This window comes from Litoreibacter arenae DSM 19593 (assembly GCF_000442275.2).
GTDB lineage: Bacteria > Pseudomonadota > Alphaproteobacteria > Rhodobacterales > Rhodobacteraceae > Litoreibacter > Litoreibacter arenae.
The window spans coordinates 1-115343 of record NZ_KE557312.1 but is presented as its reverse complement, the minus strand read 5'-3'; the positions used below and the strand labels follow the sequence as shown (position 1 = coordinate 115343).

Annotated in this window: 109 protein-coding genes and 1 tRNA gene (1 of these 110 running past the window's edge); 39 read left to right on the top strand and 71 right to left on the bottom strand. The window is 60.7% G+C overall.

The genetic code is table 11. The features are described 5' to 3' along the window. From upp to THALAR_RS10670, 8 genes are all read right to left on the bottom strand, one after another. Positions 1-552: the 5' portion of a uracil phosphoribosyltransferase gene (gene upp / locus THALAR_RS10705; protein WP_021101572.1), read on the bottom strand. Its footprint begins 87 nt before the window's first position; only the first 552 of its 639 coding nucleotides appear in the window; its start codon is at positions 550-552; its stop codon lies off the left edge, out of view. Then, positions 549-1517 carry an adenosine deaminase gene (locus THALAR_RS10700; RefSeq protein WP_021101571.1) on the bottom strand — a complete coding sequence of 323 codons (969 nt, stop codon included), beginning with the start codon at positions 1515-1517 and terminating at the stop codon, positions 549-551. Before THALAR_RS10700 ends, upp begins: the two co-directional genes overlap by 4 nt. Then, positions 1514-2653: a phosphopentomutase gene (locus THALAR_RS10695; protein WP_021101570.1), complete on the bottom strand. Its 1140-nt coding sequence runs from the start codon at positions 2651-2653 to the stop codon at positions 1514-1516. Before THALAR_RS10695 ends, THALAR_RS10700 begins: the two co-directional genes overlap by 4 nt. Continuing rightward, on the bottom strand, positions 2650-3963 hold the full coding sequence (locus THALAR_RS10690; protein ID WP_021101569.1) for a thymidine phosphorylase: 1314 nt from the start codon (positions 3961-3963) through the stop codon (positions 2650-2652). The genes THALAR_RS10695 and THALAR_RS10690 overlap by 4 nt, the downstream gene beginning before the upstream one ends. Positions 3964-3965: 2 nt before the next feature. Next, entirely contained in the window at positions 3966-4355 is a 390-nt protein-coding gene (locus THALAR_RS10685) for a cytidine deaminase (RefSeq protein WP_021101568.1), read from the bottom strand. A gap of 123 nt (positions 4356-4478) precedes the next feature. Further along, entirely contained in the window at positions 4479-6371 is a 1893-nt protein-coding gene (gene prpE / locus THALAR_RS10680; RefSeq protein ID WP_021101567.1) for a propionate-CoA ligase PrpE, read from the bottom strand. A gap of 82 nt (positions 6372-6453) precedes the next feature. After that, positions 6454-7152 carry a DUF533 domain-containing protein gene (locus THALAR_RS10675; protein ID WP_021101566.1) on the bottom strand — a complete coding sequence of 233 codons (699 nt, stop codon included), beginning with the start codon at positions 7150-7152 and terminating at the stop codon, positions 6454-6456. A 94-nt stretch (positions 7153-7246) separates the two neighbouring features. Continuing rightward, entirely contained in the window at positions 7247-8509 is a 1263-nt protein-coding gene (locus THALAR_RS10670) for a cation:proton antiporter (protein WP_021101565.1), read from the bottom strand. Between the two features lie 148 nt (positions 8510-8657). Here THALAR_RS10670 and THALAR_RS10665 point away from each other — a divergent pair, with 148 nt between their 5' ends. Continuing rightward, on the top strand, positions 8658-9563 hold the full coding sequence (locus tag THALAR_RS10665; protein ID WP_021101564.1) for a DMT family transporter: 906 nt from the start codon (positions 8658-8660) through the stop codon (positions 9561-9563). Here THALAR_RS10665 and THALAR_RS10660 read toward each other — a convergent pair. The 6 genes from THALAR_RS10660 to THALAR_RS18955 form a co-directional block, all read right to left on the bottom strand. Next, positions 9542-10972: a protein adenylyltransferase SelO gene (locus THALAR_RS10660; RefSeq protein ID WP_021101563.1), complete on the bottom strand. Its 1431-nt coding sequence runs from the start codon at positions 10970-10972 to the stop codon at positions 9542-9544. The two genes, THALAR_RS10665 and THALAR_RS10660, sit on opposite strands and share 22 nt — an antisense overlap. A 76-nt stretch (positions 10973-11048) precedes the next feature. Beyond that, entirely contained in the window at positions 11049-11990 is a 942-nt protein-coding gene (locus THALAR_RS10655) for a nucleoside hydrolase (protein WP_021101562.1), read from the bottom strand. After that, on the bottom strand, positions 11987-13294 hold the full coding sequence (locus THALAR_RS10650) for an HlyC/CorC family transporter (protein ID WP_021101561.1): 1308 nt from the start codon (positions 13292-13294) through the stop codon (positions 11987-11989). The genes THALAR_RS10655 and THALAR_RS10650 overlap by 4 nt, the downstream gene beginning before the upstream one ends. A 124-nt stretch (positions 13295-13418) precedes the next feature. Then, positions 13419-14339, bottom strand: coding sequence for a site-specific tyrosine recombinase XerD (locus THALAR_RS10645; protein WP_051153738.1), 921 nt, complete (start codon positions 14337-14339; stop codon positions 13419-13421). A gap of 14 nt (positions 14340-14353) precedes the next feature. After that, positions 14354-15874: a hypothetical protein gene (locus THALAR_RS10640; protein WP_021101559.1), complete on the bottom strand. Its 1521-nt coding sequence runs from the start codon at positions 15872-15874 to the stop codon at positions 14354-14356. 40 nt (positions 15875-15914) lie between these two features. Continuing rightward, on the bottom strand, positions 15915-16049 hold the full coding sequence (locus THALAR_RS18955; RefSeq protein ID WP_021101558.1) for a hypothetical protein: 135 nt from the start codon (positions 16047-16049) through the stop codon (positions 15915-15917). A 125-nt stretch (positions 16050-16174) separates the two neighbouring features. Here THALAR_RS18955 and THALAR_RS10635 point away from each other — a divergent pair, with 125 nt between their 5' ends. Both THALAR_RS10635 and aroB read left to right on the top strand, forming a co-directional pair. Beyond that, entirely contained in the window at positions 16175-16732 is a 558-nt protein-coding gene (locus THALAR_RS10635; protein ID WP_040818387.1) for a shikimate kinase, read from the top strand. Then, on the top strand, positions 16729-17844 hold the full coding sequence (gene aroB / locus THALAR_RS10630) for a 3-dehydroquinate synthase (RefSeq protein ID WP_021101556.1): 1116 nt from the start codon (positions 16729-16731) through the stop codon (positions 17842-17844). Before THALAR_RS10635 ends, aroB begins: the two co-directional genes overlap by 4 nt. Positions 17845-17850: 6 nt before the next feature. On the opposite strand, the gene THALAR_RS10625 is transcribed toward aroB, so the two are convergent. Further along, positions 17851-18462 (bottom strand): lytic transglycosylase domain-containing protein, encoded by a 612-nt coding sequence (locus tag THALAR_RS10625; protein ID WP_040818504.1) that lies wholly within the window; start codon positions 18460-18462, stop codon positions 17851-17853. Between the two features lie 169 nt (positions 18463-18631). Between THALAR_RS10625 and ssb the strand changes: the two genes are divergently transcribed. After that, positions 18632-19135, top strand: coding sequence for a single-stranded DNA-binding protein (gene ssb / locus THALAR_RS10620; protein ID WP_021101554.1), 504 nt, complete (start codon positions 18632-18634; stop codon positions 19133-19135). A gap of 49 nt (positions 19136-19184) precedes the next feature. On the opposite strand, the gene THALAR_RS10615 is transcribed toward ssb, so the two are convergent. Then, a complete protein-coding gene (locus THALAR_RS10615; RefSeq protein ID WP_021101553.1) occupies positions 19185-20507 on the bottom strand; it encodes a DEAD/DEAH box helicase in 1323 nt (440 codons plus the stop codon). A 297-nt stretch (positions 20508-20804) separates the two neighbouring features. Here THALAR_RS10615 and THALAR_RS10610 point away from each other — a divergent pair, with 297 nt between their 5' ends. From THALAR_RS10610 to THALAR_RS10600, 3 genes are all read left to right on the top strand, one after another. Beyond that, entirely contained in the window at positions 20805-21212 is a 408-nt protein-coding gene (locus THALAR_RS10610) for a Fur family transcriptional regulator (protein ID WP_040818502.1), read from the top strand. 162 nt (positions 21213-21374) lie between these two features. Further along, the gene (gene eno / locus THALAR_RS10605; protein ID WP_021101551.1) at positions 21375-22652 is read left to right on the top strand and encodes a phosphopyruvate hydratase; all 1278 of its coding nucleotides are present in this window, start codon (positions 21375-21377) and stop codon (positions 22650-22652) included. A 52-nt stretch (positions 22653-22704) separates the two neighbouring features. After that, the gene (locus THALAR_RS10600) at positions 22705-23712 is read left to right on the top strand and encodes a hypothetical protein (RefSeq protein WP_021101550.1); all 1008 of its coding nucleotides are present in this window, start codon (positions 22705-22707) and stop codon (positions 23710-23712) included. Here THALAR_RS10600 and THALAR_RS10595 read toward each other — a convergent pair. Both THALAR_RS10595 and THALAR_RS10590 read right to left on the bottom strand, forming a co-directional pair. Then, positions 23701-24657 carry a DNA topoisomerase IB gene (locus THALAR_RS10595; RefSeq protein WP_021101549.1) on the bottom strand — a complete coding sequence of 319 codons (957 nt, stop codon included), beginning with the start codon at positions 24655-24657 and terminating at the stop codon, positions 23701-23703. The two genes, THALAR_RS10600 and THALAR_RS10595, sit on opposite strands and share 12 nt — an antisense overlap. A 5-nt stretch (positions 24658-24662) precedes the next feature. Then, a complete protein-coding gene (locus THALAR_RS10590) occupies positions 24663-24878 on the bottom strand; it encodes a hypervirulence associated TUDOR domain-containing protein (protein WP_021101548.1) in 216 nt (71 codons plus the stop codon). Between the two features lie 81 nt (positions 24879-24959). Here THALAR_RS10590 and THALAR_RS10585 point away from each other — a divergent pair, with 81 nt between their 5' ends. Continuing rightward, entirely contained in the window at positions 24960-25385 is a 426-nt protein-coding gene (locus THALAR_RS10585) for a cupin domain-containing protein (RefSeq protein WP_021101547.1), read from the top strand. Here the strand turns inward: THALAR_RS10585 and THALAR_RS10580 are convergent. Next, a complete protein-coding gene (locus tag THALAR_RS10580; RefSeq protein ID WP_051153727.1) occupies positions 25372-26448 on the bottom strand; it encodes an anhydro-N-acetylmuramic acid kinase in 1077 nt (358 codons plus the stop codon). The two genes, THALAR_RS10585 and THALAR_RS10580, sit on opposite strands and share 14 nt — an antisense overlap. 103 nt (positions 26449-26551) lie before the next feature. Here THALAR_RS10580 and tyrS point away from each other — a divergent pair, with 103 nt between their 5' ends. Continuing rightward, entirely contained in the window at positions 26552-27802 is a 1251-nt protein-coding gene (gene tyrS / locus THALAR_RS10575) for a tyrosine--tRNA ligase (RefSeq protein WP_021101545.1), read from the top strand. Positions 27803-27889: 87 nt separating this feature from the next. Here tyrS and THALAR_RS10570 read toward each other — a convergent pair whose 3' ends face one another. The 3 genes from THALAR_RS10570 to THALAR_RS10560 all read right to left on the bottom strand — a co-directional run bounded on the left by THALAR_RS10570 (position 27890) and on the right by THALAR_RS10560 (position 31354). Next, complete coding sequence (locus THALAR_RS10570) at positions 27890-30184, bottom strand: NADP-dependent malic enzyme (RefSeq protein ID WP_021101544.1); 2295 nt, start codon at positions 30182-30184, stop codon at positions 27890-27892. A gap of 144 nt (positions 30185-30328) precedes the next feature. Further along, positions 30329-30520, bottom strand: a complete 192-nt coding sequence (locus THALAR_RS10565) for a hypothetical protein (protein WP_021101543.1) — start codon at positions 30518-30520, stop codon at positions 30329-30331. A 66-nt stretch (positions 30521-30586) separates the two neighbouring features. Next, positions 30587-31354, bottom strand: coding sequence for an NAD kinase (locus tag THALAR_RS10560; protein WP_021101542.1), 768 nt, complete (start codon positions 31352-31354; stop codon positions 30587-30589). Positions 31355-31537: 183 nt separating this feature from the next. Here THALAR_RS10560 and glyA point away from each other — a divergent pair, with 183 nt between their 5' ends. After that, complete coding sequence (gene glyA, locus THALAR_RS10555; protein ID WP_021101540.1) at positions 31538-32833, top strand: serine hydroxymethyltransferase; 1296 nt, start codon at positions 31538-31540, stop codon at positions 32831-32833. Between the two features lie 79 nt (positions 32834-32912). On the opposite strand, the gene THALAR_RS10550 is transcribed toward glyA, so the two are convergent. Both THALAR_RS10550 and THALAR_RS10545 read right to left on the bottom strand, forming a co-directional pair. Further along, positions 32913-33347 carry a universal stress protein gene (locus THALAR_RS10550; RefSeq protein WP_021101539.1) on the bottom strand — a complete coding sequence of 145 codons (435 nt, stop codon included), beginning with the start codon at positions 33345-33347 and terminating at the stop codon, positions 32913-32915. Positions 33348-33471: 124 nt separating this feature from the next. Next, entirely contained in the window at positions 33472-33933 is a 462-nt protein-coding gene (locus THALAR_RS10545) for a hypothetical protein (protein WP_021101538.1), read from the bottom strand. A gap of 79 nt (positions 33934-34012) precedes the next feature. Here THALAR_RS10545 and THALAR_RS10540 point away from each other — a divergent pair, with 79 nt between their 5' ends. Further along, positions 34013-34474, top strand: a complete 462-nt coding sequence (locus THALAR_RS10540; RefSeq protein ID WP_040818384.1) for a MarR family winged helix-turn-helix transcriptional regulator — start codon at positions 34013-34015, stop codon at positions 34472-34474. Between the two features lie 3 nt (positions 34475-34477). On the opposite strand, the gene THALAR_RS10535 is transcribed toward THALAR_RS10540, so the two are convergent. Continuing rightward, positions 34478-35116, bottom strand: coding sequence for a TetR/AcrR family transcriptional regulator (locus THALAR_RS10535; RefSeq protein ID WP_021101536.1), 639 nt, complete (start codon positions 35114-35116; stop codon positions 34478-34480). Positions 35117-35226: 110 nt separating this feature from the next. Here THALAR_RS10535 and THALAR_RS10530 point away from each other — a divergent pair, with 110 nt between their 5' ends. The 5 genes from THALAR_RS10530 to THALAR_RS10510 all read left to right on the top strand — a co-directional run bounded on the left by THALAR_RS10530 (position 35227) and on the right by THALAR_RS10510 (position 39861). Then, complete coding sequence (locus tag THALAR_RS10530; RefSeq protein WP_021101535.1) at positions 35227-35526, top strand: hypothetical protein; 300 nt, start codon at positions 35227-35229, stop codon at positions 35524-35526. A gap of 74 nt (positions 35527-35600) precedes the next feature. Then, entirely contained in the window at positions 35601-36884 is a 1284-nt protein-coding gene (locus THALAR_RS10525) for a homoserine dehydrogenase (protein ID WP_021101534.1), read from the top strand. A 75-nt stretch (positions 36885-36959) separates the two neighbouring features. Beyond that, positions 36960-37928 carry a class II fructose-bisphosphatase gene (gene glpX / locus THALAR_RS10520; RefSeq protein ID WP_021101533.1) on the top strand — a complete coding sequence of 323 codons (969 nt, stop codon included), beginning with the start codon at positions 36960-36962 and terminating at the stop codon, positions 37926-37928. Next, entirely contained in the window at positions 37928-39670 is a 1743-nt protein-coding gene (recJ, locus tag THALAR_RS10515; RefSeq protein WP_021101532.1) for a single-stranded-DNA-specific exonuclease RecJ, read from the top strand. The genes glpX and recJ overlap by 1 nt, the downstream gene beginning before the upstream one ends. A 116-nt stretch (positions 39671-39786) precedes the next feature. Then, positions 39787-39861: transfer RNA gene (locus THALAR_RS10510), tRNA-Glu, on the top strand. 59 nt (positions 39862-39920) lie between these two features. On the opposite strand, the gene THALAR_RS10505 is transcribed toward THALAR_RS10510, so the two are convergent. The 8 genes from THALAR_RS10505 to THALAR_RS10480 all read right to left on the bottom strand — a co-directional run bounded on the left by THALAR_RS10505 (position 39921) and on the right by THALAR_RS10480 (position 47010). Continuing rightward, a complete protein-coding gene (locus tag THALAR_RS10505; protein ID WP_021101531.1) occupies positions 39921-41033 on the bottom strand; it encodes a GGDEF domain-containing protein in 1113 nt (370 codons plus the stop codon). Then, entirely contained in the window at positions 41030-41632 is a 603-nt protein-coding gene (locus tag THALAR_RS10500) for a heme NO-binding domain-containing protein (RefSeq protein ID WP_021101530.1), read from the bottom strand. The genes THALAR_RS10505 and THALAR_RS10500 overlap by 4 nt, the downstream gene beginning before the upstream one ends. A 163-nt stretch (positions 41633-41795) precedes the next feature. Further along, positions 41796-43082 carry an MFS transporter gene (locus THALAR_RS10495; protein ID WP_021101529.1) on the bottom strand — a complete coding sequence of 429 codons (1287 nt, stop codon included), beginning with the start codon at positions 43080-43082 and terminating at the stop codon, positions 41796-41798. 138 nt (positions 43083-43220) lie between these two features. Further along, positions 43221-43439 (bottom strand): hypothetical protein, encoded by a 219-nt coding sequence (locus tag THALAR_RS10490; protein WP_021101528.1) that lies wholly within the window; start codon positions 43437-43439, stop codon positions 43221-43223. Continuing rightward, positions 43436-43585, bottom strand: a complete 150-nt coding sequence (locus THALAR_RS18580; protein WP_021101527.1) for a hypothetical protein — start codon at positions 43583-43585, stop codon at positions 43436-43438. The genes THALAR_RS10490 and THALAR_RS18580 overlap by 4 nt, the downstream gene beginning before the upstream one ends. A 184-nt stretch (positions 43586-43769) precedes the next feature. Beyond that, positions 43770-45326: a trimethylamine methyltransferase family protein gene (locus tag THALAR_RS10485; protein ID WP_021101526.1), complete on the bottom strand. Its 1557-nt coding sequence runs from the start codon at positions 45324-45326 to the stop codon at positions 43770-43772. Between the two features lie 167 nt (positions 45327-45493). Further along, the gene (locus THALAR_RS18435) at positions 45494-46171 is read right to left on the bottom strand and encodes a hypothetical protein (RefSeq protein ID WP_154666795.1); all 678 of its coding nucleotides are present in this window, start codon (positions 46169-46171) and stop codon (positions 45494-45496) included. A 137-nt stretch (positions 46172-46308) separates the two neighbouring features. Continuing rightward, positions 46309-47010: an HAD family hydrolase gene (locus tag THALAR_RS10480; protein WP_083483455.1), complete on the bottom strand. Its 702-nt coding sequence runs from the start codon at positions 47008-47010 to the stop codon at positions 46309-46311. Positions 47011-47113: 103 nt separating this feature from the next. Between THALAR_RS10480 and THALAR_RS10475 the strand changes: the two genes are divergently transcribed. Next, positions 47114-50296, top strand: a complete 3183-nt coding sequence (locus tag THALAR_RS10475; protein WP_021101523.1) for a 2Fe-2S iron-sulfur cluster-binding protein — start codon at positions 47114-47116, stop codon at positions 50294-50296. After that, entirely contained in the window at positions 50293-50838 is a 546-nt protein-coding gene (locus THALAR_RS10470; protein WP_021101522.1) for an SRPBCC family protein, read from the top strand. The genes THALAR_RS10475 and THALAR_RS10470 overlap by 4 nt, the downstream gene beginning before the upstream one ends. Here THALAR_RS10470 and THALAR_RS10465 read toward each other — a convergent pair. Genes THALAR_RS10465 through THALAR_RS10455 form a run of 3 tightly spaced genes read right to left on the bottom strand, consistent with a single transcriptional unit; the run spans position 50819 to position 52835 of the window. After that, positions 50819-51607 (bottom strand): metal ABC transporter permease, encoded by a 789-nt coding sequence (locus tag THALAR_RS10465; RefSeq protein WP_021101521.1) that lies wholly within the window; start codon positions 51605-51607, stop codon positions 50819-50821. The genes THALAR_RS10470 and THALAR_RS10465 overlap by 20 nt on opposite strands. Beyond that, complete coding sequence (locus tag THALAR_RS10460) at positions 51607-52359, bottom strand: ATP-binding cassette domain-containing protein (RefSeq protein ID WP_021101520.1); 753 nt, start codon at positions 52357-52359, stop codon at positions 51607-51609. The genes THALAR_RS10465 and THALAR_RS10460 overlap by 1 nt, the downstream gene beginning before the upstream one ends. Further along, positions 52356-52835, bottom strand: coding sequence for a Fur family transcriptional regulator (locus THALAR_RS10455; protein ID WP_021101519.1), 480 nt, complete (start codon positions 52833-52835; stop codon positions 52356-52358). The genes THALAR_RS10460 and THALAR_RS10455 overlap by 4 nt, the downstream gene beginning before the upstream one ends. An 86-nt stretch (positions 52836-52921) precedes the next feature. Between THALAR_RS10455 and THALAR_RS10450 the strand changes: the two genes are divergently transcribed. The 3 genes from THALAR_RS10450 (at position 52922) to THALAR_RS10440 (ending at position 57721) form a co-directional block, all read left to right on the top strand. After that, complete coding sequence (locus tag THALAR_RS10450) at positions 52922-53824, top strand: zinc ABC transporter substrate-binding protein (RefSeq protein WP_021101518.1); 903 nt, start codon at positions 52922-52924, stop codon at positions 53822-53824. Positions 53825-53921: 97 nt separating this feature from the next. Continuing rightward, positions 53922-56006 (top strand): hydantoinase/oxoprolinase family protein, encoded by a 2085-nt coding sequence (locus THALAR_RS10445; protein WP_021101517.1) that lies wholly within the window; start codon positions 53922-53924, stop codon positions 56004-56006. Between the two features lie 5 nt (positions 56007-56011). Next, positions 56012-57721, top strand: coding sequence for a hydantoinase B/oxoprolinase family protein (locus THALAR_RS10440; RefSeq protein ID WP_021101516.1), 1710 nt, complete (start codon positions 56012-56014; stop codon positions 57719-57721). Positions 57722-57728: 7 nt separating this feature from the next. On the opposite strand, the gene THALAR_RS10435 is transcribed toward THALAR_RS10440, so the two are convergent. The 5 genes from THALAR_RS10435 to THALAR_RS10415 form a co-directional block, all read right to left on the bottom strand. Next, entirely contained in the window at positions 57729-58319 is a 591-nt protein-coding gene (locus THALAR_RS10435) for a YeeE/YedE thiosulfate transporter family protein (RefSeq protein WP_021101515.1), read from the bottom strand. Between the two features lie 3 nt (positions 58320-58322). Beyond that, on the bottom strand, positions 58323-58871 hold the full coding sequence (locus THALAR_RS10430) for a YeeE/YedE thiosulfate transporter family protein (RefSeq protein ID WP_021101514.1): 549 nt from the start codon (positions 58869-58871) through the stop codon (positions 58323-58325). 100 nt (positions 58872-58971) lie between these two features. Next, positions 58972-59739 carry an SDR family NAD(P)-dependent oxidoreductase gene (locus THALAR_RS10425; protein WP_021101513.1) on the bottom strand — a complete coding sequence of 256 codons (768 nt, stop codon included), beginning with the start codon at positions 59737-59739 and terminating at the stop codon, positions 58972-58974. An 87-nt stretch (positions 59740-59826) separates the two neighbouring features. Then, complete coding sequence (locus THALAR_RS10420) at positions 59827-60885, bottom strand: ABC transporter ATP-binding protein (RefSeq protein ID WP_021101512.1); 1059 nt, start codon at positions 60883-60885, stop codon at positions 59827-59829. Between the two features lie 4 nt (positions 60886-60889). Further along, entirely contained in the window at positions 60890-61699 is an 810-nt protein-coding gene (locus THALAR_RS10415) for an IclR family transcriptional regulator (protein ID WP_021101511.1), read from the bottom strand. Between the two features lie 153 nt (positions 61700-61852). Here THALAR_RS10415 and THALAR_RS10410 point away from each other — a divergent pair, with 153 nt between their 5' ends. The 9 genes from THALAR_RS10410 to THALAR_RS10370 all read left to right on the top strand — a co-directional run bounded on the left by THALAR_RS10410 (position 61853) and on the right by THALAR_RS10370 (position 72110). Continuing rightward, a complete protein-coding gene (locus tag THALAR_RS10410) occupies positions 61853-63088 on the top strand; it encodes an ABC transporter substrate-binding protein (protein WP_051153736.1) in 1236 nt (411 codons plus the stop codon). A 105-nt stretch (positions 63089-63193) separates the two neighbouring features. Beyond that, the gene (locus tag THALAR_RS10405) at positions 63194-64123 is read left to right on the top strand and encodes a carbohydrate ABC transporter permease (protein ID WP_021101509.1); all 930 of its coding nucleotides are present in this window, start codon (positions 63194-63196) and stop codon (positions 64121-64123) included. 1 nt (position 64124) lies between these two features. Next, positions 64125-64973 carry a carbohydrate ABC transporter permease gene (locus THALAR_RS10400; RefSeq protein ID WP_021101508.1) on the top strand — a complete coding sequence of 283 codons (849 nt, stop codon included), beginning with the start codon at positions 64125-64127 and terminating at the stop codon, positions 64971-64973. After that, positions 64970-67054 carry an alpha-galactosidase gene (locus THALAR_RS10395; protein WP_021101507.1) on the top strand — a complete coding sequence of 695 codons (2085 nt, stop codon included), beginning with the start codon at positions 64970-64972 and terminating at the stop codon, positions 67052-67054. Before THALAR_RS10400 ends, THALAR_RS10395 begins: the two co-directional genes overlap by 4 nt. Further along, positions 67051-67821 (top strand): SDR family NAD(P)-dependent oxidoreductase, encoded by a 771-nt coding sequence (locus tag THALAR_RS10390; protein ID WP_021101506.1) that lies wholly within the window; start codon positions 67051-67053, stop codon positions 67819-67821. Before THALAR_RS10395 ends, THALAR_RS10390 begins: the two co-directional genes overlap by 4 nt. Beyond that, a complete protein-coding gene (locus tag THALAR_RS10385; RefSeq protein WP_021101505.1) occupies positions 67821-68732 on the top strand; it encodes a 2-dehydro-3-deoxygalactonokinase in 912 nt (303 codons plus the stop codon). The genes THALAR_RS10390 and THALAR_RS10385 overlap by 1 nt, the downstream gene beginning before the upstream one ends. Next, positions 68729-69334, top strand: a complete 606-nt coding sequence (locus tag THALAR_RS10380; protein ID WP_021101504.1) for a 2-dehydro-3-deoxy-6-phosphogalactonate aldolase — start codon at positions 68729-68731, stop codon at positions 69332-69334. The genes THALAR_RS10385 and THALAR_RS10380 overlap by 4 nt, the downstream gene beginning before the upstream one ends. Continuing rightward, a complete protein-coding gene (locus THALAR_RS10375) occupies positions 69331-70176 on the top strand; it encodes an SMP-30/gluconolactonase/LRE family protein (protein ID WP_021101503.1) in 846 nt (281 codons plus the stop codon). Before THALAR_RS10380 ends, THALAR_RS10375 begins: the two co-directional genes overlap by 4 nt. Further along, on the top strand, positions 70173-72110 hold the full coding sequence (locus tag THALAR_RS10370; RefSeq protein ID WP_021101502.1) for a beta-galactosidase: 1938 nt from the start codon (positions 70173-70175) through the stop codon (positions 72108-72110). The genes THALAR_RS10375 and THALAR_RS10370 overlap by 4 nt, the downstream gene beginning before the upstream one ends. On the opposite strand, the gene THALAR_RS10365 is transcribed toward THALAR_RS10370, so the two are convergent. The 16 genes from THALAR_RS10365 to THALAR_RS10290 all read right to left on the bottom strand — a co-directional run bounded on the left by THALAR_RS10365 (position 72111) and on the right by THALAR_RS10290 (position 90086). Beyond that, a complete protein-coding gene (locus THALAR_RS10365; RefSeq protein WP_021101501.1) occupies positions 72111-75224 on the bottom strand; it encodes an efflux RND transporter permease subunit in 3114 nt (1037 codons plus the stop codon). It abuts the gene before it with no gap. Beyond that, positions 75224-76357, bottom strand: coding sequence for an efflux RND transporter periplasmic adaptor subunit (locus THALAR_RS10360; RefSeq protein WP_021101500.1), 1134 nt, complete (start codon positions 76355-76357; stop codon positions 75224-75226). Before THALAR_RS10360 ends, THALAR_RS10365 begins: the two co-directional genes overlap by 1 nt. 161 nt (positions 76358-76518) lie before the next feature. Continuing rightward, complete coding sequence (locus THALAR_RS10355; protein ID WP_021101499.1) at positions 76519-77211, bottom strand: RraA family protein; 693 nt, start codon at positions 77209-77211, stop codon at positions 76519-76521. Continuing rightward, positions 77208-77903 carry an alpha/beta fold hydrolase gene (locus THALAR_RS10350; RefSeq protein WP_021101498.1) on the bottom strand — a complete coding sequence of 232 codons (696 nt, stop codon included), beginning with the start codon at positions 77901-77903 and terminating at the stop codon, positions 77208-77210. The genes THALAR_RS10355 and THALAR_RS10350 overlap by 4 nt, the downstream gene beginning before the upstream one ends. Next, positions 77900-79024: a cobalamin-independent methionine synthase II family protein gene (locus THALAR_RS10345; RefSeq protein WP_021101497.1), complete on the bottom strand. Its 1125-nt coding sequence runs from the start codon at positions 79022-79024 to the stop codon at positions 77900-77902. The genes THALAR_RS10350 and THALAR_RS10345 overlap by 4 nt, the downstream gene beginning before the upstream one ends. A gap of 63 nt (positions 79025-79087) precedes the next feature. Beyond that, positions 79088-80056: a cupin domain-containing protein gene (locus THALAR_RS10340; RefSeq protein ID WP_021101496.1), complete on the bottom strand. Its 969-nt coding sequence runs from the start codon at positions 80054-80056 to the stop codon at positions 79088-79090. A 138-nt stretch (positions 80057-80194) separates the two neighbouring features. After that, a complete protein-coding gene (locus tag THALAR_RS10335) occupies positions 80195-81166 on the bottom strand; it encodes a nuclear transport factor 2 family protein (protein ID WP_021101495.1) in 972 nt (323 codons plus the stop codon). Further along, entirely contained in the window at positions 81163-82173 is a 1011-nt protein-coding gene (locus THALAR_RS10330; protein WP_021101494.1) for an ester cyclase, read from the bottom strand. The genes THALAR_RS10335 and THALAR_RS10330 overlap by 4 nt, the downstream gene beginning before the upstream one ends. 3 nt (positions 82174-82176) lie before the next feature. Beyond that, on the bottom strand, positions 82177-83190 hold the full coding sequence (locus THALAR_RS10325) for a LacI family DNA-binding transcriptional regulator (RefSeq protein ID WP_040818380.1): 1014 nt from the start codon (positions 83188-83190) through the stop codon (positions 82177-82179). Beyond that, the gene (locus tag THALAR_RS10320; RefSeq protein ID WP_021101492.1) at positions 83190-83954 is read right to left on the bottom strand and encodes an SDR family NAD(P)-dependent oxidoreductase; all 765 of its coding nucleotides are present in this window, start codon (positions 83952-83954) and stop codon (positions 83190-83192) included. The genes THALAR_RS10325 and THALAR_RS10320 overlap by 1 nt, the downstream gene beginning before the upstream one ends. Continuing rightward, the gene (gene hisD / locus THALAR_RS10315; RefSeq protein ID WP_021101491.1) at positions 83951-85282 is read right to left on the bottom strand and encodes a histidinol dehydrogenase; all 1332 of its coding nucleotides are present in this window, start codon (positions 85280-85282) and stop codon (positions 83951-83953) included. Before hisD ends, THALAR_RS10320 begins: the two co-directional genes overlap by 4 nt. A gap of 12 nt (positions 85283-85294) precedes the next feature. Then, entirely contained in the window at positions 85295-85780 is a 486-nt protein-coding gene (locus THALAR_RS10310; RefSeq protein WP_021101490.1) for an ester cyclase, read from the bottom strand. Next, the gene (locus tag THALAR_RS10305) at positions 85777-86832 is read right to left on the bottom strand and encodes an ABC transporter ATP-binding protein (protein ID WP_021101489.1); all 1056 of its coding nucleotides are present in this window, start codon (positions 86830-86832) and stop codon (positions 85777-85779) included. Before THALAR_RS10305 ends, THALAR_RS10310 begins: the two co-directional genes overlap by 4 nt. Before the next feature lie 12 nt (positions 86833-86844). Next, a complete protein-coding gene (locus tag THALAR_RS10300) occupies positions 86845-87684 on the bottom strand; it encodes a carbohydrate ABC transporter permease (RefSeq protein ID WP_407638168.1) in 840 nt (279 codons plus the stop codon). 53 nt (positions 87685-87737) lie between these two features. Further along, positions 87738-88760 carry a carbohydrate ABC transporter permease gene (locus THALAR_RS10295; protein WP_021101487.1) on the bottom strand — a complete coding sequence of 341 codons (1023 nt, stop codon included), beginning with the start codon at positions 88758-88760 and terminating at the stop codon, positions 87738-87740. Between the two features lie 90 nt (positions 88761-88850). Continuing rightward, complete coding sequence (locus tag THALAR_RS10290; protein WP_021101486.1) at positions 88851-90086, bottom strand: ABC transporter substrate-binding protein; 1236 nt, start codon at positions 90084-90086, stop codon at positions 88851-88853. Between the two features lie 198 nt (positions 90087-90284). On the opposite strand from THALAR_RS10290, the gene THALAR_RS10285 reads away from it, so the two are divergent. Beyond that, entirely contained in the window at positions 90285-91337 is a 1053-nt protein-coding gene (locus THALAR_RS10285; RefSeq protein ID WP_245622420.1) for a nuclear transport factor 2 family protein, read from the top strand. Between the two features lie 125 nt (positions 91338-91462). Here THALAR_RS10285 and THALAR_RS10280 read toward each other — a convergent pair whose 3' ends face one another. From THALAR_RS10280 to THALAR_RS10270, 3 genes are all read right to left on the bottom strand, one after another. Further along, complete coding sequence (locus THALAR_RS10280) at positions 91463-92284, bottom strand: ATP-binding cassette domain-containing protein (protein ID WP_021101484.1); 822 nt, start codon at positions 92282-92284, stop codon at positions 91463-91465. A gap of 1 nt (position 92285) precedes the next feature. Then, a complete protein-coding gene (locus THALAR_RS10275) occupies positions 92286-93410 on the bottom strand; it encodes an ABC transporter permease (RefSeq protein ID WP_021101483.1) in 1125 nt (374 codons plus the stop codon). 87 nt (positions 93411-93497) lie between these two features. Then, a complete protein-coding gene (locus tag THALAR_RS10270; RefSeq protein WP_021101482.1) occupies positions 93498-94448 on the bottom strand; it encodes a sugar ABC transporter substrate-binding protein in 951 nt (316 codons plus the stop codon). Between the two features lie 177 nt (positions 94449-94625). Between THALAR_RS10270 and THALAR_RS10265 the strand changes: the two genes are divergently transcribed. Next, complete coding sequence (locus THALAR_RS10265) at positions 94626-95630, top strand: LacI family DNA-binding transcriptional regulator (protein ID WP_040818379.1); 1005 nt, start codon at positions 94626-94628, stop codon at positions 95628-95630. Here the strand turns inward: THALAR_RS10265 and THALAR_RS10260 are convergent. Genes THALAR_RS10260 through THALAR_RS10250 form a run of 3 tightly spaced genes read right to left on the bottom strand, consistent with a single transcriptional unit; the run spans position 95627 to position 98788 of the window. Further along, positions 95627-96760, bottom strand: a complete 1134-nt coding sequence (locus tag THALAR_RS10260) for a Gfo/Idh/MocA family protein (RefSeq protein ID WP_021101480.1) — start codon at positions 96758-96760, stop codon at positions 95627-95629. The genes THALAR_RS10265 and THALAR_RS10260 overlap by 4 nt on opposite strands. A gap of 11 nt (positions 96761-96771) precedes the next feature. Continuing rightward, positions 96772-97665, bottom strand: a complete 894-nt coding sequence (locus THALAR_RS10255; protein ID WP_021101479.1) for a TIM barrel protein — start codon at positions 97663-97665, stop codon at positions 96772-96774. A 19-nt stretch (positions 97666-97684) separates the two neighbouring features. Next, entirely contained in the window at positions 97685-98788 is a 1104-nt protein-coding gene (locus tag THALAR_RS10250; RefSeq protein WP_021101478.1) for a Gfo/Idh/MocA family protein, read from the bottom strand. A 119-nt stretch (positions 98789-98907) separates the two neighbouring features. Here THALAR_RS10250 and iolD point away from each other — a divergent pair, with 119 nt between their 5' ends. From iolD to iolG, 5 genes are read left to right on the top strand one after another with little or no spacing between them, the layout of a single operon-like run. Next, the gene (iolD, locus tag THALAR_RS10245) at positions 98908-100776 is read left to right on the top strand and encodes a 3D-(3,5/4)-trihydroxycyclohexane-1,2-dione acylhydrolase (decyclizing) (RefSeq protein ID WP_021101477.1); all 1869 of its coding nucleotides are present in this window, start codon (positions 98908-98910) and stop codon (positions 100774-100776) included. Then, the gene (iolC, locus tag THALAR_RS10240) at positions 100776-101756 is read left to right on the top strand and encodes a 5-dehydro-2-deoxygluconokinase (RefSeq protein WP_021101476.1); all 981 of its coding nucleotides are present in this window, start codon (positions 100776-100778) and stop codon (positions 101754-101756) included. Before iolD ends, iolC begins: the two co-directional genes overlap by 1 nt. Positions 101757-101768: 12 nt before the next feature. Beyond that, positions 101769-102623 (top strand): 5-deoxy-glucuronate isomerase, encoded by an 855-nt coding sequence (locus THALAR_RS10235; protein WP_021101475.1) that lies wholly within the window; start codon positions 101769-101771, stop codon positions 102621-102623. After that, positions 102620-103450 carry a class II fructose-bisphosphate aldolase gene (locus THALAR_RS10230; RefSeq protein WP_021101474.1) on the top strand — a complete coding sequence of 277 codons (831 nt, stop codon included), beginning with the start codon at positions 102620-102622 and terminating at the stop codon, positions 103448-103450. Before THALAR_RS10235 ends, THALAR_RS10230 begins: the two co-directional genes overlap by 4 nt. Position 103451: 1 nt before the next feature. Continuing rightward, the gene (gene iolG, locus THALAR_RS10225) at positions 103452-104441 is read left to right on the top strand and encodes an inositol 2-dehydrogenase (RefSeq protein ID WP_021101473.1); all 990 of its coding nucleotides are present in this window, start codon (positions 103452-103454) and stop codon (positions 104439-104441) included. A gap of 17 nt (positions 104442-104458) precedes the next feature. Here iolG and THALAR_RS10220 read toward each other — a convergent pair whose 3' ends face one another. The 8 genes from THALAR_RS10220 to THALAR_RS10185 all read right to left on the bottom strand — a co-directional run bounded on the left by THALAR_RS10220 (position 104459) and on the right by THALAR_RS10185 (position 114284). Continuing rightward, on the bottom strand, positions 104459-106546 hold the full coding sequence (locus tag THALAR_RS10220) for a sialate O-acetylesterase (RefSeq protein WP_021101472.1): 2088 nt from the start codon (positions 106544-106546) through the stop codon (positions 104459-104461). 441 nt (positions 106547-106987) lie between these two features. Continuing rightward, the gene (locus tag THALAR_RS10215) at positions 106988-108826 is read right to left on the bottom strand and encodes a TniQ family protein (protein ID WP_021101471.1); all 1839 of its coding nucleotides are present in this window, start codon (positions 108824-108826) and stop codon (positions 106988-106990) included. A 26-nt stretch (positions 108827-108852) separates the two neighbouring features. Further along, positions 108853-109806 (bottom strand): TniB family NTP-binding protein, encoded by a 954-nt coding sequence (locus THALAR_RS10210; RefSeq protein WP_021101470.1) that lies wholly within the window; start codon positions 109804-109806, stop codon positions 108853-108855. A 1-nt stretch (position 109807) separates the two neighbouring features. Beyond that, positions 109808-112033, bottom strand: a complete 2226-nt coding sequence (locus THALAR_RS10205) for a DDE-type integrase/transposase/recombinase (protein WP_021101469.1) — start codon at positions 112031-112033, stop codon at positions 109808-109810. After that, positions 112033-112830, bottom strand: coding sequence for a hypothetical protein (locus tag THALAR_RS10200; RefSeq protein ID WP_040818376.1), 798 nt, complete (start codon positions 112828-112830; stop codon positions 112033-112035). Before THALAR_RS10200 ends, THALAR_RS10205 begins: the two co-directional genes overlap by 1 nt. Before the next feature lie 107 nt (positions 112831-112937). Further along, entirely contained in the window at positions 112938-113246 is a 309-nt protein-coding gene (locus tag THALAR_RS10195) for a hypothetical protein (RefSeq protein WP_021101467.1), read from the bottom strand. Between the two features lie 79 nt (positions 113247-113325). Continuing rightward, positions 113326-113637, bottom strand: coding sequence for a hypothetical protein (locus tag THALAR_RS10190; protein ID WP_169788536.1), 312 nt, complete (start codon positions 113635-113637; stop codon positions 113326-113328). A gap of 314 nt (positions 113638-113951) precedes the next feature. After that, positions 113952-114284 (bottom strand): helix-turn-helix domain-containing protein, encoded by a 333-nt coding sequence (locus THALAR_RS10185; protein WP_083483452.1) that lies wholly within the window; start codon positions 114282-114284, stop codon positions 113952-113954. A gap of 209 nt (positions 114285-114493) precedes the next feature. Here THALAR_RS10185 and THALAR_RS10180 point away from each other — a divergent pair, with 209 nt between their 5' ends. Further along, positions 114494-114868 carry a hypothetical protein gene (locus THALAR_RS10180; RefSeq protein ID WP_021101463.1) on the top strand — a complete coding sequence of 125 codons (375 nt, stop codon included), beginning with the start codon at positions 114494-114496 and terminating at the stop codon, positions 114866-114868. A 64-nt stretch (positions 114869-114932) separates the two neighbouring features. Beyond that, positions 114933-115343 carry a type I restriction-modification system subunit M N-terminal domain-containing protein gene (locus THALAR_RS10175; protein WP_021101462.1) on the top strand — a complete coding sequence of 137 codons (411 nt, stop codon included), beginning with the start codon at positions 114933-114935 and terminating at the stop codon, positions 115341-115343.

Genomic DNA, 115343 nt, shown 5'->3' with positions numbered 1-115343 from the left:
TGTCACGATCGGTACATCAGGGTGGGCTTCTTTCATCCGCGCGATCCCCTCTGGGGATGCCAAAAGACACAAGAATCGGATGTTTGTGGCCCCGGCTTTCTTCAACAAATCAATTGCCGCGACAGACGAATTCCCCGTTGCCAGCATCGGGTCCACGGCGATCACCATCCGCTCATCCATGAACTCTGGTACCTTGAAGTAGTATTGCACGGGTTGCAGGGTTTTCTCGTCGCGATAGAGCCCGACAAAACCCACCCGGGCGCTCGGGATCAGTTCCAGCATTCCGTCCAGCAGCCCGTTGCCCGCCCGCAGGATCGAGATCAGCGCCAGCTTGCGCCCGGCCAACGTCGGCGCATCCATCGCTTCCATCGGGGTCTCGATGCGCTTGGTTTCCAACTCCAGATCGCGGGTGACCTCATAGGCCAGAAACTGGCTGATCTCGCGCAGAAGCTGCCGGAACACCGCTGTGGGCGTCTCCTTCTCGCGCATCAACGTTAGCTTGTGCTGCACCAAAGGGTGGTCCACGATGGTCAGGTGGGGGATATCGCTCATGAGGCAGGCTCCAGTTTCTTCAGTAAGGTTTCACGCGTGGCGTCGTCGCAGAACGCGGCGTTCGCGGCGGTGATATTCACCTCGCGGATGATCTCGTCTTCCCAGCCGAAATGATGCCCCAACAGGTCATATTCCGCGCCAAGAGTGGTGTGAAAGAACGGTGGGTCGTCGGTGGACACAGTGACTTTCACCCCCCGCTCCCGCAGTTTTTCAATCGGGTGCGAGCGCCAGTCGGGATACACCCCGAGCGCCACGTTGGAGCCGGGGCAGACCTCCAGCACGATCCCGCGCTCCGCCAGATGATCGACCAGCGCGGGGTCGTCGATTGCTTGCACGCCATGTCCCACGCGCTCCACGCCCAGGTCGCGCACGGCCTGCCAGACGCTTTCGGCGCCGCCCCATTCGCCCGCATGAGTGGTCAGCCGCAGCCCCGCCTCGCGGGCCATGTCAAAGCTGTAGGCGAAGTCGCCTTGCGTGCCTTGCGTCTCGTCGCCTCCCATCCCGAAACCGGTGATGAAATCGCCGGCCGTTTCGGCCGCGCAAAGCGCAGCGGTCTTTGCCTGTTCCGGCCCGAAATGGCGGATGCAGGTGACGATGCCCCGCATCTCGATATCAGGCTGTCGCGACGCAGCCTCCCGCATGGCGTGCATGTATTCGCGCCACGCGCCCACGTCGCCGCCGCCGCAAAAGTCGGGTGACAGGAAGGCTTCGGTGTAGATGACGCCCTGCTCCATCGACCGTTCCAGCACTGCTGTCGTCAGGCGGGCGAACTCTTCGGGGCCGGTCAGAACCGTGCAAGCGGCTTCGTAGACGCGCAGGAACTGGGTGAACCCCTCGAAACGGTAAGAGCCGTCTTCGCTGAACACGCCGTCCAGATTGACGCCTTTCTCCTGCGCCAGACCGCGAATGAAGGCGGGCGGCGCCGCGCCTTCGATGTGCAGATGCAATTCAACCTTGGGGATCATAGAAAGCTCCGTCCCGGGCCGCGCTCGCTCAGCCCCAAATGATCCGCGACCGAGGCCGCGACGTCCACAAACATGACCTGCCCGATGTCCTTGCGACCCACGCCAGCGGCCACGACAGGCACCTGCTCGCGGGTGTGTTCGGTGCCGTGCCATGTGGGGTCGTTGCCATGGTCGGCGGTGAACAGCATCAGGTCACCTTTGCGCAGCTTCTCCAGCACAGGGCCGATGGCTTCGTCGAACCATTCCAGATGTGTCGCATATCCTTCCGGTTCGCGGCGGTGGCCATAAAGGCTGTCGAATTCGACGAAATTGGCGAAGACCAGAGCGCCGTCCGGTGCCTCGTCCACCAGATCCGACAGATGCCCCATCAACGCGTCGTCAAAGCCCTTGCGGTTTTCATCGACGCCGCGCCCCGAGAATATATCGCCGATCTTGCCGACCCCGTAAGTCGCCCGCCCGTCCGCCTTCGCCCAGTCCAGCAATGTGGGCGAGGGTATCTCCATCGCGTAGTCATGCCGGTTGCTGGTGCGTTTGAAATCCGCTGCGTTTTGCCCCAGGAAAGGCCGCGAAATCACGCGGCCCACTTTCATCGCGTGCAGCATCGGGGCCATATGGCGGCAGATATCTTGCAGCCGCTCAAGCCCGAAGCTTTCCTCATGCGCGGCGATCTGGAACACGCTATCGGCGGAGGTGTAGCAGATCGGCTTGCCGGTCCGCATATGCTCCTCGCCTAACCGCTCGATGATCTGCGTGCCGGATGCGTGGCAGTCCCCCAGGACGCCATCTGTGCCGCAGAACTTTGCCACCTCTGCTGTGATCTCCGGCGGGAACGCGGGATGCGTGTCGGGGAAATAATGCCAGTCCCAAGGGACCGGCACGCCTGCCAGTTCCCAATGACCCGAAGGCGTGTCCTTGCCCATCGACACTTCCCGCGCGACGCCGAACAGGCCCTCGCCCGCGATGTCCGACAGTCCAGCCGCTTGTGCCAGCCCCAGCCGCATCAGATTGGGCATACGAAGACCGACAGTCTGGTGGATATGGCCCAGCGTGTTGGCCCCGTCATCGCCAAACCGCGCGGCATCGGGCGCACCGCCGCAGCCTACTGAGTCGAGCACTACCAGAAACGCGCGGCTCATACTGCCACCCGATCGACGAACAGCTCCGGCGCGTTGACCTTGGCCGAGCCGATCTGGAACGCCTTGCGCACGGCGCGTTCCGCCTTGGCCGCGGCCTCTTCCGTCGCCGCGTGAACCATCGCCAGTGGGGTAGTTTTGTCGACCTTCTCACCGATGCGCTTGAAGCCGGACAAACCCACTGACGGGTCTATCTTGTCCGTCTCCCGCCTGCGTCCGCCGCCAAGCTCGACTACCGCCAGCCCCAAGGCCCGCGTGTCGATGGCCCGCACATAGCCCGTCGCCAGCGGCAACACCTCGCGCACGATGTTGGCCTCGGGGAGGCAGAACCGCCAAGTTTCGTCAAAGTCGGTCGGCCCGCCCAGATAGGCCACCATGCGGCAGAACCGCTCCATCGCCGCACCAGAGGTGATCGCGTCGTTGAGTGCGCCCCACGCGGCTTCCGTATCGAGGTTCATCTGCTTGTTGTTCCCCAGCAACTCCGCCCCAAGAGCCAGCGCGACCTCACGCAACCGCTTCTGGCCGCTGCCGCTCAGCGCCTCCATCACCGCGCGGATTTCCACAGCGTTGCCTGCCGCCGTGGCAAGTGGCTGCGACATATCGGTTATCAGCGCGGTTGTGGGGCAGCCCGCGCCTTTCGCGACCTCGACGAGGGAATAAGCCAGGCGTTTGGCTTGTGCTGCGTCCCGCAAAATCGCGCCGTTGCCGGTTTTCACGTCCAACACCAAGCCTTCCAGCCCCGCCGCCAGCTTCTTGGCAAGGATTGACGCGGTAATCAGGTCGATGCTGTCCACCGTCGCCGTCACATCGCGGATCGCATAGAGGCGCTTGTCCGCCGGGGCTACCTCGCCAGACGCGCCGACAATGGCGCATCCCGCTTCGCGCACGACATGTTGCAGCTTCGAGGTCGTCACGTTGCACACATAGCCCGGAATGGCCTCCAGCTTGTCGAGCGTGCCGCCGGTGTGTCCCAACCCGCGCCCGGAGACCATCGGCACATACGCCCCGCACACAGCCAAAGCGGGGGCCAGCACCAGCGACACCGGATCGCCCACCCCGCCGGTCGAGTGCTTGTCCAGCACCGGCCCCGGCAGTTTCCAACGCAGCACATCGCCGCTGTCGCGCATGCCTTCGGTGAGCCCCACGCGCCCGTCTGCGCCCAAGCCTTCTATGGCAACCGCCATGGCGAACGCGCCCGCTTGCGCGTCGCTTATTCCGTGTTCTTCGGCCAAGGCCTTTCCGAACCAGCGGCATTCAGCGGCGGTGACGGTTTCGCGGGTACGGATTTTCCCTATGATCTGCGCGGCGTCCATGCCTAAGCCATATGCCCCGCGTCGAAAGCACCGGGCAATAAAGCGGCGACGGTGGTGCGTTCCAAGGTTCCCTCGACCGTCGCCAGCGTCACCGGCACGTCACCCGCCGCGAATTCCGCCAGTTTCTGGCGGCACCCGCCACAGGGCGGCACGGGAGTCGGTGATCCGGCCACGACGCAGACTTCCGCAATCTCGCGCTCGCCCGCCGCGACCATGGCGGCAATGGCCCCCGCCTCCGCGCAGGTGCCTTCGGGATAGGCCACGTTCTCGACGTTACAGCCGACAAAGACCGAGCCCGACTTGGTCCGAACGGCGGCCCCCACCTGAAACTTGGAATACGGCGCGTGAGCGTTCTCGCGAACGGACAGCGCATGTGGCAGCAGATCAGACATCAATGTCCCCCAAGACGTTTGCCGCGATAGTGAAGCGCACGGCGCGGAGTTTCAATGCCAAGCTTCGGCGAAACATGCCAAGCTGATCAAACTTTCGCAGATAGGTATCGACGTGGGAAAATCTCAGCCCTGAGGGTAGCCCAACCCCGCCACAGCCTCCTTGATTTCATCAAGGATCGCAGGATCGTCAATCGTTGCGGGCATTTTGAAGTCCTTGCCATCCGCAATCGACACCATCGTGGCGCGCAAAATCTTGCCGGACCGCGTTTTCGGCAACCGGTCCACCACACAGGCCAGCTTGAACGCGGCAACCGGGCCGATCTGGTCGCGCACCTTCTGGACGACTTCTTTGACGATCTCGTCATGGGGACGGGTCACGCCGTTGCTCAGGCACAGAAAGCCCATCGGCAGCTGACCTTTCAACTCGTCGCTGACCCCGATGACAGCACACTCGGCCACGTCGGGGTGGCTCGCCAGCACCTCTTCCATGCCGCCCGTGGACAACCGGTGGCCTGCCACGTTGATTACATCGTCGGTGCGGGCCATGACGTAGAGGTATCCGTCCTCGTCGATCATGCCCGCATCGCCGGTCTCATAGTAGCCGGGGAAGTGGGTGAGGTAGCTCTTGATGAAACGCTCCTCAGCGTTCCACAGGTTTGGCAATGTGCCAGGCGGTAGGGGCAGTTTGATCGCGATGGCGCCCAGCTCGCCCGCTTTCACGGGATGCCCGCCCTCGTCGAGGATCTGCACGTCATAGCCGGGCATCGCCACGGTGGGGGAGCCGATCTTGACCCGCATAGGCTCGATCCCCATCGGGTTCCCCGCGATGGTGTAGCCGGTCTCGGTCTGCCACCAGTGGTCGATGATCGGCTTTTGCAGATGCTCCTGCATCCATTCGATCGTGTCGGGGTCTGCGCGCTCGCCCGCCAGATAAACTGTTTTTAAGCAGGACAGGTCGTATTTCTTGATGAATTCGCCATCCGGGTCCACGCGCTTCACCGCTCGGAAGGCCGTGGGGGCGGTGAAGAAGCTCTTGACCTTGTGCTCGGAAATCACCCGCCAGAAGGTGCCTGCGTCGGGCGTGCCGACCGGCTTGCCTTCGAATACCACGGTGGTATTGCCGTGGATCAGCGGCGCGTAGCAAATGTAGCTGTGGCCCACCACCCAGCCAACGTCAGAGGCCGCCCAGAACACGTCGCCCGGCTCCACGTCGTAGATGTTCTTCATCGTCCAGTTCAACGCCACCAGATGCCCGCCCGTCGCGCGGATCACGCCCTTGGGCTGGCCCGTGGTGCCCGAGGTGTAGAGGATATAGGCCGGATGGTCGCCCGATACCGGCACACATTCGGCTGGCTCGACGCCGTACTGAAACGCGTGCCAGTCGTAGTCGCGCCCTTCGATCAGCTTGGCGACTTCCTGCTCGCGCTGGAAGATCACGCAGAAGTCAGGCTTGTGCTTAGCTAATTCGATGGCACCGTCCAGCAGCGGCTTGTAGTGGACCACCCGCCCCGGCTCTATCCCGCAGGAGCCCGCAATGATCGCCTTGGGCGTCGCGTCGTCGATGCGCACGGCAAGCTCGTTGGCAGCAAATCCGCCGAAAACGACCGAATGAATGGCTCCGATGCGGGCGCAGGCCAGCATCGCCTCCAAAGCTTCCGGCACCATCGGCATGTAGATAATCACGCGGTCGCCCGCTTCGATACCCTTGGCACGCAACGCACCCGCAAGCGAGGCTACGCGGGTCTGCAACTCGGCATAGGTGATCTCGTGCTTGGTGTGGGTGACGGGGCTGTCATAGATGATCGCCACGCGGTCGCCATTGCCAGCCTCGACGTGACGGTCCACGGCGTTGTAGCAGGTGTTGACTAGGCCGTCCTTGAACCACTCGTAAAGCGGCGCCCTGTCGGAGAACAGCGCCTTGGAGGGCTTGCGGTCCCAGTCTATCGCCTCCGCCTGCTCCATCCAGAAACCTTCGGGGTCGTCCAGCGAGCGTTTGTAGATATCGGCGTATGTCATATGGGTCCCTCCTCGTCCTTGGCGCGACTTAAACCGCCAGATCAAGGAGGACGCAAGACACACTATGCCACAGTTTGCGCTATCAGCTGTAAAGTCGCTGCACGCCGAAGCTGTCGTGGATCTCGTTGGCAGTGGCCTGACCGATGCCCAGCGCGGTGGCCAATTCGTGCAGGTATTTTGCTTCGGCAGGGTGGTCCGGCTCGATTGCCATCACGGACATCGAGTAAACTTGCGTTTCCATTCCATCCGGAGTGTCACGGGCCAAAGCGGCGGCATCCACCGGTTCCTGCATGGCTTCGCGCACGAAAGCCATGTCGGCCTCGGTCGCATCCTCGCCGATAGTGGCCATCAGGGCCTCTTTCTCCGTAGGGTCAATCTGGCCATCGCAACGCGCGGCCATGATCATCGCACGGATCATCAAACCGGCGCTGTCCTCGGTCGCGGGTGGCTCTGCGGGACTATCCTGGCTCAACAGCTCTTCGAGCGATTGACCAGAGCCGCCGCGCGCACCAGCCAGCCCGCCGAGCAATCCGCCGATGCCACCATCGCGCGCGGCAGAGCGCCCATGGGGCAGCCCGTCAATTCCGCCGCCCTGCCCGCCGGAACCACCGGCACCACCAGCCATTCCGCTCAGCATATCGCCCAAGCCGCCGGAACTGCCTGCCTTGCTTTTCAGACCGTCCATGACCTTACCGATCCCGCCCGCCTGCTGGACCTTCTGAAACCCTTTGGCCACGGCAAAACCGACGGCAACCTTCGTGAGCATGTTCATCAGCGACATATGTGTATTCTCCCTGTCAGACAGCAGACCACCGCGACGGGGGCCTTTCCCTATAGAGAATGGGGACGCCGACCCGATACGTCTAGGGGGAAAGTCAGACCAGTTCCGGCTCGCGCCCCAGACGGGTCGCCAGTGGCGCCACAGTCAGGCCCTGAACAATGATCGAAAAAATCACTACCATATAGGTCGCGGACAGGATCACCGGCTTCCATTCGCCTTCGGGCAAGGACAGTGCCAAAGCGACCGAGATGCCGCCTTTCAATCCACCCCAGGTCATGATCGGAATGACCCCTTTCTCGAAGCCGCGAAACGGGCGCAGCAACAAGACGGGGATGGAGACGGCGATCAGCCGCGCGAACAACGACAGCACGATAGCACACAGACCGACGATCAACCCGTCCATCGAGAAGGCTACTGCAAAAACCTCGACCCCGATCAGCAGGAACAGCACGGCATTCAGGATCTCGTCGATCAGTTTCCAGAACCCGTCTACATAGCGGCGGGTTGTCTCCGACATGCCGTATTTCGCGCCCACATCGCCAATAAGCAGGCCTGCACAAACCGCCATCACCGGGCCGGACAGATGCAAATGCACCGCCAGCGCATAGCCACCGACAGCGAGCGCAAGGGTGATAAGCACCTCTAGCGAATAGTCGTCGATCAAACGCATGACGCGAAACGTCAGCCAGCCAAGAACGACCCCAAGCACCGCGCCACCCAACGCTTCCTGCAAGAACAGCTGTGCAGCGGCGGCCAGACCTCCGCCACCATGCGCCTCGCCATGGGCGTCAAGCGCCGGAAACGCCAACCCCGCCAGAACCAGAAACACCACATAGCCCACGCCATCGTTGAAAAGGCTTTCACCGGCAATCTGCGTCTCCATGCTTTTCTTCAGATTCGCCTCGCGCAGCACGCCCAGAACGGCCACAGGATCAGTGGGCGAAATCAAGGCGCCGAATACCAGCGCAATCATGATCGGCATCCCCGTCAACCACGAGAAGCCGAACCCCGCAATCACCGTGGACAGCCCGACGCCCAGCGTCGCCATCAACGCCACCACGCGCCATTCGCCGCGCAGGTCGGCAATCTTCACATGCAGCGCACCGGCGAACAGAAGCAGGCCCAGCATACCCTCCAGCAGCGTCTCGGAGAAATCTATGGATTGCACCGTGGAGCGCACCTGATCGGCCATCCCCAGCTGCGGAACCAACAGGTCCAACCCCATAACGCCGAGCGACGCGAACAAGGCCACAATAAGAATACCAATTGCGGAGGGCAGCTTGAGCACCAGATAATTCACGGTCCCGAACACCGCCGCCAGCACCAGCAAAAGCGACGCGATTTGCAATAGGTCCATGGGAGGCTCCGTCACTGTCCGGTCTCGCACCCTCTAGGCGGAGCACGTTTGCGGCAACCTATCCTATTCCAACGCTCAGGCCAGCGGCAATTGACATGGGCGAAGCAACAGGCCAAGCCCAAACGACCGCAGCAAACCCGAGGCCACTATGCCGACCAAGGATCACATCGACGCGTTCGGAGCGGTATCGCTCGTAGGACTGGCCCTGCTGTTGGCATTCAATCAAGTGGTCATCAAGGTCACCAACGAGGCGTTCCAGCCGGTGTTCTTCGCAGGCGCACGGTCCGCCGGTGCGGTGGTGTGCATCTTGCTGTGGATGAAGTGGCGCCGCTTGCGGCTAATCTTGCCGCGCAACGTCATCCCCTCGGCGTTGATCATCGGTCTGGTCTTCTCAGCCGAGTTTATCATGCTGTTCATCGCGCTCGACCTGACCACGGTGTCGCGCGCATCCGTGATCTTCTATTCCATGCCACTGTGGATGGCGCTTGGCGCACATATTTTTATTCCCGGAGACCGACTAACGCCGCGCAAATCGCTCGGTCTCTCGCTCGCCTTCATTGGCGTGGCATGGGCCATCATCGACCGCGGCGACGGCGGCGAGGCCTCGCTGCTGGGTGATCTTTGCGCTCTGGGTGCCGCAATAGGATGGGCGGCCACAGGGCTGCTGGTCAAGGCGACTCCGCTCAAGACGGTGCGTCCCGAGGTGCAACTGTTCTATCAGGTGCTGATCTCCGGTGTCGTTCTACTTGCAGTAGCGCCGCTGTTTGGCCCGCTGATCCGCGATCCGCAGCCCATTCACTACGTGGGACTTGCGTTCCAGATCGTCGTGGTGGTGACTTTCGGTTTCATCTTCTGGCTGTGGCTGATGTCGCTTTACCCCGCCTCGGGCGTGGCCAGCTTCTCGTTCCTCTCGCCGGTATTGTCCGTGCTGCTGGGGTGGCTCTTGCTCGATGAGCATGTCGGCGCCTCGATCCTCGGTGCGCTGACGCTGGTGGCCGTCGGTATCGTTTTGATCAACCGGTCTCCGCGGGCTCAGGTGCCGCAAAACGTCTGACGCACCAATTGCTGCTCGGTCGGCGCGGCTTCGAGGTCTGCAAACTCCTCGCGGTCATCATAGGGCCGCACCAAAGCCTCATTCAGCCGGTGAAACGGCGCGTAGTCGCCCTGCATTCCGGCTTGAATGGCCTCCTCCACGCGGTGGTTGCGGGGGATCACCGCAGGGTTCGCCGCCCGCATGATGCTCTCGTCCCCGCCGCCCCATTCGGCCTCCCAAGCGTCAAAACTTGTCGGATCGACAAACTCGTCCCGCGCACCTTCACCACGCGCCATCGCGCGGAAGGTGCGGGTGAAATCAGCCTGATTATCCGCCATCCGCGTCAGCAAATCCTGCACCAGGACCACCTGATCGTCGCCACCCATGGCACGACCGATCTTGGCAAAGAACACCCGTTTCCAGGATTTCGTGTAGTGATCCCCGAACGCTCCCAAGGCCTCCCGCGCCGCCGTCACGGCCTTGTCGTGATCCGCGTCGATGAATGGCAACAAACATGAGGCCAGTTGCGCCAGGTTCCACACCAGCACCTCAGGCTGGCCCTGATAGACATAGCGCCCGCCTTGGTCGATGGAGGAAAACACCGTCGCCGGATGATACGCGTCCATGAACGCGCAAGGGCCGTAGTCAATCGTCAACCCGCCCACATGGGTGTTGTCGGTGTTCATCACGCCGTGGATGAAACCAAGCCCCATCCACTCCGCCACCAAGCTGGCTTGCGCCCCGGTCACGGCTTGCAAGAAACCCAACCCGTCGCCCTGCTCCAAATGCGGGTAGTGCCGCCCTATCGCGTGATCCAGCAGCAACGCCAGCGCCTCGCGGTCCTGTCGCGCTGCAAAGTACTGAAACGTGCCGACCCTGATATGCGACCCCGCCACCCGCGTCAGGATCGCCCCGGGCTGCATTACCTCCCGCGCGACTTTCTCGCCGGTCAATACCGCCGCGAGCGCCCGCGTCGTCGGGACACTGAGCGCATGCATCGCCTCGCTAAAAATGTATTCGCGCATCACCGGCCCCAAGCCCGCGCGCCCATCGCCCATCCGCGAATACGGCGTCGGGCCGGAGCCTTTCAACTGGATGTCCCACCGCGCTCCGTCCGGTCCCACGACCTCGCCCAGCACATTGGCCCGCCCGTCACCAAGCTGAGGCGACCAGCCGCCGAACTGATGGCCCGCATAGGCCTGCGCCAACGGCTCGGCCCCGTCTGGCATCCTGTTGCCCGCCAGCATCGCCAGCCCGTCTGAGCTACGCAGCCACGCGGCATCCAAGCCCATGTCCCCCGCCAATGCGTCGTTCAATGCGATCAACGCGGGCGCCGCCACCGGAGTGGGGTTCATCTTCGTATAAAACCGCTCCGGCAGCCGCGCATAGGAGTTGTCGAACTCTGGCGATCCCATCTCTTTACCTTCCATTAAGGTTAACCCGCCGCGCCACTCTCAAACGCCCCGACTTCTTTTTTCCGAAAATACCTCCCCCGGAGGGTCGGGTTCAAAGCCGTCCAATCCTCTGGGTCAGCAGCGCAAAGAACCCGTCCGCATCCACATCATCCATAAACGTCGCGTTGGGCGCACGGTCCGTCACGCCCCACCAGTCCGCGACAGTCATACCAAGGGTCAGCTCCGAGCCGGTCTCGACCTCGACATTCACATGTCGCCCCGAAAACAACTCCGGCTTCAGAAGGTAGGCAATCACGCAAGGGTCATGCAAAGGTGCCCCTTCGGAGCCGTATTTTTCCTTGTCGAACCGCTCGAAAAAGTCGGTCCACTCCGCCACCATGCGCCCGGCCTCGCTGCCAAGATCGCGAAACGCTTCGACCCGCACGCGATTGGTCAGCGCCTTGTGCGTCACATCCAGCGGCATAACCACAATCGGCACGCCGGAGGCAAAGACGATCTTCGCCGCTTCGGGGTCCACGTAGATGTTGAACTCCGCCGCGGGGGTGATATTGCCGACCTCGAAATAGGCCCCGCCCATCAGCACGATTTCCTGCACCCGCTCGACGATATCGGGTGCGCGCTCGAACGCGGTCGCGATGTTGGTCAGCGGCCCCAGCGGGCAGAGCGTCACCGTCCCCGCAGGCTCTGCCCGCAGGGTTTCGATAATGAAATCGACCGCGTGGCCCTGTTGCAAGGGCATCGTCGGCTCCGGCATCACCGGCCCGTCTAGGCCGGTCTTGCCATGCACATGCTCTGCCGTCACCAGCTTGCGGTTCATAGGCGCATCGCAGCCTGCAAAGACCTTCACATCTGGCCGCCCGGCCAATTCGCACACGATCCGCGCGTTTTTTTCCGTCAGCGCCAGCGGCACGTTGCCTGCTACCGCCGTCACGCCCAACACCTCCAGTTCCTCCGGCGAGGCCAGCGCCAGCAGGATCGCCACCGCGTCGTCCTGCCCCGGATCGGTGTCGATGATGATATTACGCGGGCTCATAGCGGTCTCACTTTCAGTTTGGTCAGGCGGTTCTGATGGCGCTCCACCACCTCGAAACGGAAACCATGGAACGAGAACACCTGCCCCACGGTCGGAATAGACTGGGCCTCATGGATCACCAGACCGGCGACAGTGTTGGCCTCATCATCAGGCAGCGACCAGTCGGCCATGCGATTAAGGTCCCGGATGGTCATCGCCCCGTCCACGGCGTAGCTGCCGTCGCTTTCGGGCTTCAACGCGTGGATTTCGGCGACGTCAAACTCGTCGGTGATCTCACCCACGATCTCTTCCAGAATGTCTTCCAGCGTGATCAACCCCTGCAACGCGCCGTATTCATCCACCACCAAGGCGAAGTGGGTATGCAGCCGCAAGAACTGCCGCATCTGGTCATCGAGCGCCGTGGTTTCCGGCACGAAATAGGGGCGACGCACCACATCCATGATGTCAAAGCCACTCAAGTCGCGCGACGCACGGTCCTTGCCACGCAGGGTCTTGTCAACGGCCCGCAGCAGGTCCTTGGCGTGCATTACGCCTACGATATTTTCCGGTTCGTCGCGATACACGGGCAAGCGGGTATGCGGGCTACGCAGGCACTGGCTGATGATGGCCTCCGGTGCGTCGTCGGCGTTGATCATCTCGATCTCCGAGCGGTGGAGCATGATCTCCTCCACGTCCCGCTCGCTCAGATCCAGCGCGCCCAGCAGGCGGTCACGCTGCTCTTTGTGCACGACCCCTTCCTCATGCCCCAGAGCCAAGGCTCCGGCGATTTCCTCGTTGACCGACAGGATGTGACTGTCAGGATCGGTCTCCACGCCGAACAGCTTCAGCATACCCCGCACCAGCGCGCGCACGGCGGTGACCACCGGCGCAAAGACCAGCACCACGATGGCAATCGGCCCGGACACCATCGCCGCCGCGGTTTCTGAGTTGGTGATGGCGTAGGTTTTCGGCAGAACCTCAGCGAAAATAAGCACCAGCAGCGTCATGACCAAAGTGGCCCACGCCACACCGCTTTCGCCGAAAATCTTGGTGAATAGAGCGGTGGCCAGCGATGCGGCCAAGATGTTCACAAGGTTATTTCCCAGCAGAACAGAGCCGATGAGCCGCTCGTTATCCTCGGTGATTTTCAGCGCCCGCACCGCGCCGGGGGAGCCTTTGTCGGCCTGACTGCGCAGCTTGCCGCGCGAGGCGGCGGTCAGCGCGGTCTCGGAGCCGGAGAAGAACGCTGACAGCAACAGCAGCACCACAATGCCGCCTGACGTCATCCAGAAAGCAGTGTCAAAAATCGTTGATGCGTCGTCCATTCGGGGGGTTGGTCCTGTCAAATAAAACTGAGTGAGAGTTATGGGGCCACGCGCACGTACCTTCAAGGGAAACCGCTATGTGACCGATCGCTGCAACCTGTCCATGGCCCCGCGAGGTAACATCTCAGCCCTTCGTCAGCGGATGATGCTCCAGCACCAGTTCCTTCAAGCGTTCGTCAAGAACGTGGGTGTAAATTTCGGTGGTCGAAATGTCGGCATGGCCCAGCAACGTCTGGATCGCCCGCAAGTCAGCGCCGTTGGCCAGAAGATGCGTCGCAAAGGCATGGCGAAGCGTGTGGGGCGTCACTTTGGACGGGTCCACGCCGCCTGCAACCGCAAGCTCCTTGATCAACACGTAGAATCGGTGCCGCGTCAGATGCCCGGTTCTGCCATGCGACGGGAACAGGTATTTCGACGCGGGCTTGCCCTTGGCCTGAGCCTTCGCGTCCATCTCGTCGCGGGTCTCGATCCAAACCGCAACCGCATCCCGCGCCGACGCCGCCAGCGGCACCATGCGTTCCTTCCCCCCCTTGCCGCGCACCAGCAGCATGCGCGGATCACCTCGCGCGGCGGCAACCGGCAGGGTCACCAGTTCGGTGACACGCATGCCGGTGGCGTAGAGCAGTTCCATCAGGCAGGTGTTGCGCAGGCGATCTTCCTGACTGCGGGCCGATGTCTGCGCAGCTCCCAGCAGGCGGTCGACTTCCTCGACGCTTAGGGTTTGCGGCAGCGACTTCTTGCGCCCCGGCCCCTTGATCTGGATGGCCGGGTTATCCTCGCGCCATCCTTCCTCATAGGCGAACCGATACAGTTGCTTGATGGCCGACAAACGGCGCGCGCGGGTCGATGCCGCCAGCCCCTGCTCGTCGCAATGGATCAGATAGTCCTCCACATCAGACCGCGCAGCGGAGTCAAAGCTGCGCCCGCGATCAGTCAGCCAGCCAGCGAAGTCGATCAGATCGCGCCCATAAGCCAGCAACGTGTTTTCCGAGGCGTCGAGTTCAGCAGCCTGCGCGTCCAGAAACGTCTCGACCCAGCGGGCCATATCGGCGGGCAGGCTCAACTCCGGGGCCGCGTGATCAGCGTGTATAACGCCATGCGCCGCGCAATGTCCGCAAAACCGAGGTAGCGCAAGCTGCGCAGGCCGTTCTCCAGTGCCAAGGGGTCGGCGCCCGCGCCGTCCTCCATCAGCTTCACTGCTTTGAGCGTTGCCAGGCCCAGACTGCCGCTTTCGATCAGCGGGGCAAGGTCTTCTGCCGGGCCGGGCGTCGTGAAGGCAGCGGCAACAGCGCTTTCCAGCGCATCAAGGTTGCCCGTCGCCGCCACCTCCGAAATCGCCGCCACGTCCCCCCGCGCCACCGAGCGCCACAGCACGGGTGTATCCGCGGCGATCACATCGGAATTTGCGGCGGCCTCGTAGGCGGGCGACAAAAGCGCCAGCCGCGAGGCGTCTTCACGCACGGACTCCGGCAGTGCCAAATCCAACAACGCCTCGCCAAACATATTGGCAAGCGCCGGCTCCAGCCCTGCGCGGCGCATCGCGCGGACGGCCTCGGGTAAAGTAGACGACACCTTGTCAATGTTGCCTGCTTTCAGAGCCGTCTCGAAGTCCTGAACGGCGCGGGCGCGGTCCCAGACACCGCCGGACGCGGCGGGCTGACGCTCGGTATAGATCGCCAGCAACCGCGACGATGCGATGGCACCTGTGCGGGCCAAACGCTCCGCAGCGGTGATGCGCGGCTTCCAGCCGCCGTTCTCGGACAGGGCCGCGAAGGCAAACGCATTGGGCAGGGTGGAGATCGACAGCGGCTCGCCAATCGCCTCGTGCATACGGAAGCCCAGCGGCGTGACACGGGTGGGCACCGGCAACGGAGCCTCCCCCTCGAACAATTCGGGATCGAGGAAGCGCGCCATCAAGGCGTCCTCGGCAGGCGTCATGACGTTCAGTGCCTCGGCGCTGTTCAGCGTCAAAGCCGCGCCATCCCAGTCCCCGGCCCTTGCCATGCAAAAGATACGCGCGGGATAAGTCGGCGACAGGTCGGGCTGGCGGAGCATACGCGCGCAGGCCAAGTCTTCTTCACCGGTCAAAAGGCTGACGTCGAACCAGCGCTGAAACAAAGGGGCGGTGCCCGGGTCGGCACGATCGAGCAAGGCTTTGGCCTGCTCCAGCGCCCCCAAAGCCAACAACTCGTCCACCCGCGCGCGGAACAAAACGTCTTCCTCGTTGCTGTCGATAGGCGGGGCCAGTTCGGCCAGCAGCAAACGCCGCATCAACTCCGCGAGTGGCGGCGGCAGGTCGGGGCGCAAATCGCCCATCGCCGAAGCGAGTGTCAGCGAACTCGTCGTTCCCCAGAACTGCGCCGGAATACCATTTACCGAACTGGGAACCAGTCCCACAGCGTCGCGGCTCGGCGAACCTAACGTGCTGGTGACCACGGATGCCGGGGTGGCGGACCGCGCGACGTCATCCACCGACTTCGCCTGTGGCAAAGTCGGGGGTGCTACAATTTTCGGGGTTTCCACGACATCCGAAAGCCAGCCGATGGCGGAAAGCGGCTCGTCCGCGTAGGCCGGAGACAACGCAACAGAACTCAGGATGGCAATGGTTAAGGCTAAGTCTCTAGTTCGCATCCAAAGTAACCGGTTGATTCACCTCGACCCGGTTTGGTGTCAGGTCGCCAAGATAGGCATAGCCGATGATGGCCACGATTCCCACAACGATGAGGAAAACCAAAGCTTTTAAAAGCCGTATCACTCTGCATCTGCCTTTATGTCCGGAGCGATCATGATGTCGCCCTTTGCGCCTGTAGGTGATTCATATATGGCTTTCCCGGCAAGTTCACGCCATTCAAGCGAGAAATTAGTAAATTGAGCGAGAGAATGCCACCCAAAGCAATGACCCTGACCCGCCCCTTGGTCCTTGTCGGCATGATGGGGGCCGGAAAAACCGCGATTGGCGGGGCGGTGGCGCGCAAACTTGGGGTGGGGTTTCTCGACAGCGACGAAGAGCTGGTGCGAGCGGCCGATCGCTCCATCGCCGAAATTTTCGAACGCGACGGAGAGGAATTTTTTCGCGCTCGAGAAACTGAAGTGATCGCCCGTTTGCTGGACGGAGAACCCGCCGTCCTGTCGACCGGCGGCGGCGCGTTCCTGAGTGAGACCAACCGCGCGATGATCCATGACAAGGCGGTATCGCTTTTGCTGAAAGCCGACCTGCCGCTGCTGTGGTCGCGAGTGCGCCACAAGACCACGCGTCCCCTTTTGCGTACTGACAACCCCCGTGCAACCCTGACCGAAATTTATAACGCCCGAACCCCGATCTACGCCAAAGCGCAACTCAGCGTCGAGGCGCGACCGGAGTATTCCATCGACGATATGGCCGATAAGGTCATCGCCACCCTGCACGACGCCCAGCTACTTAAAGAGAAGACACCATGACCTACCCGCATGAAACCGTCCAAGTTGCCTTGGGCGACCGCAGCTACGATATCGAAATCGGGCACGGGCTTCTTGGCGCGGCAGGCGCACGCATCTCCCCGCTGCTCAGCCGACCGCGCGTGGCCGTCGTGACCGACGAAACCGTTGCCGAACTCCACCTCGACACCTTGCGTGACGGCTTGGCGGCTGCGGGAGTAGAAATGGACCACCTGACCCTGCCCGCAGGCGAGGCCACAAAATGCTGGCGTTACCTCAGCGAAACGGTCGAATGGCTGCTGGCCAAGAAGATCGAGCGAGGCGATATCGTCGTGGCTTTCGGAGGTGGCGTAATTGGAGATTTGGTGGGCTTTGCCGCCGCGATCCTGCGGCGCGGTGTTCGATTTGTGCAAATCCCGACCTCGCTTCTGGCGCAGGTTGACAGCTCTGTCGGCGGCAAGACGGCGATTAATTCGCCCCATGGCAAGAACTTGATCGGCGCGTTCCATCAACCCTCGCTGGTGCTGGCGGATGTGGCCGTGCTGGGCACCCTGACCAAGCGCGACTTCCTTGCCGGCTACGGCGAGGTCGTCAAATACGGCCTGCTGGGCGACGCCTCCTTCTTCGACTGGCTGGAGGTCAACGCCCCTGATCTGGACGAAGGCGACGTCGCCAAACGGATCGAGGCTGTGCGCTGGTCTTGCCAGATGAAGGCCGACATCGTCGCCCGCGACGAGACCGAGCAAGGCGACCGTGCGTTGCTCAACCTCGGACATACTTTCGGTCATGCTTTGGAGGCAGCGACGGGATATTCCGACCGGCTTCTCCACGGTGAAGGCGTCGCTATCGGCTGCGCACTGGCGTTCGAAGTGTCGTCCCGCCTCGGGCTGTGCTCGCAAGAGGACCCCAGCCGCGTTCGTGCGCACCTGAAAGCCATGGGCATGAAAACCGACCTGCGCGACATCGACGGCGATCTGCCCGATGCGGACGGCCTCATGGCGTTGATGGGGCAGGACAAGAAGGTCCAGCAAGGGACATTGAACTACATCATGGCCCGCGGCATAGGCGAAGCCTTCGTGACCTCCGAGGTCGATCCAGACACGGTGCGCAACGTCTTACAGGACGCGCTTGCCTGATCTGTCTCAGCTTCCCAGAATTACGCGGACATAGTTGCGGGTCTCGCGATAAGGCGGCACGCCACCATGCTTCTCGACCGCGCCGGGGCCTGCATTATACGCCGCCAGCGCCAGCCGCCACGAGCCGAACTTGCGGTACATCTGCTTGAGATACCTTGCGCCGCCTTCAAGGTTCTGTCGCGGATCGCGCGGGTTCACCCGCAACTTGCTGGCGGTGCCAGGCATCAACTGCGCCAGTCCGATCGCCCCCTTGTGAGAGACCGCGTGAGGTTTCCAGCCGCTTTCCTGTTGCACAAGGCGCAGGAACAGATCGGTCGGGATGCCATGCTTGCGGGCTGCTGATTTCGCATCCTCAAGATAGACGCCCTTATACGAGCCGGAGTAACGCGGAATCGCTGTTGAAACACCAAAAGACGCGCGTTTGCTGCCCGGCTGGAGCTTGGTGGAGGCTTTGTATTGCGACGACAAGCGTCCGTCGAGTAGTCGGGCTTGCGAGCTGAAAATCTTGGCACGGTTGCTGGTCGATCCGGAAGAGACCAACCCTTCTGCGGCGACCGGTTGCGAAAATGATGGCTGGATAAACGCAAATGCCATCAATGCTACCAATAGCTTACGCATGAACACTGTCCCACTCTTTGTCTCGAACTGCGGGCAATATAGCCAGTTTGAAAGGTTTCGCTACCCCCTGCGCCGATTTGCGCCCGCGCCACTGCAAGGTTGTAAGTCTGCCATTAACCAAATACCGAACATAAAAGAGCACCAAAGCAAGATTCGGGAGACCACGCACATGGCCGGTTCAGTCAACAAAGTCATTCTCATCGGCAATCTCGGGCGTGACCCCGAAGTGCGCACGTTCCAGAACGGGGGCAAGGTGTGCAACCTGCGCATCGCCACGTCCGAGACCTGGAAGGACAAAAACACCGGCGAGCGCCGCGAGAAGACCGAATGGCACTCGGTCGCGATTTTTCAGGAAGGGCTGGTCCGTGTTGCCGAGCAATACTTGAAAAAAGGCTCCAAGGTGTACATCGAAGGCCAGTTGCAGACCCGCAAATGGCAAGACCAGTCCGGCGCCGACCGCTATTCCACGGAAGTGGTGTTGCAGGGCTATGGCGGCAACCTGACTATGCTTGACGGCCCAAGCGGCAGCGGTGGTGGCGGTGGCAACTACGGCAATGACCCAATGGGCGGTGGCTATGACGGCGGCCAGTCTGGTGGTGGATATGGCGGTGGCTCCAGCGGTGGCGGGCAGTCCCGCCCGTCAAGCGACATTGACGACGAAATCCCATTCTAAAGCAAAAGGCCCCTCAACCGAGGGACCTTTTTTGACGCTAATCGTGTCCTTAAGCTGCGGCAGATGCCGGGCCTTGACCCCGACGACGCCGGTTGCGCTTGCGCTTCGGTGCACCACCCGATGGGGCCTCGCCCCCTGCCGCTTTCGGTTTGCCTTGACCACGACGGCCACCGCCGTTCGGACGGCCACCACCACGATTGCCGCCGCCACCGCGTGCCGGCTTCTTTTCTTCTTCGGACGGTGACCAACGCCGCCCCCCCGCTACCGGAATGGTGATCTTCAACATCTTCTCGATGTCCTTCAACTCGCCCATCTCGTCGGGCGCGCAGAAAGCTATCGCCTCCCCTTCGCGACCCGCACGGGCTGTCCGGCCGATACGGTGGACATAGCTTTCAGGCACGTTGGGCAGATCGTAGTTATAGACGAACCCCACGCCCGGAATATCGATGCCCCGAGCCGCCACGTCGGTGGCCACCAAGACGCGCAGCTGACCGGACTTGAACTGCGCAAGCGAGCGATCACGATGGTTTTGCGACTTGTTGCCGTGAATGGAGCCTGCGGCGAAGCCCTTGCTATCAAGCAGCTTCATCAGCTTTTCGGCGCCATGCTTGGTGCGGCAGAAGACCAATGCGAGGTCGTCACGGTGCTTATCCATCAACTCGATCAGCAGGTCGTTCTTCGCGGCTTTGGCGATGTAGTGAACCGACTGGGTTATCTTGTCAGCAGTCTTGCCCGGCGCGGCGACTTGCACGCGGCGCGGGTGGTCGAGATAGGTCGCGGCCAGTTCTTCCATCAGCTTCGGCATGGTGGCCGAGAAACACAGCGTCTGGCGCTCTTTGGGAAGCAGCGGTGCAATCTGGCGCAGGGCATGGATGAAGCCCATGTCGAGCATTTGGTCAGCCTCGTCGAGCACGAGATACTTCGCATCCCCCAGCACCACGGCCTTTTGCTGCAGCAGATCAATCAGGCGACCTGGCGTCGCGACCAGAATATCTGTGCCGCGCTCAAGCGCCTTCTTTTGCGGGTTAATCGACACACCGCCGACCACCATGTTGATCTTCAGGTGGCCTCCACCCTGAAACATTTTCAGGTTGTCGCAAATCTGTTTTGCCAACTCGCGGGTCGGCGCAAGGATCAGACCGCGCACGGTGCGCGGTGCAGGCTTGGTGCCAATTTTGATCAGGTTGTGGATCATCGGCAGCCCGAACGCTGCGGTTTTTCCGGTGCCGGTCTGCGCCAGACCCATGACGTCGCGGCCGGTCAGGATGATCGGGATCGCTTCTTCTTGGATGGGGGTCGGGTCTGTAATGCCGTTTTCTGTAAGTTTCTCGGCAATTTTCGGGGAGATCCCCAAAGATTCAAATTTGTTCAAGTCATGTCCTCTCGTGACATGTGGGCCCCACACCTGAAACGGCGTTGAGGTCGCGTTAAAATGGTCGTGGAGGCGTTTCCTCCACCGGACCCATTCGCGTGAATATCGGGAACGTGTGTGCTGCGGCGGTGCAGTGCCTTGCGTCGAACGCAAAGCTCACGCGGCACCATAAGTGCGCAGGCTTGAAGGGCAGATGCGCCTTGCGGCGGCATAAGTCAAGGCTTGGTCGCTATTTGGGGTGGAGGCTTTGCCGAGGCGTGCCTAAAATACCTTGGAACGACGAGGAGAATGCGCCGCATGGGAAAATCTATCATCAGCCGCTCTGCGGAGCGAGGGCTGCGCATGACGGGGCAACGCCGCGTGATCGCCAAGGTGTTGGAGGACGCCGACGACCACCCCGACGTGGAAGAACTGCACGCTAGGGCGTCTGCGCTGGATGCGGGGATTTCAATTGCAACGGTCTACCGCACTGTGAAGCTGTTCGAGGAAGCCGGATTGCTGGAACGGCTGGAGTTTGGCGACGGGCGCGCGCGGTATGAGGATGCGGAGCGGGACCATCACGACCACCTGATCGACATGCAAACCGGCGAAGTGATCGAGTTTGTGGACCCTGAAATCGAAGAGCTACAGAAGCGGATCGCGAAGCGGCTCGGGTACAAGCTGAAAGGTCATCGGCTGGAGCTATACGGGGTCAAGGAAGGCTGACATTCGCCGCCGATAACGTACGTCAAGCACGCGATATACGCAGTTTTGTAAGATTTGTACGCTTTTGACACGGGAATAGCGCAGCGCTCACTTCTTGCCCCAAGGCGGCCGCAGGCCTATACCCTGTCCCAACGGCAACCTGACCTTAAGGACTCCCCTGCTATGAGCACAATCATCGACATTCACGCCCGCGAAATCCTCGACAGCCGGGGCAACCCGACGGTGGAGGTGGACGTCATGCTGGAAGACGGCACCATGGGCCGGGCGGCGGTGCCTTCGGGGGCGTCGACCGGTGCCTACGAGGCCGTGGAGAAACGTGACGGTGACAAGGCGCGCTACATGGGCAAGGGCGTGCTGGACGCGGTGGCGGCGGTGAATGGCGAACTGGCGGAAAACCTGCTGGGCGAAGACGCGCTGGATCAGGTCGGCGTCGACGAAATGATGATCGAGCTGGACGGCACCGACAACAAGGGCCGTCTTGGGGCGAATGCGATTTTGGGTGTCTCCATGGCTGTGGCGAAGGCCGCGGCGGATTTCACCTCGCAGCCGCTGTTTCGCTATATCGGCGGGACGTCGGCCCGCGTGCTGCCTGTGCCGATGATGAACATCATCAATGGCGGCGAACATGCGGACAACCCGATCGACATTCAGGAGTTCATGATCATGCCGGTCTCGGCGGAGAACATCCGCGAAGCGGTGCGCATGGGATCCGAGGTGTTCCACACGCTGAAGAAAGAACTGTCGGCGGGCGGATACTCGACGGGCATCGGTGACGAAGGCGGCTTCGCGCCTGCGATTTCGTCATCGCGCGAGGCGTTGGATTTCATCCTGAAGGCCGTCGAAAAGGCGGGCTACAAGCCGGGCGAGGATATCTATCTGGCGCTGGACTGCGCCGCGACGGAATACTACCGCGATGGCAAATACGACATGAAGGGCGAAGGCAAGGTCCTGACCTCCGACGAGAACGTGTCCTATCTGGCGGCACTGGTGGATGACTACCCGATCATCTCGATCGAGGACGGCATGAGCGAGGATGACTGGGACGGCTGGGCCTCCCTGACCACCGTTCTGGGCGACAAGGTGCAACTGGTCGGCGACGATCTGTTCGTGACCAACCCCGCGCGTCTGGCCGAAGGGATCGAAAAGGGGTCCGCCAACTCGATGCTGGTGAAGGTGAACCAGATCGGCACGCTGACCGAGACGCTCAAAGCTGTGGAAATGGCGCATCGTGCCGGGTTCACGAATGTGATGTCGCACCGCTCCGGCGAGACCGAGGACGCGACGATTGCGGATCTGGCGGTGGCAACCAACTGCGGGCAGATCAAGACAGGCTCTCTGTCGCGGTCGGACCGTCTGGCGAAATACAACCAGTTGATCCGCATCGACGAAATGCTGGGCGAGACGGCGCAATATGCCGGTCGCTCGATCCTGAAAGGCTAGGATTGGTGGTGCGCGCGGCACTGTCCGCGCGCAGACCGCCCCGAGGGCCGACATGAAAACATTTGCCATCATCCTAGGCGTCATCGTGACGGTCGCGGTGATCGTTCTGGCTTATGGCTCCTGGCTGATGTCGGGTGCGCCGAGCTTTGGGCCTGCCCCGCGCAAAACGCCTGCGCCGGAGGGGTTCGACGCCGCACAGTTCCCCGATATCTCGCAGCTTGCCAGCACAGGGTCGATCAAGGTCGTCGACCTGAGCGATTACGGCGACTATTTCGAGCACTACTACCTGCCCGATCTGCAAGTGACCTATTTCATTCTCTTTGCCGGTGGCGGTATGACGAATACCGTGCTCGTCGACAGGACGGGCAGCGTATTCGGGACCATCAAACAAAACGCACGTGCCTTCCCGATGAACGGCTATTTCGTCGATCTGGACGCGTATTACGAGGTGAGCGCAACCGATGTCAGCGGCCCCGTGCCCCATGAGCTCATCGAAGGGCCGATTCCGCCTGCCGAGTTGAAAGCCTATATCGACGCCAGCACCCACTACCGCAGTTTTCGGTGGCGCGATGCCGGTCAGGACCGCGCCGAATATGCCGCCGAATTGGACACCCATGTGTTCAGGCATGAAGGCGTTTGGAAGAAAGTGGTGACGAATACCGCATATCACGAGTGGAAAGGCGCGGATTTTGCGCGGCTGGATACGCAGTATTACGTCACCGCGACGCCCACGGCGGAAGATCAGAGGCGCTTTGCAGATGGCAAATACAGCGTGAGCCTGACCCATTTCGATCAGCAAGAGTACATCCGGCGTCGCGGTGCGATTATGGGCAGCCCCACGGGGCAAGGTACGCCGGAGCAGTGGCGCGGGACCGGCTATTACACGTTAAAGGCGGGCGATGACGATTTGCGATTTTCGATCCTGAACGACGCCCAGATCCTGTCAGGGGGCGGGCGCGTTTACCTGACGCTTGAAGGGCGGGGCGATCTGGATTTTGTTGTTCTCAAGCATAACGGGCGCGGGCAGGACAAAGACGTGTTCGTCATTTCAGCGCCCTAGGAATGCCAGCAGCCGCGCCTCGGCGGCGCGAAGCTCGCGGATATCGGGGGCGTCGGGCAGGTTCGGATCGGTTCCCGCCAAGGCGATCACATCGGGATGGATATAGCTGCTTCGCGCGATAGCGGGCGTATTCTTCAACCGCTCGGCGGCGGCCTCGGACATGGACTTGATCGTGGCGCCGCCCTGCTCCGCCACCTCGAAGGCCGACACCGTGCCGGCCCATGTGCGGAACGTCTTGGCGGTGGATCCGTCATGGCCCGAGGCCTCGCGCAGGTAGTCGTTGAGCGCGCCGGAGCCGAGGGTAAAGGTCTCGCCATCCTCGATCCAAGTCAGCAGCGTCGCTCCCGGCAAATCGGCGGCGGCATGCAGCACGCGGGCCAGCGTGCGGTCCGACAGTGACCGGCGCACCCGCTTGCCGCCCTTGGCACGGTAGTCGAGGCTGATCTTCCCGTCCTTCAATTTCAGGTGCTTGCGGCGCAGGGTCAGCACCCCGTAGCTGCCATTGTCGCGGGCGTATTCGGGATTGCCGACTCGGATCGCCATTCGGTCGATCATCGCGGCAGCGGCGGCGAGGGCGAAGCGACGGGTGCCTTCCTCTTCCTTCAGATCGCGGCGGATACGGCGACGCAGGCGGGGCAGGCTCTCCCCAAACTCCGGCAATGCGTCGAACTTGGCGCGGGCCTGCTGCTCTGCCCAAAGGTCGTGGTAGCGGTACTGCTTGCGGTCGCGGGCATCGAGTCCCGTCGCTTGCAAATGGCCGTTGGTGTGAGGCGACATCCAGACGTTTTCATAGGCGGGCGGGATGGCCATGGCTTCCAACCGCGTGCGCTCGGTCGGGTCGTCGATCGTGGTGCCGTCGGGTGCGCGGTAGCTGAACCCCGTGCCCCAACGGATGCGGGAAATGCCGGGGTTGTCGTCGCCGTAATAGAGCAGATTTGCGCCCATCCGCGTCAGGCCTTCCTGATCTCGGACGCGAGCTTGAGCACGCCGGTGCCGTCGTCTTGTTCAATGTAGACCGCCGGGTCGTCGTCGGAGCCGTCGCGCGTCACCTCGGTGCCTTGCAGCGTGCGGGTGATTTTGCGGGTGTAGGTTTTCTGCACCGTGCCTTGCGCAGCGCCGTCGCCCCAATCCCATTCAACGCTGTCGCCTTCGGTATAGTTTGCCATGTTGTGTGTCCTTGGATTGTTCACATAGCAAACTCCAAAGGCGTCTTGCGGGTTCCGCGAGCGGCGCAGTAGGGTGTGGTCATGGACCCCGATGACCTGATCGACCGGCTGAAACTGAAGCCACACCCCGAAGGCGGCTGGTATCGCCAGACATGGGTGGCCGAGGGGGACGGGCGGCCGTCCGGAACCTGCATCTATTTCCTGCTGAAACACGGCGAGCGGTCACACTGGCACCGCGTCGACGCGGCGGAGATATGGCATTTCTACATAGGCTCCCCGCTTGTCGTGTCACTGGCTGATGACGCGGCAGGACCGGCGACGGATCACCTGCTTGGCCCCAATTTCAGCGCCGGACAATCCCCGCAGATCATCGTGGCAAAGGACCAGTGGCAAGCCACCTCTGCCCCGAATGGCTGGGCATTGGTGGGCTGCACGGTCTCGCCCGGGTTCACCTTTGACGGGTTCGAGCTGGCCCCGCCGGAGTTCGACATCCCTAGGGGTGGCTGACCGTCCCGCCGCCGACATTCGCCGCGACGCCGGTGGTGCCGGGGCAACTGGTCGGCAAACCCCGAGCAACCCGCACGGCGAGGTAGGCGAAGGCCTGCGCCTCCAGCATGTCGCCGTCGAGGCCGTGATCGTCGATATCGTCAACCTCAAGCCCAGTCAGCGCGCGAAGCCGCGCCATGATATGGCGGTTACGTCGCCCGCCCCCGCACACGAGGATACGCGCAGGTGGTTTGGGCATATGTTCCATCGCGCGGGCGACGGAGGCGGCGCAGCACTCGCTCAACGTGGCGGCTGCATCCGCGTCGGAGAGGTTCGCGACCGCGTCCGACAGCTGCGCAAACGTGTCCCGATCCAGCGATTTAGGCGGCATTTTATGGAAGTAGGTTTGGGTTAGGAATTTCTCCACGATTTGCACGTCTGCTTTGCCTTTCGCGGCAAGCGCCCCGTCGCGGTCGTAAGGTTTGCTCCGGCGGGTCTGCATCAGGTCATTGATCGGGGCATTGGCCGGCCCCGTATCGAAGGCAAGAACAGCCCCTTTTGCAGCGGGCTTGTCATGGCTAGGGTCTACATAGGTGACGTTGCCCACGCCGCCGAGGTTCAGGAAAACCACGGGCTGCGAAAAAGAGAGGTATTTCGCACAGGCAAAATGAAAAAACGGCGCCAGCGGTGCGCCCTGCCCGCCCAACTGCATATCCGCGCTGCGAAAATCGCAGACCACAGGGCATTGCAGAAACTCGGCCAGCAGCGCCCCGTCGCCGGTCTGATGCGTGCGATGGTTGGCGGGGTCATGCGCCAGGGTCTGGCCGTGAAAGCCAACAAGTGTGGGTGTCTGGTCCGGATCGGCGGTCATCATGCGGCTGAGAAGCGTCGCGTGAACGGTCTCGACCGTTTCGGCGGCGGCGGCGACCTGTGGCCCGTCCGGCCACTGCCCGAGTGCGGCTGCGATGCTGGCCCGCTCCTGCGCCGTGTAGGCGCGATAAGCGCTTTCACCGAACGCGGTGATGGTATGGCCATCGGTGCGCAGCAGGGCTGCGTCCACCCCGTCAAGCGAGGTTCCCGACATCGCGCCAAGCGCCCAAACAGGTCCTGTGATCTTCAATGGGTTCCCCTCCGCGGCCCTCGCGCCTATAAGGCGCGAAACACAGTTTCGCAGGGACGATACCCCAATGACCTACCATGCCAAATCCGAATTTCTGACCGTGATGATCGAGCGTGGCTTTCTAGCCGATTGCACCGACTATCAAGGGCTGGACGATGCATTGGTCGCAGGCGTGGTGCCCGCCTATATCGGCTATGATGCGACGGCGAAGTCGCTGCATGTGGGTCACCTGATGAACATCATGGTGCTGCGCTGGTTCCAGAAAACCGGCGGCAAGCCGATTACCCTGATGGGCGGCGGCACCACAAAGGTCGGCGATCCCAGCTTCCGCGCCGACGAGCGGCCGCTTCTGGACGAGGCGGCCATCGCCGCCAATATCGACGGAATGCAGCAGGTTTTCGCCAAATACCTGACCTATGGCGAAGGCGAAACCGATGCGCTTATGCTCAACAATGCCGAATGGCTGGACGGGCTGAACTACCTCGAATTCCTTCGCGATATCGGGCGGCATTTCTCGGTCAACCGGATGCTGAGTTTCGAGAGCGTCAAGTCGCGGCTGGACCGCGAGCAGAGCCTCAGCTTCCTCGAATTCAACTACATGATCCTGCAAGCCTATGATTTTCTTGAGTTGAACCGCCGCTACGGCTGCCTGTTGCAGATGGGCGGCTCCGACCAATGGGGCAATATCGTCAACGGCATCGACCTGACGCGGCGGGTACTGGATCACGAGATCTACGGCCTGACCACGCCGCTTCTGACCACATCCGACGGGCGCAAGATGGGAAAGTCGCAAGGCGGCGCCATCTGGCTGAACGGCGACATGCTGTCACCCTACGAGTTCTGGCAATTCTGGCGTAACACGACGGATGCCGACACGGCCAAGTTCCTGAAGATCTTCACCGAGCTGCCCGTGGACGAATGCGATCGTCTGGGCGCGCTGGAAGGTCAGGAGATCAACGAGGCCAAGATCATCCTCGCCAATGAGGTCACAGCGCTGCTGCATGGCGAAGATGCGGCGCGAACGGCACAAGCCACGGCGCATGAAGTTTTCGAGAAAGGCGGCACCGGCGAAGACCTGCCTACACTGGCACTCAGCGCGGAGGAGCTCGGCGACGGCATCTCCATCGTGCAACTGATCGTGCGCTCGGGCCTTGCGGGCTCCGGCAAGGAGGCGAAACGCCTGATCGCGGAAAACGGCGCGAAGCTGAACGACGAGCCGCTGACCGATGCGGGCCTGTTCCTCACCGCCGATCAACTGGCCCAGCCGATCAAACTCTCCGCTGGCAAAAAGCGCCACGCGCTGGTCACGCTTTCCTAGACTTCTTTTTTCCGAAAATACCTCGGGGGCTTGGGGGCGGAGCCCCCAAACAAAACAATCGTGGGCCGAAGGCACATTTAGATCATCCTACCCGTAATGCGCCACGGGTGTGCCTGCGATAGCCGACATGTTCAGCAGCCCGCGCGCCGTGATGGACGGCGTCACGATATGGGCTTTATTACCCATCCCCATCAGGATCGGCCCGACCTCAAGCCCGCCGGCCTTCATCTTCAGGATGTTACGCACCCCGGATGCCGCATCGGTATTAGCGAAAACCAGCACGTTGGCGGCCCCGTCAAACCGGCTGTTGGGCAATAGCCGCGCGCGCAATTCGGGGTCGAGCGCGGCATCCGCGTGCATTTCGCCCTCATAGGCAAAGTCGCGCGGCTGCGCATCCAGAATGTCCAAGGCCCCCCGCACCCGCCGGCCCGTGATGCTGTCCAGATTGCCGAATTGCGAATTGGAACACAGCGCTATTTTCGGCGCCAACCCAAAACGGCGCACATGGCGGGCGGCGGCGATAACGGTCTCTGCTATCTGCTCCGCCGTGGGTTCTGAATGCACGTGGGTATCGGCCACGAAAAGCGGGCCATCTTCCATGATCATCAACGACAGGGCGCCCACGGGATGCAGCTCTTCGCTTCCCAATACCTGCGACACGTAGTTCAGATGCCACAGGAATTGACCGAACGTGCCGCAGATCAGGCTGTCGGCCTCGCCGCGATGAACCATGACCGCACCGATGGCGGTAGTGTTGGTGCGCATGATCGCGCGGGCCAGATCAGGGGTCACACCACGGCGCTGCATGATGTGGTGATAGGTTTGCCAGTAATCACGGTAGCGGGGGTCGTCATTGGGGTCGACCAGCTCGAAATCGCGGCCCGGCTTGATCGACAGACCTGCCCGCTCGGCGCGGCGTTCGATTACGTCGGGGCGACCAATCAAAATCGGCTTGTCCGTGGTGTCCTCCAGCATCGCGTTGGCGGCGCGCAGGACGCGCTCGCTTTCGCCCTCGGTGAAGACGATTTTGCGGGTCGCGGTGCGGGCTGCCTCGAAGACCGGGCGCATGATCATCGCGGATTTGAACACGGAGCCGTCCAGATGCGCCTTGTAGCTTTCCAGATCCTCCAGCGGCCGCTTGGCGACACCGCTTTCCATCGCCGCCTTGGCGACCGCGGTGGCGACCACGCCCATCAGGCGCGGATCGAAAGGTTTGGGGATCAGGTAGTCCGGCCCGAAGGTAAGTTGCTCACCCTGATAGGCGGCGGCCGCCTCGGCGGAGGTGGTGGCCCGGGCCAATGCGGCGATGCCTTCGACGCAGCCGATTTTCATCTCGTCATTGATCGTGGTGGCCCCCACATCCAGCGCTCCGCGGAAGATGAACGGGAAGCACAGAACGTTGTTCACTTGATTGGGGTAGTCGCTGCGGCCCGTGGCGATGATCGCATCGGGGGCAACTTCGCGGGCCGCGTCGGGCATGATTTCGGGCGTCGGGTTGGCCAGCGCGAAGATAATCGGGCGCGAGGCCATTTTACCGACCATGTCAGGCGTCAGGACGCCGGGCCCTGACAGCCCAAGGAACAGGTCCGCACCTTCGATCACGTCATCAAGGCTGCGCAGGTCGGACTTCTGCGCGAACGCGGCTTTCTGCGGGGTCATTTCTTCGGTGCGGCCCTCGTAGACCAGACCCGCGATGTCGCAAAGCCAGACATTTTCGCGCTTCACGCCCAATTTCAGCAGCATGTTAAGACATGCAATGCCCGCCGCGCCGCCACCGGTGGAGACGATCTTGATGTCCTCGAACGTCTTTTCGGCAACGCGCAACGCGTTCGTGGCAGCGGCCCCGACAACGATGGCGGTGCCGTGCTGGTCGTCGTGGAATACAGGAATGTCCATCCGTTCGCGGCAAATCTCCTCCACGATAAAACAATCGGGGGCCTTGATGTCTTCAAGGTTGATCGCGCCGAAAGTCGGGCCAAGGGCACAGACAATTTCGGCCAGTTTTTCCGGGTCATTCTCGTTCAGTTCAATGTCGAAACAGTCAATATTGGCGAATTTCTTGAACAGGACCGCCTTGCCCTCCATCACCGGCTTGGAGGCCAGCGCGCCGATATTGCCAAGGCCCAGAACAGCGGTGCCGTTGGTCACCACGCCCACAAGATTGCCGCGGGAGGTGTAGTCGCGGGCGGTGTCCGGCTCGGCTTTGATCTCCAGACAGGCTTCCGCTACGCCGGGGGAATAGGCACGGGACAGATCGCGTCCGTTGGCCAGCGGCTTGGTCGCGCGGATCTCCAGCTTGCCGGGTTTCGGGAAACGGTGATAATCCAAAGCCGCCTGACGGGTGCTCTTCTGGCGGTCTTCTTCCGTGCGATCCTCGGCCATCCTGTTCCTCCCAGAACAAACTAGTTTAATGCTAAACTATATTTCAATCGTATTTCGATGTCGCTTGGAAAAACGACTGAAAGCAAGCATCGCATATCGCGTTGCTTGCCGCCAGCGGATGTTGGGAGGATGGTGCCGGTCCGCTTAACGGATCGGCGTATTGTCCGTGTCCTGGGTGGGAAGGTCGCGTTTGCGCAGCTCCTTCAGACGCGCTTCGGCCTCAGCCATGGTCAGGTCGTCGCTGAAAGGCATCTCGTGCAAGATCGCAAGTTCACGCAACTCGTAGCGCTGCGCATCGTTCATAAGGGCGGGGTCGGATGTCTTGTTCTGTGTCACGTGGAAACCTCCTGTTCGGGTTGCTGTCAGGAAGTTAACGGTCTGGAAGGCGCGAGGTTCCGTAGATCAGGCGAATTGCTCGCGGATCAGGCGTTCCTCCAGCCCGTGACCGGGATCGAACAGGATGCGGTGGGTGACGTTCGGCTCGGACGTGATTTCGACCGACACGACACTTCCGGCGGTGCGGCCGTCGGCGTCCGCCATCACAGGACGCTTGCGTGGTTGCAGCACCTCGAATCGGACCTTGGCGGCCTTTGGTAACAGTGCGCCGCGCCAGCGGCGGGGGCGGAAAGCAGACATGGCGGTGAGGGCCAAAACCTCCGACCCGATGGGCAGGATCGGCCCGTGGGCGGAGTAGTTATACGCGGTGGAACCCGCAGGTGTGGACACCAACGCCCCGTCACAAACAAGCTCTTCCAACCGCTCGCGACCATCGACAAAGATGCGCAGCTTGGCGGCCTGCGACCCCGCCCGCAGGAGTGCGACCTCGTTTATGGCGAGCGCTTCGTGGACGGTGCCATCCTCGCGAATGGCCTTCATGCGCAGGGGGTTTATGTCTTCCTCCACCGCATCGCGCAGCCGATCGCGCAAATGCGGCTCGTGATACTCGTTCATCAGGAAACCGACCGTGCCGCAATTCATGCCGTATACCGGCGTGTCCAGATGCTGCGTGCCATGCAGGGTTTGCAGCATGAAGCCGTCCCCGCCCAACGCCACGATCACCTGCGCCTCGTCCAGCGGGGCGTCGCCGTAGCTGTCGACCAGCGCCGCACGGGCCTCGCGGGCGACGTCAGTCTCCGAGGCGAGAAAAGCGATTTTGTCGACGTCGTGCATAAGGGCTCAGGTTTCCAAGTCTTTCCAAGACCTTCGCGTGGGTGGGGCGGAAACACAAGTCCATCATCGGCAACAAGGCGGCGCAACTGAATGGTGCCGTGTCGCTTTGACCGCTTCCGGTTGCGCGGAATTGGCCTTAAAAGGCGCAAGAATCTTGCGCTGCCTCTTAGGGAAGGACCCCCCATGAACGCCACACACCGCGACGACGGATTTTTCACCGAACGCCTTGAGACCCGCGACGCCGAATTGTTTGGCGCCATCACAAAGGAGCTGGGCCGCCAGCGCGACGAGATCGAACTGATCGCGTCCGAAAACATCGTGAGCCGCGCCGTGATGGAGGCGCAAGGCTCCGTGCTGACCAACAAATACGCCGAAGGCTATCCGGGGCGGCGCTATTATGGCGGGTGCCAATATGTTGATATCGCGGAAAATCTGGCGATCGACCGCGCGAAGGAGCTGTTTGGCTGCGACTTCGCCAATGTGCAACCGAACTCCGGCTCGCAAGCAAACCAAGGCGTGTTTCAGGCGCTGCTCAAACCGGGCGACACCATTCTGGGCATGTCGCTGGACGCAGGCGGCCACCTGACCCACGGGGCCGCACCGAACCAGTCCGGTAAGTGGTTCAACGCGGTACAATACGGCGTGAAGCCGGACACGCTGCTGCTGGACTACGAACAGGTCGAGACGCTGGCGCTGGAGCACAAGCCACAGATGATTATCGCCGGCGGCTCCGCCATTCCGCGCCAGATCGACTTTGTCAGGATGCGTGAGATTGCCGATAAAGTGGGCGCGTTCCTGCTGGTGGACATGGCGCATTTCGCGGGTCTCGTGGCAGGCGGGCAGCACCCGTCGCCCTTCCCGCATGCGCATGTGGCGACGACCACGACGCACAAGACCCTGCGCGGGCCGCGTGGCGGCATGATCCTGACCAATGACGAGGCGCTGGCGAAGAAGTTCAACTCCGCCATTTTCCCCGGCATCCAGGGCGGGCCGCTGATGCATGTGATCGCAGGCAAGGCCGTGGCCTTCGGCGAGGCGCTGCGCCCAGAGTTCAAAGAATACCAGAAGCAGGTGATCGCCAACGCGCAGGCGATGGCCGACCAGCTGATCAAGGGGGGCTTGGACATCGTCACCGGCGGCACGGATACCCATGTGCTGCTGGTCGACCTGCGCCCCAAAGGGGTCAAGGGCAACACCACCGAGAAAGCCCTGGGCCGCGCCTACATCACCTGCAACAAGAACGGCATTCCGTTCGATGACGAGAAACCGACGATCACCTCGGGCATCCGGCTTGGCTCACCCGCAGGCACCACGCGCGGGTTCATGGAGGCCGAGTTCCGCCAAATCGCGGATATGATCGTGGAAGTCGTGGACGGTCTGGCCGCCAATGGCGAAGACGGCAACGCAGCGGTGGAAGATGCGGTGAAGGCCAAGGCGCTGGAATTATGCGGCAAGTTCCCGATTTATCCGGAGCTTTGAGGGCCATCAAAAAAACGAAAGCCCCCGAATTCACGGGGGCTTTTTTGACTGCATAGCCGCTTCGGTCAGACTGGCTCCGTCAACGGACAGTCAGAACAGGACACGCCGCGTGCGACGTCAGTTTCTGCGAAACACTCCCCTGTAACAGGCCGCGCAGACCACCAAGACCGCGACTTCCTGATACAACCAGATCAATGCCTTTGTCGCTGACGTATTTGAGGATCGCCTGCGAGGTGTCGCCGATCAGTATCTCGACCGCATCCGGCTTGTGCCCGGCCTCCTCAGCCCAGGCCTTTGCCTTGTCTACGACCGCCTTGCCCTGAGCGTTAACCGCGTCAGGGGTGGGCAGTGCGCCAACCATGCTGCTGCCGAACGAAAGGCTTTCGACCTCGATCTGAGGGGCATGAACGACATGCAGGGCGGCGTCATATTTCGTCGCCAGATCGCTGGCGTAGCGTACCGCGTTTTTGGAATGATCGGACCCGTCGACGGCAACCAGAATTTTAGTGAACATGACTTGCTCTCCTTTCAGGCAGAAATCCGTATGTGGATTGCTTTTCTTCATGGTAGGTCCCATGGACATCTCCTCCAAGCGGTATTGCTGCTGTTGCGAGGGCTACTTTGTCGCGCTTGCCGCATCAGGGCCTGTTCGCCGGCGCAACTGCCTTGCGCAGCTTGCCTTTCAGCCGCAATCCATCCCGCATATTGAGGCCCAGCAGTGATATATTCACGGCACCCGCGATCAACTCCAGACCCTGCACGATGTAGAACCATTGATCGAACGCGCCCGCCTGCGCCTTGAACGACAGGAACAGCGCCGAGGGGATCAGGATCAGGATGCCGTTCGCCGCGATGAACGGCATACGCTTTTTCTTGGTCTCCACCAGCGGGCCGCGGTACTTTTTGCCCAACTTGAACCCCGACCCGCCAACGGTGGCAAGCGCCGGGATCAGGATGACAAAGCCCCATGGTATCAAGGTCTTGACGGTCACTACCGTGTCTATGTCGGCGAAAACTTCCGCCACCGCTGTCGACAGCCAGAACGTGACGATCATGAGCAGAGCGACACCGCCAGCGATCGGGTGAATGGTCCTGGTCATTGAATTGCTCCTGCTGTTCAATTAAATATAGCATAGTATGTATATTAACATAGCAGGCTATTCAAGTGGTGCGCAGGATATGAAATTCGCCAAGCAAGAATCCGCAGGTTATCTGGTCAATCATCTGGCCCGACTGTTCGCCCGTGGGCTGTCGACACGGATCAAGCCCATCGGCCTGACAACCGGCACCTTTCCCGCCCTTCTGGAGTTGTGGGAGACGGACGGGCTGACCCAAAAAGAACTGGTCGACCGGCTGGATATCGAACAGGCGACGATGGCCAACACCTTGGCGCGGATGGAACGGGACGGGTTGGTCGTGCGCAAGAAACATCCGTCCGACGGTCGGGCGCAGCGGGTGTTTCTGACCGACCGCGCCCGCAGCTTGCGCGACCCCGCCCTGAGTGAGGCCATGAAGGAGAACGACGACATGCTCGCCGGACTGACGACGCCCGAGCGCGAGGCATTCATTGGCCTGGTGCAGAAAATTATACTGTCAAAGCAAAAGGATGCCGACCGCGACGCGCCAAGCGGCAATGCCTGACGCCTACTCCGCCGCCTGCTGCGCCTCCGCCTTGCGCTGGCGTGCCTTCCAGCGGGGCATGCGGACGGCCTTGCCGGCCATGTCGGAATAAATCGCCTCGACCCGCGCCAGCGACAGGCGACCGTCGGGCTTGTACCAGCTTGTCACCCCGTTAAGCATCGCGATCAGGGCCAGTGTCGTCAATTTCGTGTCGTCGACATCGAACACGCCCTCGTCCTGACCCTGTTTCAGAATGCCTTCCAGCGAGTTCTCGTACTGGCGGCGCATGTTTTCCAGCGCCTTGAAGTTGTCCGGCTCCAGATTGCGCAATTCCATGTAGGAGATGAACACCTGCTCGGGCCGCTCCAGATGAAAACGGATGTGGAAACGAGAGAAGGTTTCAAGCTGTTTGACGGGGCCTTCAGGTTTCTCCTCGGCCTCCCACGCGTCCAGAACTTCCTGCATATGGTCGCGCAACAGATCGAACAAAAGCGACTGTTTATCAGGTGTGTAGAGGTAGAGCGCGCCCGCCTGAACACCGACCTCCGCCGCGATCTGGCGCATTGAGACGGCGGCAAAGCCGTGGGCTGCGAACAGCTTCAGCGCCGCCGCACGAACGCGGGGACCGGTGATGTCCGAATGTGAACCTGTTTTGCGTGCCATACAGGTGATGCTAACTAAACGGGCGTTCAAATCAACCCTATATGTCGCGCTGGACGCCCCTGCCGCCGCCGCCTATTGTGCGCCCCAGACCTCACACCGGACCGGAGCCTATGCGCTGCACCTCAGTCTTTCTACTTCTTGCGTTGCTGTCCGCCTGCACCGACAACCTGCCGTCAGTTGATGCAACCATCAGCCCGGAAGCCCGCGCGGCGGACTACCCCGCGCTGGTGCCTTTGCCGGACCTGATCGCACGCTCGCAAACAGACAGCACAATTGAGGTAGAAACCAAACGTCTCGCCGCCCGTGTGGCGCGGCTGAAAGCCCGCGCACGGGCATTGCAAGGCCGCAGCATCATCGACGGCGCGACCCGGCTGAGGCTGATCAACGCGGTGAAGGATCGCCCGGCCTGAGCCCTGCTTGCATTGCACCCCCACACGATACGCGCTAACGAGCGGCCAACACCTTATTTTGACGGAGATTCCCCATGTCTGACCCCCTTCGCCTTGGCATCGCAGGACTGGGCACCGTGGGCGTGGGCGTCGTGCGCATTATCCGCCAGAAGGCAGCCCTGCTGGAGGCGCGGACAGGCCGCAAGATCGTGATCTCCGCCGTGTCCGCCCGCTCGCAAAAGGATCGCGGCGTGCCGCTGGACGACTACGCATGGGAAGACGATCCGGTAAAACTGGCGACGCGCGACGACGTGGACGTGTTCGTGGAACTCATGGGCGGCGCCGACGGCCCAGCCAAGGACGCGACCGAGGCCGCGTTGAAGGCGGGCAAGGATGTGGTGACCGCCAACAAGGCCATGCTGGCGGAGCACGGCCAGGAACTGGCGCTGCTGGCCGAAGGCAAGGGCCGCGTTCTGCGCTTTGAGGCGGCGGTCGCAGGCGGCATCCCCGTCATCAAGGCGCTGACCGAGGGGCTGGCCGGCAACGACATCACCCGCGTCATGGGCGTAATGAACGGCTCGTGCAACTACATCCTGACCCGCATGGAAAACGCCAATCTCACCTATCAGGAGGCCTTCGACGAGGCCGACGGGCTGGGCTATTTGGAAGCCGACCCGGAACTGGACGTGGGAGGCATTGACGCCGCGCACAAGCTGGCATTGCTGGCGTCGATCTCGTTCGGCACGCAGGTCAAGTTCGACGGCGTGCAGCTCGAAGGCATCGGCTGCGTCAGCATCGAGGACATCCACCAAGCCGCCGATATGGGCTACAAGATCAAGCTGCTGGGCACAGCCCAGATGACAGGACGCGGGCTTGTGCAATCCATGACGCCCTGTCTTGTGCCGTCTACCTCGCCCCTTGGGCAACTTGAAGGCGGTACCAACATGGTCGTGCTCGAAGGCGACCATGTGGGCCAGATCGTGCTGCGCGGCGCGGGGGCTGGCGAAGGCCCCACCGCAAGCGCCGTGCTGTCCGACATCATAGACATTGCACGCGGATTGCGGCTGCCAACCTTCGGCCAGCCCGCCGACACGCTGAAAACCGCGCCATCCGCCAATTCCGGCACGCCTGCGCCGTACTACCTGCGCATGACGCTGCATGACAAACCGGGTGCACTGGCGAAGATCGCGACTTGCCTCGGTGACGCTGGCGTGTCGATCCACCGGATGCGCCAGTACGACCATCTCGACGACAAAGCGCCGGTGCTCATCGTGACCCACACCACCTCGCGCGACGCGCTGGATGCGGCGCTGGCGAAGCTGCCGAAAACCGGCGTGCTGGCCTCCGACCCCGTCGCCCTGCGCATCGAAGAGGTCTGAGGCACCGCCTGCCATCCTTGATCCCCGAACCCGCCCCCGCTAAACGGGATGCAACTGCCATTTAAGGATTTCCCCATGACCGTCTCCACCGACCAGTTTCAGGACCGCATGTTGTCCCTCGGGCTCGCCCGCGTCTCCGAGGCCGCCGCATTGGCCTCCGCCAAGCTGATCGGGCGCGGCGACGAGAAGGCCGCCGACCAGGCCGCCGTGAACGCCATGCGCCAGCAGCTCAACCTGCTCGACATCGCGGGCGTCGTGGTCATTGGTGAGGGCGAGCGGGACGAGGCCCCGATGCTCTTCATCGGCGAGGAGGTCGGCACCGGCAACGGCCCCGGCGTGGATATCGCACTGGACCCGCTGGAAGGCACCACGCTGACCGCCAAGGACATGCCCAACGCGCTGACCGTGATCGCCATGGGGCCGCGCGGCTCCATGCTGCACGCGCCGGACGTCTATATGGACAAGCTGGCGATCGGCCCGGGCTATGCGCCCGACACCGTGACCATGGAAATGTCGGTGAAAGAGCGTGTGGCTGCACTGGCCAAGGCCAAGGGCTGCAAGGCGGACGACATCACCGTCTGCGTGCTGGAGCGCCCGCGTCATGAGCAGATCATCGCGGATATCCGCTCCACGGGTGCTGCAATCCGCCTGATCACCGACGGCGACGTCGCAGGCGTCATGCACTGCGCCGAGGCCGCGACGACTGGCATCGACATGTATATGGGCGAAGGCGGCGCGCCCGAAGGGGTGCTGGCGGCGGCGGCGCTGAAATGCATGGGCGGGCAGATGTATGGCCGCCTCGTGTTCCGCAACGACGACGAGCGCGGACGCGCCGCCAAGGCAGGCATCACCGATCTGGACAAGGTCTACACCCGCGACGAGATGGTGACGAAAGACGTGATCTTCGCCGCCACAGGCGTCACCGATGGCTCGATCCTGAAGGGCATCCGCCGTGAAGTCGGCTACCTGACGACCGAGACGATCCTGATGCGGTCCAAAACCGGCTCGGTCCGCCGCATGATTTACCGCAATCCGGTCAGCTAATGACCGATGCCTTTCTTGGCGTAGAGCGCTCGTTGACAGGCCGCCGCTGGGTCGGCCTGTCGGTTGAGCAGGACCGTCAGGCAGAGGCGATGGCCCAGCAAACGGATCTGCCACGCCCGCTTTGTGCCACGCTGGCGCGCCTTGGCGTGCCGTTGGACAAGGCCGAGCAATACCTGACCCCTGCCCTGCGTGATCTGCTCCCCAACCCGTCCGTTCTGAAAGACATGGACGCGGCGGCTGCCCGCGTGGCGGATGCGGTGCGCAAGCGGGAACAGATCGCCATTTTCGCAGATTATGACGTGGACGGCGGCTCTTCTGCCGCGCTGCTGATCTGCTGGCTGCGCGATATGGGGCTGCCCGCGACGCTCTACATCCCCGACCGGATCGACGAGGGCTACGGCCCGAACGCCCCCGCCATGGCGGGGCTGGCGGCGGATCACGACCTGATCCTTTGCGTCGATTGCGGGACGCTGTCCCATGACGCGCTGGCGGCAGCAACTGCGGCGGACGTCATCGTGCTGGACCATCACTTGGGCGGCGAAACCCTGCCCCCCGCGTTGGCCGTGGTGAACCCCAACCGGCAGGACGAGGACGGCACGCTCGCGCATCTCTGCGCCGCTGGCGTGGTGTTCCTGCTGCTCGTCGCCGTGAACCGCGCGATGCGCAGCGAGCGGGAGGTGCCAGACCTGATGGCAATGCTCGATCTGGTCGCACTGGCCACGGTGGCCGACGTCGCGCCGCTGGTCGGCGTGAACCGCGCCTTGGTGCGTCAGGGTCTCAAGGTCATGGCCGCGCGAGGCCGGGTCGGGCTGCGGGTGCTGTCCGACGTGGCGCGAATGGACACGGCACCCACCTCCTACCACCTTGGATTTCTGCTCGGACCACGGATCAACGCGGGCGGACGCATCGGCGCGGCGGATTTGGGCGCGCGTCTGCTGTCCACGGATCAGGAGCACGAAGCGCAGGCATTGGCGGAACGGCTCGACACGCTCAACACCGAGCGCCGCGAGATCGAAACCGCCGTACGCGAAGCCGCACTGGCGCAAGCCGAAGACCGAGGGCTGGACGCGCCGCTGGTCTGGGCCGCAGGCGAAGGCTGGCATCCGGGCGTGGTCGGTATCGTCGCGGCGCGCTTGAAAGAGGCCAGCAACCGCCCCGCCGTGGTGATCGGGCTGGAGGGCGACGAAGGCAAAGGCTCCGCCCGCTCCGTCTCCGGCATCGACCTCGGGGCGCAAATCCAGAAACTGGCCGCCGAGGGGCTGTTAATCAAAGGCGGCGGACACAAGATGGCCGCCGGTCTGACCGTCGCCCGCGACCAGTTGGAACCCGCCATGGCGCGACTGACCGAGATGATGGAAAAGCAGGGCGCGGGCCTGCTGGGGCCGTCCGATCTCCGCCTTGACGCGGTGATGATGCCCGCCGCCGCGACGGTGGAACTGATCGAGCTGATCGAGCAGGCCGGGCCCTTCGGCGCGGGAGCCGCAGGGCCGCGATTCGTCTTCCCCGACCAACGCATCTTGTTCACCAAGCCCGTGGGCGACGGCCATCTGAAAATCAGCTTTGGCGATGGCGGCCCTGTCAAACTGGACGCCATCGCCTTCGGCGCGTTCAATTCCGACTTGGGGCCGACGCTGGAGGCCCATGCCGGACGCCACTTTCACCTTGCCGGACGGGTGGAAATAAACAGCTGGCAGGGGCGTCGGTCGGCTCAACTGCGGCTTGAAGATGCGGCCTTGGCGTAAGCCTCGGGGTAACACCGGCAGGTTTGCCGAATTGCTTGGCTTTTTCCGGCCCCTCCTGCAACTTTCTGCTTGCCAGCGCGGCGCACCTTGCCTAAATAGCCCCTCACGATCCCGGTGCTCCCTTCGTCTATCGGTTAGGACGCCAGGTTTTCAACCTGGAAAGAGGGGTTCGATTCCCCTAGGGAGTACCACTTTCGTTTCCCCCCGAAATTGGACAACATCCTTCGCGCATCAGCTTGTGCGTCATCTGTCAGCCGATCCGGCTCGCCTGCTGCGGTTTGAATACCGTGTGGCAGGCCCGCCCTTGGTTTTTGGACGCATATAGTGCCTCGTCGGCGTCGTTGAGCATACGGTCGGCGACCGGTTTCGTATAAAAGCTGGAAAGGGTCGTGCCAATACTGGCAGAGATACGGCATAGGTGGCCGTCATAGGCGACAGGTTCTTCCAGCCGCGCGATAATGCGCCAGGCGATGCCCTCCAGCACCGGTAGATCGACACAGCCTTGGAAGATCAGCACAAACTCGTCCCCGCCGACACGGGCGACCATATCGCTTGCGCGGGTCTCGTCCTGCAAGATGCCCGCCACATGCCTGAGAACATGATCGCCCGCGCCATGGCCGAACGTATCGTTGACCTGCTTGAAATGGTCCAGATCCAGATGCATCAGCCCGAACGCCTGGCCAGAGCTTGCCAATTGCTGCAACACCAGGTCCATGCCCCGACGGTTTTGCAGGCCCGTCAGCGTGTCGGTCAGCGCCTGCACTTCGGCGGCGGAACGCGCCCCTTCCAGCCGTGCGTTCAGTCGCTTCGATTCCTCCAAAGCGACAGACTTGGCCTCGATCAGGTAGAGCATGTCCACGGTCGGGTCGGCGGGGGCGAAATCGGCGCTGTTCAGGTTATAGCGCTGCACCGCCTCGACCACGTTGACGCCCAGCGACAGGTTCAACAGCCCCCCACAGGCGGCATCGCCGGGCGGTGTCGGCAGCGGGCGCAGCACCGGAGGGGCGTCATCCGCCTCCCGCCTGTCAGGCTGCAACGGGTCCTGCGCGGCGGGCAAAGGGACAAACAGACCCTTTAGCCCCAGCTGGTCGCCGTGGCGAAATCTGGCCCGCACAAGGCAGCTGCCATGAGATACCAAATCCGCATAGCTGCGGATATTCTGGGGGCGCTTGATCTCGAACAGTTCCAACAGACGCCTGCCAGACAGCTGTTCATCAGGGCGCAATTTCGCCAGTGTCGGTCCCACAGACAGGATATGACCGGTTGCGGACACATGCAGATGCATCGGCATCAACGCCCCAAGCGCCGCCGCCTCCATCGGCAGGTAGCATCGCGGTGTCGCCGGTGTCGGGGGCGCGTTCACCGCACGATATCCGTCGTAACCAGTCCGAAGCCGCGCCCGGAGGTAAAGTCTGCCTCGAACACCTCCGCCGTAATTTTCTCACGCATAAGGCCATCTTTCGCAGCTCGCCCATGCTCCAGCACCGCCAGCGCCCCGTAATCATCGGCCAAAGCCCGCAATATCCCCAGCAGGACCGCGCCGAATCCCTCCCGCTCGCTATTCACCAGTATGCTGAAAGCGCTTTGCGAATGCACATCGACCTCAAGTCGCGGCAGGTGAAGATCAGGCAGCGCCAGCTTCACCCGATCATGCAGGTCATCAAGAGACAGCACGAAATCTTCGAACGTCGCGCCACCAAAGCGCAGCAGCCTGCGCACCGGCTCCATCCTTGCGTGGGTCACCAGATACGCGCCCAAATCCTCGCAAAGCTGCGCCGGTGTTTTGTCGAGCCGCGCGGCCAAGGCATTCAGCACATCGTCAAGTTGTTGGTCCGGATATGTCAGCATCGCTTCGAATTCAGGCGACGGCACCCCTGCATCCGCTACAGCCTTTTGCCAAAGCCCGTCGCCATACGTGTCCTGCGAAAAACACTGCAATGCGCGATGAATCATACCGTACATGATAGTGCCTCTTCTCAAACCTGAGACCACACCTGCCGCAAAACGATTAAGAAACTGCCAAGGAAGGGTTGCGGGGTCTTTAAAGTTGAAACTGGCTGTAGCTACCGGAAGGTCGGGTTCGAGGCCATTCCGCTCAATGCTGTTGCCTCAACCGAAGGTAGCCTCAACCGTCCAGATCATTTGTCCGACGTTCCAGCAATGTGTCCTGCTTCCGAGCGCTGCATACTGCATCTGGTTCGGTGCGCGGATCCAGCCCCATGGCGACCGGCGAGATGTCCGGAAGCTGCACAAACTTTTCCCGGGCTTCGGCAGGCAATGCCGGCACCGTCCTAATGCTGAACAGCACGAAGATCGCATAGGCGATTGCGATCGCGGATTCGAAAAGGAAAAACGATTTGGGACCGTAGATCGACATAAGCGTCGACGCGATCAGGGGGCCGATTGTTGCGCCGATAGAGTAGACCATGAGCAGACGGCCGGATGCCGCAACGTAGTATTTCCGGTCCAACCGGTCGAAAGTCTGCGCGACACACAGCGGATAGACGCTGTTGTTGGCCCCGCCGAATGTCAGCGCCATGGCCATCAAGACGCCCAGTGGCACCCCTCTGGCAATCGAGTTTGACAGCAATATCCACGACATTCCAACCGTCAGCAGGATGCAGGACATGACAATGCGACGGTCAAACTTGTCCGCCAACATGCCGATGGGCACCTGAAAGGTGAGGCCACCGATCACGATGGTGCTCATGAAAAGGGCGGCTTCCGTCACGCTCAGACCGATCTGGCGGGCAAAGACGACGCCCATCGCGAGGAAAGAGCCGACAAGCATTCCCGCAACGCCCGCGCCGATCACACCGACTTTTGACGCCGCGTATAGCTCTCTCAGACCCAAAACACGTAATTCCCGAAGATTCGGCTCGCCCAGATTTGTCAGGGCAACGGGAACCAGAGACAGACCGATCAGTGCGGCAGCAATCATCAAAAGGTCACTGCCTCCCACAGGGGCCACGTTTACCAATGTCTGGCCGGTTGCAATCGCGAGGTATAAAATCAGCATGTAAACGCCCAGAACACGTCCGCGGGTCTCATTGCTGCTGCGACCGTTCAGCCAGCTTTCAATAGACGTTGTCATCCCCGCAATACAGAACCCGTTGATAATACGAAGGGCCACCCACGCTACCGGATTGAAGAAAAACTCATAGGCAAGACAGGTTGCGGCGGTCAGCGCAGCGAAAGCCGCGAAGGCGCGGATATGTCCAATTCGAAGGATGACATGCTTGGCCTTGTAGCCTCCAAAGGCAAGACCCATGAAGTAGGCCGCCATGATCGCGCCGATAAGCGCGACAGGGTAGTCCGCCGCTTCCATGCGTAGCGGCAACACGACGCCAAGCAGGCTGTTGCCAGCTATGAAAGCCGCCGTGGCCCCAAACAGGGTTCTTATCGGCGCCAATACCCCGCGCAGACTTTGCGCATCAACTTGACCCGAAATGGCTTCTCTCCAATCAATGGTTAAGCCTGAAGCTAACGTTTTACGTAGTTAAGGCGGCAGTTATAAGAAAGGCGATTGTATCCTTGACAAACCCGCGACTTAGGCGCTCTGTTGGCCCTTGTGCCACTCGGCAACTTCACTGCAAAACGGGCCGATGTTATAACCTGAAACAACCGGTTCATCTGCACCATTTGGCGTGAACTCACAGTAATCATTGTCATCACAGGTGTAAGCGCCGATGACTTCGCCGTCTGTGCTGATCACGTCGCCGCTGTCCGCAGGGAAGCCCTCAAGTGTAACATAAAAATGGTCCGTCATTTGCCAGCTTCGTCCTTCTTGTCGTTCGGCTTCCGTTTCGCCGGCTTCCTCAGCTTTTCATAGAACCGCTCCTCGTCGTCGTCCGTCTCTGGCTGGAGGACGGCTTCTTTAAAGCGGTCTAGTTTACTCTTTTTGTTTTCATCCATCACATTCTACGTATGCATCTCTCCAACCAATGATCCAGCCTGAAGCTAACGTCTTATATAGTTAAGGTCGCGCCTATAAGAAACCCGGCCAAGCGAGCGTCGCTTGATTGCGAAATGCGCATAAGCAGCAATAGGTGCGACCGCAGCGAGAGCCCGCTTCATGTCGTATCACAGCCGCTAACAGCTAAAAATCCGTCGGCACCCCGCCCTCGGCCTTCCGCCGCGCCACGAAATCCGCCAACTCGCCGCGGATGGCGCTGTCTATCGGCGGGGCCTCGAACTCCTCGATGATGCCCTTGTACATCTCGTGCGCCCGCTCGGCGGTCCAGACGCCGCCTTTCAGATCCCACGCCTCGTAGTTGGACCAGTCGGAAATCAACGGCGAATAGAACGCGTCCTCGTAGCGGTCCTGCGTGTGCTGGCAGCCGAAGTAATGCCCGTTCGGGCCAACCTCCCGGATCGCGTCCACGGCGATATCCTCCGGCGTGGTCGCATAGGTCGCAGGTTCCATATAGCGCTGGATTTGCTGGAGCACGTCGCAATCCATGATGAACTTCTCAGGGGACGCGATCAGCCCGCCCTCCAGCCAGCCCGCCGCGTGGTAGACCACGTTGGTGCCCGACTGCACGGCGGCCCACAGGGAATTCGACGTCTCCCACATCGCCTGCCCGTCCGGCACGTTCGCGGCACACACACCGGACGAGCGGATCGGCAGCCCGTAGAACCGCCCCATCTGCCCCGTCATCTGCGTCGCGCGCATATATTCCGGCGTTCCAAACGCAGGCGCGCCGGTTTTCATGTCCACATTGGAGGTGAACGTCCCGATCGCACAAGGCGCGCCGGGGTTGATGACTTGCAGCAAAACAATCGCCGCCAGCCCCTCGGCCAGCGACAGCGTGACCGCCCCCGACATGGTCACGGGTGCCATGGCCCCCGCCAAGGTAAACGGTGTGACGATCACCGGCTGGTTGCGCCGTGCATGGATCATCGCGCCTTCCAGCATCGGGAAGTCATGCTTCAAGGGCGAGACCGAGTTGATGTTGGTATACATATGCGGCTTGGCGTCGAACTCCTCGCGCGTCATGCCGCCCGCGATGCGCACCATCTCCATCACGTCCTCCACCCGCTCCTTACCCAGTGAATAGGCGTGGACGACCTTGTCGGTCAGGGTCAGCTTCTCGAACAGGCAATCCAGGTGGCGTTCGCGGGGGTGAATGTCGATGGGCTCCACCGGGTAGCCGCCCGCGAAATGGATGCAGTTGAAGAACTGGGTGAGCTTGATGAACTCCTTGTAGCCCTCAAAATCGCCGGTGCGTTTGCCGCGCTTCAGATCCCACATATTCGGCGGCGAGGAGACGTTGCCGAACACGAGATGCCTGCCCCCAATCGGAATGGCGCGGTCGGGGTTGCGCGGCGTAATGGTGAACTCGGCGGGCGCGTGGCCAAGCATCTCCATCACGAAATCCTCGTCCATCCTGACATTGGTGCCGTCGACCTTGCAGCCCGCCTTCTTGAGAATGTCGCACGCTTCGGGGTTCAGAAACTCGATCCCGATCTCCGACAGGATACGCATACACCCCTTGTGAATGGCCTGAACGCCGTCCTCGTCCAGCGGCTCGGTCGGCTTGTCCACATTAACCGGAATGCGCCACGGCATCTGCTCCGGCAGCTTCGAGGTCGTGCGCCGCGCGTTGCCCGCCCGCCCGCCGCCCCGCTTGCGTTTCAAGGTCTCGATCACCATCTGCGCCTCCCCGTGCCACCTGCCCAACCAGACTGCACTGCACCACGGTGTCAGGTTTGGCGTTTACCGACGCCCGACGTCGCTTTTGTGGCAAACTTGGAAGGGGGCAGAGGCATTGGAGTTTGATAGATTGACTGACGTGCGGCCTGTTCTGCCGTTTGCAGATCTCACGAGCAACTGAATTCCAGCAGCCGGTTCAGAACTTCCTCAACATAAGAATGAACTTCTTCGAAGTGCTCGAACAGGTGGTTCGTGGATGCGTCATTGTAAGAGTGAACTCGTATCGTAAATTCAGGATCAAACCATGCTTCACTCATGTGCTCATCCAAAAAACGCGAACATGTCGTAATATGGTACCGTGTTCGACAGTTCAAACCTTCCCGATCACCCGCACGCGCCGTTGCCCGATAGCAATCAAAATACTTCACTGGATGCCAGTCCAACGCGCCGGTGACAAAGGGCCGTGCATTTTCCGACATGTCACGCGCCCAAATGAAACTCGTCCCAGTATCGCGATTTCCGTGGTCATCAAATATGTCCACGCTCCATATGTCTTTGGAAAAAGGTCGGATTTCAAAGGAAGCACGTCCGTCCGTTTGCAAGCTGCGGTATCCTGGAGTTCTTACGCCGAACAACTGCACTAAGCGGTGGCTCTTTTCTGGCGAGGGCGTAAGCTGAACAACTATATTCCATGAAAAATTTGCTTGAGGGCAAAGACTAAATCCGGAAATAGCCCTTGCTTCTAATGCGAGTGTCTCAAAACTTTTTTCGAGATCATCTCTACAATGATCGAAATTAAGTGGGGTCTGTGCATGTGCCGTCGACACAAACGTGACCGACAGCATTACACAAATCAACAAACGGAATCGCAAAGAATCTAGCAAAATCTTTCACTCCAATTGGGGGCTCCGCTAGACTTTAGCTAGATTTCAGAGTGGTAGCTATAGGCTCCAAGCCGACCTTCCCCGCCCGGCTTGCACCCTCAGCCCATCGACCCCAACCAGTCCGGCAAATCCGCCACACTGCCCAGCACCACATCCGCATGTGGCTCCAGATCGCGCCGCGTGGCAGGCCCCGTCAGCACACCGACGCAGACCATCCCCGCCGCGCGGCCCGCATGCAGGTCGTGGGTGCTGTCGCCGATCATGGCCACCTGCGCAGGCTCCAGCCCGCAATGGTCAGTGAACGCCCACAGCATCTCCGGCGCGGGCTTGCCGCCATAGCCGGAATCGAACCCCAGAATGCGCGCGAACCTACCCTCCAGCCCCAACGCACTCACATGCGCGATGGCAGAGCTTTCGGCGTCATTGGTCGCCACCCCCAAGGCCAGCCCCATCGCATCAAAGCGGTCGAACAGTTCCGGCAGCGGGCACGGCGCCACCAGCGGCGCGCGGGCGGCGGCAGCGTTGCCATGGGCCAGCAGCGCGTCGCGCTCCCACTTGGGCAGGAACGGCAACAGCAGGTCGATGGCCACGTCCGATGTCCCTGCAATGACGGGGCTTGTCGGGTGGAACACCCCGCCCGCCATATCGTAGCCGATCGCGTCCCCCATGCAGGTGCCCAGCGCCGCGTCGCCTTCCGCCAGTTCCGTCAGAAAGCCCGAGGCCCACTGTCCCCATGTCGCGTCAAAATCCAGCAAGGTGCCGTCCTTGTCGAACAGCAGCCCTTTGATCTGCCCAGTCATGTCCTGCCTCATGTTGCCTTGACCGTCCGGCCCTGCTCCGTGACAGTGGCAAGGATCAACGGCAAGGACAAGCACTGCGCCGCGCCAAGTTCTGACAGGCCCCATGACCAAGCTCTTTTCCTACCGCAACCGCCCCGTGCATCTGGGCCCCTACCCGTTGGAAAAGTTGTCGCGGGCCGATGCCGTGCCACTGGACCGCGTGCCGGATATGCAACCGGTCAGCTTCCGCCGCGCGGGCGACCCGCTCAGCATCGTGAACGCGATGCAGGAGTATCAGGCGATGCTCGACGCCACGCGCGAGGGGCTGGTGAAAAAGGAAGTGGCCGATATACCGGACGACCTGACGGAGCGGGCCAATCACCTCAAGGCCTTCGGCTACTATTGCGACGCCTCCATGGTCGGCACCTGTAAGATACCGCCCGAGGCTTCGTTGGACGCGCCACTGGTCAACCCCGATGTGGATCGTCTTGCGGACAAGCTGCGCACGTTGCAGCCCAAAACGCTGGCGGCAGGGATCGACGTCATCATGGCAGGCCTGCGCGAAAGCATGCGCGCCCCGCCGCAGGCCTGCGACCACCATACCCACGCGCTGGTGTTCCTCTACGACATGCCCCGCGACCCCGACGCGGCCGAGTCTGGCTGCGACTGGATCACCGACGCCCAAGACCACCGCACCTGCCTGCGCGGGATGGAGACGGCGGTGACCCTCGCCTCCTACATCCGCAGTTTGGGTTTCGAGGCGCGGGCGCATTCGATGGCCGCGAGCGAGGTGCATCTGGGCAAGCTGGCGGTGGCGGCGGGGCTGAATCATGCGGACGGGACAAACCCGTTTCTGGGCGACCGCTACGGATTGGCCGTGGTTACGACGACGCTGGCGATGGCGGCGGACGGCCCCTTGGCCCCAAATGCCAAGCCCGGCCTGTCTTGGGCCATCGGGCTTTCCGGCCATACAAAAAGCCGACGCAAAGCCGACGCTTTTCAGACACGCAAATTCCGCGACGGCCCGCACCCGTTCGAGACCCTCAAACGGGTCGAAAATCCGACCACCTATATCGACAAACCCAACGTCGCCCGCGTCCCCAAACGCGCCAACCTGTTCGCCCGCGGCCTGTTCGGCGACATGGGAAAGACGGTGCAGGAGGCCACGAAAAACGGCAACTATGTCCGCAAATCGGCGGCAGCTTTCGCCTTCCGGCCGTCCCTAGGCGCGTTCGTTCTGCTGCAAGACGGAGAGGCGGCGCAGGTCCACGAGTCCACCCACGACCCCGACCGCAACGCCTCCAACATCAAGGCCGCGCTCTACTGGCTTGGTGTCGATGCGGTGGGCCTAAGCGCTTGTCCTAACTGGGTTTATTACAGCCACGACGCGGCGGGCCAGCCGATCACGCCCTACCATTCCAACGCGATCTCCATGATCATCGACCAAGGCCACGAGACCATGGAAGGCGCCTCCGGCGACGACTGGATCGCCTGTGCGCAAAGCATGCGCGCCTACCTGCGGTTCTCGCTCTTGGGCGGCGTGCTGGCCGAGCACCTCCGCCGCCTCGGCTACACCGCCCGCGTCCATTCCGTAATGGATGACGAGGTGCTGCACCCGCCGCTGCTGCTGCTATCCGGTCTGGGCGAGGTCTCCCGCATCGGCGAGGTCATCCTAAACCCCTTCCTCGGCCCCCGTCTGAAGTCCGGCGTGGTGACCACCAACATGCCGCTAACCCACGATAAACCAATAGATTTTGGCCTTCAAAAGTTCTGCGAAGCCTGCAATAAATGCGCCCGCGAATGCCCATCAGGTGCGATCACCGCAGGCCCGAAACTGATGTTCAACGGCTACGAGATTTGGAAGTCCGACAGCCAGAAATGCACCACCTACCGCGTCGCCCAGAAGAACGGCGCGATGTGCGGGCGCTGCATGAAAACCTGCCCGTGGAACCTCGAAGGTCTGTTCGCCGAAGCCCCCTTTCGCAAGCTGGCCATGACCCTGCCGCAAGCCGCCAAGGCCTTGGCAAAGCTGGATGATCTGGCGGGACAGGGCGAAATCAACCCCGTCAAGAAGTGGTGGTGGGATCTGGAAATGGTCGATGACGGGGCCTACCGCCCCTCCGCCCATCCGGTGAACGCACGCGGGCTGCAAAAGGGGTTGGACCTGCGCTACGAGGACCAGACACTTGCCGTCTACCCCGCCCCTTTGGCCCCGCCGCCCTATGCCTACCCCTACCCGATGGACCGCGAGGCAGGGATCGCGGCCTACAAGGCGATGATCCCCGCCTCCGAGCATAAAGCCCGTCGCGCCAAGGGGTTAACGCCGGAGCATATCTACACCGCCGACCAGCAAGACAGCCCCGTCATGGGCGCGGTGATCTCGAAGGTCGAGCATATGACCGACACAGTGACGAAGTACGAGTTCGCCATGCCCGACGGCTCTGACATGCCCCCCGTGGAGGCAGGCGCGCATATCGACGTGGTAGTTGCTCCTGAATTCCTGCGCCAATATTCCCTGTCCGGTGACCCCGCCGACCGCTCCCGCTACCAGATCGCGGTGCTGCGCGAGGATCACGGGCGGGGCGGTTCGCGCCTGATGCACCGCATTTTCGAGGAAGGGCGAAGGGTGCATATCTCCAAGCCCATCAACCATTTCCCGCTGCACGAGGACGCCAGTTTCACCTACCTCATGGGCGGCGGCATCGGTGTCACTCCGATGATCGCCATGGCGCATAGACTACACGTTATCGGCGCGGAATTCGCGCTGCACTACTCCTGCTCGACGCGCGGCGGGGCGGGGTTCTTGGACGATCTCGCAAAGGTGCCATGGGCGGACAAGGTACACCTGCATTTCTCCGACGAAGGCTCGCGCTGTGACCTTGCCAACACGCTGAACCACCGCGACGGCGCCCATGTCTACACCTGCGGACCGGAGGTCTACATGGCCGCCGTCATGGACGCGGCGCAAGCGAACGGCTTCCCCGAGGACACGCGACATCTGGAGTTCTTCTCGGTCCCCGAGCAACCCGATTACGTCAATCACAACTTCACCTTGCGCCTGTCCCGCACAGGGAAGGACATCGCGGTAAAGGCTGACGAAGCCGCGACCGACGCTCTGCTGCGGGCGGGGGTACATGTGGATGTGAAATGCTCTGACGGGCTGTGCGGGGTGTGCAAATGTGGCGTGGTCACGGGCGATGTGGAGCATCGGGACTTCGTGCTGTCCAACGCGGATCGCGCGGGGGCGATGATCCTGTGCCAGTCCCGCGCAGCACACAAGGATGGTATCTTGGAGATTGATCTATGACAGTGATGAGTGGCGAGGTTTACATCGCGCGACCTCTGGCGGAGGTCTACGACCTCTATACCGATGCACGCCTGACTGCGGAGCATAGTTCGGGTCGCACCGAAGTGTCCTTTACAAATGTGGTCGAGGATGGCCCCGGCACGCAGGCGGTCTGGATGTTTATCTACCCCGAGCTGAAGACAGAGATGATCGAAACCGTAGTCGAGGTCGACCGCCCCCACCGCATCGCCAGCCATCTGCAAATCACCCGTGTTCTGCCACTGGCCTCGCATGAAGTGACGCCGGGCGTAATGCCCGCGCTGGCCTATGACATGCGCGACGATTACAGCCCGCTCTTCGGCAAGCTGCCAGCCGAGGGTGTGCAGGAAACGAGCTTCACGCCCGATGGCGACGGCACCCTGTTGCGGGTCACGACACAGATGAGCCTTGGCGGCTGGTCGCGCATATCGGGGTGGTTCATGTCGCGGGCGAAACGCTCGCCCTTGCAGGAGCAGCTTGAAGCGTTTCGTGACCGCTTGGAGGCTACACGCGGGACAGACTGACCAAGCTGCTCAACCCGAACAATCCGGCGGCAACGCAGACCATCGTAGGGCCGGCGGGTGTGTCAAACCGGTAGGCCAGTTGCAAGCCGCCCAAAGCCGACACCGCGCCGATGGCGGCGGCGATGGCGGCCATGCGCTCAGGCGTGTGCGCCAAGGGTCGGGCGGCGGCGGCGGGGATGATAAGAAGTGCTGCGATCAGCAGGACACCGACCACCTTGATTGCCACGGCGACCACCACGGCAAGCGCGATGGTCAGGATCAGTTGCTCCCGCTTCGGGTCAATGCCGCTGGCCTGCGCCAGATCAGGGCTGACAGTGGACAGCAACAGCTGTTGCCAGCGCCATCCGACAAGCGCCAGAACCAGCAACGCTCCGCCCCAGATCACCGCCAGATCGACACGGCCCACGGCCAGAATGTCACCGAACAGGTAGGCCATCAGGTCAATCCGTACACCGTCCAGGAAGGACACCGCGACAAGCCCGAAGGCAATGGCGGAATGGGCCATGACGCCCAGTAACGTGTCCATTGCATAGCCTCTACCTGACAGGGTGGATACCGTAGTCGCCATCACCAAGGCGACTACAAGGACGCCCGCGAAAACGGACATGTTGAAGCTGAGCGCCAGCGCGACGCCAAGAATGGACGCGTGCGCCGTGGCGTCGCCGAAATACGCCATGCGCCGCCAGACGACGAAGCAGCCCAAGGGGGCGGCGGCCACGGCGACACCAAGCCCGGCAAGGGCGGCGCGAACAAGGAAACTGTCGAGCATTATTCTGCGGCCTCATGGGGGTGGTCGTGATTGCACCCGTCGCCATGCACATGGTCATGATCGTGGCGATAGAGCGCCAAAGCCCCGCCCGTGCCGGTGCCAAACAAGGCACGGTATTCTGGGGCGGAGGCGACGACGTCGGGCTTGCCCTCGCAACACACATGACCGTTCAGGCAGATCACACGGTCGGACGCACTCATCACCACGTGCAACTCGTGGCTTATCATCAGGACCGCGCAGCCAAGCTTCTCGCGGACCTGCTCTATATGGCGGTAAAACGCGGCGGAGCCCAGTTGGTCGAGACCTTGCGTCGCCTCGTCCAGCAACAAGAGTTGCGGCTTGTGCAGCAACGCGCGGGCCAGCAACACGCGCTGGAACTGGCCGCCGGACAGGTTGGACATCTGGCGCGGACCAAGCTCGGGAACGCCTGCTTGCGCCAGCGCCTCGGCGGCCGCGTGGGTTGCGACCTTGACCGGCAAGCTCAGGAAACGGGTGACCGTCATCGGCAGGGTCGGCTCGATATGCAGCTTTTGCGGCACATAGCCGATACGCAGGTCCGGCGCTCGGGTGATCTGGCCTGACGACGGCGTGAGCGCCCCGATCAGCGCCCGCAGCAGGGAGGATTTGCCGGACCCGTTCGGCCCGACTATTGTCACGATCTCGCCCGGCTGGATGCTGAGATTGACCGCATCCAGCACTCTTTGCGCGCCGTAACGAACGCTGACGTTTTCAAAAGTGACGAGCGGGCTCATCCAGCGGCGCCTTGGCAGTTCGGGCAGACACCTTCAGCCTCAAGCACCGTGCGCTCGATCGTGAAACCGGTCGCTTCCGCCGCTTTCCCCAACCGCCCGCCTTCCTGCGCAGTCACTGTTTCCGCCACTGCGTCGCAGCTTCGGCAGATCAGGAACGCGGGCGCATGGGCATCGCCGGGATGGGCGCAGGCGATGAAGGCGTTGAGACGCTCGATCTTGTGAGCAAAGCCGTGCTTGACCAGAAAATCCAGCGCGCGGTAGGCGACCGGTGGCTGCGAGCCGAGTCCCTCCTGCCGCAAGGTGTCGAGGATTTCATAGGCCCCGATGGCGCGGTGACCTTCCAGCAGAATTTCCAGCACACGCTTGCGCACGGGGGTGAATTGCAGCCCTTCCTCGGCGCAGGTCTGCGCCACAGCGGCCACGCCCTCGGTGATGCAGCTAGAATGATCGTGGCGTTTGAATCCGAGCGGGTCCATGGAAGGCTCCTGAAACTTTGGGGTTGATACGTTATGATATAACAACTAACAGAGGGCAATATGTTATACAATCACATAGGTAAACCATGCTGCGCACTGTCCTTCTGTCCTCCATACTCTTCGCCTCCCCTGCTTTCGCGGATGTCCCGCGTGTTGTGACCGACATCGCCCCCGTCCATTCTCTGGTTGCGCAGGTGATGGGCGAGTTGGGGGAGCCGGAGGTTTTGGTCACCGCCAGCGCTTCGCCCCACAGCTTTGCGCTGCGACCTTCGCAAGCCGGTGCGTTGGAGCAGGCGCAGGCGGTGTTCTGGGTAGGCGAAAGCCTGACGCCTTGGCTAGAGCCGACGCTGGACCGCTTGTCGGCCGACGCGGTGCAGGTGGAGTTGCTGCACCTGCCAGAGACGCAGACGCTGGAGTTTCGGGACGCGGACGGGTTCGAGGCGCATGACCATGACGACGATCATGGCCACGACGCGCATGGCGATATCGACCCACATGCGTGGTTGAACCCGGACAACGCGATGGTGTGGCTTGATGCGGTTGCAACCGAGTTATCGACGCTCGACCCTGAGAACGCCGCGACTTACGACGCCAACGCACAGGCGGCGAAGGAAGCTCTGGCGGAAACCGTAGCTCAGATCGAAACCACTCTAGCGCCTGCAAAAGACACCGCGTTCATCGTCTTCCACGACGCCTACCACTATTTCGAGGCCCGTTTCGGAATTGAGGCCATAGCGGCGATTTCGCTGGGCGACGCCGCAACCCCCGGCCCCGCGCGGGTGGAGCGCATTCAAGAGACCGTGCGCCAGAACGGCGTGTCCTGCGCATTTTCGGAGCCTCAGTTCTCGGATGGGTTGTTGGCGACCGTGCTGGACGGCACCGACGCACGGGTCGCCGTGCTGGACCCGCTGGGCGCGGCGTTGCCCTTGGGGCCACAGCACTATGAAGCGACGTTGCGCGCTATGGCGGATGCCATCGCGGGCTGCTGAGCCTGCCTGCGAAAACCGTCTTCTGCAAGCGAATAAATCGTTGGATTGTTGGCGCTGATCTCCGCTACCTTCGGCCCAAATCTAAGGGGCTAATCGCATGAATCCTTCTTCTGTTCGGCTGGGTGTGGATATCGGCGGCACGTTTACCGACGTGGTGCTGGAGGTGGACGGCGCGTCGTTCTCCACCAAGGTTCTGACCACCTACATCGCGCCGGAGAACGCCATCATCGACGGAATGCAGCAGGTCTGCGCCAAGGCGGGTATCACGCCTGCCGATATCGGGCAGATCATCCACGGGACGACCCTCGCCACCAACGCGCTGATCGAGCGGCGCGGGGCGAAGACCGCGCTGATCACCACCGAAGGCTTCCGCGACGTGATCGAGATGCGCACGGAATCGCGGTTCGAACAGTATGACCTGAACCTCAACATCCCCAAGCCGCTTCTGCCCCGCCAGTGCCGCTACACCGTGCCGGGGCGGATTGATGCGACGGGGGCCGAACTGATGCCGCTGACAGAGGCGGATATCGAGCCGGTCGTCGAGGCCATCGCGGAGGCCGGATATGACAGTGTCGCCATCGGGCTGATCCACTCCTATCTCAACGACACGCATGAGAAGCTGGTCCGCGACGTTCTGGCGAAGCGCTTGCCGAACGTGATGATCTCGCTGTCTTCCGAAGTTAGCCCGCAGATGCGCGAATACGAGCGCTTCAATACTGTCGTGGCGAACGCCTATATCAAGCCGTTGATGAAGTCCTATCTGGGCCGCCTTGAGGGGCGTTTGCGAGACGAAGGCGTCGATTGCAACATCTTCCTGATGCATTCGGGAGGCGGGATTATCTCGCTGGAAAACGCAGCGGAGTTCCCCGTGCGTCTGGTCGAATCCGGCCCTGCCGGTGGCGCGGTGTTCGCCGCCAACATCGCCGCGCGCTATGGCTTGGACAAGGTGCTGTCCTTCGACATGGGCGGGACCACTGCCAAGATTTGTCTGATCAAGGATCAGACGCCGAAGACCTCCCGCGTGTTCGAAGTGGCGCGGACCTATCGCTTCAAGAAAGGCTCCGGTATGCCCATCTCGATCCCCGTGATCGACATGGTGGAAATCGGCGCGGGCGGCGGGTCGCTGGCCCATGTGGACGCGATGCGCCAGATCCGCGTCGGGCCGGAAAGCGCAGGCTCAGAGCCGGGACCTGCCTGCTACGGGCGCGGGGGCGACAAGCCTGCGGTGACAGACGCTGATCTTGTGCTGGGCAAACTGGACCCCGACAACTTCGCGGGCGGCTCGATCAAGCTGCAAACTGCCGCGTCGGAAATCGCGTTGCGCGCTGTTCTGGGTGACGTGCTGGACATGGACGCCGCGACATCGGCCTTCGGGTTGGCCGAAGTTGTGGACGAAAACATGGCGAACGCGGCGCGGGTTCATGCGGTGGAAAACGGCGAGGACCTGAGCGAATACACCATGATCGCCTTCGGCGGCGCGGCACCGCTGCACGCGGGACGCTTGTGCGAAAAACTGGGGGTAGAGCGCCTTCTGGTGCCGCCCGGCGCAGGTGTCGGCTCCGCCATCGGCTTCCTGCGTGCGCCGTTCAGCTTCGAGGCCAACCGCTCGGTCTACATGAAGCTGTCAGACTTCGACGCGGACAAGATCAACGCGCTGTTGAGCGACCTGAAGGCCGAGGCCACTGGCTTCGTGCGCAACTGCGATGCGGAAAGCGACATTCTGTCGGAGTTCAAGGTCTACATGCGCTACACAGGGCAAGGCTGGGAAATCCCGATCACCCTGACCGAAGCGCAGGCAATGAACCCGGACGCCGCGACCTTCGAGGCGCGGTTTGTCGAGGATTACACCAAGCTGTTTGGCCGCGCAGTTACAGGCATGGATATCGAAATCACCGTCTGGTCGGTCAATGCCACGACACCGCCCGAAAAAGTAGCGCTGATCGCGCCCACCAAGCCCAGTGGTGCCGCCCCGATTCACGGCTCGCGCTCGCTATTCGATCCGGCCACTGCGGATTTCGCGCAAGCCTCCGTCGTGTTGCGCGAGGACATGATCGAGGGCGCTGAGGTCACCGGCCCGGCCGCAATCACCGAGGATGAGACGACGATCATCGTCCCGTCGTCCCGCAAAGCCATCCGCCAGCCGGACGGCTGCATCGACATCACCACCAAGAAGGGGGCCTGAGTCACATGGCACAGTCGCAGTCCAACGTCGCCTATCAGGTCATGTGGAACCGTCTGATCTCGGTCGTCGAAGAGCAGGCGCAAGCCCTAGTGCGCACCGCGTTCTCGACCTCCGTGCGCGAAGCGGGCGATTTGTCCGCGGGGGTCTATGACACCCATGGCCGGATGCTGGCGCAGGCAATCACCGGCACGCCGGGGCATGTGAACGCCATGGCCGACGCGGTGGCGCATTTCATCCGGCGCATCGGTCGGCAGAACATCTTTGAAGGCGACGTCTACCTGACCAATGACCCGTGGGAGGGCACCGGCCACCTGCACGACATCACGATGGTGACACCCTCTTTCCATAACGGCGTTCTGGTCGGCTTCTTCGCCTGCACCGCGCATATAGTGGATATCGGCGGGCGCGGCTTCGGGGCAGACGCGGCCAGCGTTTATGAGGAAGGGCTCTACATCCCGATCATGAAGTTTGCCGAGCGCGGCGACGTGGACGACACCTTGGTGCGCATCGTGCGCGGCAACGTGCGCGAGCCGGATCAGTTGATTGGCGACATGTATGCGCTGGCGACCTGTAACGAGATCGGCCACCGCCGCCTGATCGAGATGATGGAGGAGTTCGGGCTGGACGATCTGGACGGCATCGCCGCGTTTATCTTGGACAATTCCCGCCGCGCCACGTTGGAGCGTATCGCCGCCCTGCCCCGCTCCAGCGCAGAGGGCGAGATGACGGTCGACGGCTTCGCCACCCCAATCACGCTGAAGGTCAAACTGACGATCGAGGAGGACCGGATCATATCGGACTTCACCGGCACCTCGGGCGTCGACAAGAAGGGCATCAACTGCCCGTTGGTCTACGCCAAGGCCTATGCCTGCTACGCGCTGAAATGCGCGATTGCGCCGGAGATCCCGAATAACGCGGCCTCACTGGCCCCGTTCGAGATCGAAGCGCCGGAGAACACTATCGTCAACGCGGTGCATCCCGCGCCGGTGGCCTTGCGCCATATCGTGGGACATTTCGTGCCGGATACGGTCTACGACGCGTTGGACAAAATCCTGCCGGGCGTCGTGCCCGCCGAAGGTGCGGGCTGCCTGTGCAACTTCCAAGTGTCCTTGCGGCCCCGCACCGACGCGCCAGCACCAGCGGGTGCCGTGCGCTCCGAGGTGTTGACGTTCAACTCCGGCGGCTCCGGCGCGCGTCCCGAGCATGATGGGCTGAATGCCACCGCGTTCCCGTCCGGCGTCATGACCATGCCGATCGAGGCCACGGAACACGCGGGACCGGTCATAATCTGGCGCAAGGAATTGCGTCCCGATTCAGGTGGCGCGGGCAAACAGCGCGGCGGGTTGGGGCAATACATGGAGGTCGGCGCACGCGAGGGGCACGAGTTCGACTTCCAAGCCATGTTCGACCGCGTAGATCATCCCGCCCGCGGACGTCGTGGCGGCAAGGCGGGCGCCTGCACGACCATCGCGCAGGACGACGGGTCCAAGATGTATGGCAAGGGCAAGCAGTTCGTGCCGCATGGGCACAAGGTCATGCTCGCCCTGCCCGGCGGCGCGGGCTATGGCGACCCTGTCGAGCGTTCGGTGGACCTAATCAAACGCGACCTGCTGCGCGGCTATATCACCGCCGCGGCCGCCAAGCGGGACTATGGCCTCAGCGATGCGGACATCGCGGATGTGGATGCCAAAGCCCGCAAGGGCGACGCCGGGTGAGGATAGCCTACTCCGCCGGTTGAACCTGCCCGCCACTCCGCGACGCGGTGTCCGGCAGGACGAAGGCAACCAGCACGAACACCGCCCCGATAGCCAGTCCCAGCAGGTCGCCCGAGATGGCGGTCAGCCCCTCGTAAGACGCGCCCGGAACGGTGCCCAGCGTCACCTTGCCGCCTGCAATGTCGTCCAGCATGCCACTGGCTTTCCAAGCGGGATAGGTGCCCATATAGGCCGCAGCGCCAAACAGGCCGCCCGCGATGAAGAACAGCGCGTCCTTGCGGCCTGATGCTGCTGCGCAGACACCTGTACCGGGACAATAGCCGGACATCGCCCAGCCGCCACCCAACAACAGCCCGCCAATGAAGACGCCGATATAGGCGGCTTTTACCGACATGTGGCCGACATCAACCAAGCCGATCATCTGACCGCCAAACATCAGGATGGAGCCGACGCCGATGGCCAGCAGAATTGTTTTCATCAAATGCAGGTTGGTCAGGTTCAGCATGCGCCCGATCAGGGAGGGGTTGGTCGCGCCGACCCGGTCAAGCGTGGCACCGAAAGCCGCGCCAATTACGATTGCGAGGATGATAGAAGTCATGGCTCAAACCTCCTTATACATGAACATGGCGACAGGAACGGCGGCGGCAAAAGCTCCGGCGCTGAAAATGTAGCCGGACAGGGCCGTCTGCATCATGCCCGACATCATATGGCCCGACGTGCATCCGCCCGCCAGACGTGCGCCATAAAGCACGATGAAACCACCAACAAACGCGACCGCATATCGCTTCAGACTGCTACCGCCGATTGTGCTGCGCCATAGCTCCGGCATTGCGCGTTCCTCGCGGGACAACCCGCCCCGCGCAAGAACCGAGAGTGCCGCGCCGACCATCATCGCCAGCACGAAGATAAAGCTGTAATTTATCGGGTTGGCGACCGCTTCAGCATATTTCCCGCCCGATTTCGCCAGATAGGCATTGGGCGAGGTAAAGCCGTCAGCCGTCGTGGTCACGACGTCAGGATTTATGGCGTTCCAAAGTATCCCGTCGAAGATCACAAACTGCGTGGAGACGCCAATCGGCTTCACCAGCGCGACTGCGAGGAAGAATACTACGCCGAGCAGCACCCCGCCAGATTTCCAGTTGAGGGTCATGAGTCTCTCCTTTCCGCATCATATTCTAATTTATGAATATCACAAAACGGGAGGAGTGATGTTGACCTGGATCAAATCGAGGCGCGTCGGTCAGGCGCGCTTAACGCGCCGCCATGCGGATGGCACCATCGAGGCGGATCACCTCGCCGTTCATCATGGCGTTCTCACAGATCGAGCAGACCAGCGCCGCGAACTCCGCCGGATCACCAAGGCGCGGCGGAAACGGTGTCTGCCCCCCAAGCGAATCCTGTACTTCCTGCGGCAGGCCTTTCATCATGGGCGTCATAAACAAGCCCGGCGCAATCGCCATCACGCGCACGCCGGACCGGCTGAGGTCACGCGCCATGGGCAAGGTCATCCCGACGATGCCAGCCTTGGACGCGGCGTAGGCGATCTGACCCATCTGCCCGTCAAACGCCGCGATGGACGCGGTGTTGATGATCACGCCCCGCTCGCCATCGTCGTTCAGGGGATCGGCCTCGGACATGCCAGCCGCCGAAAGTGAAGAAGCCAAAAAGACCCCGAACAGGTTCACGTCCAGCGCGGTGCGAAACAGCTGCGCGTCATGGGGTTGGCCTTTGGACACCGTCTTGGCCCCCGGCGCGATACCCGCGCATGACACCAGCACGCGTTCCTGACCGTGTGCGGCGCGGGCCTTGTCGAAGGCCGCAACCATGCTGTCGTTGTCGGTGACGTCAGTCTCGCAAAACACGCCCCCGATCTCAGCCGCGACGGCCTCTCCAGTCTTGGCGTTGCGGTCGAAAATGGCGACTTTCACGCCCTTGCCCGCCAACGCGCGGGCAGTCGCCTCACCCAAGCCGGAGCCGCCGCCTGTCACGACAGCGGCCATACCTTGCTTCAGTTCCATGATAATCCTCCTCCAAGCTTCCGCCCAGAGGTAGCGCCGTGAACGTCGGTCTGCAAATTACTTGTGATGGTTACGGCACAGCCCCGGCTAGCGGATGCGTGCTTCCGTCTCACGGTCAAACAGCAGCGCACGGTCCATCGGGAATTTCACCCCGACCCGCGCACCTTCTTTCGAGCGCTCGTCTCCGCGTTCTTCCACGATGATCTTGTCGCCCGCGTCCGAGACCAAATAGGCGTAGGAGACGCCGCCCAAAGCCTCGGTCAAATCGACCGTATGAGTATCCCCGCTCGGGTCCAGTTCAAGGTGCTCAGGGCGAATTCCCACAGATACCAAAGTCCCTTTCGGCGGAATTAAAAGGGGAAGTTTGAAGCTGCTCTGCAGATCAGGCACCTCAATAGTGTCACCAGTGCTGATGCCATCAACGAAGTTCATCGCGGGAGAGCCGATAAACCCCGCGACGAATTTGCTGTCAGGATTGCGATACAATTCCAGTGGCGCGCCGACTTGCTCGATCACGCCTGCACGCAACACGACGATCTTGTCAGCCAGTGTCATGGCCTCGACCTGATCGTGGGTCACGTAGATCATGGTCGCGCCGATTTCCTTGTGGAGGCGTGCGATTTCGACACGCATCTCGACGCGCAACTCGGCATCCAGATTGGACAGTGGCTCGTCGAACAGGAAGACCTCAGGCCCGCGCACGATGGCGCGCCCGATGGAAACCCGCTGGCGCTGGCCACCGGACAAGGCGGACGGTTTGCGGTCAAGGTAATCCTCGAGCTTCAATATCCGCGTCGCCTCGGCCACCTTTTCAGCAATCTCGGCTTTCGGGTGGCCGTTCATTTTCAGGCCAAAGCCCATATTGTCGCGCACCGTCATATGCGGGTAGAGCGCGTAGGTCTGGAACACCATCGCCACACCGCGCTCGGCCGGGTCCATGCGGGTCACGTCGCGCGCGCCTATGGAAATTGCGCCCTCAGTGGTTTCCTCAAGACCTGCCACCATCCGAAGCAAGGTCGACTTGCCGCAACCTGACGGGCCGACGAATACGCAAAACTCGCCGTCCTCAATCTCGAGGTCGATACCGTGGATAACCTGAACATCGCCATAGCGCTTGATGACGTTTTGTAGCGTTACACCTGACATGACTTCAGCTCTCCAATGTCTCTTTGGTTTTCTGTTGAACAGGGAAGCTCCAATGCTCCGCTGCGTCGGCGATCGCGTCTGCCGCCTGCCGCATCTCGGGGGCCAGCCCCTCTAGCTGGTCAAGTGAGGTGCGCGAGGTCGTGCTGGTTACGGAAATGGCACCGATCACACGCTCGGTTCGGGTAAGGATCGGTATCGCGACGCAAATGATGCCCGGCTCGTGCTCTTCGCGGTCGAACGCATAGCCGCGCTTTCGGATATTCACCAACTCGTCGCGCAGCACGTCAGTCGAGGCCAGTGTTTGTGGCGTAAAACGGTGGAAAGACTGCTGCGCAAGCGCTTGCTGCAACTCCTTTTCAGGCAGAAACGCCAGCATGGCCTTACCCACGCCTGTGCAATAGGCTGGCCCGACCTTTCCGGCCTGCGAGAACATCTCCACGGGACGCTCCGCGTTGCGCTTGTCGACATAGAGGACCTGTGCGTTGTCAAGCTGCGCGAGGTGGATCGTCTCGCCTATAGACTTGCTGAGCGTATCCAGAAACGGCCGCGCGACAGGTGCCAGTGATGATTGAGTCCATGCCGTATGCGCCAGCCGCACGAGGCGGATGCCCAGCGAGTAGGTCTGCGAGGTCTCGTCGTATGACAGCATCCCCTCAGACCTCAGCGTTTGCAGCATCCGGTAAAGCGTGCCCTTCGGGTATGGCGAGTTTTCCAGAAGCTCGTTGAACCGCACCGGTCGCCCGAAAGAGGCCGCCTGATCCAGCACGCATAGCGCTTTCTTCACGGTTCCGCTGGCCGTTTGCGTGCCTTGCATTCTGGTTCCTCCTCCATCCTGACCGGGCATGAGCCGGCGAGGTCCCTATTGACAAAGCTAGCCGACTCGTGGTTCGGTTTCAATATATAAATCATGATTTCACTATTTGAAACACAAAGGGAGGACACCATGCGTTTCACTTACAAGGCGCCGATGCTGGCGCTATCGACGGCCGCCATGCTGACGACCGGCGTATCCGCGCAAGAGCTGACGGGAGATCTCAAGATCTTCCTCGACACATCAAACCCCGCACCCCGCGCTACGATGGAAAGTGCCATCGCCAAGTTTGGCGAGATGAACCCGGACCTCAACATCGAGACTACGATCATCGACCGCGAGGCCTACAAAACCCAGATCCGCAACTTCCTGACCGCCAATTCACCGGACGTCGCCAACTGGTATGCCGCGAACCGGATGAAGCCGTATGTGGAGGCAGGTCTGTTTGAAGATGTGTCCGACCTGTGGGCAGAGCCGGAAATCGCAGAAAACCTTGCCTCGACCAAGGGTGCGATGACCATCGACGGCAAGCAGTGGGGCGTTCCATATACCTACTACCAATGGGGCATTTACTACCGCAAAGACATCTTTGACGAGTTGGGCTTGTCCGAGCCTGCCAACTGGGAAGAAGAAAAAGCCAACTGCGCCAAGATCGTTGAGTCGGGCCGCGCCTGCTACGCGATTGGCTCCAAGTTCCTTTGGACGGCTGGCGGCTGGTTCGACTACCTGAACCTGCGCACCAACGGCTTCGATTTCCACATGCAACTCGCCAATGGCGAGATCAGCTGGGAAGACGAGCGCGTGCGCGAGACCTTCGCCAAATGGCGTGAGCTGATCGACATGGGCGGCTTCCTCGAGAACCACCAATCCTACAGTTGGCAGGAAGCGCTGCCCTTCATGGTGCAGGGTGATGCTGCCTCCTATCTGATCGGTAACTTCGCCGTCGCGCCGCTGCGCGAGGCTGGCCTGACCGATGACCAGTTGGATTTCTACCAATTCCCGGTGATCAACCCTGACGTTGAACTGGCCGAAGATGCACCGACCGACACGTTCCACATCCCGTCCGGTGCCAGCAACAAGGACAACGCCCGTGCGTTCCTGCGCTACATGGTCTCGCCCGAGGTTCAGACCACGATCAACGCAGGCGATGCCTTGGGTCAGTTGCCGGTCAACGCGAAATCTTCCGTCGATGACGACAAGTTCCTGAACGAGGGCTTCGAGATGCTGTCGTCCAACTCGCCCGGTGGCGTGGCACAATTCTTCGACCGTGATTTTCCCGCTGAAATGGCAAAAGTTGCCATGGAAGGCTTGCAGGAATTCATGGTGCGTCCGGACAACCTGGACGCCATCCTTGCACGCTTGGAAAAGGCCCGCGGCCGTATCTACAAATAGCGTTTATCGGGGGCGGGCCGCCGGTCTGCCCCCGACACCACCGTCTGAATTGCCCAACCGATCTGCGCCTGCTGCTATTTGGCGTGCCATTTGAGCGAGGTTCCTATGACGACCACCGCAGTCCCTCCGACATCGCCGGATCAGCCAAGACGATCATGGTACAAGCGCAACGAGATCGGCGTGACGCCATGGCTGTTCCTGATCCCGGCGATCCTGTTTTTCCTCGTCTACGTGATCTTCCCGATCATCCAGAGTTTCAACATCTCTGCCTATCAATGGGACGGGCTGGGCGAGAAGGAATATGTCGGTCTGAGCAATTATCAGGAATTGTGGGACGACCCCGCCTTCTACACCTCTCTCAAGAACAACCTGATCTGGCTGGTTCTATATCTGCTGGCAATCCCCGCGGGTCTGTTCATCGCGCTGTTTCTCAACCAGACCGTGACCGGCATCCGCATCTACAAGTCGCTGTTCTTCTTCCCGTTCGTGATTAGTCAGGTGGTCGTAGGCCTTGTGTTCACGTGGTTCTATGACCCGACCTTCGGCCTGCTTAACTCTATCCTCGGCGTCGTCGGCCTTGGGCCGGTCAACGTGCTGGGTGACCCGACCTACGTGACCTACGGCATCATCGCCGCAGGGCTGTGGCCGCAGACTGCTTATTGCATGATCCTATACCTGACGGGTTTGAACGCGGTTGACCCCGAGCAAGTCGAGGCCGCGCGACTTGACGGCGCGAAGGGCTGGAAAATGCTCTGGTATGTGATCGTGCCGCAGTTGAAGCCCGCCACTTTCATTGCCTTCGTCGTGACCATTGTGGGTGCGCTGCGCTCGTTCGACCTGATCTCGATCATGACCAATGGCGGGCCGTTCGGAGAAAGCCGCGTGCTCAGCTTCTACATGTTCGAGGTCGCGCTGTCCGAATACGGGTTCCGCATGGGCTATGGCGCCGCTATTGCCGTCGTGCTGTTCCTGATCATGCTCTGCTTTATCGCGTATTTCCTCTACTCGATGTACAAAGAAGAGAGGGGGCACTGAGATGTTTCCGAAACCTATTGAGAAATCATCCCGCTCAGTCCAGATCGGCTACCAGTCGATGTTACCAGTAGCGCTGATCCTGTGGCTACTACCGCTGATCGCCGTAGCTCTGTTCTCGGTCAAGCCCGCTGCGGACTTTTCCACCGGTGACTACTGGAACCTGCCGTCTCAGTTCGGCGGCTGGGAAAACTACGGCAAGGTGTTCTTCGAGTCCGACATGCCGCGCTATCTGTTGAACTCGATCCTGATCACGGTTCCTACGGCCATCGGCGCGGTGGCGTTGTCCTGCATGGCGGGTTTCGCGCTTGGCATCTACAAGTTCAAGGCGAACCTGTGGCTGTTCTTCATGTTCGTGGCGGGCAACTTCGTGCCCTTCCAGATTCTGATGGTGCCGGTGCGCGACCTGACGCTGGACCTCGGCCTCTACAACACGAAGACCGGCCTCGTGCTGTTCCACATCGCCTTCCAGACGGGGTTCTGCACGCTGTTCATGCGCAACTTCATCAAGGGCCTGCCCTTCGCGCTGATCGAGGCCGCACGGGTCGAGGGCGTGGCCGAATGGCGGATTTTCGTCTACGTGGTCCTGCCATTGATGAAGCCCGCAATCGCGGCGCTGATGGTGTTGATCTTCACCTTCATCTGGAACGACTATTTCTGGGCAGTGGTGCTGACCCAAGGCGCGGAATCGCAGCCGGTCACAGCGGGGATAACCTCGTTCAACGCGCAGTATCGCGCGGCATATCACCTGATGAGTGCGGGCGCGATCGTCGCGGCCCTGCCGCCGGTGGCGATGTTCTTCCTGATGCAAAAGCACTTCATCGCAGGCCTGACCCTCGGAGCCGTCAAATGATCCAAAGCTGGCGGCTCGACGACGGACGTCAATCACTGGTCCTCGCGTCCCAGAAAGACCGCCTCGCAGAGGTGGTCTATTGGGGTCCGAGGTTGCCCGACGACGAAGACCTCACGACACTCTACCGCGCCTACGCCATCGACGTGACTGGCGGCATGCTGGATGCCAACCCGGAACTGTCGCTATGTCCCGAAGCGACGCGCACCTTCCCCGGCCAGCCGGGCCTGATCCTACGCGCCAAGGACGGAACGCCGCTGCTGCCGAAGTTCTGCCTTTCGGAGGCCCAGACCGACACGGACAGCCTGATCCTGACCTATGAGGACGCGGCCAACGGGCTGATCTACATGGCCAGCTTCTCGATCAACGGGCAAACCCACATGATCGAGGCGCAGGCGACGCTGGAGGCGTCCGAGCCCGTTCACCTGCACTGGCTCAGCGCGCCGGTTTTCCCTGCGCCGCAAATGTCGGACGAGATGATCGACGTGGCCGGACGCTGGTGTGGCGAATTCCAGTTGAACCGCACGCCGTGGTCCGCCGGAATCCGTTACCGCGAGAACCGCACGGGTCGCACGGGGCACGAGCATTTTCCCGGCCTTATCGTCCCCTGTCGGGGGGCGACCAACGGGCAAGGCCACGCCTATGCGTTCCATTACGGCTGGTCCGGCGGGCACCGCATGGTCGCCGAAGAGCTGCCCGACGGCCGCCGCCAGATCCAGTTCGGTCACGCCGCACGGGTCGAAGGCGCGCCGCAAACGCGCTTCCAGACCGCACCGCTTTACGCGATGTTCTCGGACGATGGCATCAACGGCTGTGCGGTTGCCTTCCAACGGCACCTGCGGGATCAAATCGTGCAATTCCCCGACCCCGACCGACCGCGCCCAGTGCATTTCAACTGTTGGGAAGCGGTCTATTTTGACCACAAACTACCGCAGCTCAAAGACATAGCCACACGCGTCGCCGCCTTGGGGGCGGAGCGCTTCGTGCTTGATGACGGCTGGTTCGGCGGTCGCGACGATGACACGCGCGCGCTCAGCGATTGGGAGGTGGACCCGCGCAAATATCCCAACGGCTTGAAGCCGCTGATCGACCATGTCCACGATCTGGGCATGACCTTCGGCATCTGGTTCGAGCCAGAGATGATCAACCCCGACAGTGATATCTACCGAGCCCACCCTGACTGGGCATTTGGCGGCGAGGATCAGATTCTGGGCCGCAACCAGAAGGCTCTAAACATGGCCTTGCCCGAGGTCCGTGCGTTTCTGCTGGACCGCATGAGCAAGGTGCTGCGAGACAATCCGATCGACTACATCAAATGGGACCACAACCGCGTTCTGCCCATGCCCGACGCCGCGCAAACACGCGGCTCATACATGCTGATAGACCAATTGCGGCAGGACTTCCCGCATGTCGAAATTGAAAGCTGCGCCTCTGGCGGCGGGCGGATCGACTTCGGCATCCTCAAGCGCACGCATCGCGTTTGGCTCTCAGACAGCAACGACGCGTTGGAGCGGCTACGCATGCAGCACAACGCGGCGATTTTCCTGCCTTTGGCGGTCACCGGCAGCCATGTCGGCCCGCGCAAATGCCACACATCGGGGCGGGTGCTGGATATCCGTTTCCGAGCGTGGATCGCGGCCCAGCGGCATATGGGCTTCGAGATGGACCCGCGCGAGCTGACGGACGAAGAGGCCGGGGTGCTGACCGAGGTCACGACGTGGTGGAAAGCCAACCGCGACTGGATGTACCGCGCCGATATCCTGCGCCTCGACAGCGCCGATCCGGCGGTCATCGCAGAGCAGCAACTGGCGGAAGGAGGCGACAGGTTCGTGGTGTTCGCGGGCAAGGCCGATACCAGCGCCCAAATCGCCCCCCGCCCGCTGCGCCTGACGCGGCTGACGCCGGACGCCAAGTATCGCGTGGAGCTTATAAACCGCGGCGATGCGGTCGGTCTGTCACGCGGTGATCCCGCCCTCAAATCCGGCCCGCTGGTGCTAAGTGGCGCTTATCTGATGAGCCATGGCCTGACCCTGCCATGGTCCTTCCCTGAAACGATGTGGGTCATCGAAGGAACGCTCCTATGACAAAGACCGCTACTTTCCACGATCTCGACGGGGCGTCTGTGTTTGTCACAGGCGGCGGCTCCGGCATCGGCGCGTCCCTGACCGACGGCCTGATGGCGCAGGGTGCGAAGGTCGCGTTCGTGCAACGCTCCGACGCCACGGATTTTGCCGACGAGATGGAGCAGAAGCACGGCACCCGCCCGCTGTTTTTGCAATGCGACATCACCGACATCCCGCGCCTGCAAAGCTGCATCAAAGAGGCGAGTGATGCCCATGGCCCCGTGACGGTGCTGGTCAACAACGCCGCAAACGACAAGCGCCACAGTACCGAGGAGGTGGACGAGGCGTTCTGGGACTGGTCGATGGCGATCAACCTGAAAGCGTATTTCTTTGCGTGTCAGGCGGTTATCGACGGTATGCGCAAGGCAGGTGGTGGCTCCATCATCAACTTCTCGTCCATCAGCTACATGATGGGCAACGCAGGCTATCCCGCCTACACCACCGCGAATTCCGGCATCAACGGAATGACCCGCAGCTTGGCCCGTGAGTTTGGCCCTGACAAAATAAGGGTCAACGCGCTCGCCCCCGGCTGGGTGCTGACCGATAAGCAAAAGGAGCTATGGGTAACCCCCGAGGCGCTGGAGGCCCATGTCGCCCGTCAATGCCTCAAGGACACGCTCGCCCCTCAAGACATGGTCGACGCGGTGCTGTTCTTGGCATCAAACACCAGCCGCATGATGACGGGGCAGGCTCTGGTCGTCGATGGCGGCGTCGTGGTGACAGGCTGATGGCGGCTGCGGCCTGGATAGCGGTCGACTGGGGCACATCCAACTTGCGGGTTTGGGCGATGGATGCGGACGACCGCGTCATTGCCAGCCATACCTCCGATCAAGGCATGGGCGTGCTGGAGCGTGACGGTTTCGAGGCGGCGCTGCTGGCCTTGATCGCGCCCTACCTGACATCTGAAACTGCATTGCCGGTCATATGCTGCGGCATGGTCGGCTCCCGGCAAGGTTGGGCGGAGGCCGCCTATGCCACCGCCCCTTGCCTGCCCCCCGACGGCAAAGTGGCCACCCGCGTGGCAGCTCAAGATCCGCGCGTCTCTGTGTTCATTCTTCCGGGGGTGAAACAATTAAGCCCGCCAGACGTCATGCGCGGCGAGGAAACGCAGATAGCAGGCTTCCTGCACCGCAATCCAGACTTCGACGGCGTAATCTGTCTGCCCGGCACGCACACCAAATGGGCGCGTATCAGCGCGGGCGAAATCGTCAACTTCCAGACCTTCATGACGGGGGAGGCCTTCGCGCTATTCTCGGAGCAGTCCGTGCTGCGCCACAGCGTGACCACCGACGCCTTCGACGCGGATACGTTCGCGGCTTCGCTTGCCGACGCCATGGCGCATCCGCAAGCGCTTGCTTCGCAACTGTTCGGCTTGCGCGCCGCGTCCTTGGTGGCTGATCTCGGTGCTGCGGCGGCGCGGTCCCGCCTGTCGGGCCTGCTGATCGGTGCGGAACTCGCCGCCGCGCGACCCTATTGGCTGGGCCAGAATGTCGCTATCATAGGGGCCAGCACGCTGGCGGGACTGTATCGGACAGGTCTGGAAGCCCAAGGGCTGAGCATCACCCTCGCCGAAGTCGAGGACATGACGCTGAGCGGCCTGATCGCCGCCCATCATTCTCTGAAGGAAGTCACGACATGAGCCGAAATATCATCGCCATCCTCCGCGGTATCCGCCCTGATGAGGCCAAGGCAGTTTGTGCCGCGCTGATCGAGGCCGGCATTAACCGGATCGAAGTGCCACTGAACTCGCCAGAGCCGTTGAAGAGTATCGCGACCATGGCCGAAGCGTTCAGCAAAGACGCGATGATCGGCGCGGGAACCGTCCTGACCACTGACGATGTGGCAGATGTCGCGTCAGCAGGCGGCACGATGATTGTGTCGCCCAACGCCAACACCGACGTGATCGCGGCAACCAAGACTGCTGGTCTGTTCTCATATCCCGGCATTATGACGCCCACCGAGTGCTTCGCCGCTCTGGGGGCGGGTGCGGACGGGTTGAAATTGTTCCCTTCCTCGCTGATCGGCACTGACGGGCTGAGGGCGTTCAGGGCGGTTCTTCCTACTGGGACTGAAACCTATGCGGTTGGCGGCGTCGGGCCCGAGAATTTCGCCGACTGGTTCGCAGCCGGTGTCACAGGGTTTGGCATCGGCACGGGTCTTTACAAGCCGGGCTTCTCGGTCGACGAGGTTGCCACCCGCGCCACCCGGATCGTCGCGGCCTATGATGTGGCCCGACCATGAGCGCAGTAGATACCTTTGATGGGCGCAAATGCACCCTCGGCGAAGGCCCACTTTGGCACCCATTGCGCAATCAACTGTTCTGGTTTGACATCCTAGGAAAGCGCCTGCTCACCCGTGATGGCGATAACGCGCAGGACTGGCAATTTGACGAACATGTCTCGGCGGCTGGCTGGGTCGATCACGACACGCTGCTGATAGCCTCCGAGACAGCGCTGTTCCGTTTCGATATAGCCACTGGCGACCGCTCCGATGTGGTCAAACTTGAGGCGGACGATCCGCGCACGCGCTCCAATGATGGGCGCGCCGATCCTTGGGGCGGATTCTGGATCGGCACTATGGGCAAGCAGCAGGAGCCGGAACTGGGGGTGATCTACCGCTTCTACCGTGGGCAGCTGCGCAAACTCTACGCGCCCGTCTCGATCTCCAATGCGATCTGTTTTTCACCCGACAAGCGCTACGCCTATTTCACCGACACCCCGACCCGAAAGGTCATGCGCCAGCGGCTCGACGACGACGGCTGGCCAGATGGCGCACCCGACCTGTTCCTCGATCTGAACCCGGATGCGTTGAACCCGGACGGCGCGGTAATCGACAGCGACGGCTGTATGTGGCTCGCCCAATGGGGCGCATCGCGTGTGGCGCGGCACGGTCCCGACGGCTCTCTGATGTCGACCATCGACTTGCCCGCCAGCCAAATCACCTGCCCGTCATTCGGCGGTGCGGACTTGTCGACCTTGTTCATCACCTCCGCAGCCGATGGCGTCGGCGAGACCGACGCGGGGCGCACTTTCTGCATCGATCTTCCCGTAAAGGGGCAAGAGGAGCATCAGATCCTCCTATGAGCACACTCAAGCGCACTCTTGGCACCTGCTACTATCCCGAGCACTGGCCCCGCGATATCTGGGAGCAAGACGCCCGCCGCATGGCGGAGGCGGGGCTAACCTGGGTGCGGATCGGGGAATTCGCGTGGAGCCGTCTGGAGCCAGCCCCCGGCCAGTATTCCTTCGACTGGCTCGACGATGCCATAGACGTGCTGGGAAATGCTGGTCTAAAGGTCGTGCTCGGCACGCCTACAGCCACCCCGCCCCGCTGGCTCGTGGATCGCCACCCCGACATGCTGGCGGTCGATGCCGAAGGTCGATCCCGTAAGTTCGGCGCGCGTCGGCACTACTGTTTCAGCCACGAAGGCTACAAGGTCGAATGCGCGCGCATCGTCACCGAACTCGCTCGACGCTACGGTGCGACCCGCCATGTTGCGGCATGGCAAACTGACAACGAGTACGGATGCCACGATACGACCATTTCGTATAGCGACGCAGCGCGGCGGGCATTTCAGGGCTGGCTGCGCAAGCGCTACCCCGGCTATGGCAATGACGGCGACATCACCGCACTCAACAAGGCGTGGGGCAATGTGTTCTGGTCCATGGAATATGACAACTTCGACCAGATCGACCTGCCAAACCTGACCGTGACAGAGCCGAACCCGTCCCACAGCCTCGCCTTCCGGCGGTTCAGCTCGGATCAGGTGGTCGCGTTCAACCGGCTTCAGGTAGACATTCTACGCGCGCATACCGAGGCTCCGATCTCGCATAATTACATGGGGCGCATCACGGATTTCGACCATTTCGACGTCGGCGCAGATCTTGATATCGCCACATGGGACAGCTACCCGCTGGGCTTTCTGGAGGACCGCGTGGGCGCGGATGCGGAGCGGCAGCGCAAATATGCCCGACAGGGCGACCCCGACTTTCAGGCGTTTCATCACGACCTTTACCGCGCGGTAGGACGCGGGCGCTGGTGGGTGATGGAACAACAGCCCGGCCCTGTGAACTGGGCGCCATACAACCCTGCCCCGCTGCCCGGCATGGTCCGCTTGTGGACGTGGGAGGCTTTTGCCCACGGGGCGGAGGCTGTGTGCTATTTCCGATGGCGGCAAGCGCCCTTCGCGCAAGAGCAAATGCACGCGGGGTTGCTGCGCCCCGACAGCGAGGATGCGCCAGCAATGGCGGAGGCACGGCGCGTGGCAGAAGAGCTTACTGAGGCGCCGCACGTGATGCATGCCGCCGCTCCCGTTGCCCTGATCTTCGACTACGCCGCCGACTTCGCGTGGACCACCCAGCCCCATGGCAACGGGCTGAGTTACTTCGGGTTGGTTTTCGATACCTATCGGGCCATGCGCAGCCTCGGACTGTCGGTCGATATAACGCCTGCCAGCACACGCGACTTCACTGGCTACAGCGTCATCGCCGCGCCGGGTCTCATGCATATGTCCGACGACCTGAAAGCCGCGTTGACCCAATCCGGCACGCAGGTGTTGCTTGGCCCGCGCAGCGGCGCGCGGGATGCGGATATGGCGATCCCCGTTCCCTTGCCCCCGAACATGCCGGGGCTGGACGTAACCGTAAGCTATGTCGAAAGCCTGCGCCCGGACATGTCTATCGCCTTGGCGTCGGGCGGTCATATCCAGCTTTACCGCGATGTGTTGGAGGGATCTGCCACAACCGTCGAGCAAACGGACACGGGAGAGCCGGTGGTGATGACAAACGGCGCGATTTCCTATGTCGGAGGATGGCTCGACCAAGAAGCGTTGCGGCGAGTTATCGGTAGCGCCTGCGAACAGGCGGGCGTCCCGACACTGGACCTGCCTGACGGTGTCCGTCTCCGCGACTGCGGGGCGGAGCGGTTCTGGTTCAACTATACCGACCAAACAGTAACGGTGGAAGGTCTGACCATTGAGGCTGCGGGCGTGGTGCGGCAGGCTGCGAAAACCGACTGATCACGCCTTGCTGTTTGCGCTCTCGTGGCGGTTACGCTCGGCCAACATCAGCATGGCCGGGGTTACCACCAGCGTCAGGATCGTCGCCACGACCAACCCACCGGCGATAGCTGACGATAGCTCGGTCCACCATTGCGTCGAGGGTGCGCCGTATACGATATCCCGGGTGAAGAAATTCAGGTTAACTCCGATCACCATCGGCATAAGCCCTAGCGCTGTCGTCACCGAAGTCAGAACAACAGGTCGCAAGCGCTGCGCACCGGTGCGCAATGCAGCTTCCAAAGGTGACTGACCGGCATTCTTGAGGTCGTTATATGTGTCGATCAACACGATGTTGTTGTTCACCACGATGCCAGCAAGCGCGATGACACCGATCCCGCCCATGACGACGCCAAACGGTCGACCTGTAACGATCAGCCCCAGCAGCACACCCGCGATGGAGAATATGATCGCGCTCATCACCACAAACGCCTGATAGAAGCTGTTGAACTGCAAAACGAGGATTACGAACATCAGAAAGACCGCCGTGATGAAGGCACCGATCAGAAAGTTCATGCTTTCCTGTTGGTCCTCTGCCTCTCCGGCGAAATTATACTCGACGCCCTCCGGCAGGTCCGCGCGCTCCAATGCGGCGGTCAGGGCAACGACCTGATCGTTGACAAGCAAGCCCGGTGCAACGTTGGCCTCAATAGTGGTCACGCGCTTTTCGTCTATGCGGCGGATGACACCCGTGCGTTCGGTCGGCTCGAAGGTGACGAAGTTGGATATCGGCACCAATCCGGCCGCGGTCGGGACCCGCAGGCTGCCCAACTCTGCCAGCGACCGGTCCTCCTTGGGGAACCTCACCTTGATGTCGAGAGAGCCGTCGACGTCCTCCGGACGGTAATCCGCCACCGTGATCCCCTGCGTCAGCAGTTGCACGGCTTGCCCCAGCAGGCTCACATCCGCCCCGAAACGGGCAGCTTCCGCGCGGTTCACGAGAATCGAGACCTCAACGCCGGGAACCGGGCGGGTGTCGGTGACGTCCGTAAAGCCGCCAAGACGATCCATAATGTCCCTGATCTGCTGAACGGCTTTCGCCTGCTTTTCAGGGTCTTTCGCGGTGATCTGCAAATTGACCGGCTTGCCCTGGGTCGGGCCACCGCTTTCCGTCTGCACCTGAACGTCGATACCCGCGATGTCTGATACGCTTTGTCGGATGTCGACGCCGATTTCCTCAGCGGTCCGGCGCGTGTCCCACGGCGTAAGTTCCAGCTGCAATGTGCCGATGGTTTCCTCGTCACCCTGCCCCGCGCTCATGGTGGAGCGCGCGTAGACGCTGGCGATCTCGTCAAAGTTTAGCAGTCGCTCCTCGGCCGCCCGCACCAAAGCGTCCCGCTCGAAGATCGAGAAATTGTCACGAGCGCGGATCTGCACCTGCATAAAATCAGGCTCCACCGAGGGGAAAAAGCTGATCCCCTTGCCGAACTGGCCGTAGAGCCCGAAAGCACCCAGCAGCAATGCAATGGCGAACAGCAAGGTCGTCACCGGTCGCAACACGGCCCATTCAAGCAGCCGAACATAACCGCCGGTGAACCCGCCCATCGTGCGCGGATCGCCAGCCTCTGCCGCGTGCAGGGCCGCTTTGGCGCGCGCTGTCTGGGGCTGCCTCTTGCCAATCAGCCCGCCGACGACGGGGATGAACACCAGCGCCATGAATAATGACGCGGTCAGCGTCAAGATCACGGTGGTGGGCAAGTATTTCATAAACTCCCCCACCATGCCGGACCAGAACAGCAGCGGGAAGAACACGCTCAGCGTGGTGGCGGTGGAGGCGATGATCGGCCACGACATGCGCTTGGCGGCGAAAGCATAGGCCTCTTTCGGAGGCGCCCCTTCCTGTAACTTGCGGTCGGCCAGCTCGGTCGTCACGATCGCCCCGTCCACCAGCATGCCCACCACAAGGATCAGCGAGAACAGCACCACGATGTTCATCGTGTAGCCCATCACCCAAAGCGCGATCACACCCGACAGGAATGCGCCCGGGATCGACAGGCCCACAAGCACCGCCGACCGCGTCCCAAGCGCCAGAACGATCACGATCATCACCAGAATGACCGCCGCCATGACGTTGGCTTCCAGGTCGCTGAGCAGGTCTTTGACCTGCTTGCTCTGGTCTTGCAGGTAGGTGATCTCGATGCTCTCCGGCCACTCGGACTGCACCTCGTTGATCAGCGCTTTGACCTCCGCCACCGTCTCGATGATGTTGGAGCCCGACCGCTTCGTCACCTCAAGCGCAAGTGCAGGCTGGCCGTTGATCCGCGCGAAGGAGTCTGGATCCTCGAAGGCGCGCCGGATCGTGGCGATGTCCCCGAACGTCACGACCGCATTGCCGCGCACCTTCACGGGCATCGCCATCACGTCTTCCAGATTCTCGATCAGGCCCGGCACCTTCAGCACGACGCGACCGGACCCGGTCTCGATGGCACCTGCTGCAATCAGGCGGTTGTTGCGCTGGATCTGGCCGATAAGTTCGTCAAACGACAGGTTGTAGGTCTCGAATACCGTCGGGTCGATCAGGACTTCCAGAAACTCGAAGCGCTGCCCGCCAATGTCGACCTCTAGCACGCCTGGCAGGCCTTCGACCTCTTCCTGCAAACGCTCTGCCAGATCGTTCAATGTGCGCTCCGGCACAGGCCCCGACAGGATTGCGGTAATGATCGGGAAAAGCGCGGTGTTGATCTCGATGACGGTTACGTCATAGGCGTCATCGGGCAAATCGCTCTCGGCGCGGTCAACGGCCTCGCGCACCTTGTCGAGCGCTTCATCGCTGTCAAATCCGGGGCTGAACTCCAACTGTAGGCTGGCAAACCCTTCGGCAGCATCAGACTTGAGGCTTTCAAGCCCCGCGATAGACGCGAACTCGGTCTCCAGAGGTTCAAGTAACAGGCGTTCGGCATCGGCCGGGCTGATCCCGTCAAGCCCCGTCGACACGTAGAAGAACGGTAGCGGGATTTCCGGCGTGGATTCCTTGGGGATGGAGATATACGCGAAAGCACCGACCGACAGCACCATGAAAAGCGCCATAACGACGACACGGGACCGCGAAAACGCAGCGGAGATAAGCTTGTCCATCAGTTGGTCTCGCCCGCACTCGGCGCAACGGTCTCGCCCTCATCCACAAACCCCTGCCCGACCGTGATAACGTCAGCCTTTTCCGGCAGGCCGGTCACCCAGATGCCGTCAATTTGCGCCTTCACCACCTCGATGGGAAAAAACTCAACCACATCGTCTTCGTTCACCGTTTTGACACCGAGGGCGCCCGCCGTGTTCAGCGACACGATGGAGGGCGACAGGAAATGCGCCGTCGTCTCACCCGTCGGGATCACGACCTGTGCCGAAATCCCCGCAGGGATTGCGCGATCTTCGTTGGAAACCTCGACCTCGGCCAGAAAGGTGCGCGTCTCGGCGGCGGCGGAGGTGCCGACGAAGACGACCGTGCCTTCGCGTTCCTCACCTGTGATGAAACGCACAGTCGCAGGTTGGCCTTTCTTGATCCGTGTGAGAGATTGCTGCGGCACCTGAATGGCCACGGTCAGCGGAGTGATGTCGACCAGACGCCCGACGTTCGCCCCTGCCGATACGAACTCGCCTTCGTCCAGATCAAGTGTCTCGATCCGTCCGGCAAACGGTGCAGTGATCGTGAGCGCCTCTGCCGCTTGCTCCGCTGCGGTAACTTGTGCCTGTGCGGACGCCAGTGCCGCACGAGCCTGCGCGACACGGTCGGCGGTGGCGACGCCGCGATCAAGCAGTTGCTCGGCATTGTCAAACTCGCGCTGCGCGCGCGCCAGTTCTTCCTGCGCGCGGTTCAGGTCGGCTTTGTTATTGGTCGGGTCGAGCCGGGCGATAATCGCCCCTGCTTCTACATCCTGCCCTTTCCTAACCAGCACCTCCATGACGTCGCCCGACGTCTCGGCCCGCATCATGGTATCGCGGTCTGGCAGCGCCTGCCCCTCGGCGCGGTAGAACTGCGTGACCGTTTCGGCGGTGGAGCTGCTAACGGCAACGGAAACCGGCTTGACGTCCTCCCGTGCAGGGGCTTGCTCGTCTTCGGCGGACGGAAAAATGAAACCACTGCCCATCCATGCAACGATTGCTATGACAAGCGCACCTGCGATCCACGTCGAACGTGACGCGCCCTTGTCGTCTTCAAACTCCAGCGTGTTTGGTGCGCCGTCGGTCGGCGTTGCGCCGGTGTCTTTGCTCATCAGTCTGATCCTTTGGGAGTCGTTTTCCCGCATTCACATGGCGTGAAGCTAGTGAACGCATATAGGGCCTAACATGTTCCGCGCAACCTCGGGTAGGACTCAGATCCCTGTGGCTCAGGACACTATCTCGGCGGGTAAGTGGCACCAACTAAGGCGTTCTCTCAGGTTCGCGCTTTCTCGAACGCCTCCCAAGCCCGCTCGAACGCGGCGAAGTTGAAACCCTTCTCGCGGGCCGGACCCAACACCAGACGTTCCGTGTCCTGCATCTGGGCGATGGCGGCCTCGAGTTGGTCAATCACCTCGGGCGGCACAAGAACCGCCCCGTGGCGGTCGGCATGGACCAGATCGCCGGGGCGCACCGTCAGCCCGAACACCGTCACAGGCACATCCAGCGCCGTCACATGCACGAAGCCGTGGCTTGGCCCGATGCTGCCAGCGACCACCGGATAGTCCGGTGCCATATCACCCAAATCGCGCATGACGCCGTTGGTCAGGGTGCCGGACATGCCAAAGCCTTTGTGTATCTCGGTGTTCACCTCGCCCCAGTAGGCGCCGATGGCGTTCGGATAGTCCTCATCCTCGATCACGCAGACGGAGGGCTGTGGCGCCTCCGCCATCTGTTTGTAATATGCCATGCGGCGTGCGCGGATCACGTCCGGCGGCTCGGTCGGCGGTTTCACCGCGGCAATTTTCGCCGTGCTTGCATAGCCCACAACCACGCCTGTCGGCTCGTTGATCAGCATGGTGCCACGGGTGAAGTCGTTAAACCCGCGCTTGCCTTGAGCCACTTCGATTGCGTTGCAAACGGTCGGCGTGTCCACGCTGCGAAGAAGGGTGAGTAGACTGTCTTTCATGATGCCTCCAGCCAGCGGGCCAAGGCCGCGTTGGTTGCTTGGGGTTGTTCCAGCGTGGGTAGGTGGCCTGCGCCGTCAATCACCTCCAGCGTGGCACCAGCGACAAGCGAGCAGATCAACTCGTGGCGATGTATCGGACACAGCATGTCCTCCCGCCCGCACAACGCCAGCGTCGGCACTTTGATCTGGCGCAGCGTGTCTTGCTGGTCGGGCCGCGTTTGAAGCGCGCGGGATTGTCGCACGAAGACGTCCGGCCCAAGGGCTTCCGCCATGTCCATGCACAGGTCGAGTATGGCACCACGGCTCGGCCCATCTGCCAGATAGCGCGGCTTCATCTCGTCACGCATGATGGCCCGCAACTCCCCCGCTTCAGCCCGCGCGATCTGCGGCTCGCGGCCTTTGGCGATGGCATCAGCCTCCGCCTTGGGGTTGGTGTCCAGAAAGGCAATGCGGTCGATCCGGTCGGGTGCTTGGCGAAACACCTCCATCGCCACGATCCCGCCCATGGACAACCCCGCCAGCGCAAAGCGTGGCGGCGCATGGACCAGCACCTCCGCCGCCAAGTCCGCGACGTTATCCGCCCCGCCAATCGGTGCGACCTGCACCGCGCGGGTGGCGGAAAACGCAGCGATCTGCGGCGCGAACAACCGCGCGTCACACATCATGCCGGGCAAAAGGACAAGCGGTGTCATCGCACCTGCGCCGCCCCTTCGGCCAATGCGCCCAGCTTGGCATAGGCGATCTCCGGGTCCACTGCGCCAAAGCCCGCAAAGGTACCAAACCCGCAATCGGACCCTGCAACGACCCTATCCGCCCCGACGATATCCACGAAGCGCCGGATGCGTTCCGCCACCAGATCGGGGTGCTCGACGAAGTTCGTCGTCGTGTCCACCACGCCCGGCACCAGCACCTTGTTGTCCGGAATATCCGCCTTGCGGTCGCGGAACACGGCCCATTCATGGCCGTGGCGCGGGTTAGACGTCTCGAACAATACATAGCGCGATTTGGTCGCCATCAACGTATCGAACATCTTCGACATGGGGATGTCACACACATGCGGGCCTTCGTAGTTGCCCCAGCAAATATGCACGCGCACCTTCTCGGCAGGCACATCTTGAAGCGCGTGGTTCAACGCCTCCACATGGCTGGCCGCGACCTTCAGAAACTCGTCATCGGAAAGATCATTGAACAGCATGTGCCGCGACAGCGCCAGATCGGGGCAGTCCAGTTGCAGATCAAGGCCAGAGGCGACGATGGTCTCGTATTCCGCCTTCATGGCGTCGGCCAACGCGGCGAGATAAGCCTCCCGCGTCTTGTAGTGGTCGTTTTGTAGAAACAGCGAAATCACCCCCGGCGACGCCGCGTTCATGAAGCCCCGCTCAACGCCATGCTCCGCCATCGCAGCCTTGAGATTGCTGATGTCCTTTTCCAGCTCCCCCTGCCCCTTGGACTTCACCTCGCCCACACACATGGGCCGCGCATATTGCGGCGTGCCGCCGTCATCGGCCAGACGCTTCAGGAAACTGGGGAATTTCTTCAAATCAGCAGGCGCGTTGCGCGGGCTGTCGCCGTCAAAGCCGGTGTAGCGGTCCTTGACATAGGTGGCGTAGCTGATCTTTGAGGTTTCCCCGTCCGAGACGATATCCACCCCAGCGGCCTTCTGCTTGGCCACGGTGTCGCTGACCGCTTGGGTCATCGCTTTATCGAACGCATCCGCATCATACTTCTCGCCGTTTTCACGGGCGAAAATGAAATCCACAACTTTCTGCGTGCGTGGCAGCGAGCCGACATGGGTTGTCATAACTTTGGTCATTGGTGCCCTTTCAACGGTCGTTTGGTGAAGCGCCGGTTCCCCGCGGGGGACCGGCAGATTGCGTTAGCCCTTCCAGGTCGCTCCGGCGGCGTCGTCGGTGGCAACCACGTGATAGAGTGACGCCTCTCCAGTCATCGACGGCACTGCGGAGTGCATCAGGTTTTCAGGCACCGACATCGTGTCGCCGGGGGCCAGAGTGACCGAGCCGCCCTCGTAATCCACACGCCAGTGGCCATGCATGGGCATCAGCACCGAAGGGCGGTCATGTTTGTGTTTCTTGTCGGAAGCACTTTCACGGGTGATCAGGTCGACCTCGAAACCCGGCTTGTCGCGGATCAGGCCGTTCTCGCCGATCACCTTGACCGGCTTGCCGCTGCGCCCCAGCGCCTCCATATCGAGATACCGCCGCACATAGCCGCCAATCACGTCCATCGGGGTAGGTTTGTCGACCTTGTCCAACTCGTCCTTCGTCAGCAGCGGCATTGGCTTCACGCCGTCGGGCAGGCTCTGGCCTTTCTTGCTGTCGTAGAGCTTGCCGTTGTCACCCAGCACCAAGCCATGTGCCTTGGCGTCCTTGATCACATGCGGCGCCCAGATCACGCCACCGCCCGCGTCGTCACCGCCCAGAATGGCCATGATCATCCCGTAATCCGTGCCGATATTCTCGAAACCGCGGAAGATGTTGGTGGGGATGTTGAAGATATCGCCCTCCTCCATCACCACTTCGCCCAGATCGCCATGCTCGCCCCAGAAGAAGCGCCAGCGGCCTTTGAGGATGAAGAACACCTCCGCCGTGCGGTGATTGTGAAGCGAGTTGCGGCAATGGGGCGGCTGGCCCGCAGCGCCGATGTTGAACCCGTGCGGTATCGAGATGTGGACGTGCTGGTCGGGGGACTCAGAGACCCCGCCGCCGATAATGGTGAAGTTCTCCTTCTGATCGCTGCCAGGCGTGTGGGCGTCGATGAAGGCGGTTTTGCAGGGTTGCAGATCGCCGTAGCGAACGATGCGGGCTTCCATGTCTTGAGGTGTCATGATGTCTTCCTGACTGAAGTTATGTAGGGTTGCGATTGTCTTGTGCCTATCCTGACGGCGGGCGCAAATTCAGCCTGCGCGCGCGGCGGCTCTCCAAGAACCCGTGCACGGGCAAAAGCGAGCGGGCGCGTTGCAACATCACTGCGCGCCTTGATGCAGCAGGATTTGTTTCCAGATTGCCACTTCGTCGATCAGCGTGAACTCGCGGCGCAGGCCCCAGTCACCCCATTCGGCGTGGGTTATGCCCATGACATGCACCTCGGCCCCGGTGGGTGCGCCGAAGAAGCCCGGCCCGCTATGCTTGCCGGTCAGCGACCAGCGCACGGCGGCGCGGTTGGGTGTTCCAGCGTCAGAGCGGCCGATCTGGTGGTGGATTTCAAACTTGGCCGTCGGGAAGGACGAGAGCAGGCGCATCCAGTCGGTCTCCGGGAAGTCCCACGACCAGCCGTTGCGCGCGCCCCAATGCTCGGTGCAGACCGCGCGGTCATATTCGCTGCGAATGACGGTGAAGTCCTTGTCCATGATCCTTTGCAGGATGCTGGCCAGCTTGGCGCCCCATTCGTTGTCATTGCCGCGCCCCATGTAGGGGCCGTCAACGTCATGCGACGGATGGAACGGCCGTGTGCATTTCTCTGGTCCGCCTTCCTGCTCGATCTGCCACGCGGCGTAGTCTTTCGGGTCCCAGCCGAGTTGCCGCGCAATGCCGCCGACGTCGCGGATCAGCCATTCGTCGTCGATCACGTCATCCTTGGCGGCACAATCGGCGATGGTGCGGACCTGAAACTTGCGCCCCGTCGGAGGCCCGAACGCCCCGTGACCCGTATGCGTACCGCCCGTCACGATCCGGTGCGAAGATAGGTAGCGGTCGCCGTCTTGCGACCAGATCACGTCCTCGCCTAGCAGGTAGCGGTCGGGGAATTCGGCCAGCGTCGCCAGCGTCCCGTCGATTACGCTCTCATTGCCCTTTACCAGCCCGGAGGGAAAGCGCATCGGGATGTCCTTGCCGTAATAGTGGTGCAAGGTGGCAAGACCGCGATCCTCCCAAATCTCTTTGGTGATCTTGATAATGTAGTCCGGCAAGTCCTTGAACTGGTTCGAAAAGCCCTTCATTCGTGCTGTCCTGTCTGGAGCAATATCTGTTTCCAGATCGCCGTTTCATCAATCAATGTGTATTCGCGGCGGATGGTCGGCTCGCCTGTTCCGAACGGGCCGAACTCGGCGTGGCTGATGCCCATGATGTAGACCTCGGCCCCTGTCGGCGTGCCGAAGCGGCCCCAGCCGGAATGCTTGCCGTGCAGCGACCAGCGCACGGCGGCACGCGGCGGCATCAGCGGATCGTCGCGGCCGATGACGTGGTCGATGGTGAACTCAGCATCAGGGAATGCCGCGCGCAGGCCCATCCAGAACTGGTCCGCCTCGGCCCACCCCATCGCGTCATTCGCGGCCGGATAATGCAGCGCGCAGGCGCGGTCGTAACGTTTGGGGATCACGTGCATATCAGCGGCCATGATTGCCCGCAGCGTATCGGCGTAGCGTTCGCCCCATTCACTGTCATTGCCCGTGCGGGTATACGGCCCCGCCACATCATTGGCGGGGGGCATGGGTTTCACGCAACGCTCCGCCCCGCCTTCGCGGGCGATCAGGTCGCGGGTCCAGTCGACGATATCCGCCCCCATTTGCTGCACAATGGCCGACTGGTCGCGTACCAGCCATTCGTCATAAACAGCGTCGTCGCGGATCGCGCAGTCGGCAAGGATGCGGTAGGCAAAGCGCCGTCCGGTGGGCGCGCCATACATGCCCGGATGTGTATGCGTCGCGGTGCAATAGAGGCGGTGCGAGGACAGGAAGGCGTCGGAGGTTTCGGTGGCACCTTCGGGGTCGTCGCACCAGATCACATCCTCGCCCAGCAATTCGCGGTCGGGGAACTCGGCCAGCGTCGCCATAGTGGCGGCGATCACGCGGGAATTGTCGACCACCACCGACGCAGGAGAGCGCACGATCAGACCGTCCGCATAACGCTTGCGCAGGGAGCCGATTTCGCGGTCCTCCCAGATTTCCTTGGTGATGCCGATAATGAAATCGGGAACGTCACGCCATTTGCTGTCAAAGCCGCGCATATCCTATCCTTTTGCCGGAGCGGTCGATCCGCGCTGGATCAATGCCCCTTCCAGTTTCGCCCTATGTGCAGGACGTGTCGGGTCTTCTATCCTCTGCATCAGCGCCTCGACCGTTTGCGCCACCATCCGGTTGATGGGTTGGCGGTAGCTGGTCAGGTCATAGGCGGGCCACGCCGCAATCGGCACGTCGTCGAAGCCTGCGACACTGATATCTTCCGGCACCCGCAACCCCAATTTGAAGCGCAACGCGTCCATGACGGCGAACGCCATGTGGTCGTTGCACACGAAAATGGCCTCGGGACGGTCAGTGCCTGCGCACATCTCCAGCGCCGCCGCGCGGGCGTCGGCATAAATGAAGTTGCCGACCTCACGCGCCGACAAATCCAATCCCGCTGAGGCAAGCCCGTCGCGGAATCCTTGTTCGCGATCCCGCTGCGTGGATGCGCCTTCGAATCCGGCGATGTAGCCGATACGGCTGTGACCAAGCTCCGCAAAATGGGTACCGATTGCGAAGCCGCCACCGTAGTTGTTGGTGGTGACCGCAGACATGCGCGGGTCGTCCTGCTCACGGTTGAACAGCACGACGGGGATGCCGTGTTCCGCGCAGCGGGTGCTGAGGCTGGAGGACATGGAGACCGAGGCCAGCACGATCCCCTCAACCTGATGGTCCAGAATTTCCTCCATGACCGACTGCACATCATCGCCCGCTGTAGGGGACGCCATGAACATCAGCACATGGTAGCCGCGTTCTTGCAGCGCGTTTGACAGCCGCTCCACCGCTTCAGGGTAGAACTGGTTTTCCAGATAGGCGACCACCAGCCCGATCATCCGGCTTTTGCCGGTGATCATGGCGCGGGCCATGGCGTTGGGGCGGTAGCCCAGTTCTGCAGCGGCCTTCTTCACCTTCGCCACGGTCGCAGGCGACGCGGATGCGCCACGGGTGAAGACGCGGCTGACAGCCGACTGGCTCACCCCTGCGCGTTCCGCGACCTGAAGAGAGGTGACCTTGCGTGCCATCAATCCGCCGTCCAACCTCCGTCGATCAGCAGATGCGTGCCTGTCATCAGCGCCGAGGCATCGGAGGCCAGATAAACCACCGGCCCCATAATGTCGGTGACCTCGCCCACGCGGCCCAGCTTGATCTTTTCCTCGATCCATTTGACCCGCTCGGGGTTGTCGAAGGTGCTTTCGGTCAGGGGCGTGCGGACGAAGGTCGGGCAGATCGTGTTGACGCGGATGCTGTGCGGCCCCCACTCGATTGCCATGGCTTTGGTAAAGCCTTCGACGGCGTGCTTGGTGCCGCAATAGACCGCGCGGTCGATACCGCCGACATGGGCCATCTGGCTGGTGATGTTGATGAGCGAGCCGGGCTTTCCCGCCGCTATCAGGCCTTTGGCCACGGCGGTGGTCAGGAAATATGCGCCCTTGAAGTTCAGGTCGGACACGCGGTCGAAGTCTTCTTCCTGCGTCTCAAGCGCGGGGCTATGAATGGCGAGACCGGCGGAGTTCACCAGTATGTCGAACGGGCCAGCCTTGTCCACCGTTGCTTGCATTGCGGGAATGTCCGCGACGTCCAACGGCATCGTTTCCGCCTTGAACCCCGAACCGCGCAGTTCCTGAGCAGTCGCTTCCAACTTGTCGGCAGACCGCGCGGCGAGTGTGACCTCTGCCCCCGCCTCGGCTAGCGCCACGGCGCAGGCCAGCCCAATGCCGGAAGACGCGCCTGTCACCAGCGCGCGTTTGCCGGAGAGGTTGAAGGAGGGTGTCTTGGGAAGGCTCATTCTGCGGCGTCCGTATAGGGGGCTGGCCCGCCATAAGGCACATTGATGCCACCATAGCGACGCACGCGGACGTTGCATTGCTCGGCATGGCCGACGAAGCCTTCCAGCAGGCACAGGCGCGAGCCGTAAGCGCCGATCTTGGCCGCGGCCGCATCGGTTGTGATCTTCTGATAGCTATGTGTTTTCAGATACTTGCCAACCCAGAGACCGCCCGTATAGCGCCCCGCCTTCTTGGTCGGCAGCGTGTGGTTGGTGCCGATCACCTTGTCGCCGTTGGAGACATTGGTGCGCGGCCCGAGGAACAGCGCGCCGTAGCAGGTCATGTTCTCAAGGAACCAGTCGTCGCGGTCGGTCATCACTTGCACATGCTCGGATGCAATGTCGTCGGCCACGGCCAGCATTTCGTCATATGTGTCGCAGACGATCACCTCGCCGTAATCTTCCCAGCTTTTCCCAGCGGTGTCGGCGGTGGGGATGATTTTCAGCAGGCGGTCGATCTCGGCCAGAGTGTCTTTGGCGAGTTTCTCGGAGTTGGTCAGCAGCACGGCGGGCGAGTTATACCCGTGCTCCGCCTGCCCCAGCAGGTCTGTGGCGCAAAGCTCGCCATCTGCGGCGGTTTCGTCGGCGATCACCATGGTCTCGGTAGGGCCTGCGAACAGGTCGATGCCGACGCGCCCGAACAGCTGGCGTTTGGCTTCCGCCACAAATGCGTTGCCGGGGCCGACGAGCATATGCACCGGCTCAATCGTCTCGGTGCCGATGGCCATGGCTCCGACGGCTTGGATACCACCCAGCACGTAGATCTCATGCGCGCCGCCCATGTGCATCGCGGCGATCACCGCCGGATTCGGCTCGCCCTTGAAGGGCGGTGTGCAAGCGACGATGCGCGGCACCTTGGCGACGCTGGCGGTGGCGACGGACATGTGGGCGGAGGCGACCATGGGGAACTTGCCGCCCGGCACGTAGCAACCCGCGGATTGCACGGGAATGTTCTTGTGACCGAGGATCACTCCGGGCATCGGCTCCACCTCGATGTCGAGCATCGAGTCCCGCTGCGCCTGCGCGAAGTTGCGCACCTGTTCCTGCGCGAAGCGAATATCGGCCATGTCGCGGTCGGACACCTTGGCGATGATGGACTGGATGTCGTCGTCGGACAGACGGTAGCTGGCGGGGCTGTAATTGTCGAACTTCTCGGCCATTTCCCGCACGGCTGCATCGCCACGGGCCTCAATATCTTTCAGGCCATTCTCGACGATGGCACGAACCTTTGCGTCATCCTCGGCGCGGTCGGCTTCGGAACGGGCGGTTTTCAGGTGGCGAATGGTCATTGTCTTGCGTCCTTATTTCGGGTGTTGCGGCGTGGCGGTGCCGTCGTCGTAATGCTCCCAACCATGGCCATCGAATACGTCGCGGCCCAGCTGGGCTAAAACTGAGGGAAAATCGACGGAGACCCAGTTGTCCTTAATCCGACCGTCCTCGACCTTCCAGAAATCCATATACGGGATTTTGACCCGCTTGCCGGTTGCCTCAATGCCCATGAACGTGCCCGAATGCGTCGCCTCGATATGGCCGAAGCAGGACGCCCATTCACCTTCGCAGATGAAGCGGTCTGTTTTGTAATCGCGTTCCGTGAACGCAGCGCGGATGGGCAGCTGCCAATTGTTTCGGAACGCCTGCAAGTCCGGCTTGGTGCCGCAGCCTTGATTGCCCATCCAGCGGAAATCCTCGTGGAAATGGGCCGCCATGTCGTTGGAATTCGCGGCAAGTGCCGCCTCCATTCGCAAGATGACCTGACGGGTGGCTTCCGCCTCTTCGGTAGGGGTCATTTCAGATGAATCCTTTCGCCAGAAGCGGTGTCGAAGAGGTGGCAAATGGCGGCAGGAATGCTTGCCTGCACGATCTCGCCGATCTCGGCGCGATAGTCCTTGTTGGTCTTGACCGACACCAACGCACCGCCAAGACGCCAACTGATCATCGAGGCCTCGCCCAGCAACTCAATCGAGTACATCGGCGCGGAGATCTGACCGCCCGCATCGACGATTTCGGCGTCCTCGGCGCGAAAACCCAGCGTGACCTTGCCGGAAGGACCTGCGGGCAGGCCTTCGACCCTGATACCGTCTGCCGTGAAGGTGCCGCTCTCCAGCGTCCCCTCGACGAGGTTCATGGCCGGGGAGCCGATGAAGCTGGCGACAAATGTGTTGGCGGGCATGTCGTAGATATCCGTGGGCGTGCCGACCTGCTGGATCTTGCCTGCGTTCATCACAACCACACGATCGGCCAGCGTCATGGCCTCGATCTGGTCGTGGGTCACGTAGACAGTGGTGGTCTTCAGCTTCGATTGCAGGTTCTTTATCTGCGCGCGCGTGCTGACGCGCAGCTTGGCGTCAAGGTTGGACAACGGCTCGTCCATCAGGAACACAGTCGGCTTGCGCACGATGGCGCGGCCCAAGGCGACGCGCTGTCGCTGGCCGCCCGAAAGTTCAGCCGGACGGCGATGCATGAAGTCCTCCAACTCGGTCATCTGGATCGCCTTCATCACCATCTCGTCGTGCTTTTCCTTCGGCACCTTGCGCACGCGCAGCGGGAAACGGATGTTTTCGTAGACGGTCAGGTTCGGGTAGAGACCATAGGACTGAAACACCATGGAGATGTCGCGGTCCTTCGGCTCCAGATCGTTGACGACACGGTCGCCCAAAATGATCTCGCCATCGGTGACATCCTCAAGGCCCGCAATCATCCGCATGGTCGTCGATTTGCCACAGCCCGAGGGACCCAGCAGCACGAGGAATTCCTCATCGGCAATGTCGAGGTTGAAGTTGTCGACACCGACGAAGGAGCCCCAACGCTTGTTCACGTTTTTCAATTGAAGTCTGGCCATAACTAAAGCCCCTTATCCTTTGACGGCGCCAGCGGTCAGCCCGCTCACGATTTGACGTTGGAAGAACATAACCATCACGAACAGCGGCGCGGTGACCGAGACAACGGCCGACACGGCGAACATGACGTTACCCTTGGTTTGAGTAGTCCCGAGGAAACTTGCGATCTTCGGCACCATTGTCTGGTTTTCCTTGCTCAGAAGCATCGTGGTCACGGCAAAGTCATTGTAGGCCAGCAGGAAACTGAACAGCCCTGTCGTGATAACCCCCGGCCACATGACCGGAATGATGACATGGCGGAACGCCTGAAAGCGGGTGCAGCCGTCAACCATGGCGCTTTCGTCCAGATCCTTGGGGATGTTCTTGAAGAACGAATGCAGCATCCAGAGCGTGAACGGCTGGTTCAGCGCCACGAGCACGATGACCGTCGTGTAGAGGTGGCCCCAGAGGTTCCACTCGAAGAATGGCAACAGGTAGCCTGACACCAGCGTAATCGGCGGCATGGCGCGGAACATGAGGGCGAAGAGAAGGAACCAGAACGCATAGCGGTGGGTCGATCGCGCCAGTGCGTAGCCGCCCAGCGTGCCGCAGGTGAGAGATACGGTTACGACGAATATGCACACGAGCGTGGTGTTGAGCGCGGCGCGCCAGAATTCTTCCTGCACCCACGCGCCGTAATAGCCCGCACCGGTAAAGCTGCTTCCGGTTTCCTCTTGGGTGAGGGTGCCGAAAATGGCGTTGGCCCAGTTGGCCTTGGAGAAAAAATCCCCCTCGACCTTGAACGATCCCCAGAGTGTCCAGAGGAAGGGGAAGGCCGCGACGATCAACCAGATCACCAGAAATGAGGTGGCCATGATCCGCACGGAGGGCGGTTGACGAGTAGCTTTTGACATGTCCTTGCGTCCTCTTACTTGCGGTCAAAGTCGCGCCATGTCCGAACAAGGACGGGCGACAGAAGGATGGCGATGCCGATGATGGTCAACACCGACGTGGCAGCGGCGGAAGACAGCAAGCGCGTCTCGCCCCCCAGATCGTTGTAGATCGCGTAGGACAGCGAGGTGGCGTGGGCCGACGCCTGAAAACTGACGATGGGTTCAAAGACCCTGAAATTGTCCATCAGCTGAATGAGCGCCACAAAGGTGACCAGCGGGAACAGATGCGGCAGCACGACGAAGCGGATGCGCTCCCAGCGGGTGGCACCATCGACCATGGCGCTTTCAAGCGTGTCAGTATTGACCGTCTGTAGACCTGCGTAGAAAACGACGAAGGCGAACGGAGCCGCGTGCCAGACGCCGTAGACCATCAACATGATCCACATCAGCCCGGTCGACGCCTTGACCGACAGGTTCGGGTCATCCGTCAGCCACTGCAATCCGGCACCCAGAATACCGCGCGCGTCGACCATCCAGAACAGGATCAGCGAGCCAACCAGCGGCGTCACAATCATCGGCAGCAGCGAGAAGAAAATGGTCGGCCCCTTCATCGCCCGCGCTACGGAGTTGACCGCGATGGCGATGAAAAAGCCCAAGATGATCGTCAGCGGAGTGACGACGGCGGTGTAGGTCAGCGTGAACGCGAGCGCCTTGTAGAACGGCAGGTTCATCAAGCTGCGCCCGAAGTCCGGAAGGCCGTCGGCGTTGACCCAAGCCGCTGCGACTTCGCCGAAGGCCAGATGGTTGCGGTCCGTGTAGATTTCAAAGCCGGCAAACTCGCCCATCGGCTCGGCCTCGCGGAGGGCTGCCGTGGCTTCCTGATCGACGGAGGTTTCTTGTGTGCAGCCGAAGGGGCCACAGTTTTCCACCTGCACGACGACTTGCTCGTGGGCGGTATAGAAGGATTGAGTCACGACCGACACGATGGGAAAGGCGATGAACGCCAGCATCAACAACGTGGATGGAAGGACGAACCAGAAAAAGGAACTGTGTTTCATGGCGCGGCTGCCTTTGTGTGAGATTGGGCAGTAGAAAGGGCGCGACGGTTTCCCGAAGCAGGTTCGGCGCGCCCTTTCAAGAGGTCTGGCTTACTGGATGTAGCCCTGCTCTTTTGCAGCAGCATTGTACGCCGCTTCGATATCGGCCAACGTCTGCTCGGCGCTTTCCTTGCCGGTCAGGAAGTCTGCGATGTTGTCACCGGATGCGGTGTGCAGCAGGCCCATGTAAGGCAACATCGGATAAGGCTTGGTGCCGGAGGCAACCGCAGCCAACACACCTTCCGAGACCGGGGCAGGCTCGTAGCCGTCGATCAGCCACACCGCCTGATTCATCGTCGTGTCGTTCAACGTTTGCGGCGAAACCGCATAGGCCAGCGCCTGGAACGTGGCGGCAGCGTCTTCGTCGCTTATATTCTTGGCGACTGTCCAGCCATCCCACCACAGGGTCGATGCGGGCACGCCACTGTCACCGACCATCAACGGCGCTGCCACCTTGGTGTTCTCATACACCTGCGGCTCGGAGCCTTCGTCGTCCATCAGGACCTGCGCACGGCTGCCCCACATGTGCATCAGGGCAACATTGCCCGCCTCCCACTCTGCGGACGTTCCGTTGGAATCGTGGGTCAGGTAGTCGGGGTTCATGTACTCGGTCAGGGCCTTCATCATTTCGAGCGTGGCAACGCCCTTTTCGTTGTTGATGGAGATCTTGGCTGTGCCCGGCTCGAAGAACTCTCCGCCGTGCCCCAAATACATATTGTTAAATTCCTGAGCGAGATTCCAGCCAGCCGCGTAAGGGCCGCCAACAGGGTTTTCCATGATGCCTGCTGCACGAATAGCCTCGGCAGCCACCAGCACCTCTTCATAGGTCGTCGGCACGTCGAGCCCGACCTCCTCCAGCACGTCAGCGCGGTAAGTCAGCGTCTGGGCGTTTGCCATAAAGGCAACAGCCATGACCTTGCCTCCAACGGTGATCAGCTGGCGCTGCGGGATGTCCTTGCCGTATTCTGCGACCAGTTCATCCAGCGGCCGGATCACGTCCTCGTTGATCAGCGCGACGATGGAGGAGTTGGCGACGATTGCGCTGGTATACTCGGCGGGATTGCCGGACATGCCAGCGACATTCAGCGTCTGGTGATCGGCGGTCAGGTTCGCCTCGACGGTTACGCCAGTGCATTCGGCAGCGGCAGCGGCGACGGTCTGGATGGCAGGAAACTCATTGCCGATGATGTTGACGCGACCGCCGTCAATACTGCACTCGGCGGTCGCCGCGCTGGCGGCGGCGATGAGGGCGCAGGCCGCAGCCGTCGTTTTCAAGATGATGTTCATTCAGGGATCTCCCGTTGTTGGCAGTTGTCCTGTGCCGTCCGAGAGGGACCACCAAGACATTTGATTGTTGATCAGGCCGTTTGCGAGCCTCGACATCTCCAACGGTAGCGGCTGTTGAATACGCTTGCAATAATTTTCATTCCAAGCATGAATGACCCCAGAAACAGGGAGCTTTGAAAAATCGTGCCGGACCGGAATTTGAAAAACAAAACCGTAGTTTACGAAGGGTTAAGCCGTCTTGCCGACGCTGGAGCAAACGGCCTGCAAAGCAACATTAACGCGCTCTATCGCACTGATATTCACCTTCGCGCCTCGCACCCGATGAACGAATCGCACGGCCACGAGGGGCTTGTCGCGACACTCTGGATGCCGCTGATGACTGCCCTGCCGGACCTTGAGCGCCGCGACCTGATCGTAATGGGCGGCAGCTTCGAGGGGCGTGAATACGTAGCCATGATGGGCCATTACTGCGGCACATTCCGCCACGACTGGCTGACAATCCCAGCTACGGGTCGTCCGCTATATATACGCTATGGCGAAGTCCATGAGATGCGTGACGGCAAGATCGTGCAGTCCAACTGCCTGTGGGATGTGCTGGACGTCATCCGGCAAGCCGGGTTCTGGCCGCTGGCCCCGAGCCTCGGTACCGAGGGCATGTGGCCCGGTCCACTTACCGCTGACGGATTGTTGTTCAGTGAGCAAAATCCCCAGCAGTCACAGGCGAGTATCGCCCAGACGCTTTCTATGCATGGCACTCTTGGCGCTTATGACGACCTGAACAACAAGGGCCGCGAGGGGCTGCTTAACATGCCTCAAAAGGACCACTGGCATCCGAAAATGATGTGGTATGGGCCCTCCGGCATCGGCACGACCCGCGGGCTGCAAGGCTTCGTCGATTACCACCAGCTGCCGTTCCGCAAGGCCTTCCCCAAGCGCAAGGGTGGCGGCCAGTGGGACGAGATCACCGAGATGAAAGCCAAGCACGGGGGCGGGCATTATATCCGCGTGGGTGACGGCCCCTATTCTGTTACTGGCGGCTGGCCCAGCGTTTTCGCCAACCACGTCGGCAACGACTTCCTCGGTGTCGGCCCGACGGGCCGCGCGGTGACAATGCGGGTGATGGACTTTTACCTGCACCACGAAGGACTGATCCGGGAAAACTGGGTGCCGCTCGACGTGCTGGACCTGCTCTTGCAAATGGGCGTCGACGTTTTGGACCGGATGCAAATCCACTTCCGGCGCGGCGGCTGATCTGCATGCGTTTGCAAGACTCGGAGAGTGCGCGTTGGGGCGAGTGCTCTCCCGCCTCGAAACTGCCTGCTATCAGCAACCCGAGACGCGTAACGAAAAACGGGTGGCGCTACATCACAACCCGCTCAGACCGTACCGCCGAGCGACCCTTCGAGTTGAGCGAGCTCCTGACCACCAGCCATCAAATCCTGAAGCTCCTCGGGTGAGATTTCTCCGCGCGCGGCCGTCCCAAGGGTCTGGCCACGGTTCAATACGGTGAACCTGTCGCCAACGGCCAAAGCATGGCGCACATTGTGGCTGATAAAGACGACGCCGATACCCTGCTTGCGGACCCTGTCAATCGTCGCCAAAACGTTTGAAGTCTGACGCACACCAAGCGCCGATGTCGGCTCGTCGAGGATCAGGATCTTCGCGCCGAAATGGACCGCTCTGGCAATCGCCACAGTCTGTCGCTCGCCACCCGACAATGTGCCAACGGCCTGATCAGGGCCGCGCAAATTGATGCCCATTTTGCGCATCTCTTCCATGGTCACCTCGTCCGCCCGCTTCTTGTCGAAGAAGCTGATTCCGGCAACCTTACGTGTCGGCTCGTTCCCCATGAAGAAGTTCCGGCTTACGCTCATCAAGGGGATCATGGCCAAGTGTTGGTGAACCGTGGCGATCCCGGCCGAGATGGCATCGCGCGGGTCGTCGAAATGCATCGGCTTACCTTCGAAGAAGATCTCGCCAGCCGTCGGCTGATGAACGCCTGACATGGTCTTGATGAAGGTCGACTTACCGGCACCGTTATCGCCCAGAAGGCAGTGACATTCGCCCGGCTTCACATCGAAACTGACACCAGCCAGAGCGATGACGCGCCCGAAATGCTTTTCGATGTTCTTCATCTCAATGATCGGCTGGACCGCGCCCTTGGGGTCGCCGTGATGGAATTTGCTATTACCGGTCATATCAACGCTCCCCCGTGATGATGCGACGGATGTAAGTGTTCAGGATAACCGCGCCGAGCAGGATCACGCCCAGGAACACTCGGAACAGCGAGCTTTCCACCCCTGCGAAAAACAGCCCCTGCTGCACCACGCCAAAGATCAGCGCGCCAAGGGCCGCCCCAAGCACGGAGCCATAGCCGCCGGTCAAAAGCGCGCCGCCGATGACCACGGCGATGATTGCCTCGAATTCCTTGAGCAACCCCCGATCCGCACCAGCCGACCCGAACTCCATCACCTGACAGACCGCGAAGACAGTGGCGCAGAAAGCAGTGAACATGAACATAAGAATTTTGACCCGGTTAACCGGAACGCCGGAGTTGCGGGCGGCTTCGGCGTCGCCGCCAGCCGCGAATATCCAGTTGCCGAACTTGGTCTTGGTCAGAAGCACGTGGCCGAAAATGATGAGAGCAATAGCCCAGATGATCAGCATCGGGATGCCATCGACAACCGGCTGCCCTTGTTTGGTGCCGCGCTCGAAAGTGGCGATTAGACCGGCTTCACCGAGCCAGACAAACAGCCCCTTGAAGATCGTGCCGCCGAAGACCGGCGCGAGCCAATCTCCCTCGGCCACGTCGAGAATGCCGCCGATAATGGTCTTGCGCTCGATCACCTGTGGCAGGAAGATTGTGAAGCCCCGCAAGATGAACAGGAATGCCAGCGTCACGATGAAGCTGGGAAGGCCAGTGCGAATGACGATCCAGCCATTCAGGGCACCGATTGCCGTGCAAAGGACGAAAGTCACTATGATGGCCGCCCAGACGGGCCATCCATAGGTGACCGAGAAAATCGCGATCATCATCCCCGCGAAGCCGATCATTGAGCCGACCGACAGGTCAAATTCCCCTGCGATCATCAGCAGGCATGCACCAACTGCGATGATCATGAACTGCGCCGACACAACGGACCAGTTCATGATGCCCTGACTGTTGAACATACCGCTGTCAAAAGCGAACAGTAGAAAGAAAGTGAACACGGCAACAGTACCAACGATGCCGCCCAATTCCGGACGTATCAACGCATTTCGAAACGCAGAAATCTCTTTTACGCGTTCGTCTGGCTTTGCCGTGGGTTGGGTCGCGTTTGACATGCGGCATCTCCCCGATAACTAGGTTTTTGAAGAAGCGAGAAGCAGCGGAAGAGTGCCAGATTTCCGGCACCCTTCCGCAAGTAAGACTTAGCGGTATTCGCCCGCGAACTCTTCGATTTTGCCGAGCCCGTCGGCTGTAACGAAGCCAGGACCGGAGTTAATGTTATTGCCCGGCAAAACGCCGTAGCGGTGATAGTTGGTCATCACCACGACCGGCAGATAGGCTTGAAGGAATGGTTGCTGGTCGATGCCCCACTGAATGACGCCGGACTTGATGCCTTCGACAATTGCGCCGCCCAGATCGAACGTGCCGAAGTAGATGTCGCCAGCCATGCCATTTTCTTCCAGCGCAAGCAGCGTAGGATCGGCTGAAGTCGGGCCGAGGGTCAGCACTGCGTCAGTATCGGGGTTCGACGACAAGTAGGCCATCACGCGGTTCTTGATCTCGCCCGGATCCTGCCCGGCGTCGATCATCTGGTTGCCGAGTTCGACACCCAGACCATCCGCGAAGCCCTGACAGCGTTCCTGCGAGGACGGTTGCACGATATAGTGGTTCACACAGAGAAAGGACTCGATGCCGTCTTTCTTGGCGCGCTGACCAGCAGCGAGGCCCGCGTCATATTCAGGCTGACCAACGTACATTAGGGCACCGATTTCGCGCGCCTTTTCGGGGCTGCCGGTGTTCATGATGATGACGTCGATGCCGCTGTCGATTGCATTGCGGATCGGACCCTCCAGGATATCGGGGTCGGCCAGCGTCGTGATTATGCCGTTCGGGCCGGAGGCTGCAGCCTGATCAATGATCCGCGCCATGTCGGCAAGGTCACCTGTGGGTGGATTGCGGTATTCAACCTCGACGCCCATTTGCTCGCCCGCAAGAGCGATGCCGTTCTTGATGGTATTCCACCAGCTGTCGCTATCGGGTGCGTGGCTGACCAGAATGTACTTCTCACCTTCAGCCGATGCGGCAGTCGCCGCGACGAGCGGCGCCGCTGCTACCGCCGTGACCAGCGCGAGCTTCCTGATAATCCTATTCATATTTTCCTCCCTAAAATCTTGTTCGTCGAGACAGGTCCGGCCCGCCTCTTGACGCTTAACGTAGAGGCAAAAGAGATTCGTTGCAACCGGTTGCATTGCGCATGTTCTTTTTAAGCTGTCTTGATCTGTAAATCAGGGTAGGTTGACCGAAATACAGTGTAATTCGGGTTTGAAAGCATGGCAGTGACATTGAAAGAGGTTGCGGAACGGGCCGGCGTTTCGCGATCGGCGGTGTCACGCACTTTCACCGACGGCGCATCTGTTTCTGACGTCATGCGGCGTAAGGTCGAGAAAGCCGCTAGCGAGTTGGGCTACAGCCCGAATGCACTGGCGTCGTCTTTGACCACAGGGCGGACCAAGCTGATCGGATTGGTCTCAAACAACTTTCACAACCCGATCTTCCTGGAGGTCTTCGATCTTTTCACGCGCGGATTGCAGGATAGAGGGCTTCGCCCGCTGCTCGTAAACCTGTCTGACGAGGTTGAGCCGGAAAACTCTGTGCGAATGCTTCGACAATATTCCGTCGATGGCGTTGTCGTCGCGTCGTCGACCTTGCCTTCGGGTTTCGCCAAAGCGTTTCGCGATGCTGGAGTGCCGGTTGTGCATTCCTTCGGGCGGTATTCCTCGGCTCCTGAAGTCCATGTCGTCGGGATCGACAACCGCGAAGCTGGAAGGCTCGCGGCGCGCACACTAGTGGAGCGGGGCTATACTCAGGTAGGCTTCATGGGCGGTCCGGAAACGGCAACCTCCACCCAAGATCGCTATACAGGCTTCATGTCGGAAATATCCGCACACCCCAATATTGACGTCAGCTATTCCTTCGCTAAGGAGTACTCTTTCGATGCCGGACGGGAGGAGATGCTACGTCTACTGAAGAATAGACCCGCTCAGGCATATTTCGGCGGTGATGATGTCCTGTCGATAGGGGCGCTTTCGGCTATCAAAGACAGCGGCCTCAGATGCCCCGACGACGTGGGCATTCTCGGACTGAACGACATGGAAATGGCCCGTTGGAACAACATTAACCTGACGACGATCCACCAGCCGATCCCCCAGATCGTAAGTTCGTCGATAGAGCTAATGGTCGCAACGTTGGCCGAGGGTGACCGCTATCCTGAAGCGCGTATTTTCTCTTGTTCGGTCGTAGAGCGGGGCACATTGCGCCCCGCTCCGAAAGCTTAGCGGAACATCGGCGGACGCGCGTCCATCCATGCGCCGTTGTCCTTGGCCGACGCGACAGCGCAATGCACCGCCGCCATCGACCGCACGCCAGCCTCAGCACCGGGCAGACCATCGCGGATTTCACCAGCAATCGCGTCGGCCAGATCGCAGTAGATATTGGCCACTGCAAGCGGAAAGCCCTCTGGGTGAGCGATAGACACCCGACTGAGGCGTTGAGCATCTTCGTGCAAGCCGCCCTCCCCTTTCTCGATAATCTGCGTGCGTCCACCAACTGGAGTGTAGATCAACTGGTTCGGTTGCTCCGAGGCCCAGCGAAGACCGCCGGTTTCGCCGAATATCTGGATATCAAACCCGTGCTGACGCCCGATAGCGACAGACGAGGTCCACAGCCGCCCGACTGTACCGCCCGCCATGCGGAAATTGACCATGGCATCATCCTCCAACTCGCGCGACGGAATAGTCGAAGCGAAGTCGGCGGACAGTTTCGTGACCTCATCATCGCAAATGAAGCTCGCCATATGCAGGGCATGGATGCCGCAATCGGCGAACTGGCCTGAGACACCCGCCATCTTGGGATCATAGCGCCAGCGCACGCGCGGGTTGTCAGCATCAGTGGCGTCACCGTGGTGGCCGTGGCTGAAGTTGGTTACAACGAGACGAACCTTGCCAATCTCGCCCGCCCGCACCATGGCGCGGGCTTGGCGCACCATTGGATAGGCGGAATAACAGTAGTTCACCGCGCAGATTTTGCCGGATTTCTGCGCCACCCTGACAATTTCCTCGCCCTCCTCCACCGTCATGGTCATAGGCTTCTCGCAAAGCACGTTGAACCCATTTTCAAGGAAGGCCTTGGCAATCTCGAAATGCGTGGCGTTCGGTGTGGCAACAGTGACCAGATCGACCCGGTCGTCGCGGCCCTTCTCGCCTGTAAGCATTTCGGTCCAATCGCCATAGGCGCGGTCTGCCGCGATCCCTAGTCGCGCCGCATAAGCGCGGCCCTCCTCAGGCCGGTGATCCAATGCCCCAGCCACAAAGCTGAAACGCCCGTCGGCCTGCGCGCCCAACCGGTGCGCCGGTCCGATCTGACTGCCTTCGCCGCCCCCGATCATGCCCCAGTTCAGTTTGCTCATGTTTTGCCTCCTCAGACGAAACCGATAGTTTCGAGATACTCGCGGTTTTTGCGCGCATCCCCCAACGTGTCAGGGTCTAGCGTCGGATCGCAATCCTGCTCGACCGTGCACCACCCCTCAAAACCGGCATCTAGAAGCACCTGACGCACGGCTGGGAAGTCCACGTCGCCCTCACCCAGATTGCAGAAGATGCCTTGACCGCAGGCGTCGTAAAATCCGGTGCGGTTCTCGATCACGCGGGCTTTGACCTCTGGGTCGATATCCTTGAAATGCATGTAGGAAATGCGTCCGATGTGCTTTTTCATGAAGGCCACCGGATCGAAACCCGCATAGGAATGGTGGCCGGTGTCGAAACAAACCTTGAGGATTTTATCGTCAACCTCGTCCAGCAGGCGCTCCAGCTCAGTCTCGAAATCCATGAAGCCCGCGGCATGGGCGTGGATGCCCACGGTCAGCCCATACTCTTCAGCTCCGATGCGGGCGCTTTCAGCGATGCGGTCGCGGTAGGCGGTCCATTCGGCTTTGTCCATCTGCTCAGCCTCGTTCGCACGACCGGCAGTAGGCGCACGACGCGGAGAGATGGAGTCGATCAAGACCAAGTGCTGTGCGCCATGCGCTTTGAGCGCGCGGGCCGTCCGGTGAGTGGCGTCCAGCACATCGTCCCATGCCTCCGGATCATGATAGGGGCGGAAGACGACCCCGCCGATCAGCTCAAGCCCGTTTTCGTCGAGCCCTTCACGGAGCAGAGCGGGATCTTCGGGCATGAAGCCCACGGGGCCAAGTTCAATACCTTTGTAGCCCGCCTCGGCACACTGCTTAAGGACATGCTGCCAAGTCGGGTTGCGTGGGTCGCCTGCGAATTCGACACCCCAAGAGCAAGGCGCGTTGCCAATTCTGATCGTCATTAGTCGATGTCTCCCGTCATCAGAAATCGTTGATATTTTTCCATGTTTCGCTGTCTGCCGAAGCCAGTGTGGCAGCGATCACCCGGTTGACCTCATGCCCGTCGCGGAATGTCGGCCAGAGCGACTTGCCCGCGTCGATGGCGGTCAGAAAATCCTTGGCTTCGATAATGATCTGGTCCTGATATCCGGTGCCGTGGCCCGGGCCTTGGCAGAAGGGCTCGTAGTCGGGATGCGCCGGACCGGTCAGGATCTTGGTGAAACCCCGCGTCGCCTCCGGGCCCTTCATACGGTAAAGCCAAAGCGCGTTCTGATCCTCTTGGTCGAAGCGGATCGCACCTTTTGTACCAGTGATCTCATAAGCATAGCCCATCTTGCGCCCCGTCGCCACGCGCGAGAAATACATCTGGCCCATCGCGCCATTCTCGAACCGGCACATCATCTGGGCGTGGTCGTCATTTGTGACGGTGCCGCCGGGGCGGGTCTCATGGACGGTTTCGTAAACCCCCATGGTTCGCGCGATTGGCCCGACAAGCGCGAGCGCGGCGTTGATCATATGAGGTGCAAGATCACCCATCGTCCCGTTGGCCATTCCGCTGGTGCGCCATGTGGCGGGAGCTTCCGGATCAGCATAGAAATCCTCAGTGTGCTCGCCACGAAACCAAGTGATATCCCCGATTTCGCCGTCGGCAATCAGCTTGCGGGCGAACTGGCTGGCGGGCGTCCGTATGTAGTTGAAGCCCACCATGTTGACCACGCCCGCAGCCTCTGCGGCAGCGACCATAGAAGCACTGTCTTCAAGCGACGCACCAAGCGGCTTTTCGCAGAACACTGGCTTGTCGAGCTTGAAGGCCAACTCAGCGATCTCGCGATGCGTTTCCTGCGGCGTCGCGATGACGATGGCCTCGACCTCGGGCGATTCCACGAGCGTGCGCCAGTCGTCCGTGGCGCGGGCGAACCCATATGCCTTGCGGTAGCGTTCTGCGGTCTCCGGGCTGGACGCACAGACCATTTCGAGACGGGGTCGAAGCGCTGTATCAAAGAGCGCTCCTACAGATGACATCGCGACTGCGTGCGCCTTGCCCATGTAGCCGCCGCCAAGAATGCCGATGCCGATCTCTGTCATCACTCCCCTCCCATTTCGCGAATACAGTTGCAACCGGTTGCAAAAGTTGTATCGTGAGTCTAGACTTCTCGCAAGCTGCAATCGACCAGCTCGCATGATTTCTCAGGGAGGGTTCGCGCATGGCGACGACAGAGGGCACCATTCGGCTGACTACAGCCCAAGCGATCATTCGCTGGCTGTCCAACCAGTATATTGTAATCGACGGACAGGAGATGCGGATCTGCGGTGGCGGCTTTGGCATCTTCGGACATGGCAACGTGACCTGCCTGGGCGAAGCCTTGAATGGCGTGCGTGAGGAACTGCCGCTTTATCGAGGCCAGAACGAGCAAAGCATGGGCTTTGCTGCGGCTGGCTACGCAAAGCAGTGGCTGCGCCAGCGCTTCATGTTTTGCACGGCGTCGGCCGGGCCGGGCACCGCCAACCTCTTGACGGCTGCCGGACTGGCTCATGCCAACCGCCTGCCGATGCTGATGCTCTGCGGCGATACGTTCATCACGAGGCTGCCCGATCCGGTGCTGCAACAGATGGAGAACTTCAACGACCCGACCTTCGGCGTGAACGACGCCTTCAAGCCGGTAACCCGCTACTGGGACAGAATTTGTCATCCCGCGCAGGTGATCCAGTCCCTGCCATCCGCACTTGCTACCATGCTTGACCCCGCGGATTGCGGCCCGGCTTTCATCGGATTGCCGCAGGATGTGCAAGGATGGACCTATGATTACCCTGAAGCATTCTTTGCCAAGAAGGTCCACCGCATTCGCCGCCAGTCACCCGACACCGCCGAGATCGCCGACGCGGTGGCCGCCCTGAAAGCAGCCGAGCGTCCGATGATCATTGCTGGTGGTGGGGTGCAATATTCGCGGGCTGTAGATGAACTGACAGCATTTGCGGAAACGCACCAGATTCCTGTGGTCGAAACCATAGCGGGCCGCGCAAATATGCTGGCGACGCATGATCTCAATATCGGCCCTATTGGTGTGACCGGATCGGACAGCGCAAATGCAGTAGCGGAAAAGGCTGACGTCATCCTCGCGGTCGGCACCCGGTTGCAGGATTTCACAACCGGCTCCTGGACCGCCTTCGCCAAGGACGCGCAGTTCATCTCGATCAACGCGGCGCGTCACGACGCGGGCAAGCACATGTCGCTACCTGTGGTGGGCGATGCGAAACTGTCGCTGAGTGCTTTGTGCGACGCCTTGAGCTACACAGCACCGGACGCTTGGGTGCAGTTCGCGAAAGACGGTCGGGCCAAATGGGATGACTACGTCGCCGAAAACGTAAGGCCCGGCAACCGGCCCAACTCCTATGCGCAGGCGATTGGCGGGGTGAATGACCTTTGCGAGCCGCGTGATCGCGTGGTCGCTGCGGCGGGTGGCCTGCCTGCGGAAGTCACGGCCAACTGGCGCACGCTCGGTATCGGGACTGTCGATGTGGAGTTCGGCTTTTCCTGCATGGGCTACGAGATTGCAGGTGCGTGGGGCGCGCGGATCGCCCAGATGGAACAGGAGCCGGAGCAGGACACGATCACCTTTTGCGGTGACGGCTCTTACCTCATGCTAAACTCCGACATCTATTCCTCGGTGCTCAGCCGCAAGAAACTGATCATATTGCTGCTCGACAATGGCGGGTTTGCCGTCATCAACAAGCTCCAGAACAACACCGGCAACGAAAGCTTCAACAACCTTCTCGCGGATTGCCCGACGATCCCCGAACCCTTCGGCGTGGATTTCGTGGCGCACGCGGCGTCGATGGGTGCCGCATCGGAGAAGGTCGCCAACCCCGCTGAATTGGCCGAGGCGTTCAAGCGCGCCAAGGCATCGGACAAGACCTATGTGATCGTTATGGACGTGGACGCCTACGAGGGCTGGACCACCGAAGGCCACGCTTGGTGGGAGGTCGGAACGCCGCACATCTCAGAGAGCGGCCGCGTGAACGAGGCTCATAAGGACTGGGAAGCCGACCGCGAACGTCAGCGAAGGGGCGTCTGATGAGCGCATTGATCGACGGTATCCGCACAGGCAATTTCGCAGTCTTCGGACGGGCGGGCATGGACATGTTCGCCGATCCGCCGGGGACCAAAGCCGAGGAGGCCGAAAGTTTTCGTGCCGATCTGGGCGGGTCTTCTGCCAATATCTGCGCGGGGCTGTGCAAGCTGGGAATGAAATCGGCGCTGGTAACTTCCGTCTCGGATGACGCAGTCGGGCGCTTCTGCTCCAACCGGCTGCGCCACTACGGCGTGGACACGCAATATCTGAAGGTGCTGGGTGGAGAAGCCCGGATTTCTCTGGCGGTTTACGAAAGCTGCATCGAAGATTTCCAGCTGGTGATCTATCGCAACAACGCCGTCGACTTCCAAGTGACCGAGGAAGACGTCGACCGCGTAAATTACGCCGACTTCGGCGCGCTTATCACGGCGGGCACTGTCTTCGCTGCCGAACCCTCGCGCAGCTCCACCTTCCGAGCCTTCGAGAACGCCCGGAAGGCCGGACTACCCGTGATCTTCGACATCGACTACCGCCCCTATAGCTGGCCTTCGGCACAGGTCGCCTCGGAGGTGCTGACCCGCGCAGGCGAGCAAAGCGACTTGATTGTCGGCAATGACGAAGAGTTCGGCTTCATGGCGGGCGGCATGGACAAAGGGCTGGACAAGGCCCGCGAACTCGCAGCATCCGGCAAGATGGTGATCTACAAGATGGGCCACGAAGGTGCGCTGACCTTGGCTGACGGCGAAGAAATCCGCACCGGCATCTATCCCGTCACTGCGGTCAAGCCCAACGGCGCGGGCGACAGCTTCATGGCCGGTTTGCTGGCTGCGATTGCCGAAGGAAGGCCGCTGAAAGAGGCGGTCCTGCGCGGCTCTGCCTGCGCCTCCATCGTGGTCAGTCAGCCCGGCTGCGCCCCCGCCATGCCAACAACCGCCGAGCTCGACGCCTTTCTCGCGTCACGCCCTGGCCCCACAGACGTCTAGAAAGGAAACCCGATGCACATCGCGCCCCATGACAACGCCAACAAACCGATTGTCGACGCAGATCACGATCTGGTGCCGCTCAACTACTTCAACATCATCAAGCTGAAAAAGGGTGAAACCTTCGAATACGCCGTGCCGGGATACGAGACCTGCGTGGTTCCCGCCACCGGCACTGTCGACGTGGATGTCGACGGCGCGGCTTTTGATCGGCTCGGCAAGCGGGGCGTCGATGTCTGGGACGGGGAGCCCGAGGGCGTCTACGTCCCTGTCGGCGCAAAGGTGCGCCTGACCTGCGTGAGCGACGAGACAGAGACGTTCATCGCCGGGGCGAAATACGACAAGGTGCTGGAGCCCTTCGACGTGCGGGAGCCTGAGCTTGACCTCGTGCAATACGGCTCTGACGACACCAAGACCCATCGTAAGATCAAGCATATCCTTGGCGCTAACCAGCACGGTAAAGTCGGGCGTTTGCTGGTGAGCGAGCTATACACCGTCGGAGCTGGTGGCTGGTCAGGCTTTCCGTCGCACAAGCACGACACCGACCGGGCGGAAAATGGTGAAACAGTCGAAACCCGCCATGACGAGACCTATAACTTCCGGTTCAAGCCCAACAAAGGCTCGGGCGTGCAAATGCTGCAACGCGAGGACAACGAGCCGGGGGATGCGTATCATATCATGGATGGCTCAACGATCCTGATCGACAAGGGCTACCATCCGTGCTGCGTCTTACCCGGCTACGAGATGTACTACTTCACCATCTTGGGCGGGCTGTCGCAGCGGTCACTGAAGCAATATTTCCAGCCCACCCATGCGGAGCAATTGCATACGATTCCGGGCATCATGGATATGGTCGCAAAGTTCAAATGAGCCTTGTGACACTTGCAGACGTCCTACAGCCAGCGCTGCGTGACGGGTATGCGGTTGCCGGTCTGGTGACTTTGGGCTGGGAAGACATGCGCGCCTACGTCGCCGCCGCAGAGGCCGAGGGTGTTCCCGTAATCCTTCAGGCTGGACCATCCTGCCGCGAGCACACTCCGCTGCCGGTTCTGGGTGCAATGTTTCGATACCTTGCCGAGAACGCCTCGGTCCCCGTCGTCGCCCATCTCGACCACGGCTACACTGCCGAGGATTGCCGTATTGCGATCGACAGCGGCTTCACCTCCGTGATGTATGACGGCTCCCGGAAACCACTGGCCCAGAACATCGACGAGACCGCCGCCATAGCCGAGATGGCCCATGCCGCAAACGTCTCCTGCGAAGGCGAAATCGGCTTCGTCGGCTACTCGGGCGGCGAAGGCTCCGCGGGAACGGCTCCCGAAGAGGCTGCCCAGTTCGCCGGTGAAACCGGCGTCGACGCTATGGCGATATCCGTGGGTAACGTGCACCTGCAACAGGACAAGCAAGGCGGGCTGGACGAGGACCGAATTCGCGCAATCGAGGCTGTCACCCAGGTCCCTCTGGTCATTCACGGCGGCTCAGGCGTGCCTGTGGCGCAGCGCCGGTCATTGGCGAGAGGGTCTGCAATCTGCAAATTCAACATCGGAACGGAACTGCGCATGGCATTCGGTCACGCGCTCCGGCAGGCCGTTACGCGCGACCCCGAGCGCTTTGATCGCGTACAGATCCTAAAAGAAACCCACGACCCGCTGGTGGCTGCCACCCGCACGGTCCTGCAATCCTTCAAGGGAGCATGACATGCTGAATATCGGACTTCTGGGCTGCGGCAGGATCGGGCAGGTCCATGCTCGCTCCATCGGCCAGATCGAGGGCGCGAGGGTGGCCGCGGTCGCCGATGCTTTCGAAGCCTCAGCCAAAGCGCTGGCAGAAAAAACCGGCGCCGCAGTAATGGCGGTTGACGATTTGATTGCCAGTGCAGACGTTGACGCTGTTGTCATCGGCACACCTACGGACACCCATTACGATCTGATCCACGCCGCCGCCGCAGAGGGCAACGCCATTTTCTGCGAAAAGCCGGTAGACATGTCCGCCGACCGAATTCGCGACTGCGTCAAGGCGGTGGAGGCCGCCGGAGTGCCCTTCATGACCGCCTTCAACCGCCGATTTGACCCAAACTTCGCCAACGTGCAATCCCGTATAACGGCAGGCGAAATCGGCGAGGTCGAAATCGTGACAATCCAGTCCCGCGACCCCTCGCCACCCCCTATCAGCTATATCAAAAGTTCCGGCGGGCTGTTTCGGGACATGATGATCCACGATCTGGACATGGCTCGATTCCTGCTCGGCGAAGAGCCGGTGACCGTCTACGCGGTGGGGGCTTCACTGGTCGACCCCGAAATCGGTCGGGCTGGCGACGTGGACACTGCGGCGGTGACCCTGACCACGAAAACCGGTCGGATATGCCAGATCACCAATTCCCGCCGCGCCACTTACGGCTACGACCAGCGGATTGAAGTCCACGGCGCAAAGGGGATGCTGCGCGCCGAAAACATGCTTGAGAACACAGTCGAGATCGCGACTTCAACGGGTTTCAGCAAAGCCCCTGCCCAACATTTCTTTCTGGAGCGCTACGAGGCAGCCTATCGCGCGGAAATGGCGCATTTTGTGGACGGGGTGGTCAATCAGAAACGCATCTCACCCGGGATTACGGACGGATTGCGCGCGCAAGTTCTGGCAGATGCCGCTACGCAGTCTTATAAAGAAAGGACACCCATCAGCGTGGCCTGATAGCAGTCAAAAGGCAGCTAAATAAACTCATCCGGAACTGAAAATACAAAGTCATCGGCACTCACCGTGCTATGGTCAACATCCCGTAGGACAAGCCTGTCACCGGAATCCAAGCGGATTTCGGCATCTGTCGCTTTGTAAGCGGTAATCGTCAGGCTTTCGAAATTCTGCCCGTCAACGAGTATTCTGTCCTGCCCCTGAACAAAATCGTAGACGATATTCAGGCCGGAGCCTGTGTCAAAGACGAATACATCACTGCCGCCTTCGCCATAAAGCCTGTCCGTTCCACCATATCCGTTGATCAAATCATTGGCTGCGGACCCCCGCAATACATCATTGTTGTCTGTTCCCGAAACGATTGCGATCTCTGGTCTCGCGTCGATGATGTTGACCAGGTCGAGATCTGCCAGAGCAATGCCTGACAGTATCAAAAGATCCCCGTCAGGCGATCTCAGCTCTAGATCACCCCCTTCGGACTGGGCCACCGTCAGAGATGTCACAAAGAAGTCGGTCAGCAATATAGTGTCGTTCTCAACGTCGAAGTCATGAACGATATTTGTGTCGAAGCCCGTGCCGAATGATACCGTATCCGAGCCGGTCCCGACGGTTATCTGATCGTAGCCCGCGCCGCTGTTAATCCAGTCATCTCCACCGTAAGCATATATTTGATCGTCTTTTGCCGAGCCAACTAACTCATTGGATGCGTCAGTGCCCAACATGTTGAACCGTATGTCGTCGGCAGACTCATAGCTGACATTTCTGAGCACGATGCGTTGTCCGTCGAGGGTTCGGATATCCAGATCTCTGTCCCCATAGGGGCGAAACGTGATCTCGGCTTGTGAATAGCCTTGTAATCCAATGGCATCCTCGGTGATGTCGAAATCATATACGATGTCGGTGCAGCTATCGGCGCTGAGAACAAAGGTGTCTGATCCTGCGCCACCATATAGCCGATCTCGACCCCAGCCGCCGATCAGAATATCATCTCCAGCATTACCATAGAGGTAGTCATCGCCAGACAGACCAATGACCAGATCATTGAAAACGCCGCCCTGGACATAAAGGCGACCGTCTATTTCTGCGGTGTCAAGGCTGGGTGGAGCGACTTCCAGCTCGAACGGAAGGATCGGGACGATACCATTTGGTCCAGTTACGTAGATGAAATCATCAGTCTGCATTGTGACGCTTTTATTAACTGCTCCATATGAAATGACCGGGTTGGAAAGCTCTGTAAATGTCTCGACTCGGAGCAAGCCAGAAGGGGTTATAGTTGCCGATGCGATTTGGATTTCCTCGCCATTCTCGATAAGTGAGAAGCCACCAAGATCGAAAGCCCCGGAAAACCGCTGGTCCTGCATCAGTCGCAGTTGAATGAGAATAGTATTTGGGTCCGAGAGGATGGCGTGATCGACTGCAGGCGAAACCTCCCCCGTAGAAATTGCAACCGCCATCCTGGTTGCCGCAGCCTCATAAGCCTCGGCAGTCAAATGGACGCTGTCACGCAATTCCAGATCAAAAGTCGTCGTCGCCAGCATTATTGTGTCAGAGGACTCCGCTACGAATTGCTGGGCGTCCCGTATCGCGTTCGTACCGCCATGAAGGCGCTCTGAATAGAAAGCCCGATCCCCCAAAGCCTGAATGTAGATGTTCGGCGTATTACTCGCGTCGGCGAGTTTCTCAAGAACGAACGCAAGAGCTTCTGTATACTCATCACCACCATTCTCGCCCACATAAGTGGTATCCGCTTCGCCCTGAGCCCAAATAACACCTAGAAACTCAACACCCGTCGCGGTGGCCGCTTCGATCCTGCTCTGAAAAAGCGACAGGTTCGGACCGGCCTCGCCATTTGTTTCATCGTACCAGTAGTTCTGACTGATACGCTCGAACAGGTCGACGTCGCCGGGCGCTCTGACACCCGCATATTGCGATGCTGACCCGCTCAGAAGGGCAGATCCACCGCGGGCGGCGTCGAAAAGCTGAACATCCGTGTATCGGGGATTAAGCGCTAGAAAGGCTTCTTTGAATGCCTTGAGTGCAGATCCGTCATCTACGTGAAACCATTGGTCAATGTTAGACTGCCCGGCGAGCACAAAATGAGCAATCATCGTCTTTAGTCCTATGAAATTTCAGGAAGTTATGGATCAGAAGAATGAAGTGGTCCCAGCTTTTCGAACAGTTTTGCAACGTTTCAAAGGTGTATCGGATTGAAATCTTATGCTACTTTCGGTTGCTCGCTCCGGGTTGAGTATGCGTCGTCTGGCATCATTCGATCAAGCGCAGAATGTGGATGTTGTGAGTTGCCGAATGCCGTCCATTTTTTGATGATATTACACGCTGTTGATCCAACCGACAAATGACCATTGAAGGCTCAGAAAGCCCATAAAATGGAGGGTTTATGGGCAGTTCAGCGCCATATTTGACCATTTCACAGTCAAAACATGGCTATCGTCACCTGGCGGAAATAGATCGGTTTGCAAGCAAAAAGGACCATCCTTTCGGATGGCCCTGAGTTGAATCGAGGGGAAAATCACGTAAGCCCCATTATGTTAAATCGGGTGGAGCGCCGGGATGTCGCTGGTTCGATACAGATTTATCCCGAAATCAGCATGTCGAAAAACTGGCTTCACCCCTGCCCGCTTGAACCGGCCGAGAATAACCTTAAGCTCGACGCCGCGGCTGTTCGCAACTCGGATCGCTGTTGTGAACTTTTCTCGAAACCCCTCGACATTCCCCTCCAAAAATCGGCCAAATTCATGTGTCCCCGCCTGCGGCTTCACGATCTGCGAGGGCAGCAAGTCCGGGTATTTGTTCGCAAGTTTCAAGAGACTCTGGCGCGGTATTTTCAGACGCCCCGCTGTGCTTGAAAAGGAAGAGCCAACCAGGAGATTATTTGCAGCAGATTTTACCTCGTCAGAGTCCACAAAGATGGACGCAATCCCTGTACTGTCAAATTTTCGAACGACGGCTTCCAGATGCCGCCCGAGGATCAGATGCACGATTTCAGCGCTACTGATCTTCGCGCGTTCGGCAGCCTTAGAGATCGGCACAAGATCATCAGAAATCAAATCGACGCTTTGTGTGGCGCCATCCAGATCTTTCAGGAAGTTGGTAATCCGAGCCGCATCAAAGGCTTTACGCACACGGCCATAGCCCTCCAGAAACTCGTCAACTATGGGGGTCAGCAAGCCTTCGTCGACGAACTGTTCCGCCTGCGGACGCGTGCAGCCGAGAGCTTTGGGCAAGCCTGCGCCCGCGACCAATCGCGTGATTGAGTTTGCTACTTTCCGCCCAGCCTCTGCATCAAAAACAACTTGGACATTTTCATCATCAGTAGGCACCAGACGTTTGGCAATCAGGACACTTCGGAGGGTGCGCACATCGAGGCCTGCCTCGCTTGCCAAGGATGCCGCAGTGTGCAGGCGACGTTCAGGCAGAGCCACACCAAACACCTTATGCCCTGATGAAAGGGCAAAATGATCCACGATGAAATCGCGCATGATCCGCTTGATATCGCCAGGATCTTTCTTGCCCTTCGCGAACGCAAGCCACTGATAGAGGCGGCCGAACACTTTCTGCGGGCCTGCGTTCGTCGCCGAACGCGGACGAGCTTGAAATATCTGCTCAAGCCCCTCCTTGATTCCAGCCTCACCTCGCGACGTAGACGCGAAGCCCGCACGGCCAGCGGCATCCCACTCGTCACGCGTGGCTGTCTGAAGATTCTTGTCAGGCCCGAACACGGCGACCATTCCCAGCATCTCGGTCGCGCGCCACGCTTGGTCCAGCGTTTGAGCCTCAAGCCATTCCGGCCCGCGTTCACCCGACAACCGCGCGACGATGTAAGATTGAAGGGGTGACACCGGGCGCATCTGTTGATCTCTCGTCAGACGTTGCAACTCTTGCTTACATTCGGGAACACGATCGGACATGACGTGCAGCTCGTCGGACCAGTTTTCCTTGGCCCGTTCGATCAGTTGCAATCCGTGCTCAGGACAGGTTCGAACGACGGATAGGGTCCAGATCCAGCGGCCACGACGCAGTCCTGGATTGCCAGACACAGCGTCATCTTTGGCAAGACAGGCCGGACAGAACACCGTCGCAGGACGCGACATAAACTCTGCTGAAACCCGTGATCCACGCAGGTCGTAACTGCGCTTGGCCACACGCACAGCCGCATTTCTGGCAAGGGTTGCCACATCCTCGCCCGAGATTTCTGCCAGTGCCGCGATGGCGTTGGGCTCACTGCTCATCAGTTCGGCAGGTTGGATACCCATGTCGTGCAGGAAAGGCAGCAGCGAGCCACCCGTATGCAGCCAGGCAAGACGCGCAGCATAGGATTGGGGTGTTTCGATCGCATCGAAAGGGAAGTGTGGGAACAATTGTGTCATCTGAATTCTCCTGTTCAGTTTGTGGTTCAAGCGGCGTGATTGCGGACAGTAAGATTGATCTGGGACCATTTCGGCGCAAGAAATACGTTATTGCCTGGCGCACAGCCTTCCTGCATGACCCATGCCTCGGCAAAGTGGTCCCGCGTGAGAACTTCGTGGCCGCGCGACAGCGCAACCTCGATGGCATGAACCGTGAATTCGATACAGCGCCCGAAACGCCCACGACTTGCGTAAATGAGCCGCGGTAGCAGATCTTCGGTCTCTTGAAGCCGCAACCCTACGCGATCGCAGTAACCCTCAACGATCGAGGTCAGATCGTCACCATGAGACGCCAAGGTGACCTTAGGCAGCTCAAGTTTGGCATATCGCCGCCGCACCTGATCATCGAAAGACGCGATGTCCCATAGCGCCTCGATGCCGCTTAGCACAACAATAACCGCGCCCTCCCCTTGCATGAGCGCCTTCAACATCCTGAGCGTCTTATTGACCTCATGCCGCGCGTCGCTGTGGAACAGGTCGTGTGCCTCGTCGATCCAGAGCACAACGGTTCCCAAGACCTTTAGACGGTTCCTGACCAGGGCCCAGATATCCCAAACCGGCTTGCGGTCGGAGACCGCCGCGTAGCCGGTTTGGCTCAAGATCGCGCGGCCAAGGCTTTTAAGCGTTGCAGGGCTTGGGACACTTACTCCGATCCACGGACGTAGAGCGCTTGAACTGGTTTCGAGCGCAGGATGATTCCGTAGCGCCTTGTCGATGAGTGACGTTTTGCCCCCACCGGCACCATCGACAAGGATAATGCCGCGGGTTTCCCCCGTGCGCGTAAAAATGACTGGCTTGCCTGCTTCCCCGGGCACCTGACTGAATTCAATCAATCGGTCCAGTTGTTCGCGAAAAACAGTATCGCGATCGCCCTCCACATATATGTCGCGCAGGGCCCTTACCGCATCCTGTACAGCAAATTTCTGATTTTCATAGGTCATTTTACTTCTCCGAGAACTTGATGTTTGGGTTGCGCTGAGGTTTGGAGGTCAATCCTTGACCTTGCGCATCTTGAGCAGGAATTTCAGCTGACGGCCCCTCGCAGGAAGAAAACGAGCTGGATTCATTTTTATTTTCGCAGTGTCCACCAGAGTCCAATGTTTCAGAAATGACAGTACCGAAGCCGCCGTCGCGGTTGCCGAGCTCAGTTGACGGATCTTCAAGGTCAAAGTCGTCTTGAAAGAACCCCAAGAGCTCGGTTTCTTCGCGCGCAATACGTTCGTCCGACCAGTCTTCTTGCAAGATTCCAAGTTTCGCCATCGCATTCGAGTTCAGCTCTTCGATCGCTGAAATCGCCTTGTGGATCACTTTTTCATTCAATTTCTGGGACCGTTTGGATGACATGCGCAGGCTGTTCAGCGTTGCTTGCCAAATTGTTGCAGTAACACCTTGGAACCTTGCAAACTTCGCAGGTACCTCAATCCACTCACCGTCGACCTCGACCGCACATCCCCCGATATCTTCAGGATACCAGCGAACGTTGGCCTCACGATCTTCATTGTGAAGAAGCCATTCTGCTATCGAAGGGTGGTGATAATCGATGTTGAGCACGCGAATGCCATGTTTGCCGACCTTACGTGTGAGCTTGGTCCCAAATACCAACCGGCGTGTCCTCAGATCTGGCGGAGGCGTGACGCCATACTTGTCCGTGAGTTCATCCCACGCATCTTGCGGGGTCTTGCCCCCCAAGCCTCGCTGAGGTGTTTTGTGATAAATCTCGACAACCCATCTGATCAATGCTTCGCATACATCTTCGGCATTCAGCGCAGCTTTGCCTTCGGAGTCGTAATCTCCTTTCTCAACAGCATTGGAAAATGTCCGCCCTGTCAGCCGAGGCAACAAACCACGCGCCAATGTGCCGAACATGCGCTCAATGGTGCCGCGTAGCTCAGAAGGCCCTTTCGGTGGGTTGATATAGGCAATTCCCAAGTCCTTCAGCGCAGCTTTCGTGACTGCCGCAGTGAAAGCAGTGCCATTATCTGCTACCAACAGACCAATAGTACCGAACTGGTTCCAAGGCGTAAGCACACCGACCGCATCAGCCCAAACCCCTTTGTCGCGTGTTGTCATCTCGATCGTTTTAAGGGCGCTTTGCGATGACGGGTTGCGTGTCATGCACATGCCGACGATGCACTTCGTGGTGCAGCAAATTGCAGCAGAAACCCACCAGCGGTCCTTGCCGCCAGTCAGACCAAGGGAGCCCAAGGCTTCTTTCGAAAAGTGCTCAAGGATGCCCGATGTGGCCATGAAGGTGCTCAGATCCAACCTATAGTCATCGATCTCGACGCGCTCGAGCGGCCTCGTCACTTCGATGCCTTTGCGCAAGGGCGCAAATTTTGCCTTGGCCCTTGCAAGCCCTTCCCGACCGCACATGGCCGCAAAAGGGTCAATCTTGGCGATTTCCTTGCGAACGGTTTCTCTCGAAGGAACTTGCAAGAGCGACAAGTTCTCTTCAGCGCGCCGCTCATTTTCAGCGCAGAAAGCCCGCTGCACGTTTTGGAAAATGTTCTCTTTGGTGAGCTTCTGGGGATCGACGAACTTCGCCACCTCCCGAGACAGAATAAGCAATTCGTCTGGTGAGAGGCGCCGTTTTCGGTTGCCCCGCAGGTGCCTCTTATCGACAAGCGCGTATATGCCGCCCTGGTCATGTTTCTTAAGCCATTTGCGCAGCGTCGATGCTCCGACACGACCAGCCGTCACTTCGCTACGAGAAAGCCGCCCATCGCCATTGTTAGCGTTGAGTTCCAACATCTCGGTTGCACGTTCGCGTATCAAAAGCATGTTGTTACTGATTGACTGGTCGTCTCTCTTGAGCAGACCCTCGGCGTACAGTTCATTGGCCGCATCAACCATCGAGAGACGGTACCGCACTTCTTGCTGTGCCTCATCCGAGAGCGTCGCCAGAAGATCCGTCGTGCTGTGGGCGTCTTGAACAGCATGCTCGGGACGGAATTTGTTCCGATTATGCGTCAACAGTCCTGCATTGGCGCGGCGGGACAGTGTGGCATGTTCGAAAGTTTCAGCAACGCCCTTCCCATCGACGCGGATCATCACGAAGCCTTTGTCCGTTTCGTCGATGACACGAAAGGCAACACCGTCCAAGACAACTTCATCCCAAGAACTGATGGCAAGACGAGACTGCTTTTCACTGGGGCGATAGATCAGCATCAGACAGCCCTCCGCACGAATGAACCATATGAGACGACTTCGTGATTTTGTAGAACGAGGGTCTGTTGGCGAATAAGCCTTGCCAATGCGCGAAACCCGCGACTGCCCATCTTCATCATTGCAGTAAGGTCGGCCAAGGTCGCGGCACCAATCAAATCGCTTGTGACAGCCTCTGCCACTTGATCTGCCTCCGGATCAGCATGCCGCACCTCATGCAGCAACTTTGCATTGTGAAGATCGACAGGATTGATATCGCGCTGAGTGACGACAATTACACGGTCGACAAAACCAGTAACCGCCTGTTCGGAAATCATCCCGATTTTACGCTGCAAGCGTTCACTCTTCAAAGCCGAAGCTTCCTTGACAATAACGCCAGTCCTTTCCCCGGACTTGGAGATGTTTATAAAGTCAAAGAAATGGCTGCATGACTTGCCCGTATGGTCGATCCATCTGAAACGAACCTGATCATGCAGGTCGGCAAAATCAGGTTTGGCTAACAAGACCAACGCAACCTTGTATTCCAGTTCACTGTCCAACTGGACCAGACGCCCTGGATTGCTTCCAATCACGACTTGTCCGTTGGCCTTGCGACCAGATGACTTTTGAGTAGTTCTGGCACCGGTTGATTCAGAAGGGAGTCGGATCGCATTTGCAAAAATATCGTTTTCGGTTTCTTCGTGGCCACTGACTGGGTCCGTAACTGGTGGCTGGGTCGCAAGGATTTCCAGATCAGGCCGGATGGACATCTCGATCGTGATTTCTTTGCTGGATATGGCGGTAGTTTTTAGGTTGTTCATAACAGTCTCTTTTTCTTTGGTTTCTGCCGAACTCAGAGGGGCTTCCGAGCTCGACTGATTAGAAAATTGTTCTGTTCGTGGAGATGGGCGGTATTCTCCGGATAGGTTCACCTCGCCAGAATTGAGTGAACATCTGCCATCCGAGCACCCTGCCAGCGCACTGCCGCATCGAAGTCGGGGCGCGTTGCAGCGGGCACCTCAAAAGCACCGGACAGGGCGTTAAGTACCAACCCGACATCTCGCGCCTGACACTTCGAACAGCACAAGTCGCCACTGAGTAGTTTGGACAGTGCTGTCATGGCTTTCTGGTCATTGATCGCAGAGATTAGCTCCGACAAAGTCGCACCGTTCTTCGCCAGGTGTTCTTGCAGACCTGCGTCCACGGCAAATTGCCCATGTTTAGGATTAAGGGTCATCGCTGACTCTCCTTTTCAGTTTGGATTGGGGATGCGTGGGATCGGAAGACCGCGCGCAGTTTGCGAAGTCGTGCTGCGTTTATGAAAGTCCGGAGCTAAGGTCGGCCTGCGCGGATGCCTCTCGCAAGCCATCCGCCAGAAGACAAAGCTCATCGACAATAGGATCAGACGGATCGACTGCATTCAGCAATGTGTCTTCGCTGACGATATCTTCGTCGAGTTCGAGACGGCGCATCATCCGTTCGAGGCGCCGCCGGGCATGTATGCCAATCGTCGCGTGGGCCGTCAGATCATCGAAAAGACGATCAGCTTCTTGGGCCGCGCGCCGTCCGCCGAGAAGGGCGGCGGCATTGCGCAACGCAGGCCAGTTCTGAGCCACAAAATCATGCACGGGACTGGGCTGTGCCAATACGGCGTGGCGCAAGTCAAAAGGGGTTATCGAGTTCATAGGTCACCTCCAAAATTGTTGTTATCGTCAAGATTTTGGTTCGGAGGGTCGTGCCGTAGCTTCGACGGCTTTCTTAGGTTTTCTCGATTTCCTTTGCTTGTTTGCTTCTGTCGTAATCAATGTTGGCCAGATGTGAAAAACGCGAAGCAGAAAGATCTCGAGTTCAAGAAATTATCTCATTTTTCGTTGATATAATGGTGTTTTGAGTGTTCTTTTCGCTCACAGTATTGGAAATCGAACGCCTATTTCGGCGAGGACTATTCAGATTCATCGGCAGGCAGATCAGTGTCGTTGGGCGAAATTACCGCCTCGATGTCGCCACCGCAGACATCAACGTAGCGTCCGAGGTCTTCGATATCTGGGATCGGGCCGACCAATGACTCCATATCCGCAATGCTTTGCCTGGTCATGCCAGTTGCCTTCGCGATGTCAGCTTGTGTCATGCCTTCCGCATCGCGCAACATCCGAAGCTGTAGTGCGATACCACTTTTGCGGCTGTGCTGCTTTTGACGCTCTACGACGTCCGGACGCGCAAGCTTCATCTGTTTCCGAAACGGAATAGGCTTTTTGCTCATTTCTCGGCCTTTCATGCAGTTGCTCCGAAGCCCGGGGTTCTCACCTCAAGCGAGTCGCTTCAGATGCACTGGATGTTGGCCAGACCGGGAATCGACGAAGCAAAATTTTTCGACCTTTGGTTTTTAGGCTGGCAAAGCATGAACGCGAGTGAATTGTTCCCACCTACTTCGCATTGCGCCGCTTTGGCCAATGTTCTCCTGATATTAACAGGAGATAAAATTGCATGAACCAAAATGAGCTTAACCCCGGTGAGCGCATCGATCTGCTGCGCGACGATCTGACAGACGTTGCGATATGGCTGAAATACAGGCATTCGGACGAGAATTTTGTTTTCGTCGTCGATTATTTCCACCATCAGAAATACAGCAAAGAAATCGCCTACGTTGTTATCCTCGGACCTGAAAAGGAAAGAAGGCGCGCGATCAGGGCCGCTGCGACATTGGCGATTGAGGCGCTCGGCTGGCGGATCGTCCCGGGGGGCGGTGGTGATGTCATTGATGCCCAGCCGGATTCGACGAGGGACCTTTCAGCTCACGAACGTTTGCAGGCGATAGGCCGCGTGCAAAACGCGCTGGACCAAACAAAACGACCCAACTAACGGAACAGAACCGATTGCTGCCCCTCCCCCTTCCGACTACTCTTTGGCAAAAAGAGGGGCAGTAATGTTCGAAAATGCTTTCAACAACATCGACCGTGTTCTGCGCAATGACGAAGGTTTGGCGTCCGAGCTCGACTATGCCGAACAGACATCCTGGCTGCTGTTCCTCAAATATCTCGACGATCTGGAGTCCGAGCGGCAGGACAATGCCGAGCTTGAAGGCAAGGATTATACCCCCATCCTCGACCCGAAGTATCGCTGGCAAAAGTGGGCCGCGCCCAAGATTGACGGCAAACTGGATCACAACACCGCCATGACCGGCGAAGATCTCATCACCTTCGTCAACGGCAACCTGTTCCCCTACCTCAAGAAATTCCGCGAAACCGCTGAAGATCCCGATACGATCGACTACAAAATCGGGCAGATCTTCTCGGAATGTCCGTCTTCAGAGATAATGGTCTTCAGAGCGGCCTGA

Coding starts and splice junctions, on each gene's coding strand:
- THALAR_RS10440 (WP_021101516.1), top strand. CDS start 56,012: ATGGCACAGTCGCAGTCCAACGTCGCCTATCAGGTCATGTGGAACCGT.
- THALAR_RS10535 (WP_021101536.1), bottom strand. CDS start 35,116: ATGGCACGCAAAACAGGTTCACATTCGGACATCACCGGTCCCCGCGTT.
- THALAR_RS10595 (WP_021101549.1), bottom strand. CDS start 24,657: ATGGGCGCAAATCTGCTCTATTACGGCGACGACAACCCCGGCATTTCC.
- THALAR_RS10375 (WP_021101503.1), top strand. CDS start 69,331: ATGAGCGCAGTAGATACCTTTGATGGGCGCAAATGCACCCTCGGCGAA.
- THALAR_RS10180 (WP_021101463.1), top strand. CDS start 114,494: ATGAACCAAAATGAGCTTAACCCCGGTGAGCGCATCGATCTGCTGCGC.
- THALAR_RS10455 (WP_021101519.1), bottom strand. CDS start 52,835: ATGGACCCGCTCGGATTCAAACGCCACGATCATTCTAGCTGCATCACC.
- THALAR_RS10430 (WP_021101514.1), bottom strand. CDS start 58,871: ATGACCCTCAACTGGAAATCTGGCGGGGTGCTGCTCGGCGTAGTATTC.
- THALAR_RS10320 (WP_021101492.1), bottom strand. CDS start 83,954: ATGAGCCTTCCCAAGACACCCTCCTTCAACCTCTCCGGCAAACGCGCG.
- THALAR_RS10335 (WP_021101495.1), bottom strand. CDS start 81,166: ATGAAGGGCTTTTCGAACCAGTTCAAGGACTTGCCGGACTACATTATC.
- THALAR_RS10255 (WP_021101479.1), bottom strand. CDS start 97,665: ATGACGATCAGAATTGGCAACGCGCCTTGCTCTTGGGGTGTCGAATTC.
- THALAR_RS10670 (WP_021101565.1), bottom strand. CDS start 8,509: ATGGACCTATTGCAAATCGCGTCGCTTTTGCTGGTGCTGGCGGCGGTG.
- THALAR_RS10480 (WP_083483455.1), bottom strand. CDS start 47,010: ATGACTGGGCAGATCAAAGGGCTGCTGTTCGACAAGGACGGCACCTTG.
- aroB (WP_021101556.1), top strand. CDS start 16,729: ATGACCTACCCGCATGAAACCGTCCAAGTTGCCTTGGGCGACCGCAGC.
- THALAR_RS10660 (WP_021101563.1), bottom strand. CDS start 10,972: ATGGAAGGTAAAGAGATGGGATCGCCAGAGTTCGACAACTCCTATGCG.
- recJ (WP_021101532.1), top strand. CDS start 37,928: ATGACCGATGCCTTTCTTGGCGTAGAGCGCTCGTTGACAGGCCGCCGC.
- THALAR_RS10570 (WP_021101544.1), bottom strand. CDS start 30,184: ATGGCCGAGGATCGCACGGAAGAAGACCGCCAGAAGAGCACCCGTCAG.
- eno (WP_021101551.1), top strand. CDS start 21,375: ATGAGCACAATCATCGACATTCACGCCCGCGAAATCCTCGACAGCCGG.
- THALAR_RS10305 (WP_021101489.1), bottom strand. CDS start 86,832: ATGGCCAGACTTCAATTGAAAAACGTGAACAAGCGTTGGGGCTCCTTC.
- THALAR_RS10395 (WP_021101507.1), top strand. CDS start 64,970: ATGATCCAAAGCTGGCGGCTCGACGACGGACGTCAATCACTGGTCCTC.
- THALAR_RS18580 (WP_021101527.1), bottom strand. CDS start 43,585: ATGGATGAAAACAAAAAGAGTAAACTAGACCGCTTTAAAGAAGCCGTC.
- THALAR_RS10250 (WP_021101478.1), bottom strand. CDS start 98,788: ATGACAGAGATCGGCATCGGCATTCTTGGCGGCGGCTACATGGGCAAG.
- THALAR_RS10545 (WP_021101538.1), bottom strand. CDS start 33,933: ATGACCAGGACCATTCACCCGATCGCTGGCGGTGTCGCTCTGCTCATG.
- THALAR_RS10675 (WP_021101566.1), bottom strand. CDS start 7,152: ATGTCGCTGATGAACATGCTCACGAAGGTTGCCGTCGGTTTTGCCGTG.
- THALAR_RS10290 (WP_021101486.1), bottom strand. CDS start 90,086: ATGAACATCATCTTGAAAACGACGGCTGCGGCCTGCGCCCTCATCGCC.
- THALAR_RS10365 (WP_021101501.1), bottom strand. CDS start 75,224: ATGGACAAGCTTATCTCCGCTGCGTTTTCGCGGTCCCGTGTCGTCGTT.
- THALAR_RS10650 (WP_021101561.1), bottom strand. CDS start 13,294: ATGGACGACGCATCAACGATTTTTGACACTGCTTTCTGGATGACGTCA.
- THALAR_RS10445 (WP_021101517.1), top strand. CDS start 53,922: ATGAATCCTTCTTCTGTTCGGCTGGGTGTGGATATCGGCGGCACGTTT.
- THALAR_RS10310 (WP_021101490.1), bottom strand. CDS start 85,780: ATGACCCCTACCGAAGAGGCGGAAGCCACCCGTCAGGTCATCTTGCGA.
- THALAR_RS10385 (WP_021101505.1), top strand. CDS start 67,821: ATGGCGGCTGCGGCCTGGATAGCGGTCGACTGGGGCACATCCAACTTG.
- THALAR_RS10590 (WP_021101548.1), bottom strand. CDS start 24,878: ATGGCAAACTATACCGAAGGCGACAGCGTTGAATGGGATTGGGGCGAC.
- THALAR_RS10420 (WP_021101512.1), bottom strand. CDS start 60,885: ATGTCAGGTGTAACGCTACAAAACGTCATCAAGCGCTATGGCGATGTT.
- THALAR_RS10465 (WP_021101521.1), bottom strand. CDS start 51,607: ATGCTCGACAGTTTCCTTGTTCGCGCCGCCCTTGCCGGGCTTGGTGTC.
- THALAR_RS10685 (WP_021101568.1), bottom strand. CDS start 4,355: ATGTCTGATCTGCTGCCACATGCGCTGTCCGTTCGCGAGAACGCTCAC.
- THALAR_RS10370 (WP_021101502.1), top strand. CDS start 70,173: ATGAGCACACTCAAGCGCACTCTTGGCACCTGCTACTATCCCGAGCAC.
- glyA (WP_021101540.1), top strand. CDS start 31,538: ATGAACGCCACACACCGCGACGACGGATTTTTCACCGAACGCCTTGAG.
- THALAR_RS10205 (WP_021101469.1), bottom strand. CDS start 112,033: ATGCTGATCTATCGCCCCAGTGAAAAGCAGTCTCGTCTTGCCATCAGT.
- THALAR_RS10175 (WP_021101462.1), top strand. CDS start 114,933: ATGTTCGAAAATGCTTTCAACAACATCGACCGTGTTCTGCGCAATGAC.
- prpE (WP_021101567.1), bottom strand. CDS start 6,371: ATGACATACGCCGATATCTACAAACGCTCGCTGGACGACCCCGAAGGT.
- THALAR_RS10460 (WP_021101520.1), bottom strand. CDS start 52,359: ATGAGCCCGCTCGTCACTTTTGAAAACGTCAGCGTTCGTTACGGCGCG.
- THALAR_RS10665 (WP_021101564.1), top strand. CDS start 8,658: ATGCCGACCAAGGATCACATCGACGCGTTCGGAGCGGTATCGCTCGTA.
- THALAR_RS10540 (WP_040818384.1), top strand. CDS start 34,013: ATGAAATTCGCCAAGCAAGAATCCGCAGGTTATCTGGTCAATCATCTG.
- THALAR_RS10530 (WP_021101535.1), top strand. CDS start 35,227: ATGCGCTGCACCTCAGTCTTTCTACTTCTTGCGTTGCTGTCCGCCTGC.
- THALAR_RS10280 (WP_021101484.1), bottom strand. CDS start 92,284: ATGACCGGTAATAGCAAATTCCATCACGGCGACCCCAAGGGCGCGGTC.
- iolC (WP_021101476.1), top strand. CDS start 100,776: ATGAGCGCATTGATCGACGGTATCCGCACAGGCAATTTCGCAGTCTTC.
- THALAR_RS10700 (WP_021101571.1), bottom strand. CDS start 1,517: ATGATCCCCAAGGTTGAATTGCATCTGCACATCGAAGGCGCGGCGCCG.
- THALAR_RS10425 (WP_021101513.1), bottom strand. CDS start 59,739: ATGGAACTGAAGCAAGGTATGGCCGCTGTCGTGACAGGCGGCGGCTCC.
- THALAR_RS10475 (WP_021101523.1), top strand. CDS start 47,114: ATGACCAAGCTCTTTTCCTACCGCAACCGCCCCGTGCATCTGGGCCCC.
- THALAR_RS10645 (WP_051153738.1), bottom strand. CDS start 14,339: ATGGCCCGCTGGGTCGAGACGTTTCTGGACGCGCAGGCTGCTGAACTC.
- THALAR_RS10210 (WP_021101470.1), bottom strand. CDS start 109,806: ATGACCTATGAAAATCAGAAATTTGCTGTACAGGATGCGGTAAGGGCC.
- THALAR_RS10450 (WP_021101518.1), top strand. CDS start 52,922: ATGCTGCGCACTGTCCTTCTGTCCTCCATACTCTTCGCCTCCCCTGCT.
- THALAR_RS10410 (WP_051153736.1), top strand. CDS start 61,853: ATGCTGGCGCTATCGACGGCCGCCATGCTGACGACCGGCGTATCCGCG.
- iolD (WP_021101477.1), top strand. CDS start 98,908: ATGGCGACGACAGAGGGCACCATTCGGCTGACTACAGCCCAAGCGATC.
- THALAR_RS10295 (WP_021101487.1), bottom strand. CDS start 88,760: ATGAAACACAGTTCCTTTTTCTGGTTCGTCCTTCCATCCACGTTGTTG.
- THALAR_RS10655 (WP_021101562.1), bottom strand. CDS start 11,990: ATGAGCCCGCGTAATATCATCATCGACACCGATCCGGGGCAGGACGAC.
- tyrS (WP_021101545.1), top strand. CDS start 26,552: ATGACCTACCATGCCAAATCCGAATTTCTGACCGTGATGATCGAGCGT.
- THALAR_RS10400 (WP_021101508.1), top strand. CDS start 64,125: ATGTTTCCGAAACCTATTGAGAAATCATCCCGCTCAGTCCAGATCGGC.
- THALAR_RS10635 (WP_040818387.1), top strand. CDS start 16,175: ATGCCACCCAAAGCAATGACCCTGACCCGCCCCTTGGTCCTTGTCGGC.
- THALAR_RS10525 (WP_021101534.1), top strand. CDS start 35,601: ATGTCTGACCCCCTTCGCCTTGGCATCGCAGGACTGGGCACCGTGGGC.
- THALAR_RS10345 (WP_021101497.1), bottom strand. CDS start 79,024: ATGACCAAAGTTATGACAACCCATGTCGGCTCGCTGCCACGCACGCAG.
- THALAR_RS10215 (WP_021101471.1), bottom strand. CDS start 108,826: ATGACACAATTGTTCCCACACTTCCCTTTCGATGCGATCGAAACACCC.
- THALAR_RS10405 (WP_021101509.1), top strand. CDS start 63,194: ATGACGACCACCGCAGTCCCTCCGACATCGCCGGATCAGCCAAGACGA.
- THALAR_RS10275 (WP_021101483.1), bottom strand. CDS start 93,410: ATGTCAAACGCGACCCAACCCACGGCAAAGCCAGACGAACGCGTAAAA.
- THALAR_RS10500 (WP_021101530.1), bottom strand. CDS start 41,632: ATGTACGGTATGATTCATCGCGCATTGCAGTGTTTTTCGCAGGACACG.
- THALAR_RS10185 (WP_083483452.1), bottom strand. CDS start 114,284: ATGAAAGGCCGAGAAATGAGCAAAAAGCCTATTCCGTTTCGGAAACAG.
- THALAR_RS10230 (WP_021101474.1), top strand. CDS start 102,620: ATGAGCCTTGTGACACTTGCAGACGTCCTACAGCCAGCGCTGCGTGAC.
- THALAR_RS10220 (WP_021101472.1), bottom strand. CDS start 106,546: ATGATTGCTCATTTTGTGCTCGCCGGGCAGTCTAACATTGACCAATGG.
- THALAR_RS10380 (WP_021101504.1), top strand. CDS start 68,729: ATGAGCCGAAATATCATCGCCATCCTCCGCGGTATCCGCCCTGATGAG.
- THALAR_RS10600 (WP_021101550.1), top strand. CDS start 22,705: ATGAAAACATTTGCCATCATCCTAGGCGTCATCGTGACGGTCGCGGTG.
- THALAR_RS10235 (WP_021101475.1), top strand. CDS start 101,769: ATGCACATCGCGCCCCATGACAACGCCAACAAACCGATTGTCGACGCA.
- THALAR_RS18435 (WP_154666795.1), bottom strand. CDS start 46,171: ATGCTGTCGGTCACGTTTGTGTCGACGGCACATGCACAGACCCCACTT.
- THALAR_RS10260 (WP_021101480.1), bottom strand. CDS start 96,760: ATGAGCAAACTGAACTGGGGCATGATCGGGGGCGGCGAAGGCAGTCAG.
- THALAR_RS10490 (WP_021101528.1), bottom strand. CDS start 43,439: ATGACGGACCATTTTTATGTTACACTTGAGGGCTTCCCTGCGGACAGC.
- THALAR_RS10415 (WP_021101511.1), bottom strand. CDS start 61,699: ATGCAAGGCACGCAAACGGCCAGCGGAACCGTGAAGAAAGCGCTATGC.
- THALAR_RS10300 (WP_407638168.1), bottom strand. CDS start 87,684: ATGGCCACCTCATTTCTGGTGATCTGGTTGATCGTCGCGGCCTTCCCC.
- THALAR_RS10470 (WP_021101522.1), top strand. CDS start 50,293: ATGACAGTGATGAGTGGCGAGGTTTACATCGCGCGACCTCTGGCGGAG.
- THALAR_RS10695 (WP_021101570.1), bottom strand. CDS start 2,653: ATGAGCCGCGCGTTTCTGGTAGTGCTCGACTCAGTAGGCTGCGGCGGT.
- THALAR_RS10390 (WP_021101506.1), top strand. CDS start 67,051: ATGACAAAGACCGCTACTTTCCACGATCTCGACGGGGCGTCTGTGTTT.
- THALAR_RS10195 (WP_021101467.1), bottom strand. CDS start 113,246: ATGACCCTTAATCCTAAACATGGGCAATTTGCCGTGGACGCAGGTCTG.
- THALAR_RS10485 (WP_021101526.1), bottom strand. CDS start 45,326: ATGGTGATCGAGACCTTGAAACGCAAGCGGGGCGGCGGGCGGGCGGGC.
- iolG (WP_021101473.1), top strand. CDS start 103,452: ATGCTGAATATCGGACTTCTGGGCTGCGGCAGGATCGGGCAGGTCCAT.
- THALAR_RS10585 (WP_021101547.1), top strand. CDS start 24,960: ATGGACCCCGATGACCTGATCGACCGGCTGAAACTGAAGCCACACCCC.
- THALAR_RS10690 (WP_021101569.1), bottom strand. CDS start 3,963: ATGGACGCCGCGCAGATCATAGGGAAAATCCGTACCCGCGAAACCGTC.
- THALAR_RS10435 (WP_021101515.1), bottom strand. CDS start 58,319: ATGACTTCTATCATCCTCGCAATCGTAATTGGCGCGGCTTTCGGTGCC.
- hisD (WP_021101491.1), bottom strand. CDS start 85,282: ATGACCATTCGCCACCTGAAAACCGCCCGTTCCGAAGCCGACCGCGCC.
- THALAR_RS10360 (WP_021101500.1), bottom strand. CDS start 76,357: ATGAGCAAAGACACCGGCGCAACGCCGACCGACGGCGCACCAAACACG.
- THALAR_RS10355 (WP_021101499.1), bottom strand. CDS start 77,211: ATGAAAGACAGTCTACTCACCCTTCTTCGCAGCGTGGACACGCCGACC.
- THALAR_RS10625 (WP_040818504.1), bottom strand. CDS start 18,462: ATGCGTAAGCTATTGGTAGCATTGATGGCATTTGCGTTTATCCAGCCA.
- THALAR_RS10340 (WP_021101496.1), bottom strand. CDS start 80,056: ATGACACCTCAAGACATGGAAGCCCGCATCGTTCGCTACGGCGATCTG.
- THALAR_RS10610 (WP_040818502.1), top strand. CDS start 20,805: ATGGGAAAATCTATCATCAGCCGCTCTGCGGAGCGAGGGCTGCGCATG.
- THALAR_RS10550 (WP_021101539.1), bottom strand. CDS start 33,347: ATGTTCACTAAAATTCTGGTTGCCGTCGACGGGTCCGATCATTCCAAA.
- THALAR_RS10265 (WP_040818379.1), top strand. CDS start 94,626: ATGGCAGTGACATTGAAAGAGGTTGCGGAACGGGCCGGCGTTTCGCGA.
- THALAR_RS10325 (WP_040818380.1), bottom strand. CDS start 83,190: ATGGCACGCAAGGTCACCTCTCTTCAGGTCGCGGAACGCGCAGGGGTG.
- THALAR_RS10270 (WP_021101482.1), bottom strand. CDS start 94,448: ATGAATAGGATTATCAGGAAGCTCGCGCTGGTCACGGCGGTAGCAGCG.
- ssb (WP_021101554.1), top strand. CDS start 18,632: ATGGCCGGTTCAGTCAACAAAGTCATTCTCATCGGCAATCTCGGGCGT.
- glpX (WP_021101533.1), top strand. CDS start 36,960: ATGACCGTCTCCACCGACCAGTTTCAGGACCGCATGTTGTCCCTCGGG.
- THALAR_RS10560 (WP_021101542.1), bottom strand. CDS start 31,354: ATGCACGACGTCGACAAAATCGCTTTTCTCGCCTCGGAGACTGACGTC.
- THALAR_RS10200 (WP_040818376.1), bottom strand. CDS start 112,830: ATGAACAACCTAAAAACTACCGCCATATCCAGCAAAGAAATCACGATC.
- THALAR_RS10350 (WP_021101498.1), bottom strand. CDS start 77,903: ATGACACCGCTTGTCCTTTTGCCCGGCATGATGTGTGACGCGCGGTTG.
- THALAR_RS10330 (WP_021101494.1), bottom strand. CDS start 82,173: ATGCGCGGCTTTGACAGCAAATGGCGTGACGTTCCCGATTTCATTATC.
- THALAR_RS10580 (WP_051153727.1), bottom strand. CDS start 26,448: ATGTCGGGAACCTCGCTTGACGGGGTGGACGCAGCCCTGCTGCGCACC.